Below are 115,343 nucleotides of genomic sequence, written 5' to 3' on the forward strand. Positions count from 1 at the left end.
ATGTAGTCCCTCCAATTCCTCCACTACCACCTCCAACGTCGTTCCAAAATGAAGACTGTGTTCCATTATTAAGCATTCCGGCGAAAAAGTCGCTCCCCATTATCGTTGTATTTGGATCAAACTCCCAATGCCCAGCTCCATCCATCCAGCCAATCTGCCCAGGTGCTATCCCATCAGGATCAACAAAATTGATCGGGTTATTAAATGCATAATTATAGGGAGAGTGTCTTCTCATCTTTTCTGCGAGAGGATCGATTACTCCCCAACGTCCGATATCAGACATATACATCCTTGCCCCGAAATCGTTCCAGCCGGTTTCCTGTTGTACTTCTTTGCCGTTGTACTGATAATTGTAAGAAGGATTTCCTTGAGTTTGGTTATACCCTTGATGCTTTAATCCAAATGGGTAGAAATCATTTTCTTCAAGAACTCCTGTGCTGTTTTTATTATAAAATTAGGGTATTGATTTAATACCCTAACTTTTCTCATTAGATAAAAAATAGATAACAATTTATTAATGAAAGGTATTACTTGAAATTTTTAATGTTTAAATACTTCTTTTCTTTCATCAATATAATTACCACAAACATTTAAACAATCTTCAAAAATAATATTAGTTTTATCTCCAACTATTTGCTTTTCATTATCTATATTAATAATATCCTTATCTACATTGAAATTACCTGTATATATAGTTTTTTGTAAAAAGAACATGTATTTTTTACCAACTGTTATTCTTTTTGATTTAGTTTTCAAGAGACATTTTTTTTCCTTAACAAATATCCCACTCTTTAGCTCTTTATTTTTAATATAATAAATGTAAGAGTATTTAGTTGAATCAATTTTGTATACTACTGCTTTAATAATAGTTTCGCTATTACTATCATTCATTTTGGTAGATTTACAACCTATTATTATGATTAATAACAGAATAAAATAAATTATTTTTTTCATTTCCCTATATAATAAATATTACCATTTAGTTTATTTGTCAGAATTAAAAACTCAGAAGAAATAGAAATAACACCATTGATTTTATCTCTAGAATGTATTACATTATATACCTTGGGGTCAACATCTTTATAGTTAGGATCTATACATGCTGCCTCACCATGCGAAAATAAATAAGCATCGTTTGTTGCAGTTGCTACCGTATTTCCCATTGCTGCTTTTGCTAGAGGAAAATATAATGCTCCCAGATAGCCTTCTAATAATTCATGAAGAATACTGGTGCCAATTACTGAATTAAGAAATTTATCAGAGACTTCTAAAACTTCAGGACTCACAATATTTGTTGCAAAAATTTTTCCATTATGTTCATAGCTTCCTCTAAATGCATCTCCCTCAAAGAAAACATTTTTTTTCTCATTAAGATCATACTTCGATTTTTAATATTTCATTATATAAATATGATTTCCACAGATATATTAAATAATGTAATTTTCATGTTACTATTCCATTCATAATCATCATTTTATTTTTTGAATTGATATTTGAAATGTTTAAAAATATAAAAAGTAACCTAAAAAGGTTACTTTTCTTACATAACTATTAATTTAATTCTATTTTATTACTTTCTAATTTTCCAGTAAAAAATTTATATTTTTTCAACTTTTGTTTTTGTTTCTCTGTAAGGAAATCATAAATATTTGAATCAATACATATTGAAAGGGATAATTTATTTTTCTTACTCCAATCTATTGGATAATAATAATAAATATATTTCTGATTTGTTATGTTATCAAAATTAATTATTGAACTAAATGTTATCTGTTGCTTAGATTTTATAATCACTAAATTCTTATATAAATAATAATTTATTTTTGCAGAATTTGAATCCATTATTTTATTCTTATTACTCCATTTTTTAATAGAATTTAAATATTTACTATTTATTTTCCGTTTTTCTTCTTTAATATTATTAAAACTATCATTATCAGATATTTCAATATTCTGGATATTTCCAAGAAGTTTTTCATTGTTATTTTCAACCAATAATGTTATTCCCAAAATTGGGTAGGGGAATTCATAATCAGCTATAGAGCATTGATTTTCGTGATAAGGCTTAAAAGATTTCATATCTAATGGTATTATAATATCTTCATTGCTGCCATTATAAATTGAAATGTTTGCATTTTTATCACTTTTCGAATATGACAATGTAATTTTAACCTGAGATTTACAAATACTATAGGATAAAAAGAAAAAGATTATTAAATTTTTCATATTATTTTAATTTTGATTTATACATAAAATTCCACGCAGTTTTTAATTCATAAAAATATCTATCTACAGTATTAACACTTTTTTGGCTATAACCTAACCCATTCGGTCCATAAAAAAATTCCGCCGCTTCAAAACCAGTACGCTTACCATACCGATCACCTCCTAGATTTATTTCCCAAGTTACTCCCATAACTTCTTGAAAAAAACCAAAAGAATTACGAAAAGGAATGGAACTTTTGGGCTGCCTTGTAATCTCGCTAAATTTATCTGCAAAAAATACTTGTGCAAATGAATGATTCATTTCATGACCTATAACAAAAGCCAGCTTTAAAATATTCTGAGCATTATTCATATTAATCAAAATATTTTGATATTCTGTTTTATTAGGACAAGTTCCGCCTGTAATATCATAAAATTTAGCCTTTGTAATTTTAAGCAATTCACTTAAAACTGGTAATTTTTTATTTAAAATATCTATATCGTCAAACTTTGCTTTGATATTTTTAGAATCTACCCAACCTGCTTTTTCCAGTTGTTGGCTTAAAGTTAAAACAGTTGTAAGTTGCATATAAGATTCAAGACTTCCTAATGTAATTCCTACGCTTTTCATGAGCTCACCTATAGTTGAAGAACTTCCGCCACCACCGCCACTCGGATCATACCAAAATGAGTTCAAAAATGAGTTAGATCCCGGAAAAAAATCTCCTCCCATTATGGAAGTTTTGGGATCAAAATCTCCGTTAAATGCAGAATTTTCACCATACATAGCTCGTGGATCATACGGAGCCATCCCATCAGGATCAATAAAGTTAATTGGGTTATTAAATGCATAATTATAGGGAGAGTGTCTTCTCATCTGTTCAGCCAGAGGGTCAACTACTCCCCAACGTCCGATATCGGACATATACATCCTTGCCCCGAAATCGTTCCAACCGGTTTCCTGTTGTACTTCTTTGCCGTTGTACTGGTATTTGTAAGGATTCTCAGAAAATGAAATATTGTGCTTTAACCCAAAAGGATAATAGTTATTTTCTTCAATGATCTCTGTTCCTGAACCATTTTTGGTATAGCTCAACCTCACATTTCCTAAATGGTCTGTATAGTTGTAAATATACTTATTATTTTCAAAATTGTAATAGCCTTCCGAAGTAGGGATAAATTTTGGAGAAACTGGCGGAGCAAACAAATCGCCGGTATCTTCATATTCATACTGAAACCCATCAAGATATTCGGTAATCGTATTTGCTTCTGCATTTGCTCTCCCTATTCCGTAGGTATAGATCTTTTGTAACTTGGTTCCGTCTGCTCTATACAGGTATTTTGTATTGACGTTATAATCACCTAAAAACGGAAATCTCGGTACATAAGTTTTATCAAACTTTATATAATTTGGAAGATTCAGGAAGTTGTAATCAATTTGCAATATGCCTTTGTCAACGTGATTTTTCATATTCCCGTTATCGTCATAGCCCATGGTATTTCCCGAGGCTTCAGGATAACCTCCATAGTTCCCGGAGCTATCAGTAACGGTCTGAAGCTGGTTCCCGATATAGATATAAGAAAGGTTGTCTATTAACTGTGCCGTACCTGTGTAATTATTACCGTTTCTCTGTAATGTGGCTATATTCCCACCAAGATCATAGGTTGCTGTTTCATTATAAAAGTTATTTTGTGGAATGGATGCATTGGGCTCAGTAAAGATTCCTGAAGTCATTCTGTTCAGGGCATCGTACTGGTAAGCGTATTTTCTCAAGATATTATCACTGTCTGTTTTCCATATTACTTCTGAGATATTACCTGTTCTTTTTCCTGTTGCTGTACTTATCGGATCATAATACTTAAGTTCATATCCGAATAACTTTCCTGTAGCAGAAGGATCATTTAACCTGGTAAGTGCCCCTCGAATGTTATAGGCATAGTCAATACTCTGGAGGTTATTTCCCACTTTTTTATTGGAAAGCTGAGAAAGTTCGTTATAGCTATTCTCCGCAAGAAGTTCCGGTGCAAAACCGTCTACCGTATGCCAAACCTTTTGAAGCCGGTTTTTATTGTCGTACTCGAAGGTTTGTGAAATGATCTTTTCTGCATTTGAAGGCAGTCTTTTGTGATAAACTTTTGACTGCTTTACAATCCCGGTAAAATCCAATAATGATTCTGTTTTGGTATACCCACCCAGGTGATTAACAGAATGAGTACCAATAGCCCTTCCTAATTTATCGTACCAGACATAGTTTACCGTCCAGTTGTCATTTTCAATATTTTTCACATAGGAAGCTGTCGGCAGATGTTGTGTGTTATAGGTATCAGCAATATTATCACTGACTGTATTCTCTCCAAAGATCTGCGTAGGTCTTGCCATACTTCCTGCCGGATAGGTATCATAATAGTTAATGCTCAAAATTTTTGTAAATAAAGTTGGATATGCTGAATTGGTGTAGTAGGCTGTTACACCTGTAGCATTGAAACCTCCTGTATTTCTACTTTCGTACGAATTTCCGGAAGCATTGTTTGCCAAAGTCTGTTCAGCCTCTCTGCCTGCACTTCCATAATTTTGCGAACTTGTATAGATTCCGGTAAACGCGACTCTTCCCAACAGGTCATATTTGGTAAACAACCATTGTTTTGAAGCCCCCATATTCGCATCCTGGGTCATCAATACTCTGTCATTTTTATCATAGACAATGTATTCCCATCCTTTACCCGGAACTTTCTTTTCAACCGCTCTGTTCCATCCGTCATAATAGTACTGATAGCAAAGGTTGTTCAGTGTTGTCTGATCCAATAATCCCGTCTGTACTGCCAAAGGCGGAATGACATAGGCTAACTGGCCATATTCATTATAAACATAATAGGTATCTACATTCTGTGATCCGTCTTTTCTTCTGACAAGAATGGTCTGACCTTTCTTATTTTTGAATTCAATGCTGATGTTATCATCTTCATTGGTAACGGTATTTTTTGCCAGACTGTTAATACTATAAGTACCGGAATTAGCAACCGTATAATTTGTTCTGCCATTTAACCAAGAAGTTGTAACCGTATATTTGGTTACCTCTCCATCCTTATTGGCATCATAGTCAAATCTAGCAGGTTTGGTGCTCCATGCTGTTCCGACCTGTATTTGCTGCTGAACCCTATCTAAAGGAGAGTTTTCTAAAATTTTCTCCGAAGATATTTTTTCAGAGCCGTACACCGCAGGAGCATTGGCTAAAGGAGATGTATAAATAGCCCCGTTTTGAGTACCTGTTTGTGGTACCGGTAAGTAGCTGATGGTCTGTCTTCCATATTGATCATACCCTATGTGGCTTACCATATCTCTCTCCAAAGGAGTGGCTTTGATATCGATAGTCTGGATAGGTTTCCCCCAACTGTCAAAATACTGGACGTTTTCTGAACTTTTGGAACAGTCTCCGCTTAAACAGGTTTTAGAATAAATATAGTTTTCAGAAGTAGTAAGATTGGTCTGAGCAAATGACAGGGCTACAAACAACAATGCTGAAATACTTAAAATCTTTTTCATGATCAAATTATTGTTTATAGTTGTATTGGTATTCTTTTAATGTTACGTAATTAATATTTCCACTGGCATCCTTCTCCATTCTCTTTACTTTTTTGAGCTTTCCTGAACTGTCATATTCATAAACCTCCCTCATATCCGACGACGATGAAGTCATACTGGTAATACCAACTACAGGATCATTAGTATAGGTTGAAACCTTATAGTTAGCCAAAGCAGGATTTTTCCTGAAATTATCCAATGCTGTTATAAAAGCAGGTTCTGTACTTGCATTAAGATTATCATCGTTAGAAGCTGCAATAATACCTGTAGCTAACGAGGCAACCTGATTGTATGTTGCTCCTTCCACTTTGGCAATCAATGCTGATTTATTATACCCATAGATCATAGCAGTAGTAAAACCTCCTGAAGTAGTAAACTGAAGTAAATTCCCTTTATCATCATAAAGATCCATCTTCATACTTTCTTTTGTACTTCCGTCTGAGATATTTGTCTGAAGTGCAGAAGTCGGCAATAATGAAGAATTACCAAACACTATTGTCGATTTGGACAATGTTTTTCCGTTTTCTTTATCTTCCGTGATAACCGGAATACCGGTCATAGAAGCTGTTTGCAAATGAGAATATCCGGGCAGGTTAGTAGGATAAGTCAAGAATTTCTCTTTAATATCTCCATCGAGCACTGATTTAACATAGGATGGTTTAAAGTTCAAAGTATTGATCTGTGTTTCAGATTGATTTTCCAAATATCTTCCTCCGGCAAATAACATCTTCTCTTTTTGCGTTGTCTTTTTAATATAAGCGGGTTTACTCGAATGTTTTGTTCCCGAAATATTTAGGTTATACTCAACATCTGAGTAATTATCAAATTCATAGTTCATTTCTTTGGAAATCAACAAATTATTTTGCTCATCATAAATTTCTTCTTTATGGGGAAGCCCTCCTTTTGTAACATTATAATAGGGCCAGAAGTAAGTAGGTTCCAATTGTGTTCCCCCATTCTGTACTTTTGGATAGTCATTAGGCGTTTTAAAAGTTTTATTTGTGTAACCTTTTCCAGTTTCAGAAACTTTCACATTACTGTAAAGAACATAAGGAAAATATTGTTCCCCTTCAGAATCTCTTTCATTGGTATATACAACTCCACTTGTACTATTATTTAATGTAAATGAATCGTACCCGTAATTGATCGTCTTTTCAGGAGTGGTCTCGGAAAGGCTTTTAAAATATTTAATATTTTTAATTCTTTTTCCTTCAGCCGGAACTGCATTTCTGAAAGGTCCCGGTAAAAATTTCGTTCCTACAAAATCGATAGAGCCAATACTTTTTGCTCCATTAGTGGACGTAATTTCAAGAGTATAATTTCCAGGATTATTATGAAAAATAAAATCATTGCTATATGAGGATGTAGTGCCAATATCCTGATTCCAAATTACCTGTGTTCCTTTTTTCAGAACAAAATGGAGATTCGCATATACTTCTATGGGATTGGGATTGGGATTAGGATCAAAAGGATCATTAGGGTCTGGATAACTAAAATCATCCATACTCATGAGTATTTCAAATCGCTTAAGCTTAGTGATATCACCGGGAATCGTAAAATTATAGATTTGTGTAGTTTCAGTATTGAATGGCAGATTGGCTACAGTTTCTTTAGTCTGAATTAGAGGATTATAACCATATCCTTCCATATAAGCTAAGTATTCAGGATCACTATAATTAAAAAACTGTTCATTGTTTTCATAATTGTAATTAACAACTCCTCCGGTAGGAAAAACTACTTTCTCCAACATCCCATCATAGCTGCGACCAAATTGATCCGTAACATTTTGATAAAGGAAGGATGTCTGCTCCAGTTTATTATTATTCTTATCATTTTTACGGACAAAATTAAGGACACGTTTTCTTCCTAGTGGCTCATCATAAGGATAAGTTGTAATGTTTGAATCAAAAGAATAGCTATAATAGACTTCCCCGGCAGGATTCTTTAATGAAACCTTATTCAGTGTAAAAGGATCATTTACCGTTTCTTTTAGAGTTTCATCATACGTAAAATTAAAAGCAACTTCTCCTTTAGGAGTTTTTATGGATTTTAATTTACAGTATTGATACATTATTTTTCCGGAAATAACTTTATTCTGTTTTTCATATTCCAGTGTGGCAATTTCAGCTCCAATAGGATTGACAATTTTTGTCAGATAATAAGAGGATTTGAATGTTGGGGCAACCAGCAAATTATATGAGCATGGATATTGTCCATAGTCAAATTCCTGAAAATAGTATTTATAGCCATTATCCGTTGTAATCGTAAAGTTATCAGCTTTGAATGTTGCTGTGTTATTTTCTCTTACGAATTCTATTTTAGCATTGTTAGGACTAAGATTGATAAGCTCAAAGGTATCAGCATTAACATCTCTTTTTATTCTAAATTTTCCGGACAACCCAGGCAGTGAATAGTAATAGATATCATTAAATTCATTCTTAAAATATCCTTGCATTCCCGCATTGTCATAACATTCATCGATTTCCTCAATTACTTTTTTGTAAATGACACTTGTACCCAATAAAGACCAGCCATAGCCTACATCGCTAATACGTTCTGTATTTTCATAATTTAATATATTGTACCCTAAACCGATTGGATAATTAATTGTATTATCTGCCATGGGAACCTCAAATAAAGGAACACCTATATTGGGGATTCCCGTAGCTTCATTCACCGGAACATCTGAATACCGGGATAAGGAAGCAATGGATGGAGAAGCGATTGAGTTATTAACTGTTTCCCCAACCCCACTCTGAGCATATACCTCCTGTAATCCCAAAGTCAGAAGAACCTGAAGTATAAAAATATTTTTCTTCATCTTTGATTATTTTTTAATTAATTTAGCATTAGCTATTTTGTTTGTATCCGTTTTTATCGTAATCAGATACGCTCCCTGTATCAAAGGCTGAGTGTTGATCTTCGTTACCCTATTCTTCGTTTTCAGACTCTGAAGCTGTCTTCCTGACATATCATACATTACAATATCCGCTTCCTTGAAGTCAAAACCAATCTCTACATACGCATAGTCCGATACAGGATTCGGATAGATCTTGATATCCTGCTTCTCGATCAATTGGTCTACTTGCTGGTCTCCCAGTTTTACGACCTTCCAGTTCTCTTTCCCTAATTCCTCAGCACTCGTTCCTGCCAAAATAATCGATCCGTCTCTGTTCAGTCTGATATCCGATAACCTTTCCTCTCTTTTTCTCGATTCTCCTTTTACATGCTTTCTCCACTGTTCATTTCCGTTTTCATCAACATATAGCATCCAGAACGTCTCATCATCGGTTTCGATTCTTCCTTCTGCCTGAGTATAGCCTCCCAATAAAACACCTTTGGTTAAGTCTTTATTCTTTTCTCTTTCATTATGTCCTAAGATCACATGCATTCCCATCAAAACATCTCTGTTTTTGAAGTTGTAGGATTTCTGCCAGATTTCTTCTCCTCTTTCGTTTAAGGAGATCAGCCATAGATCTGTTCCTTCTTCGATACCTACAATTTTATTGCCTGATCTTGCAGAACGGCTTTCTCCTCCTATGATAAATCCTGAAGTGGTCATGGCCATCGTTCTTAGATGATCATCTCCACTTCCTCCAAAGTTCTTTTCCCATTCTACTTTACCGTCTTTATTCAGTTTGATGATCCAGTAGTCGCCTTCGCCGAAATTATTCGTGGATTTGGGATAGCGAGATACGGGATTCGAGGTAGTAGTATTGGAACCCGAAACTAACCTTGAACCTGATCCCGAATCACGAAACTCGGAACTCCTCGAATACATTCCCAACAAAGCACCTCCATCTCTGGTTGGAATCATTTTCTCTACTTCATCCAAGCCTTTACCTCCTAGAATAAGCTGAGAAAGCTCTTTTCCGTTTTTATCTAATTTTGTAATCAGAATATCTTTGGAACCATAACCTTGTGAAGAGTTTTGAATATTTCCTGCCACAAAGAATCCTAAATCAGTGGTTTGAATCACTGCTCTGGCTTCTTCATCGGAAGTGGTTCCTATGGTTTTTTGCCAAAGCTCATCTCCAAATTCATTGATTCTGATCAGCCACATATCTGAACCTCCTTTAGAATCCTCTTTTTTATCGAGTCCTTTTCCGGAATAAGAAGTTCCTGCCAATAAGAAACCACCATCCTGAGTGGATAATGAGGCAGACAAATAATCATGGTTTTTCCCTACGAAATATTTTTCCCAGACTTCTTCTCCCTGTTGGTTCAGTTTCACCAAATGAAAATCGTAGCCGTTGTTCTGTTTGTTTTCTGTAGAAAGTTTCTGTGATTGAATAGAGCTTCCCGTAATCAGATACTGAAGATCTACCGTTGGAGTCACCTGGCTTAGAAAATCCTGAGTAGAGGATTTGATGTCTTTCTGCCATAGGACCTCCTGAGCGGATACGCTCAGAACTGTGCATAAGCAATATGCACTCATATAGAGTTTTTTCATCCCGTGTTTAAGTGTTAATAGTTGTTAAATTTTTGCAAAAATATCATTTTTACTTCACACTGAATAGATTTATAGAATAAAATAATTGTAAATTTTATTCCTTTTTTATATCATTTTATCTATTGGTGAGGTTTCTGAGGCAAAGATATTCCTGTATAGCGACAAAGGGTGTCGTGTTATAAATCGTTATTAGTATGAGTATCGGAGTAGTTTTCGGTTATTTAAATTGATTGGATTTTAACAGCCCGTCAAAAATTTTTAAAATTTTTGACACCCCTCTGGGAGAGGGGAATTTCTTTTATTTTTTGAGGAGGTTTTTGAAAAATGATTTGGGATAAAATATTTTTCTTCCGATTTTAACATAGGGAATATTGCGGGATTTCCGGATACGGAACAAGGTACTATCGCTGATATTTAAGAGCCTTTTCACATCGGCACTGTCATAGTAGAGGGAATCGTTGTATTGATTTTTCTGCAGGGTTTCCAGCAGTTGTTCAAAAATGGCCAGCATGTCAGCCAATAGCTCCTCATCATACATGGGAGTACTTGCTTTTTTCTTCATAATTGTGTTTAGTGTGTTTTTATATCAAACGTAAGGGAATTACTATTTTTTATTTTTGTTTTCAAAATAAATTGTACTCCCCACAGAAAAGACAGTCCGGGACGAATTTTTCACCCACAAAAAAAGCTGCCTTATAAAAAGCAGCTTCAAGATTTATATCTAGCAATTAATTATTTTTTCGCTTTTACATCTACAGCGATTTCGATGTCTTTGTTGATCATCCATTCTGCAGGATCTGCTTCGGAAGTTCCGAATTTGATTCCCCAATCTGCTCTGTTTACAGTGAATTTAGCCTGGATAGCTGCTGAACCTTCTGTAACCTCTACTTTTGCAGGGAAAGTAACGTTCATTGTTTTTCCTGATAACGTAAGGTTTCCGCTTACGGTTTTGTTTGCTCCTGCAACTGCATCTTTTGGTGCTTCTTTAAGATCTGTTACACTGGTAATTTTAAAGTCTGAAGTCGGGTTCTTTGCCGTATCGAAGAAATCAGGATTCTTTAAGTGAGCCTCAAGATCTGCAGGTTTTTTATCTTTTTCAGTTACTGAAGCAGGATCTACTTTGATAGAGTTCATATCGATCACAAAGTTTCCGGCAGCAACGTTTCCGCCTTCGATGCTTAAGTCACCAGATTTTACGGTAAGAGTTCCCCAACGAGGAGCCATTCCTCCTTTATGGAAGGCTTTCCAGTTCACTACAGAAGCTACTGTATCTACAGCCAATACTTCACCTTTGCTTTCTGCTACTGCCTGTTCTGTTCCGGTAGCCGCCGCATCAGCCGATTTACTTTTATCACAAGATGCTGCCAACAATCCGATTCCTACTAATGCAATTACACTTAATTTTTTCATATTATTTTTTTGTTTAAATGTTTTTAAAGTGGTTAAATATAAGATTAATTCAAATATTCACCAACCTTGTTAATTATTATCGCAGCAAATATAAATAGTCTGTTTGCTTAAAATTCTTAACATACATCAAGAAAAATGGGTAAAGCTTTAGTTTCATCATCAATAAACACTTTCCGGATATTCTCTCTTTCGGATTAAAAAAATGTAAAATTTGATTATTTTAGCATTTCAAATAAATAACTTCTAAAACGTAATACCCATGAAAAAACTTTTTACTCTTTTTTTAATAATCCTTAGCTTCTCTGCTTTTGCCCAGACTTTAAAATACGGTGATTATACGGTAACCATCAGTAATATTTCGACCGACGAATATGATACGACCATGTTTGATATCAAAAGTCATATTGTTGAATACAGCGGTGATTATGTAATCTATAAAAAGTCTGAAAAAATTGCTGAACAAAAATTTTCAGCAATGGATATGGAAAACGTAACTACTGTAAATATTAAGAACAGTGACGTATCCGGAAACACTGTAACGTACGAAAAGGAAACTAAATTGTACGAATTCATGGGTGAGGAAAAAGCCCTGAAAAAAGCTAAAAATCTAAAAGATATTATTTTGAACAGTATTGCTTATTATGCAGAATTAAGCTATTCTAAATAGTACACTCCCCTATTTCTACAACGACATTTACTCATGTAACGGGTAAATGTCGTTTTTTTATACGAGATTCTCATCTATACTTTTACCTGATCTTATTATTTTAACTGGAAAATTAAAGCTGAATCTCTTTTCATTAAACGGATGAAAATTTCTTTTTCCTATAAAAAAGTCTGTATTTTAGCCCATCAAAAATTTTCAATGAACACGACAAGCTATATACAGCAAACTCTCAATATATCGGAAAAAAGCATCAATGCCACTTTAGAATTACTAGCAGAAGACTGCACGATTCCTTTTATTTCCCGTTACCGAAAAGACAAGACCGGAAATCTGGATGAAACCCAGATCGAACAGATTTCTAAGCTTAACAAACAGTTTGAAGATATCGTAAAAAGAAAGGAAACGATCTTAAAATCGATTGAGGAACAAGACGCTTTATCTCCGGAACTGAAACAAAGAATTGAGGAGAGTTTCGATATTCAGGAGCTTGAAGATTTGTATTTGCCTTTCAAAAAGAGAAAGAAAACCAAAGCTGATGCCGCAAAGGAAAAAGGACTGGAACCTTTGGCCAAAATCATTATGAGCCAGAAAAACGATGACGTATTGTTTTTGGCTTCAAAATATGTAAATGATCAGGTTTCGTCTGAAGAGGAAGCTCTACAGGGTGCCAGAGACATCATGGCAGAATGGATCAACGAAAATATGTATGTACGAAAAAACCTTCGCCGTTTGTTCCAGAGAAAGGCCGTAGTGACTTCTAAAGTAGTAAAGGCAAAGAAAGATGAAGAAGATGCTCAGAAGTTCTCGCAGTATTTCGAATGGGAAGAAAACCTCAACAGAATCCCTTCTCACCGATTGCTGGCCATGCTGAGAGCGGAAACGGAAGGTTTTGTAAAAACCAATATAGGAATCGATAAAGAGGAAGCCATAGATTTTATTGAGAATGCCGTTATTAAGTCCAATAATGAAACAGCAGAACAGATTTCGTTAGCGATTAAAGACAGTTACAAAAGATTACTGGAGCCGGCTATTTCCAACGAAACGTTACAGGAAGCCAAAGAAAAAGCGGATAAAAAAGCCATTGAGATTTTCTCTGAAAATTTAACGCAACTGTTATTGGCTCCGCCATTAGGAGAAAAGAGAATTCTTGCCATCGACCCGGGTTATAAAAGCGGCTGCAAAATCGTTTGTCTGGATGAAAAGGGAGATCTGCTTCATAACGAAACCATTTATCCTCATGCCCCACAAAACGAAAGCGGAATGGCGATGAAAAAAATCCGTTCGATGGTGAATGCCTATAATATTGAGGCCATCTCTATCGGAAACGGAACAGCAAGCCGTGAAACCGAGTTCTTCATTAAAAAAATCGGATTTGATAAACCGCTACAGGTTTTTGTAGTTTCGGAAGCCGGAGCATCGGTATATTCTGCCAGTAAAATCGCAAGGGATGAATTCCCGACCTATGATGTGACGGTTCGTGGTTCAGTTTCCATCGGAAGAAGATTGGCAGATCCGTTAGCCGAGCTGGTAAAAATTGATCCGAAATCTATTGGAGTGGGACAATATCAGCATGATGTAGACCAGACCCAACTGAAAAACGAATTGGATTCTACGGTAATGAAATGCGTAAACTCAGTCGGAATCAATCTCAATACGGCAAGTAAGTCTTTATTAAGCTATGTTTCGGGAATCGGTGAGAAAATGGCAGAAAATATCGTTAATTACCGTGCTGAAAATGGTGCCTTCGAAGACAGAAAACAGCTGAAAAAGGTTCCGAGATTAGGAGAAAAAGCTTTTCAGCAGGCGGCTGCATTTGTAAGAATTAGTAATGCTAAGAATCCTCTGGACAATTCTGCGGTGCATCCTGAAGCGTACGGAATTGTTGAAAAAATGGCAAAAGATTTAGGAATTAAAACGCATGAACTGATTGCCAATAAAGAAAAAATTGCACTGGTACAGCCAGAAAAATACATCACGGAAGACATCGGTATTTTAAGTATTAAAGATATTTTAAAAGAACTTGAAAAACCGGGACTGGATCCAAGAAAAGCAGCAAAGGTTTTTGAATTTGATCCTAACGTAAAAAGCATTAAGGATTTAAAAACGGGAATGATCTTACCGGGAATCGTGAATAATATTACGGCTTTCGGATGTTTCGTAGATTTAGGAATTAAAGAAAGCGGATTGGTCCATATTTCTCAGTTAAAAGACGGTTTTGTTTCTGACGTCAATGAAGTCGTGAAACTCCATCAGCACGTTCAGGTAAGGGTTACAGAAATTGATGAAGCCAGAAAGAGAATTCAGCTGAGTATGATTTTGTGATGATACTTTAGGCATATCTCTTTGTATTATGTTGTGGTTGGTGAGAAGTGAAAAGTGAATGGTGAATGGTGAATGGATAATAGAAAATAAAAGTATTACAAATGCTGTTATTATTCTAAATTCCTTCCAAAAGATTAACAATTAAGATAATTACAGGGTAAGAAAAACAAAAGGCATTAAAGAATAATTTATAAAAACCACTGTTTAAGACTTTTAAACAGTGGTTTTTTATTTACAATCTATATTTCTTCTTTTATTTCATTTTCATTTCGTAAATTAGTCATTACAAAATCGACACTTATCCTATTATATTTTTAAGAAAACACTAATCCACCTATTACTATTTTTCCTCAGCATTTTACTGGTTTGTTTATAAAACGCTTAAAATAACCATTACTATTGTTTAAAAGGCTTTTTCAGAAACCAGCTCAGCGTCTTCTCAAGACGATAACCATTCACACTTAACTTCAATTTTTTGACCATGAAAACTAAAGTTACTTTCAGCCATAGGTTGATTCATTTGTGGGCTCTGTTATCGAGCCTTGGATTGTTTGCCAATTATATTGCAAGACATAATATGACCGGTAGTGAGTATCAGTCTGAATTTAATAAATACTCCGGTGACAAAAAAATGCGGCTTATGGACGTAAGTGGTTATGCCGTAAACGGTACCGTCTATTATGCTGCCATCTGGAGTACCAATACCGCCGGTCCTGACTGGACAGCCCGCCACGGATTATCTGAAGCCCAATATCAAGCAGCAGTTACCGATTTAAAAAATAAAGGCTACCGTCCCAATAGAATCAGTGCTTTTTCTGTAAACGGAACTCCTTATTTTGCCTGTATCTTTTTTAAACCTTCCGGAGCCTGGGTTGCACGGCATAATCTTACCCCCGATCAGTATCAGGCAGAATTTAATAATTGGAATAAGGAAGGATATCGTCTGATAGAAGTATGCGGATACACCAAAGGAGGTGCTACCCGATATGCTGCCGTTTGGGAAAAATCTTCGGGTCCTGCTTCTATTGCACGTCATGGAATGACCTCTGAAATATATCAAGCCGAATTCAATAAGCAATGGAATAACGGCTATGTCCCGGTAAGAGTAAGCGGATTTGAGGTTGCCGGAGAAGACCGATATGCCGCGATTTGGGAAAAATCGGCAAGCGGAACGTATGCCAGACACAGAATGACGAATCAAAACTATCAGGCTGAGTTTGATAACGGATGGTATCAGGGAATGCAGCTTACCCATGTCTGTGGATATACAGTAGGCGGTAAACCCAGATTTGCAGCTCTATGGAAAGGCGGATCACTAAGCTTCAATGACACCAAACTCATTTACGACAAAGTAAATGCCTATATGCAAAATTCAGGAATTCCAGGGCTTTCTATTGCCGTAATGAAAGACGGAAAACTGGTCTGGGCAAAAGGCTTTGGCCTTATGAATACCTCGGAAGGCACCATGGTTTCCCCCAACAGCTTATTCCGTATTGCGAGTGTAAGCAAGCCTATTACTTCTGCTGCCATTATGAGACTCACCGAAACCACAGATCTGAAACTCAGTGACAAAGTTTTCGGACCTAATGGTCTTTTAGGAGATATCTGCAGCCAGCAAGGAGCCTGTACAGATGAAACAGATTTGGAAAAAATAACGGTTCAGCATTGCTTAGAGCATGCTACAGGGTGGGTAGACGATGCTGTCTGGAAAGAATACCAGCTCAACAATGCTGATATTATCAAGTGGGCCGCTAAAAACTACGCCCAACCCAATACACCGGGAGCAGAATTTAAGTATATGAATTTTGATTATTTTCTTCTGGGAAGAATTATTGAAAAGAAAAGCGGACAAAGCTATCAGAACTATGTAAAATCCAATATCCTAAGCAAATGCGGCATTAGTGACATGCATATCGGTGCAGATACACAGACTGCGCAAAAACCGAATGAAGCCACTTACTACGGAGGAAATCCTTACGATCTTAAACTTACGAGAATGGATGCCAATGGCGGATGGATCGGTAAACCGATTGACCTCTTAAAGTTTTTTGCAGGAATTGACAAATTACCCAACAGAACCGACGTTCTAAAATCCGGAACTATAGACGTAATGAGAACCATCTCTACCGCTAATAACGCCGGAGATTATGCTAAAGGGCTGAAAGTAAACGGCGACTGGTGGATGCATAATGGCTGTATGCCCGGAACACTGTCCAGTCTGGTTCATTTCAAAAACGGGATCAGTATCGCTATTGCTATCAACACAAGACCCAGCAACGACGAATGCACCTGGAACGGGATGTATCCTCTTATCGATGAAATTCAAAAAGCAGGCATTATATGGCCCAATTATGATTTGTTCTGATCCCGAAAAGCACAATATAACATTTACCATATAAAAGAGAGACCTTATAACAGTCTCTCTTTTTACTTTTTTCTTATGGTTAAAAGGCATAAAAAAACCGGCTAAAATAAGCCGGTAAAGAAATTTTTATTTTTTAGATTCTTCAACAGAAACTTTTCTGAAGTCTTTGAACAATTTGCTCAATTCTAAAGCTGCTTTACGAGCTCTTGTACCTGCTGCTTTGTTTCCTTTTTCAGCTTGTTGGTTTGCTTCAGTAGTGAAAGTTTCAAATTCCGCGTTGATTTTTTCGATTAGTTCTTTCATGTATTTAAAATTTTAGGCTGCAAATATAGGCTTTCAGGCGGATGTAGCCTAGTCTGATTAAAAAAAATTAATATTTAGTCACAAAAATTAATCAAAAAAATAAAAACATAAAGAAATACGGCCAAAACCTAGAGCAGCATTGAATTTTTTATTTACTTTTGAATCCTTTCAAAAAAAACATCATGAACAAAAAAATTTTAAGCTTTACACTTCTATTCTTGTGCATCACCTTTCTATCTGCTCAAATCAACATCACCCCTGAAAACTCGGAAAATGTAACCACAACGATTACTAAAAGCGGTATCGGATTAGGATCTGTCATTGCAGTAGTGGCATCCTGGGACAGAAATCAGTCAATTTTCTGGGCCATCATCCATGGAATTTTAGGCTGGTTTTATGTGGTATTCTTTGCACTAACGAGAGATTAAAATATTACATTAGAGATTCAAGATATCTTTTCAGTACAATTGGGTGACAATGTTTCTCATCTTTAGCTGCATATACCAAAGTAATTTTTTCCTGATTGATATGTTGTTGTAAAAACGTTTCGCCCAAATTACTACTACGGAGTTCCTGCATATATTTTACTGAAAACTCATCCCATCGATTTGGATCATGATGAAACCATAGTCTTAATTCTGTTAATGGGGCAAGGTCTTTATTCCATTCAGCGATGTCTGCCTTTTCTTTAGAAATTGCTCTTGGCCAAAGGCGATCTACCAAAATACGACAGCCATCTCCCGCCGAGGGTTGTTCGTAAATTCTTTTTAATGTGATTATCGACATTATACCTATGTTTTATACCATTAAAACAGCAAAATACATTCCTATTCAGATTACAGAAAAAACCAGTTTATTTCTTTAGTTTTCAATATTTTACAATTCCTTTTTTTTGAGTAACTTAGTGTTATCAAAAAAATATTGGCTTCATCCAGTCTGAATGAACGTTCAATTACCTCTCATCCGCACTCCGCCAATACTTTTTCAGAATGCATTATGCTCGTTGCAGCATAAAAACTTAAACCTAACCGCAAGATATTAACGATTTAAAATAAAGGGAGAAGCTGAAAACCCGAAAGAGTAAGCACCAATTAAAAACAATGACAAATGGAAACCCAACTAGAACAAATCCGCAATTTGCAAAAAAAAACATGGAATCAGTCTTCTCCCGGCTGGAAAAAATGGGATACGCTTGCAATGGACTTTCTTAAACCTGTTGGTGAAGAGATTATTCGAAAACTTACACCACAGGGCAATGACTATGTTCTTGATATTGCAGCCGGAACAGGTGAGCCAGGTTTGACGATTGCAGCCATGCTCGACAATGGAAAAGTTATTATGACCGACCTTGCAGAAGGTATGCTTGAAGTAGCCCGAGAAAATGCAGCTCAAAGAGGAATACAAAATATTGAAACCGTAGTTTGTGATGTAAGTGAACTTCCTTTTCAGGACAACACTTTCGACGTCATCAGTTGCCGCATGGGCTTTATGTTTTTTCCGGATATGCTAATGGCAGCATCGGAAATGATTCGAGTACTTAAACCCGGAGGACGAATAGCAGCATCGGTATGGAATGGACCCGATAAAAATCTCTGGTTCACCACAGCGATGTCCAGTGTAAATAGAAATATGACATTGCCGCCTCCATTACCGGGTGCTCCGGGAATGTTTCGCTGTGCTGAGGAAAATTTAATGGTCGATTTATTTTCAAAAGCAGGTTTCAAAAATATTTCCCAGAAAAACATAGAAGGTAAGCTGAACTGCGGTACAGCAGATGTTTACTGGAGCTTTGCGTCAGAAGTAATTGGCCCTGTTGTCAATTCATTAAGTACGGCAGATGATACAGTGAAGCAAAAAATAAAAGATGAAATTTATACGACCATAAATGACACTTACCCTGACGGTAACGTAGCTATCGATTTTAGTGCGAATGTGATTTATGGTGAAAAATAATTTGCCCGATAAAGGAAATAGATCGAATCATAAACCTATTTAATAGCTCCCTCTGTAAACATTATTACATACAAGAACAAAATATAAAGCCGTTGTTTCCATCTTTATCAGGATGGCTTATAGTTCTGTTGTATTCTAATAAAATTTAAATCAGCAAAGTGATTTTTGATATCAATGAATAAAAAAGCCCCTAAAATAAGGAGCTTTGTGATTGAATATGAATAAATCTTAAGAAGGATCTATGAAATTTCTAGTTATTAAAAGTAGCAAAAGCACCTTCTGAGTCAGCAAAGAAACTATTATAAACCAATTCTGTATTTCCTACACGAATTTCATAAATATCTTCCTGAAGAGCTTTCAGTAAATCATTGGCAACATCAGAAGCCGGAATTCCATTTTCTCTACCTCCTATTTCTACAGAAAAATCTGTGTTGACTAATGGCGGCATCAATTCGAAAACTTTTACATTTGTGTTTTTTGCCAATTCGTATCTCAACAGCCTGGTGTGAGAGTGAAGTGCAGCTTTCGAATCTGAATACGTAGGAACATGCGAACCGGGAACCAATCCGACAATAGACGAAACGTTGATGATAGCAGCTTCGTTTTGTTGTTTTAAAAGAGGAAGAAATTTATCTGTCAAACGAATCGGAGCAAAATAATTCGTAGTAAACTCAGCCAATGCTTTACTGTAAATATCTTCGTCATTTGCGAGGCTGTAAACATTAGCATTCCCGGCATTATTAATCAGAATATTGATACTTCCGAAAGTCGTCTTTACTTCTTCGTACAATCTGTTTATATCTGCTTCATTTGTAATATCTGCCTGTACCGTGAAGACATTTTTTAAATCTTTCGCTGCTGCCTCTAATCTTTCTTTTGTTCTTCCGACAATAATAATGGTATTTGCAGGGCTTAATGCTTTTGCAATTTCTAAACCAATTCCTGAACCTCCGCCGGTAATCAGAATAGTATTGTTTGTAATGTTCATAATAATTTGTTTTTGTTTATGTTATATTAAATTGTACCATTCAGTACAAAAATGAGTAAAAAAATTTTCAAAGAGTTGAAATTTCAAATTTCAATAAATTTATCTGTATCAAATGAGTCATCAATTCAGCTCTCTCCTACTCCAGCATCCTCAGGTTCATTTCAATAAGGGACCTAAGAATTTCGGGTGAATTTTCCATTCGTCTTGTCACATGAATTCCGTTCCAGAGATTGGTAAGGTGCCAAGCCAATATTTCAGGATCTTCCTGAGTTTTCACTTGTCCATTTTCACGAGCCTTTTTAATTGCTTTAGCGAAAATTTTCTGTAGACCTTTCAATAATTCAGCGGTTATTTTTTTGATTTCATCGTCTTTTTCGGAAAGCTGTACCAAAGCATTCCCAAGATAACACCCTTTTTCAATATCACAGTCAGTAGCTTCTGCAAGTCTTAAAAAAAACTGTCTGATAAATTCGATCTGATCTTCCGAATTTTCAATAGCCTGATTTATTTTTTGATTAAAATTTTCTGCAAACTGTTTGATTGAACGAACATATAATTCTTCTTTTCCCCCTTTAAACGCCAAATAAAAGCTTCCTTTTCCTATTCCCATGGCTGCCAATAATTCTTCCGCAGAAGCTGTGTCGTAGCCTTTTGTTCTAAAGACTTCGGTGGCTTTTGCTACTGCTTCCTTTTCATCGAATATTTTTGGTCTCCCTGCCATGATTCCTATTTTGATGAAGCAAAGGTATATAATTGTACCAAACAGTACAAAACAAATTTTTAAATATGTTTTATAGTTTTTGTCAATAAAGGCTAACTACCTTATTTCAGAATCATTTTATGTGACCAATCAATAAAGTAAGGAAAACAGGTTCCAAGAAAACTTTATTAATTAAATATGTAAAGTCACAATTTATGTCTAAGAATATTTATCTGTTTCAAACAATTAAAATTAGTCTCGATAATTTTCATAAAATTCAAAAAAAAAAAAACGGATAACATATTAGATTTATTTATTTTATTAAATATTTCTTATTATTTTTTTTCATATATTTAATTTATAATTACATATTTTAAATATATTTACTAATTCCTTATTTTAATATTTAAACACTATAGCCTATGAAAGAACATCTTTACAACATTACAAATCCTTTTTCCTTTAATTCAACCTAAAATTCAAAAACAGGAAATAAACTACAATCTAGCAACAACACATTTATTTAAATAAACAAGTAATGAATTGAATGTTTAATCAACTAATAATTGTATAAATGTGAAAAAAATCTACTTATTTTTTCTGGCCATTATACTATCAATGCAAAGTTTTGGGTTGCAGTATAAGTATGATGGTAGTGCTCCTTGTACAAGTAATACGATGTTATTTACAAGTGAGACAACTTCCAGTTTCAGACAATGGATATATTCTCCGTCTGATTTTGCTGCTGTATCTCTGCTAGGAAATATAGTAACTGTTTATATGAAAGCCTCTAGTAACCCAATCGCCAATGTAATGGTGAAAATGGGAGCAATGGGCTTAAAGTATATCTTTAATTCTTCAACTTTAAAATCATGAAAAAAAATACACAACAATCAAAACTTAAGATATTGGGATTAAAAACTAAAGCTTCGTTTTTAATATTATTTGGTACGATTTTATCTGCTACTCAAGTACAAGCACAGACTTTCTCTTATACAGGAGCTGTACAATCGGTAACCCTTGCTGCAGGTTCATATCAGATAGAAATGTGGGGTGCTGACGGAGGTGATGCCCTTAAGGGAACAGGCGGTAAAGGTGGCTATAGTACAGGAACTTTACAGGTTGCTGCCTCTACAACGTATTATATTTATGTTGGAGGTAAGGGAAGCACGGCAACGAGTTCAACACCAGGCGGATGGAATGGCGGTGGTAGCTGTTTAGGAACATATAGTACTGGTTATAACGGAGGAACCGGCGGTGGTGGAACTGATATTAGGACAACTCAAAATACTACCTATGCGGACAGAATAATTGTTGCTGGTGGCGGTGGCGGTGCTACCGGTTACAGTACTTATACCGGAAATGGTGGTAATGGAGGCGGTGCTACCGGAAGTAATGGTGGAAGTAGCCGTGGAGCAACTTATGCAGGTGGTGGTGGAAGTCAAACCGCAGGAGGTGTATCTGCAACTGGCGGGATACCCTCTTATTCTTTACCTGGAGCATTAGGAACTGGTGGAAACTATACAGGAACTTTGGGTGGTACTGCTGGTGGCGGTGGATATTATGGTGGTGGTAGCGGACACTGGGGAGGAGCTGGCGGCGGCGGTTCTTCCTACGTTGGCGGTGTAACGAGTGGTGTAACTATACAGTCTGGTCAAACCGGTTTTGTTACCAATCCTGATACTACGGGTAATGGGAGGGTTACTATCACTGCTTCTTTGTTGTCTACATCTGATGTAAGTAGAAAGAATGATATCCATATTTATCCCAACCCAGCGACAGATTTCTTAAGCGTAACAAAAGTTTCAGATAAAGCAACCTATACAATTTATAACGTTGCAGGGCAGGAAGTAAGTAAGGGGTCTATGAATGGTGGAACAATTAATGTTTCAGCATTGACAAAAGGTACTTATGTGATTGCTATTGAAGATAAAGGAAACAATTTGTTTAAATCTAAGTTTATTAAGAAGTAGTAAACTATTTAAATTTTGAAGAATCTGTTCTTCTACATTTGATAATGTAAACATTGGGATGTTTTTTTTTAAATGATTACGACTGTTTATAAAATGCTCAGTAATCAACTGCTTCAATCATCTCTATCATTTTAAAATTCATCATGATGAATTCGGTTTATTAAATATTAATGCTGTTTTTTTTTAAAAAACAGCATTAATATTTTTACACCCTTGCTCCGTCGGCTTAAATAAACACAAAAATAAAGTTCTACTCAGTTCACACTTATCCGGAATTATTTCACACTTATTCAATTAATGAATGCAGTTACTAGTTTTAACTTCCTGTTTGGTGAGGTTCTTTTCTATCTTAGTGATGGTAACAAGTTATATATCTTGTTCAATTGAACATTTTAACAACAAAATAAATGATAAAGCCTCTCCTGTTTAACATGCAAAACAACCAACAGATTTAATACTAAATTATAGAAATAGTTAATTAAATCATTAAAAAAACATCTAAGAATATTTAATTTATTACATTAAAATGAATTTTTAATTATATGTAAATCACAACAAACTAATCACAAATGCATGAAATATAAATCTATTTTTTTCTTTAACTTTTTCTTTATTTAAGCCAGTCTATATACTCTCAAAAATATACAATGGCAAAAAATCTTTTGGAGAATCCGGCGCTAAAACGGCAAAATCTGTTGTACAAACACCCGATGGAGGATATATCATCGAAACGTTTACAGATTCTTCGTAAGCATTCATGACAGGTCCGGAAAAAAGATTTTCAATAAAAAGTATTTTGAAAGTAAAGTCTCTATCAATACTTCCGAATTTACGAATGGTGTTTATGTCATTCAAGTTGAAGATCAGAAAAAAGACCTGCTGCCCGAAAAACTAATCATTAAAAAATAAATAGAGAGTATCATGAACAAACTTTTGTTCTGATTTGAAAAATACGCTTATAGTTAACCTTCCTCTTTTAACCTAAACCCTTAAATACTAGAAGGTGTTTTTATTAGAAATAACTATTAGAAACTCCAAGCTTAATTTTCATTAACCACTCCTCTATTTTTTCAACCATTTATTTTCAATTGTCTATTTCAACATTAAATACTTATTGCGTATGACAAAATTTTCTACATCATCAACACTTCTTCAGTGTTATCAATTAATCTTTAATCTATATGACCATGAAACATAATATTACGCTATGTTTTCTTTCAATAGATTGTATTTAAAAAAATCAGATTAGTGTATCTAATCAATTTAATGTTTAACTAAATAATTTTTTATGAAAAAAATCTACTTATTTTTTCTAGCCATTTTACTGTCAATGCAAAGTTTTGGGGCACAGTATGAGTATGGTGATAGTGCCTATTGTACAAGTAATACAATGTCATTTACAAGTGAGACAACTTCCAATTTCAGACAATGGATATATTCTTCGTCTGATTTTGCTGCTGTATCTCTGTCAGGAAATATAGTGGCTAGTGGTAACCCAATCGCCAATTTAACGGTGAAAATGGGAACAATGGGTTTAAAGCATATGTTTAATGCGTTAAATTTAAATTCATGAAAAAAATTACACGACAATCAATACTCAAGATACTGTGTTTAAGCACTAAAGCTTTATTCTTATTGTTATTTGGTATGGTTTTGCCTGTTACTCAAATACAAGCACAGACTTTCTCTTATACAGGAACTGTACAATCGGTAACCCTTGCTGCAGGTTCTTACCAGATAGAAATGTGGGGTGCAAATGGAGGTGGAGGATATCAGAGTGCTTTAATAGCCAATGGAGGTAAAGGAGGTTATTCTAAAGGTACCCTAAACGTTTCTGCTTCCACAACTTATTATATTTATGTTGGTGGTAAAGGAACTGATGCTACGGGTACCGGTGCTGGTACTGTTTATTCAGGCGGTTGGAATGGCGGAGGAGATTCCGGTCAAAATAATTATACAACAGCTTCTTCGTATCGCGCAGGTGGTGGCGGTGGCGGAACTGACATCAGAACAACACAAAACACAACCTATGCTAACAGGATTATTGTAGCTGGCGGCGGCGGCGGCGGTATATATATTACGACTTATCCGGGTGGAAATGGAGGAGGAACTTCAGGTGGAAACGGAGGAAACACCTACTTTGGAGCCGGAGGTACACAAACTGCCGGAGGAGCCGCTAATGGAAGTGCTGGTAATATAGCCGGAACAGTCGGAGCATTGGGGACAGGTGGAAATGGAGGTACAGCGGCTACTAAATCCGGCGGCGGCGGCGGTGGCGGCGGCTATTATGGCGGCGGCGGCGGTGCTACTGGTAATGCTTCATCATCGCAGGGTGCTGGTGGTGGTGGCTCTTCTTATATCGGAGGGGTGGCAGCGGGTTCTACTATCGCATCTGGCGGTTCTGGTTTTGTTACCAATCCCGATACTACGGGTAATGGTAGGGTCGTTATTACATCATTAGCAGCTTGTACCGGTACACCTGTTGCAGGAACTGCAGCAGCCTCGGTAACCAATACTTGTGCGAATGTTCCTTTTACTTTAACGCTTACTGGTGCTTCAACCGGAGGTGGTATTACTTATCAGTGGCAAAGTTCTCCTGCAGGGGCAAATACGTTTACCAATATTACCGGTGCAACAACGGTATCTTATTCTATAGCCAGCCAAACGACAGCTACCGATTATCGGTGCGTTGTAACTTGTCTTAACGGTGGAAGTACTCAAAATTCCAATATAGTTGCAGTTGCACAAAACTCAGGGATAATATGTCTAACTTATTGTGCAGCTGTGAGCTCCGGAGGAACAGGTACGCTAATTAACAATGTGCAGTTTGGCAGTATTAATAATAATTCTTCGGCTTCTCAACCTACAGCAACACCCTATTATATTTATTACCCTTCTGCAACTACCTCTGTAACAATAGGTACTTCTGAAAACATAAGTATCACCATAGGTCCTGCAGGAACTTATACCGGGGCTATTACTTCTGTATGGATTGACTGGAACCAAGACGGAACACTAAGTTCCACAGAACATTTTTATGTGGGACCCGGTAGCGGCTCTGCAGGTATACCTTCCGGAACAACCTTAACTGTACCCGTATCTATCCCGGTAACAGCTATCCCCGGAACTACCCGTATGCGTATCCGAACCAGAGGAAATGCCAATCAAAATCTTCCTACGGATGCTTGTACGAATTTCGGATCTGGTGAAACAGAAGATTATAATATTACCCTTCTTCCAGGTATACCTTGTTCAGGTACGGTAACAGCAGGTACAGCAGTGGCTTCTGTTAACAGTGTTTGTGTAGATACCCCTTTCAGCATTTCTCTGACAGGCGCTACAGCCGGGCTTGGAATTACCTACCAATGGCAAAGTTCTCCTGCAGGTACTAATACCTTTACTAATATAGCAGGAGCAACAAGCACGTCATATTCTGTTGCTAATCAGACAGCATCTACGGATTATCGCTGTATTGTAACATGTACCAACAATGTCAATACTCAGACATCAAACATTGTTACTGTAAACCAAAAGCCACCAACTCAATGTTATTGCACTCCTATTTATACTACAGGTTGTAGTAGTGGTGACAACTTAAACAGTTTTGTTATTACTGGCGCAGGTAGTTCTACGATCAGCGACTTGAATACAGGCTGTAATGGTGGAGGCTATTATGACAGAACAACGGCTTTCTCTCCTGTAAATCTTATCGCGGGACAAACTTATCCGGTTCAGATTAATACGACTTATGCCTTTCCTACATCTGAAAAAGCCAGTATCTGGATTGATTTTAATGATAATGGGGTGTTTGATACCAATGAAAAATTATTAACGGATCTTCCATTGGCAACCAGCCCGTCATTTGCTACAGCTAACATCATCATTCCTGTTACTGCCCAAGCCGGTGTTCACAGGATGCGTGTACGTGTAGTGTATGTTACTACAAACGTCAATGCCTGCGCTTCCGCAGCCTGGGGTGAAACACACGATTATTTGGTCAATGTACAACCTTGTACTACTCCTACTCCTGTCGTAACAATGGTTTCTATTACTCACAATTCAGCAAGTGTTACTTGGTCTCAGGATGCAATAGGAGCTAATTCTTACCAACTCAGATATCGTAAGGTAGGATCTACTGGAGGTTGGTTACCTGCAACTGGTCCGATAGACAAGCCAGCAATTGCTCCGGGAGCATTACAAACTGAACCTCTATCAGGATTAGACCCAGCTACTTTATATGAGGTAGAAGTAGTTGCGCTTTGCAGTACAACCAATATGGGAGCTTATTCACATAATGAATTTTCAACAAAATGTGATCCGGCTCCACCCAACGTAACTGTTACGAATATTACCTCAACTTCAGCAGTGGTGAACTGGTCACCATTGGCAGTAAGTGCAACCTATCAGATGCAGTGGAGAAAAGTAGGAGATCCAACATGGATCGGACCGATTACTTTACCGAATCCACCAGCAAATACTTATACACTTCCTTCTCCAGGTTATACTTTAACACCGTATACTCAGTATGAAGTTCAGGTAAGAAGTACATGTGTAAACTCGACAACGCCTAACCCATGGTCAAGCTTATCAAGATTTACCACAGAGAGAACATGTGAAATTCCTCCACCGGGATTAACTATTCTTGAATTAAAACCAACAAGTGCAAAAGTTCAGTGGGATCCTTATGTAGGCCCTGATGCAACAGGTAAATATATTCTGAGATATAGAAAAGTAGGAATTCCAGGATGGACTAATGTTCCAGTGTCAACAAATCTTTATACCCTAACCGACTTAACAGAATTGACTAAATATGAAATGCAGGTAGCGAATGTATGTAGTGGTACTCCGGGTAACTATACTTTACCATACTACTTTACTACGCCTACTGTGATCTATTGTCAGATGGGAGCTAATACAGCTTCAGGAGATTATATTTCCAAAGTAACGGTTGCTCCTAATGGAAAACCACAGATGTTAAAAGCTTCCGGAGCATCTAATTATACCGATTATACAGCAGATCCACTAGCACAGATCGAGATGATTCAGGGATCAGTAAATAATCAACTTACAATAGATAAGGTAGTAACAGGAGATGCAGGCGTTGTAGCATGGATTGATTTTGACAGAAACGGAGAATTCGATATCAATGAAAGAATCTTAGTTTCGGGCCCAAACAATGCAGCAGCAGCAACGACAACATTCAGCGTACCATCTGATGCTTTTGTAAGCAATGTAGATTATATGTATGTAGTGATGAGAGTAGCTTTAATGAAAGGAGGACTTCCTGTAAACTGTACCAACTTCGATAAAGGAGAAGTAGAAGATTACACAGTAAGAATCACTAAGAAAGCAGCGGTTAATGTATTGAATCAGTCAGATATCTTAATTTACCCTAACCCGGTAAGCACTGTATTGAATGTAACGAATATCAGCAAGCGAGCAAACTATAAGATTTATAGTGCAGCAGGTCAGTTGATCTCTAGCGGAATCATTTTAAACAACAAGGTTGATGTTCACGCACTCATCAATGGAATGTATATAATTGATATTCAGGATGGCTCAACTTCGGTTCAGAAGAAATTCATCAAGGAATAATAATTATTTGATTAATTTTTTAAATGAATAAGCTCTCATTTCTGAGAGCTTATTTTTTGTAAATATTTTAAAGATTTTTAAACCTCAACCTCGTAGAAACATCATTTAATATTGGTTTTACGATTATTCTTCTATATAAAATAGAGAGGTTTTTTAATTTTCTTCTGTCTGATGTATTGGAAAATAGCTCCAGCGACGAATATAATGCCTTGACTAAAATCTTGACCAAACACAAAACAAAGGCTTAAAAAACAAAACAACCCACCGTAAAACAGCAGGTTGTTTATTTAACATTGTGACCGCAGAAGGATTCGAACCCTCACTGTTGGAGCCGAAATCCAAAGTTCTATCCATTAAACTATGCAGCCCTATTCATGAGTAATGAGTAATTAATAATGTGTAATTTCAATATTATTAATTACTCATTGCTTATTACTGATGATTTAGAATGTAATCTTTACTCCTCCCAAAATCTGAGCCCCAAGAACTTTATATCCTTTATAGGTCTGATATTTTGAGCTTAGAAGATTATTTCCGAGTGCGAAAATACTGAAATTTTTGTGAATTTTATACTCTGCCGAAAGGTTTAGATCTGCATAACCACCCACTTTATCATTAGTATCTTCAGTAGATTGATACATCATCGGACTTCCAACTCCCTCAATCATAAATGAATTCGTTGTTCTGTCGCTGGCGAAAATCCCTTTAAAACCTAATAATAATTTTTGGTCAAGCATCGTATATTTTGCTCCGATACTTGCTGTAACTAACGGAACATTATAGATATTTTCATAGTTTTTCAAATCAAACTTCGTGAATTTTGCTTCAGCATCCAATACTAAGTTAGCCAAAGGAAAATATTGTAAGCTTCCTTTGATATCACTCACGTTTCCGTCATCATAAACTGCAGAGAAGGTATTCGCAAAATTGTAAGCAGAACGGTTCAAGGTATAATTATTATCGAATAAGCCGTTTGCTTTAAAGAACATAATGTCTCTCATTTTTCCGTATCCTGCTGAAACATCATATTTGAAAGTTTCGTCGATATCGCCTCTTAAACCAACATAAAAATGGTATTTTGTTTCTGTAGGTCTCAAATACTGATCTGAAACGATGAAAGGATTTTGCTGTAATAAATCAGCATACGTATTCAGTTTTAAACCTCCGTCAACTCCACCGTAAAATTTGAATCCGTTGATCGCTGCATATTGGAATTCCGCTTGAGGGAACCAGTATGTTTTGTTATTTTTCAGTTGTTCAGACATCAGGTCATTTGAATTTTTCGCATTCAAAAACTCAAATGAAGAACCCACCATTAAATAAGAATCTCCCTTTCTGAAGGTTACTTTCGGGGTTAAATTCGTATTGAAAAAATTAGCCGAGTTTTTATCTCTTATTGCAAATTCACTCTTTACTGCTTCTAAGCCAACTCCTAGGTCTGCATTCAAATTAATTCCTGATTTTCCGATTTCAACGGCATGCTTGGAAAGATTAGCCAATACGGAAACCTGATTCTCCTGTGCATCGAAATGATCTTTTAAGAAAGATGATTTTACTCTTACATCATTCAGAATTTCATTAGAATAAAAATCATAGTAACCGTTTACTTTAAACTGGTTGACTCTCTGATCCACATCTACATCTCCCGGTTCCAGTGCGTAAATTCCGTAGTAATTGTAGCTATTTAGATTGTATTCCGCATTTAAATTGAATTTTCCTTTATCTCCGTAAGAATTAAGAAAAGCTCCAAGCGTTGTAGCACTTTGCTTAGAATCCCAAGGATACTCTTTTTTCAGTCCCTGAGTGGAAAGAAAATGTGCATCTGCTCCTACTTCAATTTTGTTTTCCAATGTTTTCGAAATATTGGCATCTCCAAGAATCTTTCCGTAGTTTCCCATTCCGAACTGGATATAATTATTCTGGGCAGTTCCGTCAAATTTAGGCGTCACATCTGCTCCCTGAATGGTTGAAGTTTTGAAATCCGAAACTGCAGGAACATCTGTAATGCTATATTTTACAGGATTCTGGGATTTCTCCTCTGGCGGATAGTTTTTAATGGTCTCCACAGAAGTTTTCTTTTTTTCGATCTTCTTTACTTCCGGTTCTCTTTTTTTATTAAGAATCAGTTTTTCTTCTTTGATCTGGGAAAACGCCACGGACGAAAACCCTAAAAATATGATGGATAATAATTGAATTCTTTTATTCATTACTTTTTGTATTTAAGTATTTATGTAAAAAGTATTAATGATTTTTCAGTTATATAAATACATTCTACGTAATACATTAGTACACTTTTTTACTTTTTAATTGACTTCTTTACTTCTTTCGCTTCCGCTACAATCTCAGGGAAATCTTTGTAGTTTTCAATGATCTGATCGCAGGTATAACTTGCCTGATAATTATCTTTTAATCCCAGGTAGTTTTTAGCCATCAATACCAATGCTTTTGCTCCCCAATATTCTTCCGATGCGTAATTATTAGCCAGTTTAAAGATAGTTTCATTCGAAGATTTGAATGCCTTTCCTTTATTCTGATAGAACGCTTTTACATAAAGAGATTCCGCAGCAACCGAAGTATTCGAAGACTTTTCAAGAGAAACGTAGGCTGCTTGTGCATCCTTGTCTTTTCCTGAATTCATCAAACTTCTCGCCTTGATCACTTTTGCTGTTTCAATCACTGCAGCAGAGTTTTTAGTATTGGCAATTACCGCATCTGCCAATTTCTCAGCTTGAGAGAAATTCTTTTCATCTGCATAAATTTTCATCAATTCTACATTCGCATAGTTTTTAATGCTTACGTTTGATGAATTTTTAATGTTTTCCAGATATTTCTTAGCTTCTTGAGTGTCACCTTGCGTTACATAAATCTGTGCTAAACGGGTTTGCGCATCATCCTGATAATCATTCTGTACATTCGCAACTTCCTGTAAAACAAGCAATGCTTTTGTCGTATTATTGGTTTGGTAATAACTTTCCCCTAATTCATATTTTGCCTGATAAAGCCCCTCTCCTGTTGGATTTTGCGTTAAATATTTCTCATAATAAGAAATCGCGTTCTTATAATCTTTCTTCGTGAAATATTGTTTTCCTGTAGACAGATTGATTTCGTCAATTTCCGCAGCATCTACATTAATACCAATATTTTTGGCAAAGCTTTCATATCCTGCAACATCACCGTTTTTCGTAAAGATTGGTTTTGCAGCCTGAACAATTTTCTCTGCATAAGGTGTATTTTTATATTGCTCACCCAAAGATTTCAATTCAGATAATGCCTTCTCATTTTGGTTTTGATCAATATAATTCTGCGCTCTGTAAATAGAAGCATTAGCTACCAAATCTTTATCAGATGAAGTTTTAATAACTTTATTAAAGAAATCATTTGAGTTATTGAAATCATCCTGAGCCGCATAAGCTGTTCCGATTTCGTATTGAGCATCATCATAATATTCAGAACCCGGATATTTTGACAATAGACTGTTTAAGTTGGTAATTTTCGCCTGAGTATCTCCTTTAAAACCTAAAGCCATCGCTTTTTGGTACAAAGTATAATCTGTAGCGTCTTCGTTTTTATCATAAATAGCAATCGCTTCATTCAGATCATTATTCGCATAATGGATATCTGCCAAACGAAGTTCTGCATCATTTTTAAATTCAGGTTTCGGGTTGGTTAAGTATTGTTTAAAATACGTTGCCGCCTGATCGAATTTTTTAGATTTAAAATAAGCATATCCTAAATCGTAAGGTAATTGTTGTTTTTCCGGGAACGTTTCGTTCAACAATTTTTCATAACGAACAATGGCTGAAGGATAGTTTCCTTTTTGATAATATACCTGTCCTAGCCAATATAAAGCTCTGCTGTTGAATTCTTTGTTAATATCAAACTCTAAACTTCTCAGGAAATATTTTTCAGCTTCATCATAGTTTCCTTTATTAAATTCTTCCGTTCCCAATAAATAAGAAACTTCCTGATCTACTTTATCAATATCTGGAGACGAAGTCTTCAGTTTATCTATCGCGTTCAGCGTTTCCTTAAAGTTTCCGGAATACAGATAAGATTTCACCAAAAGGGATCTCATTTCTGATGCATTTCCGGCATCCTGGTTTTCATTGATGTAATTTTGGATCACCGTAGAAGGACTTTCAAACGGGTTACCGATATCGTAACTCAATTTTGCATATTGTTCGTGTGCCAGTTTTTTCACCTTCGGATCATAATTCATCTGGTAAGACGAACGGAATGCAGAAAGGGCTTCCTGCTTTTTATCTACCGCCAGATAAGCATTTCCAAGCTGGTAATATGCATTCTGAGCCAACGCAGAATTGCTGTTCAGCAATTGATTGTAATAAGAAACTGCTTCATCATATTTTTTAAGCTGAGCCGCTACAAATCCCATCTCATACAAATCATTTTCAGACGGATTCTGTTGAACACTCAAATATTCTTTTAAATGCGGATAAGCAGAATTATAATCATTCTTCATGAAATAACTTTCACCAATGATCTTGTGAACTTCTGCTTTATAAGAATCCGAAATATCTTCGTTCAGTAAAGCATTACCTTCAGTAATCGCCTTATCATAATCTTTATCATTATAATACATCTGTACATAATACGGACGTACCAATTTAGAATATTTCGGCTGATCTTTTACGGAATCAAAATAATGGAATGCTTTATCATTCTGTCTGTTTGAATAATAAAGGTGCCCCAACATATAAGCAATATCACCTTTTTGGGATTCATCAGCCGTTTTATAGGCTTCTTCCAAAGCATCTGTTGCGCCTTTAGAATCTCCCAACATAAATTTAGCATATCCTAACTTTAGAATATACTGTGTATTTTCTTCTTTTGAAAGTTGGTATTGGTTCACTTTTTTCAGAGTCTCCAAAGCCTTGTCAAAATCCTTTTTAGCCAAATAATAATCAGCCAAAGGAAGATTCGCCTGAGCAAAGTAAGCCGAATTAGGATATTCTTTCATAAAAGCAGTCAATCCTTCCTCAGCATGATTTTTCTGAAGAATCACTCCGATGATGTTATCAAAAAACTGCGCTGCTTCTTTTCTTGATCTAGACAAATTCTGATTATAAAAATATTGTCTCGCATATTCAAATTGCGAGGCATTATATATTTTAGTCTGATAAAGATTTTCAGCGAGATTGAATCTGTAATTTTCTTTTTGTGTAAAATATTGGGACTGTTGAGCCTCGGAAATTCCGAAATACACCACCGCAGCCGCTAGAAGTATTTTTTTTGATTTCATTAATATCAAATTTTAAAATGTTTAAGCCCTGAAACTTGGCTGAATATTTTAAATTGAAGGTGAATTTTATCCACAATTCATCAACGAAAATATTGAAAAGATATTGTATAAACAAACGTTTTAACATATTGTTAATTTGTGGATTATTTTTTAATACTTCTTAACTTTTCCATAAGAAATCTTAAGAAAATCAAAATTATTTCAGAGAAATAATTACATTTGCTTTTTTCAAATCAAATATAAGATTGGATGAGTCAACTTTTTAGAAGGAAAATCTATTCAGAATCAGATACATCGACTAACCTTTTGAGGGTTTTGGGTGTTTGGGACATTGTATTTTTCGGTATTGCAGCCATTATTGGCGCAGGAAGTTTCAGTAGTTTGGGAGAAGCCGTTTTCAGAGGAGGTCCCGGTGTTATTTTATTATATTTGATTTGCGGCTTTGCCTGCGGTTTCACTGCACTTTGCTACGCAGAATTTGCAAGTAGAATTCCGACAGCAGGCTCTGCTTATACCTATGCTTACGCCAGTTTTGGGGAATTAATTGCCTGGATTATCGGTTGGGCACTGATTATGGAATATTCTTTTGGTAATATTTATGTTGCCTTTTCATGGTCAGACTATTTCACCAGCTTTTTAGAGCGTTTAGGAATGCACATTCCGGATTATCTGACCTGCAGTTATACTGAAGCTAAAAAAGCGGTCATGAGCGGTTCTGAAAACAAAGAATTGCTTAACGCCTGGAAAACCGCTCCATTACTAGGAAGCTTAAAATTCATCGTAGATGTTCCCGCTTTGGTTATCAATGGATTGATTACCTGGTTATGCTACGTTGGAATGAAGGAAAGTAAAAACTTCAATAATTCCTTAGTGATCTTAAAATTAGCCGTAATTGTTTTGGTTATTTTGGTAGGCTTCTCTTACATCAACACGGAGAACTGGACGCCAATAAGCCCTGAAACAGGAACTCCTTCTTTCATGCCGAATGGTTTTGTAGGAGTAATGAGTGCTGTTTCCGGAGTTTTCTTTGCCTATATCGGTTTTGACGCCTTAAGTGTACTTTCCGAAGAAACAAAAGATCCTCAGAAAACATTGCCAAAAGGAATGATCATTTCTTTGGTTTTATGTACAGTTATCTATATCGCTTTAACGTTAGTATTGACCGGAATGGTTGATTATAAAAAATTCGACGGCATTGGAGATCCGCTTTCATTCATCTTTGAAAAAGGAAATGCCAATGTTGCATGGATGGAACTTACCGTTTCATTTATTGCAATTGTTGCGATTACCACAGTACTTTTAGTGTTCCAGATGGGACAGCCGAGAATTTGGTATGCTATGAGCCGTGACGGACTAATGCCTCAAAGATTCCAGAATGTACATCCAAAATACAAAACGCCTTCATTCGCTACGATTGTTACAGGAATAGTAGTAGGTATTCCTATTTTATTTACAGATAAAACATTCATCTTAGATTTTACAAGTATCGGGACGATTTTCGCGTTTGTTTTGGTTTGCGCAGGTGTTTTAATGCTTCCTGCAAAAGAAAAAATAAAAGGAAGATTCCACTTACCCTACGTGAATGGAAAAATCATTTTCCCTGTTATTTTCATCGGAGGATTAATTGCTTTTTATAAATGGCAACCGGAGTTTTTCCACAATTTAATGGACTGGAAAGATCCTAAAGAAGGTGAATTCAGAGCTTCAATTTTCTTTTTCATATTGATTAATTTGGTACTTTGTGTCTGGACTTTCGTTAAAAATCTATCTTTAATTCCGCTAATCGGTTTAAGTTCTTGCTTATATCTTCTTACCGGAATGAGCCACGACAATTGGTTCTGGTTCGGACTTTGGTTCGCTATCGGATTAGTTATTTACTTCTTCTACGGATACAAAAACAGTAAATTGGGTAAAGCCTGATTTCTTAAAAACATAAAATAAAAAGCAAAGTTGTACATACAGCTTTGCTTTTTTTATTTACTCTTCTCTTTAAAAATGGCGAACTTATTGCTGCTTTTTCTGCAAAAATCAACACCATGTCAGAAAGAATTAAAACCTTCAAAGAATTTTATGTGTTCTATCTTACTGAACATCGTAAAACAGGAACAAGAATTTTCCATTTCATAGGAACTCTCCTTGTATTTATAGTCATTGGATATGTCATCAGTTCCGGAAAAGAAAGATTTCTCTGGTATATTCCTATTTTCGGATATGGCTTTGCGTGGCTCAGTCATGCTTTGATCGAAAAGAATAAACCTGCTACTTTTAAATATCCGTTATGGTCTTTACTCTCTGATTTCAGGCTGTTTTTTGAATTATTAATAGGTAAGCAAAAGTTTATTGAGACCAAGTCTTAAGAGATTCATTTAATATGCAGCTTCTACAACATCATAATGAATAGTATTCAGCATCTTTTCCAGCATTGCATCTTTATCTTTAACCGGTTCAGGAATATAACTTGAAAAAGTCATTGTTTTATCTTTATTTAAAGTTACGACGACCTCTTCAAGAATATTCTTCTCATCTGCATAAAACTGAATTCTGTTGTCTTCTATTCTCCAAAAAGAAAGTCTGGGTTCCGATATTGTACAGTCCCCTACATTTCCTTCTACATAGTTATAAATCGCAAAACCGTCTTCTCTTATAGAATAGTTTCTCATTAAACGGCATTGATCAAAATCTTTTACAATCTTCTTCTTTCCTTCATAAAAACCGGATTCTTTCAGCTTCCAAAATCCTATAACATCTTCCTTTTTCAGTTTCTGTGCACTTACAAAACCACCGCAGATTACAATCGAAACTGAGGAGAGAAATATTTTCATCATTTTTTCTTTTTCTTAATTTTTTATTCATCTTAGTATAAAACCCAACATCAAATATTAATATTCCAGCCTTATATTTTCGGGGCTTTATAATTGTGAGTTTCAAAATAAACAATAAAAAAAATACGCCACAATAGAAGAACTGCGACAATTCAGACTGGAAGTTCGGCATGGTAATTGCGAGTAAGGTTCTAAAATCAAGTTTATGAAAAGTATAGCAACCATTCTAAAAGGGGCAGTTCCTGCGTTAGCATTATTCGCAATGACACAATGTACAACCACTGCAGGTGTATCCGCAGCTGATGAAAAAACTTTTATCGTAGGACCACAAACCGCAGACTGTACAGGAGTAGCTCCCATGAAATGCTTACAAGTAAAAGAAAAGGCAACAGATAACTGGAGTAATTTCTATACGAATATTGAAGGATTTACTTATGAACCAGGATATGAATATGTATTGAAGGTAAAAACTGAAAAATTAGAAAATGTACCTGCTGATGCATCTTCCATTAAATACACTTTAATCAAACAGATTTCAAAAACGAAAAAATAAATAAAAAACCTCCGAAAATTTCGGAGGTTTTTTATTGTTATATATTACTTGGTCTATTATGATCATGCTCTTTCGGAGGTTGCGGATAATTTCCTTTACTAGCCTCTCCTACTGTATTCGCAGTGGTCATGGCTACCACAAGATCATTAAGCATTCCGCTGGCTGCAGTAGGTGAATTCGGAAGCAATACCAGATTACTTCTGTTATTTGCACCTACCGAATGTAGCGTATCATAATGTTGTGTCACTACAATTAATGCTGATGCTTCATGAGAATTAATATCTACATTATTCAGCATTCTTACAGATTCTTCAAGACCTTTTGCAATCTCTCTTCTTTGGTCCGCAATACCTTGTCCTTGTAATTTTTTAGACTCAGCTTCTGCTTTTGCCACCGCTACAATTCTGATTCTCTGTGCTTCAGACTCATATTCTGCGGCTGTTTTTTCTCTTTCAGCAGCGTTGATTCTGTTCATTGCATGTTTTACCTGCTCATCCGGATCAATATCTGTTACTAAAGCTTTGATAATATCATATCCATAGCTGTTCATCGCTTCCTGAAGCTCTCCTTTTACAGCAATGGCCACATCATCTTTTCTTACGAAAACATCATCCAGTTTTAACTTTGGAACCTCTGCTCTCACCACATCGAAAACAAAAGAGGTAATCTGATTTTCAGGATTTTCTAAACGATAATAAGCATCACCCACCTGAGTTCTGATTACCTGATATTGTACGGAAACTTTCATTTTAATGAAAACATTATCCAGTGTTTTAGTATCAATGATTACATCCAGTTGCTGGATTCTCAAATTCAGCCTTTTGGCAATTTGATCAATAATCGGAAGTTTAAGATGTAATCCGGAATGTTTTACCCCCTGAAATTTTCCAAAACGTTCAATAATCGCTGCAGTTTCCTGTTTTACCACAAAAAACGAAGCGAACAAAATAATTAATCCGAAAAAAATAACGGGTGCTAGAAAAAGACTCATAGTGTTTTAATTTTATTAATATGTCGCAATAAAGTGTGTTATGTTTCATTAAATATAGGAAAAATTATTGAATTGGGATTAAATGGTTGGAAGATGGAGGCGAGAGGATGGAGGTTATTGAAATATGTGAAAACTTTTCTTTTAATAAAAACTTCTAACTTCCCACTTCCAGTTAAATATTCTTAATTTTGATTCATAAAACTCTCCGTTATGGTTGATGCTAAAGAAATATTAAAAGAATATGTTTCAAAATTCACTTCACTTTCTGATGAGCAATTCGATTATATTTTCGGACATTTTAATCTGATTCATCTCAAGAAAGGTCAAAGTCTGATTTCGGAAGGCGATTTTGTGGATCATGAATATTTCGTTTTAGACGGCTGTCTTAAGGCATTTTACCTTAATGATACTATGAAGATGTTTATTCTTCAATTTGCAATGCCAACTTGGTGGGTCACCGACTTTGATGCTCTTTACAGTAAAAACAGAGCAACAATTAATGTGGATTGTATTACAAATGCCAGTATTTTGTCCATTTCAAATGAAGACCGCGAAAAGATTTGCAATGAAATTCATGAAATGGAACATTTTTTCAGGTGGCGAACCAATAAAGGTTATGTTGCTACTCAAAAACGCCTTCTTTCCCTAATGAATAATGATGCAAAATTCAGATATGAAGAGCTCTTGGCGTTGTATCCGCAATTGTATAATCTTGTTCCGAAACATTTGATTGCTGCTTATCTAGGTGTAACCAGAGAAACTTTGAGCAGGCTCCATCAGTAAAAATTAACTGAAAGTCACAATTAAAGTAATTTTTTAATATTTCATTTGAAATCTTTTCCCGTTTTTCACACTCGTTATTTTTTTTGGATTCGGGGCGGCAGCTGCGCTGCCGCCCCGAATCCAAAAAAAAATAAACTCAAACAAATGTTACCTGACAATCATTTAAACATCAACACTTTTTAATATTATTATTAAACTAATTCCTATCTTCCAACAACCAAAAATTCTTAACATTTCGTGATGTACCTCACATAACTTTTTCTTCAGTTCGGCTGAACTTTGTCCTATAATTTAAGACCAATTAAAAATGGACACAAAAAATTTTAAAGTAAACAGCGAAAAAAGTTTAGTTGAATGGATCGGAAGAAAAGTAACCGGAGCCCACAACGGAACCATTGAGGTGGAAAAAGGAAATTTCACTTTTGAAAACGACAATCTTATAGCCGGAAAATTCGTAATCAATACAAAATCAATTACAATACTTGATGTAAAAGATGCAGAAACTAATGCACAATTTGCAAGTCATTTGGCTTCTGATGATTTCTTTAATTCAGATCAATATCCTGAAGCGACTTTTGAAATCACTCACGCGGAACCAGGTGACAATAATCTTTATTATGTAAAAGGAAATCTTACGATCAAAGGAATTACGCATTCAATTGATACGACTTTACAAATCGTAAAAACAGACAACGTAGCAGTTTTAGATGCTAAAATTGTGATTGACAGAACAAAATTCAACATCAAATTCAGATCAGCCAATTTCTTCACCAACCTTGGCGATACATTGATCTACAACAATTTCGATTTGAATGTACACTTGACTGCAGAAACTATTTAAGTAGCAATTTAAAAATTTAACATCATGCCATTCATTACAGTAGATGTTTTACGCGAAGATATTAACCGCGAAACAAAAAAAGAATTGATCAGAAAAATAAGTGAAGTTGTCACTACAGTTTTAAATAAAGATCCTCATTTGACCCACATTCTGATCAATGAAATCGAAGATGATAATTGGGGATATGCCGGAGAACAGGTTTCCGTATTGAAAGAACAAGGTTTTTCAACAGCACCTAAAAAGTAATTTAAAATGAAAAAACAAACAGTCATTGTAACAGGAGCATCATCAGGAATTGGTTTGGAAGTTGCTCGATATTTCTTATACAGAGGTGATAATGTGGTGATTAATTCACAAACAGAATCAAAATTAAAAGATATTTACTACGAATTGGGAGCTGGAGAAAATCTGGCGATGGTTGCAGGAGACGTTTCAAAAAAATCGACGGGAGAAGCTTTGGCAAAAAAGGCTCTTGAAAAATTCGGTTCAATTGATGTCCTTGTAAATAACGCAGGAATCTACGATAATAAGCCGTTTTTGGATGTAACAGAAGAATATCTGGATCAATTTTTAACAACCAATTTAAAAGGAACATTTTTCACGACACAAGCTATCCTTCCGCAAATGATTAAACAGAAAGACGGAGTGGTCATCAATGTCGGAACACCGCTTGTTTATCATGCAATTGCACAATCTCCATCCACTGCACCGATTTCGAGCAAAGGAGCAATTCACGCTTTGACATTGCAATTGGCAGCAGAATTTGGAAAAGATAATATTAGAGTAAATACTGTTGCACCGGGATTAATCAGAACACCGATGCACGATGAAAGTATTGACAACAGTGCGGAAATCCACCTGATCAACCGTATTGGAGAACCGGAAGAAGTGGCACAAATGATCCACTCGATTGCTAAAAATTCGTTTATCTCAGGCGCTATCATTAATGTAGACGGAGGAATGGGTGCCGGTCATAGTTTATAAAAAATGAAAGTTTTAATTGTAATGGCATGGCTGTTTATTGTACCGATAAACAGCTATGCTCAAAAAATCAATGTCATGAAAACAGACAAAACAGAAGAAACAGCCATCAAAAATGCAATTGAGCAATTGTATTTTAAAGGAATTTATGAAGGAAATACCGAGCTTTTAAAAGAGATTTTTCATAAAGATGCTTTGCTTTTCGGAGATGTCAAAGGCGTTCCTTATTACAAGACTGCTACACAATATATTGAAGGGGTCGGAAATCGTATAAGTCCGGAAAAATCGGGGAAAGATTTCAAACCAACCATCATCTCGATTGATGTCATCAATACGATTGCTACCGCAAAATTAAATGTAAAAATGTACGATTTCAATTACTATAATTTTATAACTTTCCATAAGATTGATGGTAAATGGCTCATCGTCAATAAAACATTAACCGATGTAGAACCTTAACAATTTTTCCAACCAAAATCATCAAAAATCATGTGGAATAAAAACAGAATAACCGATTTACTCGGCATAGAATATCCCATTTTCCAGGGACCTTTCGGAGGTGGACTATCGACTGTGGAGTTGACAACAACCGTCAGCAAACTCGGTGGATTGGGTGGTTATGGAGCTTACACCTTATCCCCTCAGGAAATTTTTGATACCGATAAACAGATAAAATCCATCACGGATAAACCTTATAATCTTAATCTTTGGGTGAACGATCATGATATTATTGATCAGGAACACACGGAAAATCAATACAAAAAAGCGGTTGAGATTTTCAAGCCTTATTATGACAATTTAAGCATTGAAGTACCACCACTTCCACCCTCTTTTGAATCGAGATTTCAGAACCAATTGCAGGTTGTTTTTGATATTAAACCTAAAGTTTTCAGCTTTATGTTCGGACTTTTGAATCCGGATATTATTGAAAGATTAAAAAGTCAGGGAACAATTGTGGTCGGAAATGCAACGACAGTCGATGAAGCCATTGCTTTGGAAAATATTGGCGTTGATGTCATTGCTGCTTCTGGTTTCGAAAGTGGCGGTCACAGACCTTCGTTTTTGGAAAAAGCCGAACTTTCAACAACGGGAACTTTTGCTTTAATTCAATTGGTTAAGGATAAGGTTAAAACTCCGCTCGTAGCTGCAGGAGGAATTGCCAACGGTCGCGGAATCACTGCAGCCATGATTTTAGGAGCAGAAGCTGTACAAATTGGAACCGCATTTTTGGCAACAGAAGAATCCGGAGCATTACCGATTCATAAAGAGTTTTTGTTCTCAGAAGCGGCAAGATCTACTACCCTTTCCAGAGCTTACACCGGAAGATTGGGACGCGGAATTACTACTAAGATTACAAGAGAATTGTTGACGGCAACCGATCAAACTTTGCCTTTTCCTTTGCAGACAACCTTTATTGCCTCGATGAGAAAAGCAGCGCTAGAGCAAAAGAAACATGAATTGGTTTTCTTTTGGTCGGGTCAGATTGCACCTATTTTAAAACATAAAAGTACCTCAACATTAATGAAATCTTTAATTGAAGAAGCGAACGAGCTGATGGGATGATTAGGTTGAGAGCCTGGAAGATGAATGCTGGAAGTTTACAATTGGAGTGTAATTTTATTATAATTAATTTTTATACTAATTCAAATGTATTATTGCAGAGTTTGTCATCCTGTCAAGGATCTAAGCATAGTATTAAAAAATATTATGGAAAGGTTCGTATCGAGATTCCTACGGAATGACAAACGCTCTCAATATTTTCTAATGCTTAAATGATTGACTTCCACAATAGCCCCGCTTTCGCTACTCGCTTTTACAGGTTTCGGCGGCGGCTTTGCCGCCGCCGAAACCTGTAAAAGCGAGTAGCGAAAGCGGGAAAAAGCTTCAAATAAAAACTTCCAACTCTCAGCAAAAAAAATTAAACGGTCATTCCAATATCAATTCCTTTAATTTTCCTGTATAAATCGGTTGCGTAATTATCAGTCATTCCCGAAACAAAATCAATTACCCCAAGTACTTTCTGATAATCGGTTCCGTCTTGATAAACGAATTGTTTAGGAAGAAGTTTCAACGCTTTTTTATCATACGACTTTCTTTCCTCTTCATGTTTTAGAATGGAAGGAATAAAATGATCTAATAGTTCATACATTACGTTATAACCAGCATTTTCTATCTCTACCACCGCTTTATGATTGTAGATTTTTTCGATCGAAAAGCTTTCAATATCTTGTAAAGCTTTGTTTTCAGATTTATAAATATCCAAAAGTCCGTTACCTAAATTTCCTTCCAGAATAGTCTCAAAATTGCTTTTATAAAGTTGAATTGACTTATTAATTAAGGCATTAATAACTTTTGCTCTTAGATAAGAAATCTGTTCGTTTTCGTTACCTATAGAATTTAATTTTTGTTCTACCCTGTTCACATCATCTGTTTCAGACTTTACCAATTCAAAAAACAGGTTTTTACAATCAGCCGTTGAAACAATGCCCAATCGATGTGCATCTTCCATATCGATAATATTATAGCAAATATCATCTGCGGCTTCTACTAACCACACAAAAGGATGTCTTTTGAAAATATAAGGTTCTTCGCTTTCTGAAATTAAATTCGTTCCTTTTGCAATCTCTAAGAAAATATCTTTTTCATTTTGAAAGAAACCAAACTTTTTTCTGTGAATAATCCCTTTCTTTTTAGCAATGGCTTCACACGGATATTTTGCAATACTTGCCAGTGTGGAAAACGTTAACTGAATTCCTCCTTCATCTTTGCCTTGCTGTTGATGAGCCAACACTCTGATTGCATTAGCATTTCCTTCAAAATTCACTAAATCCGCCCATTCTTTTTCATTGAATTTAGGCTTTAAATCGTTTTCATTTCGTTCAAAATAGCTTGCAATGGCATCTTCCCCAGAATGTCCGAAAGCAGGGTTTCCTACATCATGACAAAGACAAGCCGCAGCAATCACATTTCCTAAATTGTGAAGGTAAAAGCTTTTAGAATCTTCGGTTAAATCATTTTTAAAACTATCATGAATAAATTCGCCGATGATACTCCCCAAACTTCTTCCCACCGATGAAACCTCCAAAGAATGCGTTAAACGGTTGTGCACAAAAACACTTCCCGGAAGCGGAAAAACCTGGGTTTTATTTTGTAATCTTCTGAAAGCCGATGAAAATATAATTCGGTCAAAATCTCTCTGAAAATCTGTTCTTGAAGCTTTTGTATGTGGATTGTTTCCTGTACGTTGATTGGTGAAAATCTGGTTTAAATTCATCATTTTTCAAAATTACTCCAAATTTTATTTTTATGGAATAGTATTTTAGTTTTTTCAAAAAAAGTACCTCAGAAATCTAATCTAAGCTGAAACTTCCCTCTAAATATTTTTTAAAAACATAATCTACATATTTCATCAACCCATCATTTTCTAAACCTAAAACCTCCAAATCAATTCAACTAAAAGTGATAAAATTTATTAGTCTTTGCATAATGTTTCGAGTTGTTAACATTGCGAATCACTAAACAACAAATACAGAAACATTAATAATTTCATATTTTTTTGAGAATAATTTAATTAAAAACAAAACAAAAAACATAAAAAACATATCATAAAACCAATTTTAAAACCAGTTAAAAACACTGAAAATTAACGTAAAATACTGATAAACATCATTATAATTTAATTTAGATTCCCATATAAATGCCGTAATATTGCAAATGTAAAATTGATAATAAAAAGTCAAATAATTAAAAATAAAACAAATGGTAACTTACATCGGAATTGCAACATGTTTAATCGTATTCTCATCTTACTTCATGACTGCTAGAAAAGAAGGGAATTAATTAAATCCTGTATAAGAAATTTAATCTTATAGAGCAGATTTACTAATTGTATTGTTATGTTTTCAATCTGTACACAGATTGGCGCTCTTTTACTCAATTGGAGTAAAAGGGCAAAAAAAACATAATGTAAGTATCTTTCAACGTAACAAATTTTAATTTTTATAATAGCCGATAGGGTCGAACTTTATGTTCGGCTTTTTTGTTTTATATAGTTTAGATATCTATGTTTGCTTTCTGATAAAACCAAGTCTAGTGATACAAGAAATTGAAATTTTACAAAACACTGTTCTCAGTCCATTGCAATTAAGTATTTCGCACCTCCATCCTGATTCAGAATGTGATGAGTATTTGGGCTATAATTTCCAAGTCGACTCATTTCATATAAAATTTCGGAAAGCAAAGATTACCCCTAAAAAAACAGGGCAATTCGTAACCCTTTGGAAAAGAAATCCCGAAACTCAAGAGACAGAACCTTTTGACATTGAAGATCATTTTGATTTCTGTATCATTCTAACTGCATTCCACAACCAATTGGGACTTTTCCTTTTTCCAAAAAATATTTTGTGTGAAAAACAAATTGTAACGACTCCATCAAAACCGGGAAAGCGGGGCTTTAGGATTTACCCGGATTGGGATATCCCTACCAACAAACAAGCCCAGAAAACACAACATTGGCAGACTTCATTCTTCACTAACATCACGGAAGGCAATTTCCTTGAAAAATTCAATACTATTTTACAAACTCAATTCATCTCAAAACAGCTTTAAACTTTATCTTTGTAGAAATTTTATACGAAATGAATCTGTACAACCTTATTATTCAAGACAAAGAAGAAGTAACCCTGGATGATGTTTTCCTTGCCCCTCAAAATAAGGAACAAATTGTACAGCTTATCAAAGAAAATACCTATTCCAAAGAATTACAGGAATACGGACTTCCGATAAACAATAAAGTACTTTTGGAAGGAAGTTCCGGTTGTGGAAAAACAATGACCGCCAAAGCGATTGCCAATGCTTTAGGTAAAAGTATTATTATTCTTAATTTAAGTAATATTGTCTCCTCCAGAATCGGGGAAACGTCACAGAATATCAAAATGATTTTTGATAAAGCCGGCCGCGAAAGATCTGTTCTTTTTCTTGATGAACTTGATCAGATCGGGAAAGCGAGAGGCAGTGATGACAAAGATGTAGGCGAAATGAGACGACTGGTAAATACTTTGATCCAGTTAATCGATTATTATCCCGAGAATGCACTTTTATTGTGTGCAACCAATCATCCTGAAATTATTGATAACGCTTTAATCAGACGTTTTCAACTGAAGATTAATTATGAAATGCCTTCGAATGATTTTCTGGATCAGTTTTATGATAGTTTATTATCTAAATTTCCTGAAGATTTGAGAAATATTGAGCGAAAATATGGGATTTCTTTTGCTGAAGCAAAGGATTATGCTTTTACAATGGTGAAGGGAAATTTGATTGAAAAGTTGGAAGGAAAACATGAAATTCAGTTATAAAACATATTATTTATTATTATTTATCAGCTTAGTAGCTTCTTGTTCTAAAAAATATACAGGAGAAGTCAGCTTTAAAAACTACAAAATTACTTATCCTATTCATGATGAAGAAAAAGAAAATGAACTTTATTCAGATCACAACATTCCCAATCAATGGGAATATGAATCTGCAATGAGAAAACTTGCACTTTGTCTGTGTGAAAAATACATTCAGAAGCCCGATCCGAAAATCAAAGAGAAAATTACAGAAATTTACATGTACAAATTTGAATTTTATCCCAGAAATAACACATTCAAAAAAGTAGATTTTGATTCTATTTTGATCAATAAAGAAGAAGTTTTTAATTCTGAAATTTTAGTTGATTAGCAAAAGATTATATATATTTAAGGTGATATAAAACTTAATTAAGGTAAAATTATTCTATGAAAACTACTAAACTTTTAAAAAAACTGAGTTCAGAATTTTTAATGGGAATTGCAGGAATTTTGGGAACACATATAGAAACCAAAATAGGTTTAGGTATATTTTTAATCATTCCAGGAATTGCAATATTTTTTTCTAAAGAAATTGCTAATGAAAATAACCCGCTTGTGTTTTATATCATTGGAGGTACTCTAATTTTCATTGCTGCTTTATTGTTTTTTCTAAGATACAAAGAGCTGATGAAAGAAACTGAATAAATTCACTTCTATAATAAACAAGTCTTCAACCTATAAAAAAAGATTGCTTCACTTCCCGCTCGCAATGACAAAATACCGAAAATGGATAATCACAATAAACAAACCTTTAATTGGATAGTGAAACAAGGTAGTATCATACTACTAGCCGACAATGACAAAATACATCTTGAGATTAATAAAGAGACTCATTCAACTTGCTTACTAACTAAGAACGACGCTAAGGAAATAATTTCAATATTAACCGATCTATCAAGAAGTATTTGGGAAAAGCCTGGTTACATTAAAGAACCTTACACAGAAAAACTATATACTCTCGAGAGCGATGGTAAAGTGTATTGGGATATGAATGAAACAAGACTGCATATTGGGCTTAATGAGGAACATAATGCAATTGATGTTAATTATCAAGGCAATAAGGTATTCAAGCTTCCTATAAACTACTCAGTGGAAATAATCCAAATGATGACTCATTTTTCAAACCAACTGTAATAAAACTCCGTCAGCTTATGAAATGTTGATCAATTTTAATAACACAAAAATAAAATCCCTCTCATCACTGAGAGGGATTTTTTATATCTAAAAAACTTTTAATTACATATAAGCTTCAATTGGCTCACAAGTACAAACCAAGTTTCTGTCTCCGTAAGCTTCATCAACTCTTGATACAGAAGCAAAGAATTTGTGATCTCTCACCCACTCCAATGGATAAGCTGCTTTTTCTCTGCTGTATGGTTTATCCCAAGAATCAGAGATTACCAACTGTTCTGTGTGAGGAGCGTTTTTCAATACGTTGTTTGCCGCGTCAGCTTGTCCGTTTGCAATCTCATCAATTTCTTGTTTGATAGCAATCAGAGCTTCTGCAAAACGATCGATTTCTGCTTTGCTTTCAGATTCTGTCGGTTCAATCATTAATGTTCCTGCAACCGGGAAAGAAACTGTTGGAGCGTGGAATCCGTAATCCATCAATCTCTTCGCTACATCAGCAACCTCAATTCCTAAAGATTTGAACTGTCTGAAATCTACGATACATTCGTGAGCCACTTTTCCGTTTTCGTTTGAATATAAAATTGGGAAATGTTCAGCTAAGATTTCTTTCAGATAATTAGCATTCAAAATGGCATGTTCTGTAGATTTTTTCAATCCAACAGTCCCTAGCATTTTTATGTAAGCATAAGAAATATTCAAGATCAAACCAGAACCGTAAGGTGCTGCAGAAATACCGTCGATAGCTTCTTTAGCTCCGATTCTGATGTTCGCATTTGAAGGCAAGAAAGGAACCAAGTGTTTAGCCACACAGATTGGACCTACTCCAGGACCTCCACCTCCGTGAGGAATTGCGAAAGTTTTGTGAAGGTTCAAGTGACAAACGTCTGCTCCGATGTTTCCAGGACTTGTATATCCTACCTGAGCGTTCATGTTGGCACCATCCATATATACTTGTCCGCCATGTTGGTGAATTAACGCTGTAATTTCTTTAATGTTTGCATCAAAGAATCCGTAAGTTGACGGATATGTGATCATTACACAAGAAAGGTTCTCAGAATGCTGTTCTGCTTTAGCTTTTAAATCTTCGAAGTCAATTTCTCCGTTTTCAAGATTTTTAACGACTACAATCTTCATTCCTGCCATTGCTGCAGAAGCCGGGTTCGTTCCGTGTGCAGACTGAGGAATCAATACTACGTTTCTGTGACCTTCACCTCTTGAAATATGGTATTCTCTGATTACCATTAATCCTGCATATTCTCCCTGAGCTCCAGAGTTGGGCTGAAGAGAAGTTCCTGCGAATCCAGTGATTTCTGCTAAATCTTTCTCCAATTCACGGATCATTTCCTGATACCCTTTCGCTTGGTCAACTGGTACAAATGGGTGAACAGCTCCCCAGTTTTCCCATGAAAGTGGCAACATTTGAGTTGCTGCGTTCAGTTTCATCGTACAAGACCCCAAAGAAATCATTGAATGAGTTAATGATAAATCTTTTCTTTCCAGACGCTTGATGTAACGCATCAATTCTGTTTCCGTATGGTATTTGTTGAATACTTCTTCTGTAAGAATTTCGTCTTTTCTTAAATTCTCTGCAGGAATGCTGTATCCTTCTTTAATTTCTAATTTGAACGTTTGCTTATCTTTGAATTGAGCAAAAGAAGCCATTAGAACATTTAATTTATCTAATGTTGTGCTTTCGTTGATCGCAATACTTACTACTCCTTCTGTGAAGTAGTTTAAGTTCAATCTGTGATCAAGCATCATTCTCATCAATCTTCCTTTCTCATCTTCGCTCATCGTAATTTTTACCGTATCAAAGATTGGCTCATCCACGATTTCATATCCTAAAGCCTTCAAACCTCCTTTCAAAGCATTCGCTTTAAAGTGAATCTGATCAGCAATATAATTTAATCCTTTTGGACCGTGATAAACAGCATACATTCCAGCCATTACTGCCAAAAGAACCTGAGCTGTACAAATATTTGACGTTGCTCTTTCTCTCTTGATGTGCTGCTCTCTTGTCTGTAAAGCCATTCTCAATGCACGTCTTCCGTACATATCCTGAGAAACCCCGATGATTCTTCCCGGAATATCTCTCTTATATTCTTCTTTACAAGAGAAAAACGCTGCGTGAGGACCACCGTAACCCAATGGAATACCAAATCTCTGAGAAGTTCCAACTGCACAATCAGCACCCATTGAAGCCGGAGATTTTAATTTAACCAAAGCCATCGGATCACAAGCAACAACAACCTGAAGATCTAATTTTTTATAATCAACGATGTTTTCTGTATAATCTAAAACGATACCGTTTTTACCAGGATATTGTAATAAAACTCCGTAGTAAGAACCGTCAAACTCGTGAGTTTTGTGATCTCCTTCTACGATTTCAATTTCTAATCCTTCAGCTTTAGTTTTCAACACTGAAACTGTTTGAGGTAAAACAAGGTCAGAAACGAAGAATTTGTTTGCTCCTGCTTTTTTCTGATCTTTCGTTCTGTTATTGAAGAACATATGCATTGCTTCTGCAGCCGCTGTAGATTCATCTAATAATGAAGCGTTTGCCAAAGCAAAACCTGTAAGATCGCAAACAACAGTCTGGAAATTAAGAAGAGCTTCCAATCTTCCTTGTGCAATTTCTGCCTGATAAGGAGTATACGCTGTATACCAACTTGGATTCTCAAAAATATTTCTCTGAATTGCTGATGGCAACAATGTATTGTGATATCCAAAACCAATGTAGCTTGTATAATCAGTATTTTTCGATGCCAATTCCTTAGAATGGTTTAGCATTTCGTATTCTGAAAGCGGTTCTGAGATTTCAAGATCTTTTTCTAAACGGATAGAAGAAGGGATGGTTTGAGAAATTAACTCTTCGATACTTGAAACGCCAACTTTTTCCAACATCGCCTGTTTATCGGCTTCATTCAAGGAAATGTGACGGCTCACAAACTGTTCTGTATTCATTTTTTATATTAGATTTTGTTTGTAAAAAAGATGGGTAAAATTACGAATTTTTAGAAAATTACACAAGTAAGTTAAAAACACATCAAAATTGAAAAAACAAGTCTATCTTATTCAATATTAATACTATTTTATTATCATTTACATTATAAAATTCGTTAAAAACCAAACTAATATTAAATTAACATTAATTTTAAAAACTTCTGATTCTTATAAAAAGAAGAGATTTTACTTGAAAATTTCATTTTTATAGTTGACTTAAGATTTCGGGAAGCTATTTTTCATTTTTTATATTTAAAAAGGACATTTAAAAACAATTAAACATCTATAAATCAATAAAATAATATTTTAACATATTTTATTATCTATATTTATTCTAAATTAATATATTTGCATCATGAATATGATTGTCCCATTCAAAGTAGCGCCTTTAGCTCCTGCCTTTTCTTTTACTGCTGAAGAAATGTATTGCGGTGATAAGAAATCTTGCTGTAAGAAATTCAAAAAAGGAAAAAGATGTAAGAAGTGTCCCGGAAGGAAAAAAATGGCTTAATTGCTAAAACTTTTTACTAAAAAATAAATTGCTACTATTAATAGCAGAATACCAGCAACTATTCTTATAATTTTTGGTTGACCATGCGGATTTGCAACTGTTCTTGGTTGTGGCTTGAATAAATCTTCCGCTTTATCTTTAAATTTTTCTGTAGGAGTTTCAAAAACCTCGGTAATGGTAATCCCCTGAACCGCCGTTTTATGCAATAGTGAATTCGTTGCATGAAGCAAAATCTGGAATTTTCCGTCTTTGAATTCCGTGATCTTAAAAACTCTTTCCCCATAAGGTTTTTCCAATCCGAAAGGTAAAACTTTCACCACATCAGCATTTTGCGTCTGCCAATTGATGATAATCTCCTCTCCTTTTTTTGCATGAATTTTATTGGCCGTGAAAGTCTTTATCGAAGGCGGAATATTATATCTGAAACTTTTCTGATGACTTTCTAAATTCTGATCATAAGAATATCTTCTGCTTTTATCGCTCAAGGTCTCATAAGCTTCCTGAATTTCGCGAAAACGGCCTGCAAAGAAATCATCGTTTTCATTTTTATCAGGATGATATTTTAAGGATAATTTTCTATAAGCCTTCTTGATATCTTCTTCTGAAGCATCATGAGAAATCCCGAGAAAATAGTAGTAATCTTTCATTGAACTCTACAAAAATAAGGATTTTGTCATTGCGAGCAAAACGAAGCAATCTGTTTTAACTCTAATTTTTTTGTCATTCTGGATAGAGGTTAGTGGAGTGAAAAATCTATCTTTAATGCAAGTTCATAAAAATTTTTCTTTGAAATGATTGAATGTATTTTCTTTCAATAAAACACCCTAAAATTCCCCTTCAAAGAAGGGGTGGATTTTTGCGAAGCAAAAAAGACGGGGTAGTTTAATATGTATAATGCAATTACTTCATACGACTTAAAACCACCCCGTCAAAAATTCCTCGAATTTTCGCCACCCCTCCGGTGGAGGGGAATTTTCGACTGTTGGTGGTCATACATATAAAAATTCCGGCTCGGGAAGCGAAGCTTCCCGAGCCGGAATTAACAATTTCAATTTAGCTACTTTCTATATTATGCTTCCGCAATATTTTCTTTTCTTTCAAAGCCTCTATGATGACATCTTGAAGCAAATTCTTTCTTAAATTTCCCTTTCAGCTCCTGATATTCTTCTTCATTCATTTCTCTAATTTTATCGGCTAATCCGAAAGGAGATTTTTCTTTGATTCCGTATTCTTCAAAAATACCTTTTACAAATCTTTTTCTTTGGATGGCTTTTTTAGCGATCATGGCTACTCCGGTAACAGCTAATGCACCCAAAGCTCCTTTTAATACTGAATTTTTCATTTTTTCAAAATTTTAAATTTTACTACTTTGTTTTTTATATAGACGAATCAATCTTTAATTTTACTTTACTACTTCTAAAATTTAATTATTCGTTTGTTCTGTTGTGTCTGTTGAAGAAGCCGCCTTCACATTTACTTCTCCATACTTCTTTGAATTTTTCTCTTTCTTCGGGTGACAAATGCATCATTTTCTCTCTCATTTTTCTTTCCTTGAAATCTTTCATTCCTTTTCCGAAATGGAAACCTCCGAAAAGAATTTTACTTAAAATCAATATACCCATTGCCTGCCAATATGTTATTGATTTCACTCCTAAAATTTCAGGAAGGAGACAATTCCAAAGTGCCATGACGATCCATGTAACACCTAATAAAATCAACGGGGGACACAGAATTAAAAAAATCCACCCTTTTTTATGTTTATGATTCATACCTTTCTTTTTTACTAACTATTTAAATCTTCGTATAATTTTCTCAATCTGTTTCTCAAATGCTTTACAGCATAGTTTTTCCGACTGATAATTGTTTTAATATTTTCGCCTTGTTCGTCAGCGATTTCCTGGAGTGTTTTGTCGTTGAGTTCGTTTTCTACGTAAACCAGCCTTTGTTTTTCGGGTAATTCTTCCAATGCTTCAAACAGCTTTTTCCAAATTTCATCCTGAAACATTTTCACTTCCGGTCCTGCACTTTCATCCATCAATAAAATATCTTTGATTGAAAAGTCACCGTCTTCATCTTCATAAACGAAATCTTCTAAGTTTTCGGTTTTCTTTTTACGGTATTTGTCTGTGATTTTATTAGCTGTAACTCTGTACAACCAACCACCAACGTTCACAATCTCAGACAAATTGGTGAGACTACTGAACTGATACCACACTTCCTGCAGAATATCTTCCGCATCTTCCGTATTTTTCACTTTCGGACGAATATACGACATCAGCTTTCCTCCGTACTTTGAAACGGTTTGCGAGATGATATTTTCCTTCTCCTTCTGTGGCATTGCTATTTTTTCGACAACCTCCATATTGCTATGACGATTGAAATTTTTGTTTTACTTTAATAAATTTAAAATATTTTTCCGGAATTTCAATTTTTCTTTTATTCATCGGATTTAAAAACAGTTCATTTTATATTGAAATCTTAAAATAAAAAACGGAAAGTAAAAATTTACTCTCCGTTTCATTAATTATAAAAATATTCGTTTTTATTTATTAAAATTCTCTGCAAAGAAACCAAGCATAGATTTATAGAATTCCAGTCTGTTAGGCTCTTTTCCAAATCCGTGTCCTTCATCATATTTTACCATATAAGGAACTTCAAAACCTTTACCTCTTAATGCTTTTACAATCTGATCAGATTCGTTGATATTAACTCTTGGATCATTCGCACCCTGAACAACAAATAATGGTTTTTTAATTTTGTCGATCTGGAAAACTGGGGAAACTTCTTTGGCAATTTTCGCTTCTTCAGGATTATCAAGATCATACCAGATCTGTTTTACCATTTCTTTGTAAGGCTTCCAATATTCAGGAAATGAATCGAAGAAGGTGAAGATATTTGAAACTCCGACATAATCCACTCCACAAGAATAGAGATCCGGTGTTTTAATCAGTCCCATCAAAGTTGCATAACCTCCATGACTTCCACCATAAATAGCGACTTTATCTTTATCAACCCAACCTTGTTGAATAGCATATTTTACACCATCTTCCACATCATCCATTGCTTTCCTACCGATCTGTTTATATCCAGAAACCTGAAACTCTTTTCCATATCCTCCGGAAATTCTAAAATTCACCTGTAAAGTCGCATATCCTCTGCTTGCAAACAATTGTGTTTCAGGATTGAATCCCCAACTATCTCTGATTCCTTGCGGACCACCATGAGGATTTACCACTAATGGAACTTTTTTGCCTTCTAAAGCAGCTTTTGGTAACGTAATATATCCATGAATCGTCAGCCCATCACGACTTTTAAATTCAATCGGTCTCATTTCTGCCATATCCTCTTCTTTTAGTTGAGGCATAAGATCGAAAAGAAGTTTTATCGTTTTTGATTTTGTGTCATACTCGTAATATTTTCCGTATAGTTTATCGCTGCTGACTACAACTAGCAACTTATTTTCATTATCATCCGAAGAAACTACATAATATTGTTTGTCTCCGAACTCTGATTTCAGCTTTGCATATACTTCTTTATAAAATGTACTTACAGGAATGACCTCATCTTTAATTCCGTTATAATTAATATAATCCAGTTCATAATTCCTGTTTTTTTCAGCCAGGCTTATTGAACTTACATCAAAGGTGGGATTAGAATAAACTTCTTTAATAATGGCATTTTTCTTTAGATCATATAAAACAATTCTTGATTTATCACTGTCTAAATTTGTCACAACATAAGCTTCATCTTTATTTTTAGAATTATAATTAAAACCAATCACACTGAAGGTATCTTTCCAATCTGTTGATTTTAAAAGATTAAACTTACCGGTCTGCTGATCTTTATAATATGTTTTTGTCGTTAAGCCGTTTTCAAGAACAATATACCCTCTCAGATTCCCGTCTTTATCAAAAAGATAATCATCAATCGGGCTCTTAGCATCTTTATTTTCATACAATTGAGTGATTTCACCGGTCTTGAAATTGATTTTATAAGGCTCAAAAATCTGCTTGTTGTTCTTATTCATCGTCACAACAACATAATCAGTATCTTTAATTAATCTTATAGTCCCTAAAGTAATTCCTTCGAAAGGTGTTAAATCTTTCAGATTTTTCCCATCAATATCTGCGGCATATAAATGAATATTTTCATTTCCTCCTTTATCCTGAGTATAGAAAAGACGGCTTTTATTGAGCCAGCCATAACTTCTGATAAGATCTTCTTTTTCAACAAGTGCTTTTGTTATTTTTCCAGATTTTAAATCTTTTACATAGACATGATTTTTCATGTCCTTATCTTTTTCTTTGTAAGAAAGGTATTGTCCGTCCGGAGAAATTTTAAATTGTGAAGCTTTGGGTCTTGCAAAGTAATCTTCAACTTTATATTTAAAGTTTCCTTTATCGTAAGATATAAGTTTGTCTAAAGTAACCTTGGAAGATACTAAAGTCGGGTCACCCGGTAATTTTGCCGTCGAGCTTTGTGCGTTAATCATAATTGTTGATAGTACAATATGAGCAGTGGTTAAAATTTTGTGATTGAGGTTCATAACATATATTTTTGATTAGGTTTTGTGTCTTCATTTACTTTTACAAATAAGTATTTATTAATAAGACACTTAAACTACAAAAAACGTTACATTTTTTTCACAATATTTTGAAAAAAAAGACCCGAAAATAATTATTTCCGGGCCTTATATTATAATTGTCATTAAATTTTAAGTCAAATAAATCCCAAAATACCAGGTCCAAACTATTAAAATAAGCTGCATAAGAATTCTTTCTTTATAAAGATAGCTCATTCCCGGACCAGTGTAATCAGCCTTGAAAATATTTATTCTCTTTTTTGAAGCATTGATATTGGCAACAAAAACCAATACATAGAAAATAATCAATAAAACAGCTGTAATTTCTCGAATGGAAGGAATCATTAATCCTATTCCGGCTGCAATTTCAATAATTCCCGTAAAGTATACCCAAAACATTTTAGCAGGAATAAAATCGGGAATCATCATCGCCATTCCTTTCTGAAATTTAAAATGAGAAAAGCCTGTGAAAATAATAAACACAGCCATTCCTAAATTTCCCGAGAACAAAAAATTCCAGTTTCCCTGAACGATTTTTATTCCCAGTAAAGCCAGAATAAATGTTGCAAAAAGAATGCTTAATAATTTCACACTTTTTAATTTTCAGCAAGATTTTTCACCACTTCCAATCCTTTTATAAACCCTGTATTCATATGATCCCGCCATTCTTTTTCAACCTGAACCTCAGCATGAAGTTTGGTTTTGCCATCAAAATCTATTAAAATATATTTCTCAAAACACCCGTTCCATTCCATCACTTCTTTGCTTTGAGTATCTTCATTTCCCTCTTTATCCACCATTCCTAAATGTTTAAAAATGATCTGATCCGGTTCTTCAATACTGTCAATGGTTGAAACCATTCCCTCTCCTTCTGAGTTTAGGAAATACGTTTTTCCGCCCACTTTCCAGTTTGATTTCATCACGGTAACAGAATCAGGATCTGGACTAAAAAATCTCGTCCATTCACCGTACGTTTTCTCATTCCAAAGAACGTCCCAAACCTTCTGCTTCGGAGCATCAATGATTTTTTCATAAGATAATGTTTCCATATTTTCAGATTTTTTAATTAAAATTGATTTTCAGAAAGTTGTTTCACAATTTGCATGGCCTTTGGAAATTTTTCTTCAAAAAAACCTTTAAACTCTTCCGGTGTCTGAATTTCACTTTTCAGTTTTGTCCCTTCATCATTTTCTTCCAAAATATAAGCTTCTGTTGCTTCACCCCAATCTTGCGGGGCTTCTACTCCATTATAAATTTCGCCAAGATGCAAAAATTTGATTTCTTTACCCGGAATATTTTTTTCTACCCGGCTAAACATTCCGTTGTTGTTTGGATCTAAGAATTTTATCGTATTTCCCTCTTCTAAAGTTCCCTGATAAAAAGAGCCTTCCGTAAAAGCTGTTGTCCATTGTCGATACGAAATATCATCCCAAAGTACATTCCATACTTTTTCAGGAGATGCATTGATCTGTATTTCAAAAACTAATTTTTCCATTACTTCAAACATTTTTAGATTAATTTAAAATCACTTTTCGTAAACATGCCCATCTTAACATCACATCAAACCACAAGCCGAAAAATGAAAATGAATTATCTTTAAGAATTATAAGCATTTTCCAACTCTGCAATGATGATTTTCTGCATTTTCATCATCGCCTGTACTACTTTTTGTGCTTTCGTCTGATCCGGATCACTCATTAACTGAATCAATCTTTTAGGAACAATCTGCCAGCTAAAACCGTATTTATCTTTCAGCCATCCACACATACTTTCTCTTCCTCCATCGGAAGTTAAGGTATTCCAGTATTTATCGGTCTGTTCCTGATCGTCGGTCATTACCACCATCGAAATTCCTTCATTAAAGTCAAATTGATGATCGTAAGAATTATCCATACAGAAGAAATCATAACCATCAATTTCAAAGTGTGCATGCTGAATATTTTCAGCAGGTTCCGGAATTGGGTGACCTTCACTTCCTTCTCCATATTTCAAAATATTTCCAATTTTAGAATTCGGGAAGGTTTTCGTATACAATTCCATCGCTTCCATTGCTTTTCCATTGTTTTCATGGATAAACATTAAGGTCGGAACCATCTTTTGTTCGCTGGCTTTTTCACCCAAGAAAATCTGCCAGGTTACTCCGTATTTGTCCTGAACCCAGCCATATTTTTTGCTCCACGAATAAGCATCTAAAGGCATTAAAACCATTCCTCCTTCCTGTAATTGATCCCAGTATTTCTGAACTTCATCTTCTGTATCACAAATCACCATAAAAGAAACTGAAGCATTCTTCGTGAAATGTGGTCCGCCATTTAAAAGCATCAATTTTTGTCCAAAAATCTCAATATTCATCACAACAGGAGTATCTGCTGTAATTCTTCCGCCAAATACATTACAATAAAATTCAGCTGATTCTTTTGCTTCTCCATCATACCAAAGACATGGAAAAATATCGTTATTCATAATTTAAATTTTAAGTTGGTTTTTATCGTTTACTATGAAAAGAAGCAATCATATTTTGAGAACTCTTCTTTTTTCCATCGCAAACAATAATATTTAATTTCTAATTATTTTTAAAAGAAACGTTATTTTCTTTCATATAATTTTTTAGTTTTTCCATAGCATTCTTTCCGAAACCGTGTAACTGCATAATTTCTAATTCAGAATAGTCAGAAAGCTTTTGCAAAGAGTCTATTTTCTCTTTTTCCAACGCTCTTCTTGCAGGCATAGCAATCACACCCTGTAAAAAATTTCCTTTCTCAACAACATGATTAACAGCACAAATGGAAATTAAAGATTTTGCCATTATCACCAAATTTATCATGATTTCAAAGAGTTCTTAATGGTTTTCTACATATTTATGAAAGTTATTCAAAATCGCATACCATCCATCTCTTTGCATTTCCACAGAGTTTTGCTTTTCCGGATCGAAATTTATTTTAACATTCGTTGTATTTTCATCAATTTTATCAAAAACAACTTCTACGTTTCGCCCATCTTCCATGTGATACTTTAGTTTTTCAGCAGGAACAACTTCATCGTAAATACCTTCAAAATCAAATCCAAAACTTCCGTCTTTCGCTTCCATTCTGTTTTTAAATTTTCCACCTACTCTTAAGTCATTTTCAGAATTTGGGCATTGCCAGGATTCGTGTGCAAAATTCCATTTTGTAATATGCTTCGGCCCGTTATAATAGTCCCAAACCTTTTGTACAGGAGCTAAAATCGTGATGTCAATTTTAATAGGTTCCATATTATTATATTTTTTGTGATTGAGGAAAAAGGGCAACTAAAGATCAGTTACCCTTTTATATAATTTAGTTTTAAAGATAAGATTATTTCGTGTATTCTGCGTTATAGTTTACCATCCAGTGAACACCATATTTGTCCTGGAAACTACCGAAATAGTCACCCCAAAATTGATCTTCAATCGGCATTTCTACATTTCCGCCTTCTGAAAGCCCTTTGAAAAGTCTGTCAGCTTCATCTTTGGATTCAGGAAAAATTGAAACATAATTATTATTTCCAACATTCAGGTTTTGTCCGAAGCTCGGAACAATATCTGATGCCATCAACAAATCTCCGCCAATCGGAAGCGCAATATGCATGACTCTGTTTTTTTCTTCGTCTGATAAATTTTCTGTTCCGGGAGCATTTCCCATTTTGTGAATTTCACCCAGAAACTCTCCTCCAAAAACAGATTTGTAAAAATTGAAAGCTTCTTCTGCTTTCCCATCAAAATTTAAGTACGGATTTAATTTAGCCATGATTTCTATTTTTTTATTGTTTTTATATTTAAATTTTTAGTGATTCAAAAATTTTTCAACTTCGTTTATTGTGAAATCTATTAATTTTCTATCTACATTTCCTCCAAAATCTGCCATCATATATGAACCGTGAGTTGCTGGGAGAATCATCAGCTGAGAACCTTCCACCAAACGCCACATTTCAACAACGTGTTCAGGTTTCATTACATCTTTATCTCCTGAAATAAATAAAGTCGGAGCTTTGATTCCTTTTAAAATATCTTCACTCCAGTCCTCAAAAGTCTGCATTCTTTTACTGTCTTTATCAAACATATTTTCAAGTGCAGAAAAGTCGGGATTTAAATTTAAAAAATTGATTTTCAAAGGTTCCGGCATTGAATCTAATGTTGCCTCCATCATGATTTCGAAAAAACCATCCATCATACCGCTTCTTTTAAAAAATGCCGATGCAACAATAAGTTTTTCAACCATTTCGGGATAAAGATGAGCAATCTGCATTACGGTACTTCCGCCATTACTAAAACCCCAAAATGAAGCTTTTTCTATATTAATTTCTTTCAAAAGAGCAGCGATATCATGAGCATCCTGTTCGAAAGTTTCAGGAATATCACGATGCTCCGTCATTCCGTGATTTTGTAAATCGATTCCAATTAACTGAAATTGACCTTCCAGTCTGGAAATGACTTCCTGATAGTCAAACAACAACGAAGATCCTCCTCCATGAATCAATACCAAAGGTTTTCCGGAACCATAGATTTCATAATACATCCTGATTCCGTTAACTTGCTTATATCCTTTTTCAACAGGATTCATTCCTTAATATTTTAAATCTTTGTCAAAGTCATATTTCATTCCTTCGTAGTTCAGAATTCTGCGCATTAGACCGATTTGTCCGCACAGATAATCTTCACGACCTATACACATTCCTACAAAATTCAGAACGGTTTCCGGGAAAAAATCAATGTTCATTCCCATCGGAAAAGCTTTATCCAGTTCTTCGTCCGTTGCTTCCAACAATCTTTGGTAAACCAGAGGTGAAATTTTATGAAATTCTTCTTTTAATTCCTGTAAAGTCGGATATGTTAAGCTTTCATCAAGAGCTTTTCCCCGAAAGAAAAAATCTTTATACTTAAATTCTTCGGTAAGCCCGAGAACAAATCCTAATCCGTAACGCATATCCAGAAAATTCCCAACCATCCAGATGATGTGATTGGTTCTTCCTTCAATTCTTTTTAAAGCATCTGCTTCGGAAATCCCGTCAAGAACCAGCAAAAAAGTCTGGCTGTGTCCTCTGTAAGCAGGAATTATAATGTCTAATTTTCTTGATGTTGATGTATCCATTTGTTTGATTTTTTTTCGTTATTTTAAAAATTGTCTCTTTCCGAATAAGGAATATGAACCCCTTCTTCTACATTTTTTTTCAGAATTCTTAAGTACATTGCCCAACAGAACGAAGTTTGTCTGAAATGTTCGTTGGCAATTTTCCAATCTTTATGGTAAAAACTAATTTTCGTTCCGTTTTGAACTTCTTTTAAAATAAACCCTACGCTTGTTCCCGTCCAGTCTTGATCGGCTTCAGTGATTAGGTATTCAATTTCAAAAGGTGGATTCAGTTTTGTAATTTTTCCTTTCCATTTGTATTCTTCTGAAAATTCAAAAATATATTCTGAACCTAATTCTGGCTTTCCTTGAGAATTATGAGTCCACCATTCATTTAAAAATTCAGGAACGGAAACCATTTGAAAAACATTTCCCAATGTTGCTGTAGTTTCTAAATCGTGAAGAATTAAAAAGGAATTTTCCATAACTGTTCTTTTATTTAATTGCACCGGGTTTTCCGAGAATTCTTCTTGCATACCCTAATTGTCCACCGTGATAAATTTCGTGAAAGCTGAGTATAGAAACATCTTTAATTGCTTCAGGACTAAAGCTCTCCATTGTATTCAATTTTGATTCTAGCTTATCCTGAGATTGTTTTAAGTAAGACTTAAGTTCATCAAAAGAAACAAATTCATCTTTTCTTTCTAGTGGAATTTCGCCACGATTATAGCATGAAAATTTTTCATTATCCCAAACTGATTCTTCTCCTAAAATATTCAGCAAAGGATTTCTTATGTGGATCAAATGTCCTAAAACCCAGTTCATGCAATTGGCTTCACCATTAGGAAAAATCATAGCTTCTTCGTTGGTAATTCCTTCAATATTCATCAAAATTACTTTGTAGTTGCTAGACATTTGGATTTTGATAATTTCAATATCGTTTTTCATATTCTTTGGATTTGGTGTTTTTACGCTTATTGTGAGATTTTTTAAACTTATAGGTCTTAACCACCCCATCAAAAATTCTTTGAATTTTCGCCACCCAACATTGGATAGGAATTTGGGAGTGTTTTCAATAATTCTGAATAGGAATAATTTATTCTGTAGGTATTTGGGAAGGATCTGCAAAAATGACATTCCATCCATGCCCGTTAATATCCCAGAAAGAGTTTTGATACATCCAACCATGATCCTGTGGTTCTTCATGTTGGTAAGCTCCGTTGGCAACAGCAGCATTCACAATCTGGTCTACTTCCTCACGACTGTCTAAACCGATCGCTACCAAAACCTGTGTTGTATCTCCTTTCGGAACCGGTCTTTCTGAAAAAGTCTGAAAATATTCTTCCGTTAAAAACATGATCTGCATATTGTCATTCATCATCACACAAACGGCTTTTTCATCAGTAATTTGTTCGTTGATAGGAAACCCTACATTTGTCCAGAATTCCTTAGTTTTCTGAATATCTTTTACCGGAAGATTTACATAAATTTGATTGATTTTCATTTTGTAATTTTTTTTAAGTTTTGTTTTAATTTTTGAAATTTATTCTGTCGGAAGCTTAGACATATCTGCAAACATGACTTCCCATTGATGACCATTTAAATCTGAAAAAGCATTTTGATACATCCAACCGTGATCTCGCGGTTCACTGTATATTGAACCCCCGTTTTCAGTCGCTGTTTTTACCATATTATCAACTTCTTCACGACTATTTGCTCCAATAGCAAGAAGTGTTTGAGTAGTCTCTGCATTTGCAACAGGTCTGTCTGTAAACGTCTGGAAAAATTCTTCTTTCAAAAACATCGTATAAATATGATCTTCTTTCATAATTACACAAATTGCTTTTTCGTCGGAAAATTGTTCGTTAATCGAAAATCCTAATTTTGTCCAGAATTCTCTCGTTTTCTGAACATCTTTTACCGGAAGGTTTACATAAATTTGATTGATTTCCATTTTGTAATTTTTTTAGTGTTAAACTTTTAATCAAAATTACCAAGTCGCAATGAGAATCAACTTGCCATAAGGCAAGATTTAAATTTTATTCGGGTGGGAAACCAATTCTTTACGAATTCTGCTCAAAGAAGTATCTGTAACACCCAGATAGGAAGCAATTTGTTTTAAAGGAGCAAATTGGATAACGTGAGGTTTTTGTTCCAGCAGATTAAGATAGCGCTTCGTTGCAGAAAGAGTAAACATTTCTACAGAACGTTGTTTGTAAACGAAAAGCTGTTGAGACATCCAAGCTCTTCCCCATTCTCTGAGATTCGGAATTTTGTGGAATAATTCCTGAAAGGTTTCAAAATCAAATCTCCAGCACTCACAATCTGTAATACAAACAATATTTTCCTGAGTCGGAATTCTCTGAAATAATGAGGACACTTCTATAATCACTTCATTTTCCACAAAAAAATGAGTGGTCACTTCGTTTCCGTTAAAATCATTGACAAATGAGCGAACCAAACCTTTTTCCAAAATATAGTATTCATTGGCCGTTTTTCCTTCCTCCAAGATGAAATCCCCTTTCTGAAAAAATACTTTTTCATGAGCCTGAAATATCTCTTCAAGCTCCTCCTGTAGAAAAAACGGGAAATCATAGCAGATTTCCAAGGCTTTGTTGCTCATCAAGTTCAATGTTTTTTTAGGCTTTTAAAATTAGAATTTTTATCTGAGATGATGAAGAATAAATTAAACGAAATAATAAATGCGACAAGCCAATCAAATATAATCCATTAAATATGAATACTGTAAACTATTTATATCAATTATAAATTATTAAACACATTCAATCACACACTGTCATTCCGACAAAAGAATATTTTAAAATTTTATGCGTTCAACTTCAAAAAATTAAAACAAAGAAAGCTGAATAGGTTTGGGAGCAGAAGGTTTCTGAGCATCTCCAAAAACGGTCTTTCCACCGAAACGCCATGAATTTTGCCTTTCTTCTTCAATAACCTGTTGAATATCAAAATCAGGAGTAAAATCCTTTTCTGTAGCTTCAATAATCTGATGAAGTTTATTCAGTGTTTTTAATTTATCTGAATGTCCGAGCTTGGATTTTTCAATTCCTGTTCTCAGAATCTGGATACTTTCGTCATATACTTTTGTCGGAACTGGAAACGGATGACCGTCTTTTCCGCCATGAGCAAAAGAAAATCTTGCAGGATCTTTGAATCTCGAAGGTGCTCCGTGAATCACTTCACTTACTAAAGCCAAAGATTGCATCGTTCGTGGACCAACTCCTTCCAGCATTAATAAATCTTCAAAATTTTGCGGCTGCTGTTCTCTCGTTACGTATAAAAGCGCTCCAAGACGCTTCAGATCAACATCGGAAGCCTGAACATCGTGATGATTAGGAAGAATTAATCTTGAAAAATCATTCATCACTTCCGCAGAATCGGTATGAGAAATTTCTAAAATTCCTTTCCGGTTGTCTGAAGCTTCAGAGGCTGTTAAATTTAAAATCTGACCTCTTGAAATTCCATTAATTCCCGTGTGAGGCTCTTCAACAAAGGATTTAATATGTTCAGAATGCCAGTGATAGCGTCTTGCCGTTCCGTCAGATTCGTGCATTCCCTGCTGAACTACGCTCCAATTTCCGTTATCAGACAAAATAAAATTGTGCAGATACAATTGATAGCCATCCTGAATCGCCGTATTATCAACCTTTGCAGAAAGTTTACTGGCTTTTACCAACTCATTTCCGTTTAAGCCTGTTTTATCAGCAATTTGGAGTAATTCTGAAGGAGTTTCTCTCGAAAATTTGCCCTTTCCACCACAAATATAAAGTCCGAGAGACTGAAAATTCGGATTAATCGATCGCTTCAAAGCACCCATTACAGAAGTTGTAATTCCGGAAGAATGCCAATCCATTCCCATTACAGCTCCAAAACTTTGAAACCAAAACGGATCTGCCAATCGACGAAGCACTTCATCTTTACCGTAATCCATCAAAATAACTTCAACAATTGAAAGCCCGAGAATGGACATGCGCTCATACAGCCAAGGTGGTACTTTGCCATAATGTAGAGGTAAATCTGCTGTTCCGGAACGTTTCATCTTGTAAAGGTAGGCGTATTCTTTTTAATTTTTATTGATTTGAGTAAGCATTTTTAAACCCTTACTTTTCATCAGTAAAAAAGCCTTGCAAAAATTTTCTGCAAGGCTTTTTTTATAGAATTTTTTATTTCTAGTATCTTATTTTAATGCTGCTAAAGCCGCTTCATAATTAGGCTCATGTACAATTTCCGGAACCTGTTCTGTATAGACGATTTTATTATTTTCATCTGTAACGATTACCGCACGACTCAAAAGACCTTTCATTGGAGAGTCAGTAATGGTTACTTCATAATCATCACCGAAGCTTCCTCTGAAGTCTGAAAGTGTTTCCACATTGTTCAATCCTTCTGCTGCACAAAATCTTGCCAATGCAAAAGGCAAATCTTTAGAAACGTTGATTACAACAGTATTTTCTAAATTTGAAGCTTCTTCATTAAATTTTCTTGCAGAAGCTGCGCAAATTCCTGTATCGATAGAAGGGAAAATATTGATCACTTTTTTCTTTCCGTCAAAGTTTTCCAAAGTCTTCACATTTAATCCAGAATCTACCAAAGCAAAATCTCTGATTGTTGTTCCTACTGACGGAAGCACTCCTATTGTGTGTATTTCATTTCCTTTTAAAGTAATAGTCGTTGACATATATTTATTTTTTAAGTTTTTCAAATTTAATCAAAATGATGAGCTTTTTAATCTTATTCAAGGTTAAATTAATCATAAAGTGGAAAATCTTATTGAGGGATAGACCTAAAAAATTAATTTTTAACTAAATTTGTGGGTCTTTAAAAATTAAATAATAAATTACAGTATAATGTCAGACAAATCAAAAATCTATTACACCCTTACGGATGAGGCTCCAATGTTGGCAACACACTCTTTTTTACCGATTGTAAAAGCTTTTACAAAATCGGCAAACATTGAGATCGCAGTTCCGGATATTTCTTTGGCAGGAAGAATTTTAGCAAACTTCCCTGAATTTTTGAAAGATGACCAAAAAATCGGTGATGCTTTGGCTGAGTTAGGTCAATTGGCAACTCAACCTGATGCAAATATCATTAAGTTACCAAACATTTCAGCTTCTGCCCCTCAATTAGATGCGGCTATCGCTGAATTACAGGCTAAAGGATTTGCAGTTCCAAATTATCCTGCAGAACCTAAAAATGATGAGGAAAAAGCGATTAAAGCTAAATATGCTAAAGTTTTAGGAAGTGCTGTAAACCCTGTGTTAAGAGAAGGAAATTCTGACAGACGTGCTCCGAAAGCTGTTAAAAATTATGCAAAAGCAAACCCTCACAGAATGGGAGATTGGGCTTCTGACAGTAAAACTGACGTTGCTCATATGGACAACGGAGATTTCTACGGAACAGAAACTTCAACCACTCTTGAGAATGCTACAAAATATAAAATCGTTTTCAAAGGAAATGACGGTTCTGAAACTCAATTGAAAGATTTCGCCGGTCTTCAAGCTGGAGAAGTAATTGATTCTTCTGTAATGAACTTAAACGCTTTGAGAGCTTTCGTTCAGCAAGCAATTGATGAGGCTAAAAACAGAAACGTTCTTCTTTCTGCTCACCTTAAAGCTACGATGATGAAAATCTCTGATCCAATTATTTTTGGAGCGATCGTAGAAACTTTCTTCAAAGAGGTTTTCACTAAATATGCTGAAACATTCAAATCTTTAGATATTAATCCAAACAACGGTCTTGCAGATCTTTTCGACAAAATCAAAGGAAATGCACAGGAAGCGGATATTAAAACGGATATTGAAACAGCTTTGGCAAACGGACCAAGAGTGGCAATGGTAAATTCTGACAAAGGAATTACCAATTTCCACGTTCCTTCTGATATTATCGTTGACGCATCTATGGCTGCTTTGGTAAGAGGCGGAGGAAAAATGTGGAACAAAGACGGAAATGAAGAAGATACGGTTTGTATCATTCCGGATCGTTCTTATGCAGGTTTCTATCAGTCTGTAATTGATGACATGAAAGCTCACGGAAAATTAGATCCTACTACAATGGGTTCTGTTCCTAACGTTGGTTTGATGGCTCAAAAAGCTGAAGAATATGGTTCTCACGATAAAACTTTCCAGGCTTCTGCAGAAGGAACTATTGAAGTTCAGGACGAAAACGGAAATGTTCTTCTTTCTCAGAAAGTTGAAGCGGGTGATATTTTCAGAATGTGTCAGACTAAAGATGCTCCAATCCAAGACTGGGTAAAATTAGCGGTAAACAGATCAAGATTATCTGATACTCCTGCAATTTTCTGGTTAGACAAAGGAAGAGCGCACGATAGAGAAATCATCAAAAAAGTAGAGAAATACCTTGCAGATCATGATACAAACGGGCTTGACATCAGAATTATGGATGTAAAAGATGCCATGACTGAAACGTTGAAAAGAGCAAGAGAAGGAAAAGATACTATTTCTGTTTCAGGAAATGTATTGAGAGATTATTTAACGGATCTTTTCCCAATCCTTGAACTTGGAACTTCTGCGAAAATGCTTTCTATCGTTCCTTTGATGAATGGTGGTGGTTTATTTGAAACAGGAGCGGGAGGTTCTGCTCCAAAACACGTTGAACAGTTCATTGAAGAAGGGTATTTAAGATGGGATTCTTTAGGTGAATTCTTAGCTCTTCAGGCTTCTTTAGAACATTTGGCACAAACTCAAGGAAATACAAAATCTCAGGTTTTAGCGGATGCTTTAGATGAAGCAAATGCTAAATTCTTAGCTACAGATAAATCTCCTGCAAGAAAAGTAGGACAAATCGATAACAGAGGTTCTCACTTCTATTTGGCAATGTATTGGGCTGAAGCGTTGGCGAACCAAACTGCTGATGCAGAATTGGCTTCTCAGTTCGCTCCTGTTGCTGATGCAATGAAGGAAAATGAAGAAGTGATTAACGCTGAATTAATTGGTGCTCAAGGAAAACCTCAAAACATTGACGGTTACTACAAAACTGATGCTTACAAAACGTATGCAGCGATGAGACCAAGTACAGTTTTAAACGAAATCATCGACGGAATTTAATTTCTGATCTTTATATAAATGAAAAGCTCCTTTTTAAGGGGCTTTTTTTGTTTGGAAAAGTGATGTAGCTAATTTATTTTACCACCCCGTCAAATCTTTGATTTGACACCCCTCCAAAGGAGGGGAATTGTAAAGGACATACATTATAAAGTACCGTCGAGTTTTCAAATCGTCGCCTATTACCTATCCTCCACAATCACTCTTCGATGCTCTCTTCCCCAGTTGATCATTTCAGAAATAATGTTTCCAAACGTCCTGCAGTATTCCGTGGGTTCATACTCAATTAAAACAGGAGTTTCCGGATAAACGGTTCGTTTTACCAGTTTATTCAGTTCCATATCTTTCAATTCTTTTGAAAGCATTCTTGTGGTAATTCCGGGAATGCTTCTTTCAATTTCGCGGAATCGTCTGTTTCCGTTACAGATTGAATTAATCACTGGGATTCTCCATTTTCCTCCAATAAAGTAAAGGGTGTCCTGCAATGCTCTAAGCTCTTCGGTCTGATCTCTTTCCATAACTGCAAAATTAAATGATATCATTGATGATATTGGTATACTCTGTGATACTGATTACAAAAGTATATCAATTTAAAATAACTTTGTCAAAAATTTTAAAGAAATGAAAAAGTTTAATAACAAATTAGCCATTGTAACTGGCGGAAACAGCGGAATCGGATATGCAACCGCAAAAGAATTAATCGAAGAAGGGGCAAAAGTAATCATTACAGGAAGAAGAAAAGAAGCCATTGAAAAAGCAGCAGAAGAATTGGGAGCAATTCCATTCGTCGCAGATCAAGCTAAGCTTGAGGACATTGATACCTTAAAAAAAGAAGTTGAAAATCAATATGGAAAAGTAGATATTCTATTTATCAACGCAGGAATTACAGGAGGCTTAATTCCTATTGAAAATATGCCAGTTGAAAACTTTGACAATGTAATGAATATTAATTTCAGAGGGGCTTATTTCACTTTAAGCAAATTCATTCCTTTGTTGAACGATGGTGCTTCAGTCATATTTTTATCATCAATTGTAGCTTCAACTTATAAACCTAACAGTTCAGTTTATCAGGCCAGTAAAGCGGCTTTAAATTCTATTGCAAAAACAGCTGCAGCAGAACTGGCTCCCAGAAAAATCCGCGTCAATATGATCAGTCCGGGACCAACAAAAACTGAAATTATGAAAAAAGCAGGTTTGGACGAAAACACTTTAAATGGCTTAACAGATTATCTCATCAATGAAATTCCGTTAAAAAAAATGGGAACCGCAGAAGATGTTGCCAAACTCGTAACTTATTTGTCCAATGATATTCATTCAAGTTTCATTACCGGAACAGAAATCATCGTAGACGGAGGAATGATACTATAAGCAGGAAGAAAGGATGATGGAAGTTGGAAGTTAAATATGCATAGAAAAAACTTCCCTCTTCTAACATCCAGCTTTCTTCCGTTTTAATCCTTCAAAATTCCATTTTCACCTTTCGATTTGTCCGGTTTACCTAATTCCTGATTTCAAAACCTTCTTCAAGCCTCTACTTTTGGTCCATAAAAAAATCAATTATTATGGACTCAGTAAAGAGAAAAAGAAACGTAAATCTCGTTGCTATAGTGTTTTTAGCCATTCTGGGAATCTTCGGAATTTTACAGCTTTTCAATAAGCCATTAGAAGGAAAGTCTGTTGCAAAAAAAATTGAAGCTCCGCGTGAAGTTCTCACTATTCTGGAAAATTCATGCTTTACCTGTCATTCCAATGAGCAAAAACTGGCTTGGTATGACAAAATTGCACCCATTTCTTGGGCAGTAGGTAAAGATGTAAAAAGAGCCAGAGAAGTTCTTAATTTTTCAGAGTGGAATTATTCCGCAGGTGAACATAAAGGAAAAATGTATGCTATCCTTAATATGATGCAAAGCGGAAAGATGCCGCTTCACGAGTATACACTACTTCACCCTTCTGCAAAAATCACCACTGAAAACATTGAAACGATAAGAAAATATACGCTTTCACTTTCCAGCCTTTCTCCTGCAAAACAGGAAGTAAAAAATATTCATCAGAATGCTGAAACATTAAAAGAAATTACCTCGTCAAAATTTCCAGTTTCTCCAAACGGCGTAAAGTATACAGATGAATACAAAAAATGGAAAGTCATTAGTATGAGTACACTTTTTGACAATTCAATCCGTGTGATTTATGGAAATAATATTGCGGTAAAAGCTATTGAAACAGAGAATTTTCATCCTTGGCCGGACGGAAGTATTGTGGTAAAATCTGTCTGGAAACAGGAAAAATCAGCCAATGGAGAAATTAGAGCCGGAGAATTTGTAAATGCACAGTTCATGGTTAAAGATTCAAAAAAATATACAGATACTGAAGGTTGGGGATTCGCAAAATTTTCAGGGAATGATCTTCATCCGACAGGAAAAACAGCTTCATTCGCTAAAGAATCGTGTATTGCCTGCCACAGACAATTAGCTGAAAAAACAGGATACCTGTTTGATGTACCCATGAAAGTAAACACTGAAAGATTAATTAAAAACCTACAGAAATAATGAAAAAAATATTCCTAATCATCGTATCCATTTGTGCCCTATTCACTGCTTGTAAAATAGATGAACCTGATAAAGATCTAAAACGAATAGTTTTTGATCCCGGAAATTTACAGTTCATTTCAACCTCATTAAATCCAACAAAAGAAACCTCATCTGCATTATATGGGAATCAGGAGGCTTTAAAGTCTTTAACCACTGAAAGTCAACAACCAAATTCCAATTCTGAATTTAAACTGGTTACCTGGAAATACCATGAAAATCCCCAATACATCGGAGGAACCATCACAGGAGAATTACTAAGTATAGAAACTCTTACAGTTGATAAAAACGGAAATATTTCCTACAAAAGAAAAAATTCTTCTGAAAAAGAAAAAATTCAGCAAAATCAAGAAGAAAGAATACAATATATTTTGAGCTACAAACCCGTCATAAGACCATAAATAAGTAAAAATGAATTTTGAAAATCTGGAGTTGAGAAATCAGCTCCGGATTTTTGTGAAGTAAAATGTGAATAGTAAATTCACAGCATTTTACCTACCTTAACATCTTTAAAATTCGCAGTTGTCATGCAACAACAAAAAATAAAAATCTCACAAGCCGTCATTTGGATAAGTTCCATCTTTTTAGGAATATTATCTTCGGTTCCGCAATTGGCTTCTCATGCATTCAATTGGGAAGAAGCGGTTGTAAATTCAGCCATAACAGCAGCTTTCTCCGTGATCATGTGGTATCTCAATATTTATATGCTGAACCGGAATTCAGGAAAAAGACGTCAGAATATTTCCTATTCAAGACTGATGGTTGTTTTGGCTTTCGGGATGGTCGTGATGCTTGGTTTGGCTTGGATTCAGCAACTTATTTTATCACATATCAATTTTGGTCCGACTATGTTAATGATTGAAGTTCGAGGAATTCTGATCAACCTTGTTTGCTATATGTTCCTGACTTTATTACAAAATAATTATGCAGGACAACAGGTTCAGCTTGAGCTGGAAAAAGTAAAAAGTGACAATCTCGGTGCTCAGTTTGAATTATTAAAACAGCAGATCAATCCACATTTTCTTTTTAACAGTTTAAATACGTTAAAATCTATGGCAGAAACGAATGATTCCGAAACCGTAGATTTCATTATGAAACTTTCTGATTTTTACAGATTTACATTAGAAAGTAGAAAAATGGATCTTATTACCGTTCAGGAAGAAATGAAAATTATCGATTCGTATATTTTTCTACAAAAAGCCCGTTTTGGTGATGGAATTACACTTACCCAAGAATTAAATGAAAACGTTTTAAAAACATTAATTCCGCCTTTTACCTTGCAATTGTTGGTAGAAAACTGTATTAAGCACAATATTGTTTCACAAAGCAAACCTTTGCACATCAAGATCTACCATACGGAAAACAGGATCATTATTGAAAACCCAATTCAGAAAAAAATGACCGTTGAAGATTCGTTAGGAATTGGGCTTGATAATGTAAAATTACGTTACCAACATTTGCTTGAACAGGAAATTGAAATTAATTCCGACGAAAAAACATTTCAAATAAAACTCCCTCTTATCCATGAATATAATCATTATTGAAGACGAATTCAGAGCAGCAAAATCTCTTCAGAACTTAATCGCAGAATTAAAACCTGAAGCAAAAATAATAGGAATTTACGACAGCATTGAAATGAGCATTGAAGCTCTGAAAAACAGTAAACCTGATCTTATTTTCATGGATATCCATTTATCAGACGGATTATCCTTTGAAATCTTCAGGCAGGTTGAAATCACCTGTCCTGTGGTTTTTTGTACCGCTTTCGATCAATATATGCTCGATGCATTCAAAAGTAAAGGGGTTGATTATGTACTGAAACCCTTTTCACGCGAAGATATTGCCGAAGCATTCAGAAAAGTGGATGAATTAAAGAAATTTTTCCAAAAAACAGAACTTCCTGAACTGGAAGCTCTACTACAGAAAATTACACAACCACAAGCTTCTTCAAAATCCAGTTTTTTAGTTTTTAAAAATCAAAAATACACGACCATTCCGACCGAGAATATTGCGTATTTCTTTATTCATAATGAAATTACCCATCTCATGACTTTTGATAAGCAACAGTTTCAGCTTACCCAAACATTGGGACAAATTGCGGAACAGGTTTCTCAAAAGCAGTTTTTCAGAGTGAATCGGCAATACATCATCAATTTCAGTGCGATCAAGGAAATGGAGCATTATTTTCAGCGAAAAATCTTAGTAAAACTAACCGTTGAAACTCCGGAGCAACTCTTAATCAATAAAGAAAAATCCCATAGTTTTTTCACCTGGCTGGAAGATCGCTAAAACCTAAAATTTCCTTCTTTCAGCTTTCTACTAAAAATTTAAAGTTTCTAAAATACAGGTTCACCATTCATTTTGTCCGGTTGAACCTTTTTTGTATTCTTTTGCCCCGGAAAGGTATCTACTTTTGAATCAAAATTAAAAGAAATGATACTAAAAAATCTAATAGGAACAGTAGTTTTCGTAGCATTGATGTTCACTGTATCCGCATTCGTTTACCAAGAAAAAAAAGAAACAGCATCGCCAAATACTTCAACAAACAATGACGGATTCGCCGTGTTGGAATTATTCACTTCTGAAGGCTGCTCAAGCTGTCCTCCTGCAGATAAATTAATGGGAGAAATCGAAGAAAAATACAAAGATCAGCCAGTGTACATTCTCGCCTATCATGTAGATTACTGGAATAATCTGGGATGGAAAGACAAGTTCAGTAGTGCAGAAAATTCCAAACGCCAACAACAATATGCCCAGACATTGCATTCACAGGTTTACACACCTCAACTGATCATAAACGGTAAAAAGGAATTTGTAGGTTCTGATCGAGATGCTGTAGAAAACTCAATCCAAACCGCTTTACTGAATTCTGACAATGCTAAAATCGGTCTGTCTGCAAAGGCATCTGAGAAAGAAATTAATGTCAATTTTAAAACTTCAGAAAGCAATTCTCAAAACAAATTACTCATCACTTTAGTTGAAAAAAAATCTTCTACCAACGTACAGAGAGGTGAAAATGAAGGTCGTCATCTGATTCACTGGCAAATTGTTCATCAACAGAATCAAATTGCTCTAAAAAACACTACAACAGGAACAACAAGTTTCAAACTTCCGGAAAATTTCAACTCGGATGACTGGGAAATTATCGGAATGATCCAGAATATGAGATCGGGAGAAATTCTTGGTTCTGCAAAAGCTTCTTTTTAACAAATCATTTTAAACAATCAACTTAAAACAATAAAAAAATGGAAACAAAAACAGAAAAAATCATCTTTTGGTCAGGTGCAATCTTCATGTCTCTTTGGTTTGGAGCAAGCGGTTTCTTTGAACTGACAAAAAATCCGGTAGTTTGGGATATCACACAACAATTAGGTTATCCATCGCACTTCATCTACATTTTAGGCGTATTCAAATTATCCGGAATCATTGTTTTATTACTTCCAAACAGATTCTTAAGATTAAAAGAATGGGTGTTTGCAGGAATGTTCTTTGATATTATTTTCGCCTTTTTTTCCAAAATTGCAGTGCTTGGTTTTCCGGCAACCATTGATGCAATCGTAGCATTTACAGTGCTTTCTGTAACGTACTTTATGTTCAGAAGAATTTATGATCAGAAATTAGTATTAGAAAGAATTTAAAGTAAAAATAAAACTCATCCGTCTTTAATAATACAAATATCAACTTTTCAAATTTACTTATGTAAAAATAAATCCTCTCAAATGTTGAGAGGATTTATTGTAGAAAATTATGTGTAAAAAATATAAATCCAGATCATTAAGCATGGGCTTTTCTTAGCTTAACCATACTTAAAATAAACAGTCCTAAAATTCCCAATACAAAATAACCTTCTGCCACTTCTAATTGAATGGTCGGCTTAATTACGGCAACAATTCCGTAGCTGATTGCCGAGGTAATGATAAAGGCAATTCCACCGGTTAAACCACCTGCAATTCCTGCAGAATTCGGAAATCTGCCAATACAGTAAGAAAAGTAATTATTAAAGATAAACCCTGCCGTCACGTGGATCACAAAAGCAAATGCAACCAGGCTGTAAATATTATTTGAAAAATAGGATGCAATAAACATTAGTATAATCAAAAATAGCTGGATAAAGTTTGCATACCGGATTTTAGGTAAAAAGGCTTTATTGATTAATGCTTTTCCTAAAAATCCACCGGTCATCCACGCAAAACCAAGAATCAAGGAAACATAACCTGCAACGACTTCAGAATAGCCCATTTTATGTTCAATAATAAAAGAGCCACACAAATTAAAGAACATAATCATTGAATAGCTCAATCCGCACATTACCATTCCGTAGAAGAAATCTTTTGCTTTAAACATCGATTCGTATTCTTTTAAAAGGAACTGAATATGAAAGGGATTTCTTTTTTTCAATGTTTCTCCTGAAAACATAAACTCCAATATTAAAAGCAACAAACTATAACCCGCCAACACATAAAAATTCGACTGCCATCCAAAGTTTTTCTGCAAATATCCTCCAATAAAAGGCGCAATAATAGGACCGACCGACCAAACGATTGTCATGATACTTAAATAATGCTTCCTCTCCTCCCCTTCATAAACATCTACAAAAAATGCCCGTTTTGATACAACCGCAAATCCCGACAAAACTCCCTGCAATACACGCATTGCATAGATTACAAACAAATTCTGAGTGGTTGCCGTAATTAAAAACGAAACAACAAACAAAGCCAGAGAAACCATTGAAACCTTGTATCTACCGAAAGAATCAACAATACTTCCCGCAAAAAACTGAGTTAATCCGTAACTGATTAAAAATATGGATAAAGTGAGCTGTATATTGCTTTCCGACTGATGCAGCTCTGTTGCCATACTCGGCATTGAAGGTAAGTAAATATCCGTCGCCAAACCCGACATCGGAATTACCGCAAAAGCTAAAATGGTTGCAATAAATTGATTTTTTTCTTTAAGTGTTACCATCTGTCATTATATCTTTTCATAAAAAATTCAGATTCCCAAATGATCCGGGAATCCAAATTTTTCTGTCTTTTTAGTTATTTACTAATTTCATAGAACCTTCGCTGTATCTTTCGCCAATATTCGGGTATTTTTGTAAGATAGAATTGATAGTCTCTACATCTGATTGAGAAAGCTCGATATTGGTCGCTGCGATATTCTCTTCTAAATATTTGATACGCTTTGTTCCCGGAATCGGAATAATATCTTCCCCTTGGTTTAATACCCAGGCCAAAGCTAACTGAGTTCCTTTAACTCCTTTTGAAGCTGCAAAATCATTGATTTCTTTCGCCAGATTTCTGTTATTTTCAAGATATTCTTCCTGATAACGAGGCAATGATTTTCTGAAATCTTCATCACCAAAATTCTGAACCTCATTGATATTGGAAAAAAGCCCTCTCGCCAAAGGAGAATACGGCACCAAAGTAATTCCCAGCTCTCTGATTGTTGGTAATATTTCCTTTTCCACGTCTTTTGTCAAAAGTGAATATTCTGATTGCAATGCGGTAATCGGGTGAATTTTATTTGCTTTTCTGATAGATTCTGCTGAAGCTTCCGATAATCCCAAATATTTTACTTTTCCAGCTTTTACCAGTTCTGCCATCGCTCCAACTGTTTCCTCAACAGGGATGTTCGGATCCACTCTGTGAGCGTAATACAAATCGATTTCATCAATTTTCAATCTCTGAAGGCTCAAATCAACTGCTTTTCTGATCCATTCCGGAGAACCGTCGAAATACGTTCCGGGAGCACCACTGTGACTTGCTTTTCCATCTTTAAATCTGAATCCGAATTTGGTAGCGATAAAAATCTTATCACGGTTCGGAACCAATACTTTTGAGATCAATTTTTCATTTTCACCGTTGGCATACATATCTGCCGTATCCCAGAAGTTAACTCCCAGATCCAACGCTTTATGTAATGTATTGATGCTTTCCTGTTCGTCTGTCGGTCCGTACGCAAAACTCATTCCCATACATCCCAAACCAATAGCAGATAACTGCTCTCCTGTGTTTCCTAATTTTCTAAATTTCATGATATACTGTGATTTTAAATTTACAGAACAAAATTATATCTGAAATTCATCGATTGTCATATAGAATTCAAACGAAGAATTATAAAATTCAAACAACAGCAGTTCTCACTGCGTTAGGTGTCATTCCGGTTTGCTTTTTAAAGTAATTAGTAAAATAGGCAGGTTCTTCAAAACCTAATCCGTAGGCAATTTCAGAGACATTCCAGTCAGTGTGTTTCAATAATGCATTGGCTTCCTGAATAATTCTTGAAGCAATTTGCTGACTCGTGGTTCTTCCGGTAATTTCTTTTACAGAACGGTTAAGCGAATTGACATGAATGGATAAACTTTCCGCATAATCAACCGGGCTTTTCAATTTTAAAAATCTTTCCGGACTGTCGATAGGAAATTGTCTTTCAAGCAATTCCATAAATAATGAAGCCACTCTTTGTGAAGCATTCTGATAAGGTTCAAAGTTTTCTGCAGGATGCATTTTCATGGTTTCATGAATCAGAAGGTGAAGGTAAGCCCGCAACATATCATATTTATGCAAATAATCTGACTGAATTTCAGTCATCATCTTAATAAAAATATCTGATACGATTCTTTGTTGTTCCACATCAATAAAGAAAACCGGAGTTCCCCCAATTCTGAAAAGCGGTGATTCCTGAAGGGTTCCCAAACGGTTTCCATCGTGTAGAAACTGATCGGTAAAAAGACAGAAAAAACCTTTTTGATCTTCATCATCGGCTTCCCATGAATAAGGAATCACAGGGTTTGAAAACAACAGTGCTGGTTGATCTACATAAATCCATTTATCTGCATAATGAAGCTTTCCTTTTCCTATAATTAAGGATATTTTATAGTAATCTCTTCTGCTGTAAGGTGTAATGGATGAACAGTTTTCTCGTGAAAACACATTAAAATGCCCTACTCCGGGAGTTTTGATACATTGCAAACCTTGATTCTGAGCATTGCGCTCATAAAAACCTTTTACTGTTTCTCTGGATTCCATGCTTCAAAATTATAAAATTCAAACAAGAGTTGGAAGAAAAAATAATTACGATTGATAAAATGATTCGAGGGTTTGGAATATAGAAATAAAAAGTGACTGATCTTACGACCAGCCACTAAAAATGTATAGTTGATAATTGATTAATCATGATGTTTGTGTTTACCATGTCCTTCTTTGTAAATATAAACTTTCTTATCTCCATGTTTATATTTTTTACCGTTATTTTTATTACGGTTATAATAAGCTACAGGATTCTGACCTTTATAATATTTGTTTTTAAATTTCAAATATTTCTCTCGCCCCATAATTCTTTCCAACTCAATATATCGGTCATTTCTCCATCGATCCGGATTGTGAACATATATTCTGTTCCAGGAATCGTAATCGCGGTATCTGTCATTTAAAACATAAATTTCTCTTGCCTGGGTTTGTGACAATACCAAATCTACAATAATAGACTCCCAATTGATATCTGTTATGCTTCTTCTATAGTCATCATAATAATAAGACTGTGCATAGCTTACACTAAATGTTCCTACAAGCATAGCAGTCAGTAATAGCTTTTTCATTTTTCACTCCTTTTAAAATTAAACTATTAATTAGTTTCCAATTAGAGTGCCAAATTTGCTTCAAAGAAATTCCAACCGCTCAAAAAACAACATAACCAACTGATAATCTTAAAAATAGACTTTATAATATTTAAGCTCTCTATTTATTTTTTTGATGAATTGTCATCTTATTTAGCCGTTTATTTTTATAAAATCTTTTAAATTATATCTAAAAAAAGCATAAATTCCGTTAAGATTCTTCAAAAACATTAACGAATATCATTTATAATTTGTAATTTTAAGAGAAGAAAAAAATTATTAAAACCCATTTTTTAACCACCCAAATTTCAATAATATGGAAAATATAAAATTTGAAGTATCTCCATATCAAGATGAGTTGCAGATATTAATTGATGGAAAAAAAGCAGGTTATATGTCTATAGAAATTGACGGAAGACTTCTTATTGTTTATTATACTAAGCTTGATGAGGAAGTTGAAGGAAAAGGATATGCCAAAATGCTTTTAGATGAATTGGTACGCTATGCCGAAGAGAAAGATCTGCTGGTAGATCCTGAATGTGATTTCGTGAGACAGCAATTTCAAAACCATCCGACAAGATATAAAGATATTTGGCATGCCTGATTCATGATTAATCCTGCCACCAAATCTTAAACTGATGGGTTTCCTCATTTAAATCAACAGGTTCACCAATCATAGGAGTTAAAATATTCAGATTTTTTTCTTTTCCAAGATCTATTACTTTCTGTAAAGGCTCATTCCATGGATGGAGTGCCAATGCAAATTTTGCGGAATGTACAGGGATAATCTTCTTCGCTCTTACATCTATACTTGCCTGAATCACGTCTTCCGGTAATGCATGAATGTATTTCCAGGCTTCGTTATACTGTCCGTTCTCCATAATAGCATAATCGAAAGGTCCAAACTTCTCACCAATCATTTTAAAATGAGTATCATAACCGCTATCGCCGCCTAAAAACATTTTTTTGGTAGGGGTTTCCAGCACATAAGAAGTCCAAAGAGTAACATTTCGTTTTACCTTTCTTCCTGAAAAGTGTCTTGCCGGAGTAAAAGTGATTTTAATTTGATTCTTTAAAACAACTTCACTTCCCCACTCTTCTTCAATTAATTGCTCAGGTTGATAGCCCCATCTTTCCAAGTGAGCACCGACACCAAGAGGTAAAATAACTTTCCCTACTTTATCTTTAATCGCTTTCACTGTCGGATAATCTAGATGATCATAATGATCATGCGTAATTACTAAATAATCGATATTTGGAATATCTTCCGGCTTAAAAATATCTGCTCCTGCAAATGCTTTATTAAAAAATTTAAAGGGTGAACCATAGGAACTCAGCACAGGATCAATCAAAAACGAAACTCCATCGGTCTGAATATAATAAGATGAATGCCCCATCCAAATAAAAACATCCTGATCTTTTGGAAGGTTTTTCAGATCTGTATGAATTGAAGGAAGGTTTTCTGAAGGTTTTAGCAAAGGATCTTTTTTCTTGAAAAAGAAATCATACAATACTTTCGGCATGGAATGTCCTTCTGCCAATGATGGAGTATCGCTTACATTCTGAAACTGTTTATCCTTAAAATGCTTTGATTCCTGCATTCTTTTTAAGCGCTCCCCTTTTGCTTCTGCTCCAAAAGCTTCCTGACCGGTAATTACAAAATATAATAAGATAATTAAAACTGCTATGATAAGAATTATATACATCATTTCCTAAAATACTGTCAAATGTATGACATTATCTTCTATGACGATTAAAAAACAAAATACCTTTATTTTTTACTAAAATTGATCTAAAAAACAAAACATTATTCTAAACTTTTTTAAATTAGCCCATTGAAATTTAAACCGTTGAAAAATTATTCGTTCGTCATATTATTTATTTTTATACTTACGTCCTGTTCATCTGTCAAAAAGCATAATGAACAGAGAACTTCGTGTATACCTCCTGAGAAATTAAAAGAAGATGTTGACTATGCCTATACCAAAATCAAAGAAATGCATCCGAAACTGTATTGGTATATTTCAAAAGATCAGTTAGATTATAAATTTGACAGTCTTAAGCAAACTATAGATCAATCTCTTACTCCACTGGAATTTTACTTTAAATTACAACCGGTAATTGCAAGTATAAAGGAAGGCCATCTTTCTTTAAGAATTCCTATAAAAAAGTTTACCAAAAAAGAGATCAAATCTTTATATAATAAAAAAGGAATGTTCAGCAGATTTGAGTATTATGTAAACGGAGAACATTTATACATCGTAGGAAATAAAGATTCTATAGAAAATATAAAACCCGGAACCGAAATTTTAAAGATAAATAATGTTCCGGTCGCGGAATATTTAAAAAAATATACAAAACTCATTAGTAGTGATGGGTATAATACGACCTTTCAGCCTTACTTTTTAAAAGATGTTTTTTTTAATTTCTACAGTGCCGAATTTGGCTTTAAAGACACTGCGAAAATTGAAACTCTTTATCAGAAGCAAATCAAAACATATACTCTTAAAAGAGCCGAAAAATCTAAAACGGATCTCGAAAAAGATAAAGAACAAAAAAAGAAAACCTTAGAAAAAAAGGTAAATGATTATGTTGCTTTTAATAATTCTTACAACCGTTCGTTCAAGTTTTTAACTCCTGACAGCAGTATCGCCTATATTAAAGTGAAAAGTTTTTCGAGAAGTTATTCTGAGAAATTTTACAAAGAAACTTTTGCCAAAATTAAAAATGCCAAATCAAAATACCTTATTATAGATATTCGCAATAATTATGGCGGATCTCTGGATGAAATTAACAATTTGTATTCTTACCTGACTCCGGAACCGTTTACTTTAATCAAACGCTCTCAGCTTACATCAAAAACAAGTCCTTTAAAAACCAATTATTTCAGAAAAAGTAACGCTTTGCAATATGCTTATAAAAGCCTGATATATCCTACCTATGTTTTCAGTCAAACCTTCAACACTTATAAAAAAGACAATATTGTTTATTATAAAATGAAAGCTGACCGGGAAACAAAACCTCAAAAAGATGCTTTTCACGGAAAAGTTTTTGTACTGATCAACGGAGGAAGTTTTTCGGCATCATCCATCCTGACTGCCAAGCTTAAAAATGATAAACTTGCCACTCTGGTAGGAGAAGAAACAGGCGGTGCCAACGATGGTACTATTGCCGGATTTTATTCTTATCAAAAGCTTCCTAATTCAAAAATAAGCTTACCTATCGGATTGGTTCTGGTACAGCCTAATATCTCCTTTACCAATACTGAACGAGGGGTGCTTCCCGACTTTACCGTTACAGAAAACATTCAGGATATTTTAAATAAAAAAGATCGTCATATGGAATGGGTAATGAAGGAAATTAAGAAAAATATAAAATAACCCCATTAATGAATGACAAAAAATATTTTCAAAATCTTTAAAATTTTCGCTTCTACAATTATTTTATGGTTCATTATCCATTCCCTATACATTACAGTCGATGGCTTTTCTGATAATGGTAAAAATGCTGATTTGGCTGTTATTTTAGGAAGTAAAGTTAATGAAGATGGAACTTTATCTAAAAGATTGGAAAAACGTTTGAAAAGTGGAATCGATTTATATAAAAATCATCGGGTTCAAAAGATTTTAGTTAGCGGTGGATTGGGAAAAGAAGGATTTTATGAAGGTGATAAAATGAAAGAGTTTCTCATAAAAAAAGGTATTCCTGATTCTTCGATTATTGTTGACAATCATGGAGATAATACAAGAGCTACCGTTATCAATACTCTAAAATTGAGACCACAACTAAAATTTAACAGTCTCATTATTGTCTCTCAATATTTTCATGTGACGCGAACCAAGAAATTATTTAAAGATCAAGGTTTTGAAAATGTGAGCAGTGTAAGTCCAAATTATCTTGAATTAAGAGATGTTTATTCGATTTTGAGAGAATTCCCTGCTTATTATACTCAATAAATTAGAATCGGCGGGCTTTCAGCCCGCCGATTCTAATTTTTCAACTCCTTTAAAAGTTCTTCAATCTGTCGGATATGTTTTCCGTAAAACTTTTCAAACCATCTTTTTCCTGATAAATATACTAAGGAAGCTCCTCCTATCACAAATCCTAAAAGAATCATGAGGATATAAGCAAGATTCAACTCGCGCATCCACGGAACCACCTCGATCACAAGAATGATTTCACACACCAAAAACGGAATAAAACTTACGTAAAATGACAGATAATATTGTTTATTCAGATTAAACTGCATCAGCAGATCATTCAAAGCATCATAAGTCTGTAAAGCAGGATTACTTAATTCTTTGTACAGCTTAAAAAACTTACTGAAAAAGAAAATGGTTACAAAAGCCATCGATGCAACTAAAACCAGCACATAAAATTTAAATTTCAGAGGGGCATTACAAATGGCAACAACAAAAAAGGAAAAGATAAAAACCACCAAAGTGTACCAGAATTCCTTACGCATATTTTTACGCATCTTTTCCAAAGGAAGGTTGATTTTATTCTTTTGCTCTATGCTGATTTCAGGCGTTCCTTCAAAAGAATCGTCTTCATTCCAGGCATTTTTCAGGTCGTCTATATTCATGATAATTGATTTAAAAAGTTAGTAGGTATTTGTGTTTAAGATATCTTTCAGTTTGTTTTTTGCGCGGTTCATTTTTACCCTTACATTTCCTTCGGAAATCCCCATCTGTTCAGCAATTTCCTTTCCGGAGAAATCTTCTAGATAATAGAAAATAAAAGCTTTATCGATCGGATTCAACTGATGAATGGCTTTATACATGGCACTCAGTTTTTCTTCTTTTTCATCGTCAAATTCTTCCTGAATGATTTTATGTCCGGAAAAATCTTCATTTCCTATAAAGCTTCTTTTCTTTTCATTTTTAAGAAAGATAATTGCTGTATTCAAAGCAATTCTGTACAGCCAGGTTGAAAATTCACTTTGCCCTTTAAACTTGGGATAAGCTTTCCAAACCTGATACGTGATCTCCTGAAAAAGATCGTCGCGGTCATCTTTTTCGTCCATGTACATTTTAGAAATCTTAAAAATGATTCCCTTATGTTTTTCAATTTCCCTTAAAAATTCGTTTTCTAATGAGGCCATGATTATGTTGCTCTATAGAGTTAGTTACATTTAGAAAAAATTGTTACACTTTTTGTGAAAATAATAAAAAAGCCCGACAGAAATATTTCCTGCCGGGCTTCGATGTCATTACATAACAACTAGCTTTATTCCACTACTATTTTTTTGGAAACAGCAGTACCATTTGAATTAATTTTAACAATATAAACTCCTTTCTGAATTCCATTTATATTGATTCTGTTTATTCCTTTATTTAATTTCTCAGATTGTTTTACCAATTTTCCTGAAACATCATAAACTTCAAATACCGCTTCATTTTTATTATTTTCAATCGTAAATATTCCGTTTTTAACAGGATTAGGGTAAATATTAAATTGACTTTCAATATTATCTTTCACTTCATTTGTTGCTAAAATTCCGTTTCCGATTCCTACAGCGTACCAAGCATTTACATTTTGTTGCTGTTCTGTACCAGATGCTCCGTACAAATCTGTAACCGCTTGTTTTGTAGCATTATAAGCATCTAAAAATGTTGTATTTGGAGTCATATAATTGGTTAATGCTCTATAAATAATTTTTTCAGCTTTCTGAATTGTGATTCCTGTTACATTAAATGCATTTCCTATATCATTCGTTCCAGTCCCTCCATTTGAAAGAAGATAGAACCAATAATTTCCAACTCCACTATTGGTATGAACTCCCCCATTATCCGTTGTACTTGTAGGATTTACCCAATATGTTCCTTGATAAGTATCAGGTTGTTGAGAACCCAGCATTGCAGGTCCAGAATTAGGATTCGACATACTTCTGAAATATCCAGGATTAATAACAGCTGAATTTAAAATTCCTTCACCGATTGTCCAGTTCGGAGTAATTCCAGAATAAAACTCAATGGAGGTTCCCATCATATCAGCAATCGCTTCATTCAATGCTCCTGACTCTCCCTGATAATTCAAACCACCTAAGCCGTTTCTTCCTATAATCAAATGTGAATATTCATGACCGGCAACATCAATTCCAACAACAGGTCCTGCAACTGTTCCTGACGGATATGGAGGTAAAGCTCCGTTTCCGTAAACCATACATACAATTCCGCTTTGGTCAAGCGCAGCAGCATTCATTCCATAGCCCGGAGAAGAAGGATCAAATAACCCAAAATCAACATTATAATAATTTCTCACCAAAGCGCCGTTTCCGTCATAACTGTTTCTGTTGTGTCTGCTCACATAATAATCATGCGAAACTTCCATTGCCCATTGAACCTCAACAGCAGGTTTTGTTGCAGCAGACGTAAAGTTCGCCGTTGCGTTTGAATATTCTACAGCCCCGATTAATTCGCCTGTGGTTGGGTTAAAACTTCCGGTAAGATTCGTTGCATCGAGCGTATGAATATTTCTGGCATTATCCTTCAATCTGTAACCTCCACTGTAAGAATCCACAGTAATATTCTGTGCTCCTTTATATAAAGTCAAACTGTTTGAAGGCGTGTCTGCTTTATAAGATTTTGAAATTTTCTTTACAATATCTTTTGTAGAATTATCAATATAATAAGTAAATGCATTTAATGGTTTTAAAGAAAATGCTTCAATTTTTGATACAGAATATAACTCAACTCCTCTTGCAGTATTTACTTTTGTAATAAGTTGCTCGTAATCTGAAAACTTCGTATTACCAACCGCTTTCATATCTAAAAATGCGATTTTTTCCGTCTCCATTTGCGAAATTGTATTTCCAAGCTGCACATCAATATTTCTTGAAATTTCACCATTTACATACGTTAGTTTTCCATTTTTTTCGTGAAGTAAAATTACTTCATCCGCAACTTTTACTCCTTTATAAAAGTGCTGATAAACTGTATGTTTTATTCCCAATTCATCAGTTGAAGCTTTTACAAAATTAAAAGTATGATCATTTCCTGTTCCTAACCATTCTCCTAAATGATTAATCAAAAAGCCTGAAGGAATATCACTTCCACTGAAATTTGCATAAAAACTTCCCATTGAAGTCGGGGTAGAAATTTTCGGAAGATCTTTAACCGAAATTTCCGTTCTTTCCTTGTTCTGACCCTTCACCAAAGATTGTGGTGCAATACCAATGGCAAAAGTGAACATCAATGCCTTAACAAATGTAACTGTCTTTTTCATATTATTTTTCTTGATTAAATCTGACAGTTAGTAGGAAAAGTAAAAATTTGTTACATTTTTATTAATTTATCTTTAAATATTTTTTTCAAAAAAAACCTAGCCTCTTCTTTCTAAAGCTTTTAGAAGAGTATCCAAATCAATAAAATGAAATTTCGCTCCGAGTACTATAATTAAAACAAGAACTAATGATAGAAATATGGTAATAAAAATGTACCCTGAAATAAACCACAAAACCGTGTTCAAAATATTCCCGCCAATCCCAAATTTGTTAATGAAAAATTTCTGAGAACGCTCAAACCAAGTTTTATTTCTTTGTTTTTTGGGGTATACTTCCATATCATTCAGCTCATCTACCAATCTTACAACGTCTTCAATGTATTTGCCATACATATAATAAACCCAGTATTTTATAATAATGCATAGTATTAAAATAGCAATCAGAAAGCTTATGGCAAAAATGGCAAGATGATAATCTTCATTAAACTGAAAATCAATTTGTTCAAGAGAAGAAACAAATGCCAATGGAATATAAGAAACATAATAAGAAATATAAATTTCTTTTGCCACCAAAAGCTGTGTTCTGATATTGAAAAGATCATAATTTGTATTAATACTGCTTTTTTTAAGCATTTTATACAGTTTCAGAAACCTTGAATAAAAATACACGATCAATCCAACCGTTAAAACGGCAACGAATATTGAAATGGTTTTTACGTTAAAATCATCGGTCGTAAACGGAAAACCAATCAAAATCATTGGTAAAGTGATTACCATTAACCAAAATTCAGTTTTCATATTAATTCTGATCATCTCCAGCGGAGAATGAATTTCATCCTGTTTTTCCAAAGAAATTTCCGGAAGATCCTGACTGTCTTTATTCCAGAGTTCTTTAAAATTTTCTAATTCCATACTTTTTTGTTTAAAATTTAAACAGCTCGTTGTTTTTCAATTACTTCTTTCAGTTTGGCTTTTGCCCGGTTGAGTTTCACTCTTGCATTTACCTCTGTAATTCCCAGCTGTTTGGCTATTTCCTTACCAGGAAAATCTTCCAGAAAGAAAAAAATAAGTGCTTTGTCGATGGAACTCAACTGATGGATGGCTTCATACATCATCTTCATGTTCCTGTCATCTGTATCATTATAAGATTCTTGATAAACACTAAGATTTTCTATACTCTGATTCTGAATAAAACTACGTTTTTTTTCGCTTCTGAGAAATACAATAGCAGTATTGAGGGCGGTTCTGTAAAGCCATGTAGAAAATTCACTCTTTTTCTGAAAATCGCTGTAAGATTTCCATGCCTGATAGATGATCTCCTGATAGAGATCATTCTGATCGTCAAGGTTATCCATATACATCTTAGAGATCTTAAAAACCACACCTTTATGCTTTTCAATTTTCTCTAAGAACTCTTTTTCCAGTGAAGACATGTTTTTGGCTATGTCTCAGTTAGTAGGAATTTTTACAATTTGTTACAGTTTATTTTAAATTTTAAATATCACAGTCTATTTTAATAGCTTGATATATATATATCGTTTTGATTTTTATCAAATAAAAAAATCCGCAATACTATTATTGCAGATTTCTTTTTATTTGATAATTACATTAAAAAATATAATCTGTACTTAAAAAATTAGAATCATGTTCCCTTACAATCGTATTTAATAATTCTTTATTGGAGTCCGTCAGTTTAGCAGCCACTAAAGAACGGATAGAAAACGAACGTAAAGCATCAAAAACAGAAAGTGTACCTTCCGCACTGTCTTTTCTTCCTGTAAAAGGAAAAACATCGGGACCTCTCTGCGCTTGACAATTGATATTGACCCTGCTTACCAGATTTACAAAAGGATCAATCAGTTTGGCAATTTCAACAGGATCTTCACTGAAAATACTGACCTGCATTCCGTGGTCGGCATTCACCTGATAATCGATCGGTTCTTCAATATCATCAAACGGAACTACAGGAATTACCGGACCGAACTGCTCTTCATGATACAGTTTCATTTCACTATTGACAGGGAAAACTACCGCAGGAAAAACAAAAGATTCTTCTGTAAATCCTCCGTTTCCATTCAATACTTTTGCCCCTTTTGAAATGGCATCTTCAATACATTCCTTTAAATAAGGTGGTTTATTCACTTCCGGAAGCGGAGTAATTTTCACATCTTTTTCCCAAGGAAGTCCGGGTTTCATGGCAGAAACAGCAGCTGTCAATTTTTGGGTAAATTCTTCTGCAACTTCTTTCTGAACGAAAATTAACTTTAAAGCCGTACATCTCTGTCCGTTAAAAGAAAGAGCACCTAAAATACATTCGCTTACCGCAACATCCAGATTGGCATTTTTAGTAACAATGGCAGCGTTTTTAGCATCCAAACTCAGAATAGCTCTTAAACGATTCACTTTCGGATGCAGTTTTTTCAATCCGTTAGCCACTTTACTGGAGCCGATAAATGCCAAAACATTCACTTTTCCGCTTTCCATAATCGGTGTAATGATTTCTGAACCTTTTCCGTATAACGTATTCACCGTTCCTTTCGGGAAAGCTTCTTTGAACGCATTCAATAAAGGATAATGTGCTAAAACACCATGCTTGGGAAGTTTAAATAAAATGGTATTTCCCATTATCAAAGCGGGAATCAATGTTGTGAAAATTTCATTTAAAGGATAATTAAACGGTCCCATACTCAAAACTACGCCAAGCGGCGCCCTTCTGATTTGAGCGATCGTTCCTTCCGCCTGTTGAAAACGTGAAGATTCTCTGTCTGAATCTTTCAGGGCATCAATAGTCTGATTGATATAATCTACCGTCCTGTCAAATTCTTTGGTAGAATCTGCCAATGTTTTTCCGATTTCCCACATCAGCAATTTAATCACCAGATCACGCTGTTGAATCATTAAATACACAAACTTCTGCATGCATTTGATTCTTCCTTCCACAGACATGGTCGGCCACTCACCTAATCCGTTATCGTATGCTTTTACGCAGGCATCAAGAACTTTCATCGCTTCCTCAGGACCTATATTCGGAATACTTCCCAATAGTTTCCTTTCCAGACCGTTTTCCGTAGGAATGCAGACCGGCGAATAGATATTTTGTACATCGCCCTTCCACTCTACCAGTTCTCCATTTAAAAGATAAACCTTCTGATGAATTTCGGGGACTTTATATTCTTCGGGGATTTCGTTTTCAGATTTGAAGATCTCATACCGTGACGGTGTATTTACTGACTCCATAAATTTTCTGTTTTTAATACTTTTGAAATTTGAAAGAATAAAGTTAGACGTAAAATTTGATTTTAAAAAAGGGACTTAATAGATTTGCTCTATTTGAGCGGTTTTTAAATGAAAATTAATATAAGCTGCCTGAAAAAAGAATAATTTTGTTTAAAAATAAAATTCATGTATTCAAAATTCGTTTTCGGTGCGTTATTGTTTTTCTCATCGTTTGCTTTGGCACAAAACTCTAAAACAGCAAACACGGTTTTAGCCGGAGGAAAACCCGTTCATACGTATGCCAAATTACCAACTGTCAATAAACAGGCTCCCAAATTCACGCTTACAGATGTTACCATGAAGGATCAAACGTTGGATTCTTACAAAGGAAAATATCTGATCCTGAATATTTTTCCAAGTGTAGATACGGGTGTTTGTTCGGCTTCTGTGCATCATTTCAACGAAGATGCAGCCAGCATTCCGAATACAGTGATTCTTTGCATTTCCAAAGACTTACCTTTCGCTCAAAAAAGATTCTGCGGTGCAGAAGGAATTAAAAATGTGGTGATGCTTTCAGACTTCCGTTCAGATTTTGGAAAAACGTACGGAGTAGAAATTACAGATTCTGCGATGAAAGGATTGTTAAGCAGAGCGGTCGTAGTAATCGATCCTTCAGGAAAAATCATCTATGAAGAGCAGGTTGCAGATATTTCCCATGAACCGAATTATGAAGCAGCCATCAAAGCTGTGAAAAACTAAGTTGTACTTTTAAAATAACTAAAAATCTCAGGTAACAATTACTTGAGATTTTTTATGGAAAGATGCTTCGACAAGCTCAGCATGACACCTACAATTTAATTATTAAAATATCGATGTTAGTATTAGAATGTCATGCTGAGCGGAGTCGAAGCATTTTAGTCATTCCCTTTTTTATTCCTATTTTTTAGTGGAAAACAATTGTTAGTTTACTTTCTTTTTAGCCTTCCCTTTCTTTTTCGTGGTCACCACGATAACTCCATTCTTAGCTTTTGAACCATATAGTGCTATTGCAAAAGCATCTTTCAAAATATTTATGCTTTTTATTGAATTGGGATCTGTTTGCTGCAATTCTTTTAAGTCAACTATCTTTCCATCTAATACAACCACAAGTTTCTCTTCCTCTTTCAAGGTTGATCGTACTCCTCCAATCCTGATTTCCTTTTTATCCAGTTTTGAGGGATCTCCTGTAGAATTATTTTGTTGAGCTTTCATCAAATCATGTTCAGAAACCACTGTAGTAGATCCTAGAAACATTTTTTTTGTTTGATGACCCAATCCGGTATAAACCACCACCTCATCCAGTTTTTCTGTATTTAAAGTATCACACACTATATTTTGCTGTGCCTGTACAGAAACCCAACCTCCTGTCGTAAGAATAAAACCTACTGCAAACTTTACAAAAACAGAATTGATATAAGAGTATTGCAGATTTCTATTCAGTTGAGAGGCGAAAAAATTCCCGCAGATTTCTTCTGTAGAATTTGAAAAGACCTCCATGATTTCCTCATCCGAGGAAACAGTAAAATCTCTTACCGTTTTTGAACAGACAGAACAGAACCTTCCTTTTTCTTCGGGAGTCATTGCTTCCCAGTTTTCATGGCAGGGTGTTGGTATTGTGATTTTCATAGTAACCTCTTTTACTTATACAGATGCTTTGTTTTGATAAAAGGTTGGAAAGAAATCAAACCTAAAATAAATAAAACTACATGTCTGAAGTTTTTATTTATTTTCAATTTTAGATTTTCTGTTTTTAAGTATCTTTTTGGAAGTAATAACAACTGCTCCGTATTGCCCTTCTTTACCATAAATTGCTGTTGCCGCTGTTCCGTCCAATATATCGATTGATTCTATATTTTCCCGATTCAGCTTCTTCATTTTATCTTCTGAAATTCTGAATCCATCTAAAAAAATCCTCGGCTGTGTAGACTCTATATCTTTTTTTGAAGGTCTTCCTACCCAATTAGAGGCACCAATTGTATCATTTACTTTACGAAAACCCACAAAACCTTGTTTAAAATCTATTTTTTTTAGGTCTTCGTCTGTTTTTAATTTCTGACCATTCACAGTGATGGATGCGCCTAAGCTCACTACTAACCCTAAAGCTATTTTCCCAAAAACAGATAAAGCGATATTCCTGTTTAGCTGATTTTCATTAAAATTCCCGCAAATATCCGGATCAGATTTCATTTCCTGATAAAGTTCCTCATCAGAACTACGGGTAAAATCTCTCACTGTTTTCGAACATACTGAACAAAATCTTCCTTTTTCTTCAGAAGTCATTGCTTCCCAGTTTTCATGGCAGGGTGTTGGTATTGTGATTTTCATGGTCTCTTTTTTATATAAAGATGTATAATTTTTTTGAAAAGGTTGGAAAGTACTCGATTATTTTATCATTAAGGAAATTTTCTTTCTAAACGTAAGAACAATCAGCCCTGAAAAAATTAAAGCAAAAACAGAAACAAACATTCCTATGAGATAAGTTTTTCTTATCCGTTCTGTCTGGTTTTTTATCTCTCCGGTTGCATTTCTTTTCAGATTATCAACAGTCGGCGAAGAATGCAATTTCATTCTTTCCTCTAAAACAGGAAGATTAAATCCATATTCCTTTGCAATTTTATAAGTTTCCAACGCCTCTTCTTTTTCACCGGATAAATAAGAAATATTTCCTAAATCAAATAAAAGCTGTGCTACAATTTTGTCTTTAGGCTTTACAAATGAAACCCTCTCATTCAACTGATAATAAACCATTTCCTTAAGTTTAAAAAGTTCTGCTTTGTCCAAATCCGATACAGGATATTTTCCATTGCCAAAATCATGTTCAATTAAAAACTTCGATGTGATATTTTTTTCACGCTTAATTTTAGCCTTTAAAATATTGACATGAATCCATTCTGAATGAAAATGGGATTCAGGATTGATTTTTACGGCTCTTTCAATCCATTTTAAGGCTTCGGAATTATTACCTATTAACTCATAAGCTGTTCCTAGATTTGAAGCGGTAGAATATCTATTGGGTTGAAGTTTTTCAATCTTTTTATACAGTTCAATGGCTTCCTGATACTTTCCTTGAATGATTAGGACCAATCCTTTATCTGATAAATATTCTATTTTCCCGGTCTCTTTATAATTTTTTTCCAATGAAACTAAAATCTTCATCAACTCTTCATTATCTCCAAATTGATGACCATAAGGAACAAACCCTTCATAATCTTCATAAAGAAGAGACCCATCTTTCAATCGTAAGCTTTCTCCATTCAGACATCCAAAAACCGGAATTGAAAATAATGCTCCGAAGATTAAACTAAAAAAGTATTTTCTCATATTCAAATCTCTTATTTTCTGGTTATTATTGGAGAATGAAAATACCTCGGATCAGGATATTGAAATTCAAAATCCAGTTCTGAAATTAATTTGGCAGACGAAATCAGCCTTCCTTTTTCGGTACGTTCTCCCGAATATGGCAAGTCTTTCTGTGCATTAATTATCTCTTCTTTATTAGGATGAACTGGCGCGACAAGGTTGTATACTTTTCCCTGAGACTGTTGATCCAGCATTTTTTCAACCACAGAACAGATGTCTGCATAATGAATATGATTCACCAGCTGATCCAAATTGGAGATATTATAATTCTTCAGCAATCGCTGATCTCCCATTAATCCTGCTAATCTTAAAATATTGACATCCGGAAACTTATCTTTAATAAAGTGTTCGCTTTCCACATTTTCTACCGGCTGATCTTCTTCCTTATATTCTTTTTCAAACTCGGGATAAACTCCTGTTGAACTCGTTAAAAAAAGCTGACCTTTATAATCTCCAAGGAATTTCAGTACATTTTCCTGTCTTGTTTTCATAGAAACCTGCTTTCCTCTGATTCCTGAAAAAGGAATACTGATAATGATCGCATCCAGCTCGTGGGCAATCTCCCATTCTTTTAAGGTTTCGGAGCCTTCATCAGAAAAACTGACTAAGGTTGGAACGTATCCTTTGGATTTAAATGCTTCTATTTTCGATTCGGAGGTTGTTGTTGCGTAGATTTTGTATCGGTCTGACAAACGTTCTGCCATGTGATTTCCCAACCAGCCACAGCCGATAATTCCTAGTTTTTTCATATTCATTTTTTATCTATCTCTCGAGCTCTATTCCAAATAATTGATGCAACTGAATAAATTTCATCAACGGAGAACCTTCAGCACTGCATGTTGCATTAGCTTTTGGCAAATAAACCATAATTGTACTTTGCTTACCGTTTTGTGTAATCATCACAAAATTTTCCGGGGCATCGTCAACATAGCCTGTAGCACAGATCTGATGGTTCTTTTCCGAGTACTGGAAATCTGCCTGAGTATATCTTGCGAAGTCTTTGAAAAATTCTGACTGTATAATATCCTTTAAATCAGTTTTTTCTGATTCCCCTACTTTTATCTTATCCCTTTGATGTTTTTTGCCCCGCTTGAAGTAGATTTTCTCTTTATCATGTACAATATCACCGTTTTCTTTATAGATAAAATGATCAATAGTAAACTGATAGCCTAATCCACCATTAGTATAAAAAGATACTGCGATTTCATTGTTTTTAAGCTTCAACAGCTTTTGAACTTCATTATTTTGATCGATCTGATCTTTCAAAGGTAAATCCGGAAGACTGTTTTGTGCAAAAAGTAAAATCGGAAACAGGAAAAGGCTCAATTTTAAAGTTTTCATTTTTTGTTATTCGTGTTTTTCAAAATAAAACGAAGAAAAATGTATCGGAAACTTGTATCGATCCATATTTCTCAATCGTTTATGGTTATATTCAAATATAGAACAATTTCATCTCCCAAAAATATTATTTTAAATGATATGATTGCTGCCATTCCTAATGAATTCCGTCAGTTCGGGTGTTTTTCTAAAGGAAAAATGTATCGGGAACTTTATGCAGATCGTAACGGAGTTCTCGATACAAAATTCTTTCAGAATTTCACTCGAACGGACGGAAGGAAAAAATTAAAAACAATGATTAATTGTTTTCTATCATTTAAGACGGATTCAATTCAAGGCAAAACAATTTCCTCACCTAAAAATATCATTTTTTAATAATATGATTCCTGTTATTCATAATGAATACGCCAGTCCGGTGCTTTTCTAAAGGAAAATTATATTGGGAACTTTATGCAGATCGTACGAAGTTCTCGATACAAAATTCTTTCAGAATTTCACTCGAACTGACGGAAGAAAACAACTCAACACAATGCTGAATTGTTTTTCATCATCTAAGATGGGTTTTGGTCTTTTCTCCTGAGTTCGGAATTCTTCGCTGCCTTCACCAGCTCATTCGTATCGCGGTAGAGAAGCTCCCATTCCGGAACGTCTTTCATAGCGGTCAGCAGATTAAAATACGTTTTCAGGTTTTTCTCCAATCCTCTGCGAATGGCGGTAGCACTGGTCAGCTGACGAAGGTCTGCATTGGCTGCTGCCTGATCTGCAAAAATGGTTTCAAAGTCTTCATGCTTAGCTTTCATGTCTGCAAACGCCGTATCCAAAACAAGAAGAGAAATGTTCTGAAGGTTTTCAGGGGTTTCCAGTTCTTCGATCAGCTTTTTCATCTGAGCCGTCTGTGAGGAATAGCTTAATCGGTCCAGATCCAGTCCGAACTTTTTAAATATTCCGTACAGGTCTTCCGCAACCTGATAATTAGCCGCTGAAGAAAGTTTCCGGTATCCGTTCAGGAAGGCCTTGAGACTGTTGTAGGCAAGATCTCTTTCGTAGTCTGCCGTAGCGACGTCTTTTCCCTTTCCGCTGTAGATCTGTTTTGCATACACTTTGTCATACTCCTTCCATGAGGTTTCCAAAGTTGCGGTAAGAGGATGGTTGGTAATTACAGGATATTTTCCTGACTGGGCATTTGAAATAACGCGTTGAGCTAAGGTCGCAAGGTCCTTAGTACTCAGTTTCGTGAGTGTAATTTTCATACGTTTGTGTTTTGGTTAATAAATTAAAAATCAAATATATAAAATTTTGATTATCATCGATTTAATTTAACACAAAGTCCGAAAATATTTTTTACGGCTTATTGTTTCTAAGGTTTACAAAGCCTTTTCATTCAAGAAAAAAAGCAAAGTAAGATCAGTAATCTTCAAATAAAAACTTCTTTGGTTACAAACACCCTTGTTTTAAACAAAGAAGTCCTAAACTATATTTTAAGATTATATTAGAATAGAATGGCTTTATTTTTTATATTTGAACTTATTCCCCATTGTTTTAATCCAATCCATTAGCCACACTTATAGAAAATCTACTGAAAATGACAACTTTTCCTATTATAGCTTCAACATTATCACAAAAAGAATTAGGTGAATTTATCAGTGAAAAATATCAATTGAAAGAAAGTTTTGATTGTAAGCTTTTTAGAACCGGAGTCAATCACACCTATTTCATATCCGGTGTTCATACAAAATATGCTGTTAGAGTATATTGTTATAATTGGAGAACAAAAGTTGAAATCCAGCAGGAATTAGAGCTTTTAAACTTACTTAAAAACAACGGTCTTTCCGTATCATTTCCGATTCCTGATGAAAACGGAAATTTAATCCAAGAAATCAATGCTCCGGAAGGCTTACGATATGTCGTACTTTTTTCATTTGCTGAAGGTGAAAAAATGCGATATATGTCAAATAAAACCTGCTTTGCCATTGGTTCAATGATGGCTAAGATTCATACTATAACTGCAACTAAAGAAATCGATAGAATACACTACAATCCTGAGGTGCTTTTGAATAAGGCTTATGATGATCTAAATGTATTTTTCTCTGATGATTTAAGTGAAATGAAGTATATCAGACAAATTACTCCTGAGATATCCCAAAATTTTGAAGACAGTAATTTATCAGAAAATCAAAAAGGAATAGTTCATCTCGATATCTGGTATGATAATCTGAGCGTCAATAAAGAAGATGAGATTACCATTTTTGACTTTGATAATTGTGGAAACGGACCTTTGATCTTAGATATCGGTTATTTTTGCAAGCAACTATTTTTCATTGAATCAGACAAGAACGAATATGAAATGAAAGTTGAAAGTTTTCTCAACGGTTATAAAAAAGAAAGAAGTTTATCTGAAAAAGAACTGAAATTAATTCCGGAAGCAGGAGCATCCGTTTTTGTATTTTACCTCGGTGTTCAAGCTCAGCGCTTTGATTGGTCCAATATATTCTTAACAGAAAACTATCTTAAAATGTTTGTCGGAAGAATAAAAAATTGGGTGGAATATTACCAAACGAAAGAAATAAGCTCCAATATCCCGGATTTGCAATCCGTACCTAATACCTAAAAAATAAAGGATAGTAATTTTAAATCCGCACTCTCGTAAGAATAAAAAACCTGTCCCAAAGCAGGTTTTTTTTATCTAAAAAGTTTTAAAAAACGAAATATCATAATCTCAAATAAAAACTTCTTTGGTTACAAACACCCTTGTTTTAAACCAAAGAAGTCCTCCGAAGGTTTCCTACAAGTTGCGGGAGACTAAAGAAGTTCTCCGGTAGTCACAAACAACCCTGTTTTAAACAAACGGAGGACTCCGAAGGTTTGTTTTAAGAGTGGTTGTAATGATGGAAGGAGTTGGGTGGTTTGAAACAGGTTATTTTGTTAATTCGGATTGAACTGAATATTGAAATTCTTTAAATAATCCTCTATTGGTTCCATTCCCATTTCTTTTCTTCTTTCGTTCACGGTTTCAGGATTTTCTAATTGATACAATTTACCATTTTCTATTTGCGAACCGTATATTTGAGGCTTCCCGTCGTCCATTAACATCCTATCTTTCATCAATGCATATTGTTGCTTAGATAAGTCTCCATTTTTTACCGCTTTCTCGATATATGGAAAATACTTTTTTCTGATTTCTTTAGTACTATGTTGTAGTCCCAACCAGATTGCATCCATTTGTTTTTGACCCACCTCCTTTAATGTTGGCATACCACACTTTTCAATAATGCTAATCACTAATTCTTGATTCCTATGATCTTCTTTAGCGTATTTGATGAGTTCATTTGATTTTCTAATCCTTTGGTCACTTTCTAAAACTTCGCTCAAGATTTGATTTTTTTTGCTGCAATCGACTTCAATAATATCTACTGAACCTACATAGACAAATTTATCCCTATTCATATAAAGGAATATTGATATTATTAAAACAAGAGCGGTTAATATGCTAAATACTATTTTTTTTATTTTCATTTCTATTTTTGTGTCATATTCCAATATAGGTTGACCATTTTTGGTTAAAAATTAATTGTTCCCAAAAGTAGGAATTATTTTTAAGTGTCGGAATAAAGTATAGATAATTTTTCCCCGATCTCGCGGATTTGCAATCCGTACCTAATACTTAAAAAATAAAGAACAGTAATTTTAAATCCACACTCTCATAAGAATACAAAACCTGCCTCACAGCAGGTTTTTTTCATTTAAAAAGTTTTAAAACAAAGTATCATAATCCCCAATAAAAACTTCTTTGGTTACAAACATCCTTGTTTTAAACCAAAGAAGCCCTCCGAAGGTCTCCCGCAAGTTGCAGGAAACTAAAGAAGTTCTCCGGTAGTCACAAACAACCTTGTTTTAAACAAACGGAGGACTCCGAAGGTTTGTTTTAAGGGTGATTGTAATGATCGGAGGAGTTGGGTGGTTTGAAACGGGTTTGTTTTGAGGATGGAAGTTTTTTTGATTATGGAAAACCGTAAGGTTTTAAGAATGATGTTATTTATATTTGACATTAATCAATTAACATAAAAACTATAACAAAATCATAATATATGGAATACGATTATATTATAGTACAAAGTGTTCTAACGAATGAAAGAGGTAAACATGGTCCTGTACATATAAAACCTCTTCCTAATCAAGATCCTTATTTAGAAACTATGTTCGTACAGTGTTCTAAAATACTATCTACAGACTTTCCTGTTGGAACAAAATTCAGAATAAAAGCAAAGATAATCACTCCTACGAATGGCAATCGACCTTTTGTATCAAGTCATTATACATGGTCTTTTGAAGTAATTAAAGATTAAAACTAATCAGTATAAATTTTAATTAAATCAAATTCTAACATTAACACAAGACAGCTTTAATTATACCCAACAAAAAACAGATAATAAATCTTTAGTTAATCAAAGCTTTATAACCTACAAAACTATACTAAAAATTAACAATGAAAACATCATTTCAAGGCTACTACAAAAAAACAGATGACGAAATAAAAACTATATGGGATAATGGATTAATTGTATTCGATACAAATGTTTTACTTAACTTATATCGTTACTCAGATACAACGAGAGAAACTCTTATAGATTTAATATCCAAATTTTCTGATAAAATTTATCTCCCTCATCAAGCTGCTTTAGAATATAATCGTAATAGATATGAAGTTATTGCCGAACAAGAAAAAGCTTACAAAGATTTTTTAAGTAAAATTTCACAAATTCAGCAAGATTTACAATCAACAAATAAGCCTCCATTTTTATCTTCTAGCATTGATTCTAAACTTAATGAAGCTTTCGAGAATGTGAGTATGGAAGTCGAAGATAGTATAAAAAAATATTGTGGATTCTTAAAAGACGATCCCATTTATAATAAACTTACAGCCCTCTTTAAATCAAAATTAGGTGACGAATTTAATAATGTAGAACTCGAAATAATATATGAAGAAGGTGAAAATCGATATGTAAAAAAGATACCTCCTGGATTTGAAGATGAAAAAACCAAAGATAATTTTCGAAAATTCGGAGATCTAGTCTTATGGAAACAAATAATCAAAATCAGTAAAGATTTAAATAAAGATATTATTTTAATTACCGATGAAAGAAAAACAGATTGGTGGTGGAAGTTAAAAGATGGAAGAAATATGGGACCAAGACAAGAGTTAGTAGAAGAAATATATAAAGAATCACAAAAACAATTTCATATGTATTCTTCTGAACGATTTTTAAGTTATGGTCAAACGTATTTAAAAGAACAAATAAATAAAAAAGCATTAGAAGAAATTCAAGCTATGAAGTCAGCAGAGTTGGAAAACTTAAAGTATTTTGACAACAAAAATTATTATCATAACGAAATAAGTAATGATCAGGCAGACTCTTTACATAAAAGACTAATTGAAATAGAAAAACTAATTCATAGTGACGATAAAATAACGTCTTTTTTGAGTGATCGGAGTATCAGTGAAAAGATTGAAGATAGAGTAAATAACTATAATAATTATATTTTAGAACTGAGAAAAGAGAGAGACTCTATTAAAGAAAAAATTGATTTTATAAATAAACACTCATATAGAAATACTTATAGAGATAGTTACAATTCTGAACTTGATAATGAAATCTTTAAAAAACTTATAAAAATAGAGAAGGATAAAACTAATAATAATTACGGATACTAATAAATATTTTAATATATAATAATAAATAACAACTTTTTTATGTCAAAATGCACAGCTCCCGTAACTGGACATCGAACTGCCAGTGGTGCAGAAAATTGCCCTGTTTGCAGATATAAATCTCTACGCGGATATAGTTCTTATTCTTCAAATGATACTTATTCTTCATCAAGAAGTTCAACATCTGGAAACTATAACAGTACCAAAGGGCGAACTCAAAAAGCAAATTGGTCAAAGTCCGGTTCATCAATCTATTATACTCCAACAGAAATTAAAACTTTAACTCCTGTTAGAAAAATTGTTGAACAAAGAGCAGAAAAGCTTGACATTAAAGATATTTTTCTTTGTCACGCTTGGGATGATAGGAAAGAATCTGCACAAGAACTATACGATTTACTTGAATCCAATGGAGTTTCTGTATGGTTTAGTGAAAAAGATATACCATTAGGAACATCATTTCTTCGAGAAATCGATAAAGGATTAGGAAAATCAAAAATTGGAATTGTTTTAGTTACGCCCAATTTTTTAAAAAGAATTCAAAACGAAGGAGTTGCAGATAAAGAACTTTCTGTATTACTTGCTAGAGATCAACTTGTACCAATTATTCACAATTCAACATATGAAGATTTACGAGATGTTAGTCCATTATTGGGTTCAAGAAATGGTTTAGATACAAGAGAAGATTCAATGGAAAACATAGCAAAAAAATTAGCCGAACTTACTACTGTATAATCTCGGGTGAAAGCAAAAAGACAAATCATTTTTTTATCACAGTAGAATCAACAAAAAAACCTGCCATAAGGCAGGTTTTTCAATATCTAAAAAGTTTTAAAACAAATTATCATCCACAATATTCGGAAGCGTTACTTTTAAATTCGGTTCTACTTCCATGGCTCTTTTAATGGCGAAAATAGCGCCTTCATTTCTTGCCCAGCTGCGTCTTGAGATTCCGTTGTTCACATCCCAGAACAGCATCGATTTTAATCTTCTGTCGGCATCATCGCTTCCATCCAGTAACATCCCGAAACCTCCGTTAATTACTTCTCCCCAGCCAACGCCGCCTCCATTATGAATAGAAACCCAGGTTGCCCCACGGAAACTGTCACCAATCACATTGTGGATCGCCATATCTGCCGTAAATCTTGAACCGTCGTAGATGTTGGAAGTCTCTCTGTACGGAGAATCCGTTCCCGAAACATCGTGATGATCTCTCCCCAAAACTACCGGTCCGATCTCCCCGTTTTTAATTGCTTTATTGAAAGCTTCTGCAATCTTCATTCTTCCTTCCGCATCCGCATATAAGATTCTCGCCTGTGAACCTACCACAAGTTTATTTTCCTGCGCTCCCTTGATCCACTGAATATTATCTTTCATCTGCTGTTGGATCTCCTCAGGAGAGTTCTGCTGAATTTCTTCCAGCACCGCACATGCAATATCATCGGTTTTCTGTAAATCTTCCGGATTTCCGCTTGTACATACCCAACGGAACGGTCCGAAACCGTAATCGAAACACATTGGTCCCATAATATCCTGAACATAAGAAGGGAATTTAAATTCTCTTCCCAACGTAGGATTTTCTGCCATTACATCGGCTCCTGCTCTTGAAGCTTCCAACAGGAATGCATTTCCGTAATCGAAGAAATACGTTCCTTTTTCTGTATGTTTATTGATGGCAGCAGCGTGTCTTCTCAACGTTTCCTGAACTTTTTCCTTGAATAATTCAGGGTCTTCCGCCATCATTTTATTAGATTCCTCAAAGCTTTGTCCGACAGGATAATATCCTCCCGCCCAAGGATTGTGCAACGAAGTCTGGTCTGAACCGATATCGATTCTTAAATTTACCTCCGCAAATTTCTCCCAAATCTCAACAATATTTCCAAGATAAGCCAAAGAAACGGTTTCTTTATTTTCCTGAGCTTGTCTTACTCTTGCCACCAATTCATCAAGGTTTTCATGAATTTCGTTCACCCATTTCTGGTCGTGACGAATTTTTGTGATCTTTGGATTCACCTCGGCACAAACGGTAACACAACCGGCAATATTTCCTGCTTTTGGCTGAGCTCCACTCATTCCTCCTAATCCTGAAGTCACGAAAAGTCCGCCTTTAGGTTCTTTATGTATTTTTCTGAAAGCATTTAAGACGGTAATCGTAGTCCCGTGAACAATTCCCTGCGGACCGATGTACATATAACTTCCTGCCGTCATTTGTCCGTACTGCGTCACACCCAACGCATTGAATTTTTCCCAGTCATCCGGTTTAGAGTAATTCGGGATCATCATTCCGTTCGTAACCACCACTCTCGGCGCATCTTTGTGAGAAGGGAACAATCCCATCGGATGACCTGAATACATCACCAACGTCTGTTCGTCTGTCATTTCAGACAGATATTTCATCGTCAAAAGATACTGCGCCCAGTTAGAAAACACCGCTCCGTTTCCACCATACGTAATCAATTCATGAGGATGCTGTGCCACTGCATAATCCAGATTGTTCTGAATCATCAGCATAATCGCTTTGGCCTGCTCAGATTTTCCCGGATATTCAGAAATCGGTCTCGCCTTCATCTCATAGTCCGGACGGAAACGATACATATAAATTCTGCCGTATTTTTCCAACTCCTCCTTAAATTCAGGCAATAATTCTGCATGAAACTGAGGTTCGAAATAACGTAAAGCATTCTTCAGCGCTAATTTTTTCTCTTCGTCTCCTAAAATTTCTTTACGCTTCGGAGCATGATTGATATTGGTTTCGTAAGGTCTGGATGTCGGTAACTGGCTTGGAATGCCTTGTTGTATCTGTTCCTGGAAAGTCATAGTACAGTTTAAGTTCAGTTAAAATTTCAAAGTTTTAAAGATATTCAAATTAAAAAATCCCTGCAAATAATGTGTGAAAATTCGCAATCCCGGAAAATTCCCCTCCTTTGGAGGGGTGGCGAAAATTCGTGAGAATTTTTGACGGGGTGGTTTGAGATGGCGGGAGTTTTATAGCTTCTGCTCCTTTATTGAACCACCCCGTCTTCTTCCTTTGGTCGAATCCACCCCTCCGGAGGAGGGGAATGTTGTGGTGTATAAGTTTATTGGCGGCCGTAATGTTCAATAATAAAATCTTCTAATTCTTTCATGACGACACTCAGATTATTTTTAATATCAAAGTCTGTAATTCTAAAAACATGCAACCCAAAGGATTCCAGATATTTTTGCCTTTCGATATCATAAGATTCTTTTACATCATGACTCCAACCGTCAATTTCTATCACTAATCCAAGGTTTTTCACATAAAAATCAACAATATAATTCCCTATGATTCTCTGCCTGTCAAAATCTATTCTGTGGAAGCTTTTTGCACGAACCTGTATCCAGAACAAAACTTCACTGAGAATTCCGGCTTTTCGTTTTCCATTGAGTAATGGTTTTAATTTGGGATTGTAAGGCAGGTTTTCTATATGGTTTTTGTAGATAGGGATTTCATTGATGACGGTAAGGATTTCTTTCATTATTTGTTGTGTTTTTATTGTTTGTGTTTTTCTAGAACCACCCCGTCTTCTCCCTTCGGTCGAATCCACCCCTCCGGAGGAGGGGAATTTTGCGTTGGACAATTACAATGGTTCTTATCAAAAATAAAAAAACCTCACTGAATTTCAGTAAGGTCCAATATCTTGTAGGTAAAATCTATGTTAAAACATCATCATTTTTCTCTTCGTGGTCATCTGCATTATCGCTTCGACTCCAATAGTTATTTTCTTCATCTTCACTTCCGATTTTTTCCATATCATCGTCATCATTTACTCCCGGAATGTCCAGTCCTTTATCTAAACTATCATAAAAGCCTTCATCTTCTATCGGCTTTCCATCTCCGTCAAGCGGAATATGTTTTTCGCGATTAAAAATATCTTCATTAGGATTGTATTCTCGCTGTTCTAATCTTCTGTCTTGCTCTTGTTGGCTATTTTCTGGTATCATAATTTTCGTATTTAGTGGTTACATAAATTTAAACAAAAATAATTCCAAGTTCCTAAGAATTTTGAGAATAAATATGATTTTTATTTAAGCATTGACTGGATGGATTCTTCCCAATAAAAAACCTCACTCTCTTAAAAAAGTAAGGTTTTTTCTAACTTTAATATTAAAAATCATTTTTCGTCATCTTTATGTTTATTACAAGCTGTAGTAACTATTTATGAGTAATGCTAAACCTGTGATGATTGAAATGTCAGTAACAATTAAGATTTTAATAATCGGGTTCTGTTTTGAGTCCAATTATCATTCCGAACGTTGCAAAATTTATTTTTTTATCTGAATTAATTCTCCTTTTCTCTTCATGATATTTTTGTAGTCCCACTGAATTTTTTCAGATTTATGAAGACACCTTTTTATATCTTCTTCATTGATTTCAGAAACCTCATTATAAAAAACAGAGGCATCCTGAAATTTTACTCCATGAATATTCAGAAGATCTTCATTAAATGATTTCCCACTCCAAAACATCAGCCGAATTCCCTTCTTTTGTTTGCTGTATCCTACAATCGGATTTCCCTCCAGAAACCAGACAGGATGTGCATGCCATACTTTGGATTCGGCTTCTATCAAATTTTCACTGATGATTTCAAATAGTTTCTCACAGATTTGCTGATCTGATTCTGTTTGTGATTCGTTGTATTTTTGGATATCGGAACTCATGTTTTAGTTTTATTATTAATACGATTCTGTCACAGCTTAATTGCTTAGATTCCTACGGAATGACAAAAAGACTGCTTAAAGTTAAGCAATCCTATTTAAAATCTTAAATATAATAAAAGTGTTATTGGTTGGTACTTCCCAACATCGGTACAAATTTATAGGCCCCAAATTCCTCCTTCTCAAATTCAGTCGGAGAAACTTTTGTGAATCTATATAAAACCTGTTCGTCTGTAGGACCTAACGGAATAACCATTTTTCCACCGACTTTTAATTGTTTTAACAATTCTGTCGGCAACACAGAAGCGCCACAAGTCACAATGATTTTGTCAAATGGAGCAAAAGTAGGAAGTCCCGCAAAGCCATCTCCAAAACTCTGAAATTTTGGAAACAAATGCATTTCACGAAGCTTTTTCTTTGAGAAATCAAACAGGTCTTTTTGTCTTTCAACGGTATAAACATGGCCTTTCATGGCTAGTAAAACTGCCGTCTGATAGCCACACCCTGTTCCAATTTCAAGGATTTTTTCGCCTTGTTTTACCTGTAAAAGCTCGGATTGCTCAGCAACTGTTGAAGGATGTGAAATCGTTTGATGTGCCAAAATAGGAAAAGCACGGTCTTCATAGGCGAAATCTTCAAAAATACTTTCAATGAAAAGATGTCTCGGAACTTCATTCATTGCCGAAAGTACATTTTCATCCGAAATCCCGATTCTATTTCGTAGATAATCAACCAAAATTTTTCTTTTCCCCTTGTGTACAAACGAATCCTGCATGTCACAAAAATAAGAAATTAGAACTTAGATTGTAAAGATTCAATAAAAGATTTATCCACAAAAAACTAAATTCTGACCTCTACAATCTAACTTCTTTATTATCTTTACAAAAATTTAATACAGCTATGTTAAAAGCAGGTTTGGTAGGAGCCGGACATTTAGGAAAAATACATTTACGTCTTCTTAATCAGTCAGATAAATATGAATTTGTAGGTTTCCATGATAAAGATGTAGAAAACGGAAAAAAATTAGAAGCCGAATTCGGATATAAATATTTTGAGAATTTCGACGAATTGCTTGAGCAGATCGAGATGTTGGATATTGTAACTCCAACTATTTATCATTACGATTATGCTTTGAAGGCGATTGAAAAAAAGCTTCACTTTTTTATTGAAAAACCTGTTACCCAAACTTTACAACAAGCTGAAGAAATTCTTTATAAGTGCCGTGAAAATGGTATTAAAGCTCAGGTTGGACACGTTGAAAGATACAATCCGGCTTTTATCGGAGCAAAAGATTATATTCAAGATCCCATGTTCATTGAAATCCACAGATTGGCAGAGTTCAATCCTCGCGGAACGGATGTTTCGGTGGTGTTGGATTTAATGATTCATGATCTGGACATTTTATTAAGCATTGTAAAATCTAAAGTCAAAACCATTCATGCAAGCGGTGTTTGTGTCGTAAGTAAAACTCCGGATATTGCCAATGCCAGAATTGAGTTTGAAAACGGATGTGTTGCGAATCTTACGACTTCCAGAATTTCGATGAAAGCCATGAGAAAAAGCCGTTTTTTCCAAAAAGACGCTTATGTTTCTGTTGATTTCCTTGAAAAAAAGGCAGAAGTGATCAGAATGAAAGATGCTCCGGAAAACCCTACTCCATTTGATATGATCATTGAAAATGCAGAAGGTGAAAAAAATCAGATTTTATTTGAATATCCAAATATTCAGCCTAATAATGCCATTTTGGATGAACTTGAAAGCTTTGCTGATGCCATTACGGAAAGTAAAAATGTAGAGGTTTCTTTGGAAGATGGTACTGAAGCGTTAAAAGTAGCTTTGGAAATTATGAAATTGATTTCATAATTATTTAATTTTCTTTTGAATTACCTTATTTTATACAATAGACAAACGGGCTTCGGTCCGTTTTTTTTATAGACAAATCCATATTTCATTATATTTTAAGTCTAATCTTGGTATTCATAAATTATTCAACAAAATGTTATTGATTATCTATTATTTAATTCTTATTCAACAATTTTTAGATATATTTGTCATTGTATAAACTATAATTCTTAAAACAACTCCTTATTATTTTAAATAATTAAACTATTATGAAAAGAGTCATCCTTCTATCCACTTTTTTATTGTCTCAATTTGGGACATCACAACTTTTAAAAACCAATGGTCAGAAAATTGTAAACGACAAAGGAGAGAATGTTCAATTAAGAGGTATCGGTCTGGGAGGATGGATGTTGCAGGAAGGTTATATGCTGAAAACCGCAGATTTTGCAGGTCCGCAATACAAGATCAAGCAAAAGATAGCTGAATTGATCGGTGAAGACGGCATGAATGAATTTTATGCAGCCTATCTTAAAAACGGAATTACAAAACAGGATATTGATTTTTTAAAGAAAGCCGGATTCAATTCCATTAGGCTTCCTATGCATTATAATCTGTATACTTTACCTATTGAAAAAGAGCCTAAAAAAGGTGAAAACACATGGCTGGAAGAAGGTTTTAAAATGACCGATGATCTTTTAAAATGGTGTGCAGACAACAAAATGTATCTGATTCTTGATCTTCATGCTGCACCGGGCGGACAAGGAAATGACGTCAATATTTCTGATAATGATAAGAGTAAGCCATCACTTTGGGACAGTGAAGAAAACCAGAAAAAAACAATTGCTCTCTGGAAAAAGCTGGCAGAAAGATATAAGGATGAACCGTGGATCGGAGGTTATGATCTCATCAACGAACCGAATATCAATTTCACAGGAAAAAATCCTAACGGAATCGACGAAATGTCTAATGCACCCCTTTGGAAATTACAAAAAGAAATTACAGAGGCGATTCGTACGGTTGACAAAAAACATATCATCATTATCGAAGGAAACGGTTGGGGAAACAACTACAATGGTCTCACCCCTCTTTGGGATAATAATATGGCATTCAGTTTCCATAAATACTGGAATTACAATGATGATGCAACGCTAAAATTTGCTTTAGATTTAAGGGAAAAGCATAATATCCCAATCTGGTTGGGAGAAACTGGCGAAAACTCGAATGTATGGTTTACAGAACTTATTCAGCTTTTGGATAAGCATAATATCGGTTATGCATTCTGGCCCGTGAAAAAAATTGACAATATTGCCGGAATAACCAATGTAAAAATCACACCGGAATATCAAAAGTTTTTAGAATATTGGAAAAACGGAGGTGAGAAACCCTCAAAAGAGTTTGCAAAAAAAGCTTTACTACAAATTGCAGATAACTATAAGTTTAACAATGTCGAAATTAAAAATGATGTTATTGATGCCATGTTCAGACAGACAAAAGAAAGTTCTACAAAGCCTTTTAAAAACCATCAGATTCCCGCAAAAATCTCTGCAACAGAGTATGATTTAGGAAGAATGGGAGCTGCCTATTCAGACAAGGATTTCATCAATCTTTGGGTAAGTGATCCTGCAAAAAGATCTGAATGGAATTCCGGAAATGAACTGAGAAATGACGGGGTTGATATTTATAAAACCAATGACAATCAGTACTATGTCGGAAAAACAGAAAGTGGAGAATGGCTTCAATATACCATCAATGCAAAAAGCGATAAAGCCTATACTTTTGACATCAATTACGCAAGCAACAACACTACAAAAATAAGAATTGAAGATGCTTCAGGGAAACAACTTGCAACTGTTTCATTAAGTTCAACAGGAGGAAATGAAAGCTGGAAAACCGTTTCTGCAAAAGAAATTAATCTAAAAAAAGGAGAAAATAAAATCAGAATTATTTTTGAAAATAATGATGTCAATCTGAAATATTTTGAAGTGAAATAATATTCCTGTTCTCATAAAGCAGAGTTCAAATAATTTAATTATTTTGCAGGAAATTTATAACTATGATGGAAACAAATTCTCCTTTCGAACAGTTTGAGGAGTTAAGAATCGACAGAATTTCAAGAGAGTTCCTTACAGAAACCGCAAAATGGGCTAACTTTTTATCTATTTTAGGCTTTATTGGCATTGGACTGATGGTAATTGCAGCTTTATTTATGCTAGTTTTAGGAGCATCAAATAGCTTTGGTCCTATAGGTGGTGGAGCTCTTGTAAGTATTTTTTATTTTATTATTGCTGGTTTTTATTTTGTACCGATTAACTATTTGTATAAATTTTCTTCAAACATGAAGAATGCCATACGTACAAATAATCAGGCAAGTCTTACCACTTCATTCGAGTACATCAAATCTCATTATAAGTTTATCGGGATTCTTACCATCGTGATGATTGGATTTTATATTCTTATGATTTTATGGCTAATGTTTACTTCTATCGGAAGCTTGATGTAAATTAATTTATTTATATTTGAATACCATCCTTCTTAGTTTTTAAGAAGGATTTTTTAATCCCTATTATTATGAAAAAAATAAGTCTGCTTTTCCTTTTTATTTCAGCGTTTACATTCGCTCAACAATCCGTTTTAGAACAAAAAATAAGTTCCATTATTAAAGATAAAAAAGCGACGGTCGGAGTTTCTGTGCTGGGTTTTGAAAATGGTTTCAAATACAGCAAAAACGCAGACAAAAAATTGCCCATGCAAAGTGTTTTCAAATTTCATATTGCTGCAGCGGTTTTAGATTTTGTCGATAAAGAAAAGCTGTCATTAGATCAGAAAATTTCACTTAACAAATCCAATTTACTGGAAAATACATGGTCACCGCTTCGAGATCGATATCCAAACGGAAATGTAGAAGTTCCACTAAGTGAAATTCTTGAATTTACGGTTGCAAAAAGCGATAATAATGGCTGCGATATTCTCCTGAAATTATTGGGAGGAACAAAAACTGTTCAGAAATTCATGGATTCTAAAGGCGTGAAAGGGTTTCAGATTAAATACAATGAAGAAGCCATGCATAAAGACTGGAATGTTCAATACGAAAATTACACGACCACAAATTCTGCGGTTCAAACATTGAAAAAGTTTTATGACGGAAAACTATTGTCAAAAAAATCTACTGATTATTTGATGAAAGTAATGTTATCAACATCCACAGGATTAAACAAATTAATCGAACAGCTTCCAAAAAACACTCCTGCTGCAAGAAAAACGGGAGCTTCAGGAAAGAATGATGCGGGTTTAACAGGCGCAGAAAACGAAATTGCCATTGTAACTTTACCGAATGGCAAGCATTATGCAATAGCTGTATTTGTCAGTAATTCAACGGAAACGGATGCTGTAAACTGTAAAATGATTTCGGACATTTCAAAGAGTGTATGGGATTATTTTAATAAGTAAAATTTAAAGCTTAATTTTAAAACCGTTAAAAATGAAAAAAATATTATTAACAATAGGAATTTTTACCTGCACATTTTTCTTTGCGCAGAAGAGTGAAACGTACCTTTATTTAGATTACAATAGTATATGTTGCGGAACTCCCTCAACCAATCCTGTAATGACTTATATTGAAACTTTCCAAGGCAAAAACAAAAAAAAGCCGATTGAAGTCTACGTACAGTCTGGGCTTGGAAGAGAAGGTGAGTTTAAGCTTTTTATCGGAATTGATGCTCTTTCGAAATCTAAAAGAAAACAATTCATAAAAGGTCTTGAAGCAACGGTAACCTCGCAGAATAATACAAGAAATCGCAGCAGTGACGGATCTGTATTTTTCACACCCACCCAATCTTTAAGCAAAGAAAATTTAAACAAATTAAATAATTTAACTATCTATAAAAAAGAAAAATTAAAATGATCAAAAACATTGTAGTTATCGGAGCAGGAACCATGGGGAATGGTATTGCACATACTTTTGCACAAAGCGGATTTAAAGTAAACTTGGTAGATGTATCTCAAGATGCTTTAGACAGAGGTTTGAAAACCATTACTACCAATCTTGACAGAATAATTGCAAAGGGAAACCTTACAGAAGCACAAAAAGCTGAAACTTTAGGAAACATCACCACTTTCACGGCTCTTCAGGATGCGGTAGGATCTGCAGATCTTATCGTAGAAGCGGCTACTGAAAACCAAGATTTAAAGTTAAAGATCTTCGGTCAGATGGACGAATTTGCGCCGGAAAACTGTATTTTGGCAACTAACACTTCATCAATTTCTATTACTAAAATTGCTGCTGCTACAAAAAGAGCTGATAAAGTAATCGGAATGCACTTTATGAATCCTGTTCCAATTATGAAATTGGTTGAAATCATCAAAGGATATTCTACTTCTAAAGAAACGTTTGATTCCATCTATGAAATGAGCAAAACGTTAGGAAAAGTTCCTGTAGAAGTTAACGATTACCCAGGATTCGTAGCCAACAGAATTTTGATGCCGATGATTAACGAATCTATCGAAACTCTTTACAACGGTGTTGCCGGAGTTGAAGAAATTGATACGGTAATGAAATTAGGAATGGCTCATCCGATGGGACCACTTCAATTGGCAGATTTCATCGGTCTTGATGTTTGTTTAGCGATCTTAAACGTAATGTACGACGGTTTCAAAAACCCTAAATATGCTCCAAACCCATTGTTGGTAAATATGGTAATGGCGGGGAAACTAGGGGTGAAATCTGGAGAAGGTTTCTATGACTATTCTGAAAGCAAAAAAGCTGAAAAAGTAGCAAAAATGTTCTCAAAATAAATTTTAAGTTATGAGTTGTGGGTTATAAGTTATAAATTTGACTAGTTAAAAGCTGCAATCTATAACCTAATAACTGCAACCTTGATAAAGCTTAAAGAAAAAAATATTCAAATATTATTGGTCATCATTACTGTAATGGTGACCATTTTACGTTTTTTACTCAATGAAAAAGGAAGGGTAAGTCCCGATTCTATTCGGTATCTGAAATTTGCTCATGTACTTCCGGAAATTGATAATACCATTACTCCTTTAGGATATCCTTTAAGCCTTAAAATCTTTACTTTTTTAGGAACTGATGAATTTTGGGCCAGTAAAATTGTAGGAATTTTAGCCATGCTATTTATTGTTTTTTTCGCATGGAAAAAGAATTTTTATTCCCGGGAATCTACTGTTTTAGTAGCTCTTTTCAGTTTTGTTTCCATTTTTGCGGCAACATTAAGTGAGGCCCTTATTCTTCCTTTTGTCTTACTTTTCCTGTATGTGGCTGATGCGATTATTAAAGAAAATATTAAAGGCTGGAAGGCTGTTTTTTATCTTTCCTTGAGTTTAATTCTCCTTTATAATATCAGATATAGCGCGTTGTTTATTATGGGAGCAGCAGGTCTTTATGGCCTTTTATTCATTAAACGTAGCTACGGACGGACATTCCTATTTTCGGGTATTATTTCAGGTATTTATATCATTCTTTATAAGTTTTTGTTTATTGATTATTTTAACGAAGATTACATTAAACAATCGTTGGAAATGGGATTATACCCTACTTCCAAGCTTTTGCCTGAATTATTTCAAGGGCTTTCCACCACTTTTAATCCGTTTATCCATATGTCGGATCCTGGAGGCGGAATTATTAATTATGGAATTTACGGATTAGGCGTTTTGAATATCATTATAATGGTTTTCTTATTTATAAGATTAAAGCTTACAAATACAGAATTTTTCTTTGTTTTTACCGGTGTTTTCGGAATTATTTGTTCATTTTTTATTCAATATTTTTATCCTGTAGATCCAATTGGCTACCGATTGCTTGCTCCGTTTAGTTTTTCGCTTTGGCTGGTTTATTTTAGAAAGTTATTTCAGATTTTTGATGTTAAAGTCTATGTTATCGGAATTGTAAGCATTATGTCCGGAGTTTTTTTCACATGGCTTTCCAAAGGAAATTATCTTGAAAACAGAAAAGAAGTTGCCCATTTTTTACAGTCTGAACATCTGGATAAGGTTCCTTTACAATTCTATTTAAAAACCATGGAAGATCTTGAAAAAATGCAGGTAGCCGAATTAATAAGCACGGTAAACTCAAATATAGAGGTTACATTTAAAGCTTCTGACACCCTAAAAAAAACAACCTTAACCTATTATAAAGTTTCACAAAAAATTAAAATCGACAAGAACAAATATCAATAATTTTGTTATCTTTGATTTAAAGTTAAAACATTAGAAAAATGAAATTACCAAAGTTTTTATTAGCAGATAATTCAGAATTTCCGGAAGATCTTTTCGTAGTTCATACAGAATACCCAAGATTCATCTTAAACGTTGAGGAAGAAGAAGTTGAGTGGTTAGACGATTTAGAAGGTGATGATGAAGAAACTATGGCTGACGAAGCTACTAAAGTAGTAGAAGCTGCATTCAAATGGTGTGATGAAGAGTTGGCTAAGTACGACGAAGAAGAGGAAGATTAATAAATAATCCTATTAAAACATAAAAAGGAACTCAATTGAGTTCCTTTTATTTTTATATATTCTTTGCTTTTTTATTCTGCCTTATTGAATTTAAGCAATAAAAGATTATCCTGATACAATTCTAAAGTACTTCCGGAAACCACATATCTGTTGGCTTTCTGCACCATATCCAAGAAGTTCTTTTCTACACTCATATTATCACAAGCCATTTTAGTAGATCCCATCTGCGAAGCTTCAAACTTCCCTGAAGCCGTTTCCATAGTTACTCCTCCAAAATATCTGTTACACCCAGAATTTCCACTGATTTTTGCACCTTCTACATTCAATGTTGGAGTCTGCCCTTTTACATTATCTGCTAAAGTCCATTTTGTGTTTGCGATTGAAGGTTGTGCTTTTCCGGCTTTTGAAGAAGAAGCCACTGTTCCGCACGATACTAAAACAGCTGCTGTGCATATGCTTAAAAAAAGGTTTTTCATTTTTCTCTTTTGATTTAATTCAAATTTACGGAAATTATATTATTTGAAAAGTCGTTGAGGAATTTTATTGTTTTTTTAACGAATGTTTTCGGCTGTAATTTATAGATAATTTACAATTATTTTTCAAGAAACAGATGCTTCGTGAACTTTATTCGTAAACTTTCAGTTTATGCTCAGCATGATATATCTAATACTAACTTTTTATTGGACGTTAATTTGTAGCACTGTCATGCTGAGCTTGTCGAAGCATCTATAAAAAACAGAAACGGACTTTTAAAAGTCCGTTTCATGATATATTCTATAATTATTAAAAAAATTATCCTCTCAATTCAGCGTTGAATTCTTTCTGGAAAGATTTAATCAACAATTCCATTACTGCGGCAATTTCTTTTTCTTCCAACGTTTTCTCTTCATTTAAAAGCTCAAAACTCATGGCATAAGACTTTTTACCTTCAGGAAGATTTTTCCCTTCATATACATCAAACAAATTGATGTTTTTAATGAACGGAGATTTATTTTTCTTAGCCGTCTGATAAAGATCTTCGTAGTTTACATTTTTATCAATCAGCAAAGCCAAGTCTCTTCTGATCTTATTGAATTTAGGAATATCTTTGAATTTCAATTCATTTTTAGAACGTAATTCCTGAGCCAATTCCAACTCAATTTCCGCATAGAAACATTCCTGATCAATATCAAAATCTTTCAATTGCTGAGCAGAAACTTTTCCAATTCTTACTAAAGTTTTTCCATCTACTTCATAAGCCAAAGCATCAGAGAATCTGTCATCAGACAAAGCAACTTCTTTATAATCAATCGCTAGTCTTTCCAACAAAACTTTAACATAAGCTTTTAAGTTATAAAAACTTGTTGCAGATTTTGGCTGTAACCAGTTTTCAGCAACTTCTCTTCCGGTAACCAAGATAGCTAATTGCTTTCTCTCTTCGTACTTTTCTTTTTTATGATAAATTTTCCCGAACTCAAAAAACTTGATGTTCTGATTTTTTCTGTTGATGTTGTAGATCGCATTTTGAAGAAGCCCTTCCAATAAAGATTTTCTCATGAATGCCAAATCTCCACTCAAAGGATTCAATAATTTTACGGCATTCGTTTCATCTTTTACAGAAGTTAATGAGTTGTTCATCACTTCATTGAAACCTAAGCTTTGTAAAGTTCTTGCCCAATTATTTTCTAATTCGTCCTGATCGTTTGCATTCAGCTTCACAGGAGTAAATGAAATCTTTTGCGGAGCATCAATTTTATTGTATCCGTAGATTCTTAAAATCTCTTCAATAACGTCGATTTCTCTTGTTACATCCGCTCTGTAAGCAGGAACAGAGATTTCCAAGCCGTTTTGAATTTCATTTAAAACCTGGATTTCCAATGATTTCAAAATTTCTTTTACTTTCTCTCTGTGAATTTTTGTTCCTAAAATCTGTTCAATTTTAGAGAATCTGATGATCACATAGCTGTCTTCTATTTTCTTTGGATATTCCTCCAGCAATTCTCCTACTAATTTACCTTCTGCTAATTCTGTAATCAATTTAATAGCATGAGTAATAGCTGTTCTTGTAATATTCGGATCTACACCTCTTTCAAATCTGAAAGAAGCATCTGTATTCAATCCATGGAATTTCGCACCTTTTCTTACCGCAACCGGATTGAAATAAGCACTTTCTAAGAAAATAGTTTTTGTTTCCGTAGAAACTCCTGAATCTGCACCGCCAAAAACTCCGGCGATACACATCGGATTATCTTTCCCATCTTTAATGATAATTTCAGAACCGTTCAACGTTCTTTCAACACCATCCAAAGTAGTGAACTTCGTTCCTTCTTTTACGGTTCCTACTTTCACTTTTTTGTCTGCAATTTTGTCTGCATCAAAAGCGTGAAGCGGTTGTCCGTAACCGTGAAGGATATAGTTTGTAATGTCTACAATATTGTTGATCGGGCTCAATCCAATCGCTTTTAATCTGTCTTTTAACCAAGCCGGAGAATCTGCAACTTTCACATCCTCAATTACAGCTCCAATGTATCTAGGGCATAATTCAGTATCTTCAACTTCCAATTTGAAATCGTGAGAACCTTCATTATTCAAAACTACTGAAGAAACTTTTTCAAAAGTAGATTTTAACTGATTGGTAGAAAGGAAAGCATACAAATCTCTTGCAACACCGTAATGAGACATTGCATCGGTTCTGTTCGGCGTTAAACCAATTTCAAAAACTTCATCATTTGTCAATTCAAAATAATCAGCGAAATTTTTTCCCACTTCATATTTCTCTGCATCCAACACCATAATTCCTCCGTGATCTTCGCTCAGTCCCAATTCATCTTCTGCACAAATCATTCCCTGAGAAACCTCTCCTCTGATTTTTGCTTCTTTGATTTCAAAAAAGTTTCCGGTTTTATCATAGATTTTAGTTCCGACAACTGCTACAGGAACTATTTGTCCGGCTTCCACATTCGGAGCACCACAAACAATATTCAAAACTTTTCCGTTTCCTACTTCTACAGTAGTTTTCTTCAGTTTATCTGCATTAGGATGTTTTTCGCAAGTTAAAACCTTACCAACTACAATTCCTTCCAAGCTGCCTTTTACACTTTCAAACTTTTCAATTCCTTCAACTTCAAGGCCTATATCTGTAAGGAACTCTCCTATTCTTTCAGGTTTGATTTCCGTTTTAATATAGTCTTTCAGCCAATTATTTGATATCTTCATTGCTCTATTTTGAAACTTTTTTAAATGAATTTTGCGACTACAAATGTCGTGTTTTTTTGAGAGATAGAGAAATTTCGGGGTAACTTTAAGATAAATACTTCACTTTTTATTACTCCTGAAAAACAAAAAAGAGACTGAACAATCAATCTCTCTTTTTTATTTATTTTAATACGATTACAATCCAATTACCGGCATTGACAGCATTAAGATGTTTTCGTTGTCTTCAAGACCGTCAAGAGGTTCAATAATTCCCGGTCTGTTCGGCTGAGACATTTTCATTGTGATATCGTCTGAACCTAAAATCGTCAACATTTCCGTTAAGAATTTTGAGCTGAACCCGATGTTGATATCTTCCCCGTTATAATCACAAGGAATCTGCATGTCTGCTTTGTTTGCATATTCAGTATCTTCTGCATGAAGGTGAAGAATATTTGCAGAAAGCTTGAATCTTACCTGATTGGTAGATTTATTTGACATGATAGAAGCTCTTTTGATCGCTCCCAACAACAAGTTTCTGTTGATCGTTAATACATTCGGA

General features: G+C 34.7%; 116 protein-coding genes, 1 tRNA gene and 1 pseudogene (2 of these 118 cut by a window edge). 50 read left to right on the forward strand and 68 right to left on the reverse strand.

The features are described from left to right. The 9 genes and pseudogenes from LV842_RS16125 to LV842_RS02635 form a co-directional block, all read right to left on the reverse strand. Nucleotides 1–397, reverse strand: a pseudogene (locus LV842_RS16125) (RHS repeat domain-containing protein); its annotated part reaches 602 nt to the left of the window's first position; the annotation flags it as partial. Between the two features lie 143 nt (nt 398–540). Continuing rightward, the gene (locus tag LV842_RS02600) at nt 541–891 is read right to left on the reverse strand and encodes a hypothetical protein (RefSeq protein WP_233109900.1); all 351 of its coding nucleotides are present in this window, start codon (nt 889–891) and stop codon (nt 541–543) included. 59 nt (nt 892–950) lie between these two features. Then, entirely contained in the window at nt 951–1,286 is a 336-nt protein-coding gene (locus LV842_RS02605; protein ID WP_233109901.1) for a hypothetical protein, read from the reverse strand. A 265-nt stretch (nt 1,287–1,551) separates the two neighbouring features. Continuing rightward, entirely contained in the window at nt 1,552–2,226 is a 675-nt protein-coding gene (locus tag LV842_RS02610; RefSeq protein WP_233109902.1) for a hypothetical protein, read from the reverse strand. A 1-nt stretch (nt 2,227) separates the two neighbouring features. After that, nucleotides 2,228–5,746 (reverse strand): DUF6443 domain-containing protein, encoded by a 3,519-nt coding sequence (locus LV842_RS02615; protein WP_233109903.1) that lies wholly within the window; start codon nt 5,744–5,746, stop codon nt 2,228–2,230. 7 nt (nt 5,747–5,753) lie between these two features. Next, on the reverse strand, nt 5,754–8,606 hold the full coding sequence (locus LV842_RS02620) for a hypothetical protein (RefSeq protein ID WP_233109904.1): 2,853 nt from the start codon (nt 8,604–8,606) through the stop codon (nt 5,754–5,756). A gap of 6 nt (nt 8,607–8,612) precedes the next feature. Further along, a complete protein-coding gene (locus LV842_RS02625; RefSeq protein WP_233109905.1) occupies nt 8,613–10,223 on the reverse strand; it encodes a T9SS type A sorting domain-containing protein in 1,611 nt (536 codons plus the stop codon). Between the two features lie 313 nt (nt 10,224–10,536). After that, nucleotides 10,537–10,800: a helix-turn-helix domain-containing protein gene (locus LV842_RS02630; protein ID WP_233109906.1), complete on the reverse strand. Its 264-nt coding sequence runs from the start codon at nt 10,798–10,800 to the stop codon at nt 10,537–10,539. 170 nt (nt 10,801–10,970) lie between these two features. Further along, on the reverse strand, nt 10,971–11,648 hold the full coding sequence (locus LV842_RS02635; RefSeq protein ID WP_233109907.1) for a YceI family protein: 678 nt from the start codon (nt 11,646–11,648) through the stop codon (nt 10,971–10,973). A 259-nt stretch (nt 11,649–11,907) separates the two neighbouring features. Between LV842_RS02635 and LV842_RS02640 the strand changes: the two genes are divergently transcribed. The 3 genes from LV842_RS02640 to LV842_RS02650 all read left to right on the forward strand — a co-directional run bounded on the left by LV842_RS02640 (nt 11,908) and on the right by LV842_RS02650 (nt 17,002). Beyond that, complete coding sequence (locus LV842_RS02640; protein ID WP_233109908.1) at nt 11,908–12,315, forward strand: hypothetical protein; 408 nt, start codon at nt 11,908–11,910, stop codon at nt 12,313–12,315. 198 nt (nt 12,316–12,513) lie between these two features. Next, nucleotides 12,514–14,637 (forward strand): Tex family protein, encoded by a 2,124-nt coding sequence (locus tag LV842_RS02645; RefSeq protein ID WP_233109909.1) that lies wholly within the window; start codon nt 12,514–12,516, stop codon nt 14,635–14,637. A gap of 481 nt (nt 14,638–15,118) precedes the next feature. Next, nucleotides 15,119–17,002, forward strand: coding sequence for a serine hydrolase (locus LV842_RS02650; protein ID WP_233109910.1), 1,884 nt, complete (start codon nt 15,119–15,121; stop codon nt 17,000–17,002). Between the two features lie 126 nt (nt 17,003–17,128). Here LV842_RS02650 and LV842_RS02655 read toward each other — a convergent pair whose 3' ends face one another. After that, nucleotides 17,129–17,305: a histone H1 gene (locus LV842_RS02655; RefSeq protein ID WP_039369265.1), complete on the reverse strand. Its 177-nt coding sequence runs from the start codon at nt 17,303–17,305 to the stop codon at nt 17,129–17,131. Between the two features lie 182 nt (nt 17,306–17,487). Between LV842_RS02655 and LV842_RS02660 the strand changes: the two genes are divergently transcribed. After that, nucleotides 17,488–17,733 carry a hypothetical protein gene (locus LV842_RS02660; RefSeq protein WP_233109911.1) on the forward strand — a complete coding sequence of 82 codons (246 nt, stop codon included), beginning with the start codon at nt 17,488–17,490 and terminating at the stop codon, nt 17,731–17,733. Between the two features lie 4 nt (nt 17,734–17,737). Here the strand turns inward: LV842_RS02660 and LV842_RS02665 are convergent, their stop codons facing one another. Next, a complete protein-coding gene (locus tag LV842_RS02665; protein ID WP_233109912.1) occupies nt 17,738–18,091 on the reverse strand; it encodes a DUF488 domain-containing protein in 354 nt (117 codons plus the stop codon). Between the two features lie 321 nt (nt 18,092–18,412). On the opposite strand from LV842_RS02665, the gene LV842_RS02670 reads away from it, so the two are divergent. Then, nucleotides 18,413–19,258, forward strand: coding sequence for a class I SAM-dependent methyltransferase (locus LV842_RS02670; protein WP_233109913.1), 846 nt, complete (start codon nt 18,413–18,415; stop codon nt 19,256–19,258). 250 nt (nt 19,259–19,508) lie between these two features. On the opposite strand, the gene LV842_RS02675 is transcribed toward LV842_RS02670, so the two are convergent. Both LV842_RS02675 and LV842_RS02680 read right to left on the reverse strand, forming a co-directional pair. Then, nucleotides 19,509–20,246 (reverse strand): SDR family oxidoreductase, encoded by a 738-nt coding sequence (locus LV842_RS02675; RefSeq protein WP_233109914.1) that lies wholly within the window; start codon nt 20,244–20,246, stop codon nt 19,509–19,511. Nucleotides 20,247–20,382: 136 nt separating this feature from the next. Next, entirely contained in the window at nt 20,383–20,967 is a 585-nt protein-coding gene (locus LV842_RS02680) for a TetR/AcrR family transcriptional regulator (RefSeq protein WP_233109915.1), read from the reverse strand. Nucleotides 20,968–21,522: 555 nt separating this feature from the next. Between LV842_RS02680 and LV842_RS02685 the strand changes: the two genes are divergently transcribed. The 5 genes from LV842_RS02685 (at nt 21,523) to LV842_RS02705 (ending at nt 28,514) form a co-directional block, all read left to right on the forward strand. After that, the gene (locus tag LV842_RS02685; protein WP_233109916.1) at nt 21,523–21,822 is read left to right on the forward strand and encodes a hypothetical protein; all 300 of its coding nucleotides are present in this window, start codon (nt 21,523–21,525) and stop codon (nt 21,820–21,822) included. Beyond that, the gene (locus LV842_RS02690; RefSeq protein ID WP_233109917.1) at nt 21,819–22,919 is read left to right on the forward strand and encodes a glycine-rich protein; all 1,101 of its coding nucleotides are present in this window, start codon (nt 21,819–21,821) and stop codon (nt 22,917–22,919) included. The genes LV842_RS02685 and LV842_RS02690 overlap by 4 nt, the downstream gene beginning before the upstream one ends. A gap of 777 nt (nt 22,920–23,696) precedes the next feature. Then, nucleotides 23,697–23,828, forward strand: a complete 132-nt coding sequence (locus LV842_RS02695; RefSeq protein ID WP_233110058.1) for a T9SS type A sorting domain-containing protein — start codon at nt 23,697–23,699, stop codon at nt 23,826–23,828. 379 nt (nt 23,829–24,207) lie between these two features. Then, nucleotides 24,208–24,492 (forward strand): hypothetical protein, encoded by a 285-nt coding sequence (locus LV842_RS02700; protein ID WP_233109918.1) that lies wholly within the window; start codon nt 24,208–24,210, stop codon nt 24,490–24,492. After that, entirely contained in the window at nt 24,489–28,514 is a 4,026-nt protein-coding gene (locus LV842_RS02705; RefSeq protein ID WP_233109919.1) for a GEVED domain-containing protein, read from the forward strand. Before LV842_RS02700 ends, LV842_RS02705 begins: the two co-directional genes overlap by 4 nt. A 296-nt stretch (nt 28,515–28,810) precedes the next feature. On the opposite strand, the gene LV842_RS02710 is transcribed toward LV842_RS02705, so the two are convergent. From LV842_RS02710 to LV842_RS02720, 3 genes are all read right to left on the reverse strand, one after another. Continuing rightward, a tRNA-Arg gene (locus LV842_RS02710) sits at nt 28,811–28,882 on the reverse strand. Between the two features lie 75 nt (nt 28,883–28,957). After that, nucleotides 28,958–30,721 (reverse strand): TonB-dependent receptor, encoded by a 1,764-nt coding sequence (locus tag LV842_RS02715; protein WP_233109920.1) that lies wholly within the window; start codon nt 30,719–30,721, stop codon nt 28,958–28,960. 89 nt (nt 30,722–30,810) lie between these two features. After that, a complete protein-coding gene (locus LV842_RS02720) occupies nt 30,811–33,774 on the reverse strand; it encodes a tetratricopeptide repeat protein (RefSeq protein WP_233109921.1) in 2,964 nt (987 codons plus the stop codon). Between the two features lie 249 nt (nt 33,775–34,023). Between LV842_RS02720 and LV842_RS02725 the strand changes: the two genes are divergently transcribed. Continuing rightward, nucleotides 34,024–35,694 (forward strand): APC family permease, encoded by a 1,671-nt coding sequence (locus tag LV842_RS02725; RefSeq protein WP_233109922.1) that lies wholly within the window; start codon nt 34,024–34,026, stop codon nt 35,692–35,694. Between the two features lie 116 nt (nt 35,695–35,810). After that, nucleotides 35,811–36,131: a DUF962 domain-containing protein gene (locus tag LV842_RS02730; protein WP_233109923.1), complete on the forward strand. Its 321-nt coding sequence runs from the start codon at nt 35,811–35,813 to the stop codon at nt 36,129–36,131. 9 nt (nt 36,132–36,140) lie between these two features. Here the strand turns inward: LV842_RS02730 and LV842_RS02735 are convergent, their stop codons facing one another. Beyond that, the gene (locus tag LV842_RS02735; RefSeq protein WP_233109924.1) at nt 36,141–36,599 is read right to left on the reverse strand and encodes a lipocalin-like domain-containing protein; all 459 of its coding nucleotides are present in this window, start codon (nt 36,597–36,599) and stop codon (nt 36,141–36,143) included. Nucleotides 36,600–36,801: 202 nt separating this feature from the next. Between LV842_RS02735 and LV842_RS02740 the strand changes: the two genes are divergently transcribed. After that, complete coding sequence (locus LV842_RS02740) at nt 36,802–37,149, forward strand: DUF4377 domain-containing protein (RefSeq protein ID WP_233109925.1); 348 nt, start codon at nt 36,802–36,804, stop codon at nt 37,147–37,149. Between the two features lie 37 nt (nt 37,150–37,186). On the opposite strand, the gene LV842_RS02745 is transcribed toward LV842_RS02740, so the two are convergent. Beyond that, on the reverse strand, nt 37,187–38,140 hold the full coding sequence (locus LV842_RS02745) for an SPFH domain-containing protein (protein ID WP_233109926.1): 954 nt from the start codon (nt 38,138–38,140) through the stop codon (nt 37,187–37,189). A gap of 210 nt (nt 38,141–38,350) precedes the next feature. Between LV842_RS02745 and LV842_RS02750 the strand changes: the two genes are divergently transcribed. From LV842_RS02750 to LV842_RS02775, 6 genes are all read left to right on the forward strand, one after another. Next, entirely contained in the window at nt 38,351–38,923 is a 573-nt protein-coding gene (locus LV842_RS02750) for a Crp/Fnr family transcriptional regulator (protein WP_233109927.1), read from the forward strand. A 307-nt stretch (nt 38,924–39,230) separates the two neighbouring features. Continuing rightward, entirely contained in the window at nt 39,231–39,764 is a 534-nt protein-coding gene (locus tag LV842_RS02755) for a YceI family protein (protein WP_233109928.1), read from the forward strand. 24 nt (nt 39,765–39,788) lie between these two features. After that, nucleotides 39,789–40,010 (forward strand): tautomerase family protein, encoded by a 222-nt coding sequence (locus LV842_RS02760; protein WP_233109929.1) that lies wholly within the window; start codon nt 39,789–39,791, stop codon nt 40,008–40,010. A gap of 6 nt (nt 40,011–40,016) precedes the next feature. Next, on the forward strand, nt 40,017–40,748 hold the full coding sequence (locus tag LV842_RS02765; protein ID WP_233109930.1) for an SDR family NAD(P)-dependent oxidoreductase: 732 nt from the start codon (nt 40,017–40,019) through the stop codon (nt 40,746–40,748). 3 nt (nt 40,749–40,751) lie between these two features. Further along, nucleotides 40,752–41,204, forward strand: coding sequence for a nuclear transport factor 2 family protein (locus tag LV842_RS02770; RefSeq protein WP_233109931.1), 453 nt, complete (start codon nt 40,752–40,754; stop codon nt 41,202–41,204). Nucleotides 41,205–41,234: 30 nt separating this feature from the next. Continuing rightward, nucleotides 41,235–42,308, forward strand: coding sequence for an NAD(P)H-dependent flavin oxidoreductase (locus LV842_RS02775; RefSeq protein WP_233109932.1), 1,074 nt, complete (start codon nt 41,235–41,237; stop codon nt 42,306–42,308). Between the two features lie 355 nt (nt 42,309–42,663). On the opposite strand, the gene LV842_RS02780 is transcribed toward LV842_RS02775, so the two are convergent. Next, nucleotides 42,664–44,019, reverse strand: coding sequence for a deoxyguanosinetriphosphate triphosphohydrolase (locus tag LV842_RS02780; protein ID WP_233110059.1), 1,356 nt, complete (start codon nt 44,017–44,019; stop codon nt 42,664–42,666). A gap of 818 nt (nt 44,020–44,837) precedes the next feature. On the opposite strand from LV842_RS02780, the gene LV842_RS02785 reads away from it, so the two are divergent. The 5 genes from LV842_RS02785 (at nt 44,838) to LV842_RS02805 (ending at nt 47,272) form a co-directional block, all read left to right on the forward strand. Beyond that, entirely contained in the window at nt 44,838–45,353 is a 516-nt protein-coding gene (locus tag LV842_RS02785; RefSeq protein WP_233109933.1) for a MepB family protein, read from the forward strand. A gap of 29 nt (nt 45,354–45,382) precedes the next feature. Then, nucleotides 45,383–46,102: an AAA family ATPase gene (locus LV842_RS02790; protein ID WP_233109934.1), complete on the forward strand. Its 720-nt coding sequence runs from the start codon at nt 45,383–45,385 to the stop codon at nt 46,100–46,102. Beyond that, nucleotides 46,086–46,469, forward strand: a complete 384-nt coding sequence (locus LV842_RS02795; protein WP_233109935.1) for a hypothetical protein — start codon at nt 46,086–46,088, stop codon at nt 46,467–46,469. Before LV842_RS02790 ends, LV842_RS02795 begins: the two co-directional genes overlap by 17 nt. Nucleotides 46,470–46,525: 56 nt before the next feature. Beyond that, on the forward strand, nt 46,526–46,783 hold the full coding sequence (locus LV842_RS02800) for a hypothetical protein (RefSeq protein ID WP_233109936.1): 258 nt from the start codon (nt 46,526–46,528) through the stop codon (nt 46,781–46,783). Nucleotides 46,784–46,864: 81 nt separating this feature from the next. After that, a complete protein-coding gene (locus LV842_RS02805; RefSeq protein ID WP_233109937.1) occupies nt 46,865–47,272 on the forward strand; it encodes a hypothetical protein in 408 nt (135 codons plus the stop codon). A 102-nt stretch (nt 47,273–47,374) separates the two neighbouring features. Here LV842_RS02805 and gcvP read toward each other — a convergent pair whose 3' ends face one another. Continuing rightward, nucleotides 47,375–50,233 (reverse strand): aminomethyl-transferring glycine dehydrogenase, encoded by a 2,859-nt coding sequence (gene gcvP / locus LV842_RS02810; protein ID WP_233109938.1) that lies wholly within the window; start codon nt 50,231–50,233, stop codon nt 47,375–47,377. A gap of 394 nt (nt 50,234–50,627) precedes the next feature. On the opposite strand from gcvP, the gene LV842_RS02815 reads away from it, so the two are divergent. Then, a complete protein-coding gene (locus LV842_RS02815) occupies nt 50,628–50,783 on the forward strand; it encodes a hypothetical protein (RefSeq protein ID WP_233109939.1) in 156 nt (51 codons plus the stop codon). On the opposite strand, the gene LV842_RS02820 is transcribed toward LV842_RS02815, so the two are convergent. From LV842_RS02820 to tpx (LV842_RS02920), 21 genes are all read right to left on the reverse strand, one after another. Next, a complete protein-coding gene (locus tag LV842_RS02820; RefSeq protein WP_233109940.1) occupies nt 50,780–51,430 on the reverse strand; it encodes a J domain-containing protein in 651 nt (216 codons plus the stop codon). The two genes, LV842_RS02815 and LV842_RS02820, sit on opposite strands and share 4 nt — an antisense overlap. 422 nt (nt 51,431–51,852) lie before the next feature. Further along, complete coding sequence (locus LV842_RS02825) at nt 51,853–52,125, reverse strand: hypothetical protein (RefSeq protein WP_233109941.1); 273 nt, start codon at nt 52,123–52,125, stop codon at nt 51,853–51,855. Nucleotides 52,126–52,210: 85 nt separating this feature from the next. Then, nucleotides 52,211–52,552 (reverse strand): hypothetical protein, encoded by a 342-nt coding sequence (locus LV842_RS02830; protein WP_233109942.1) that lies wholly within the window; start codon nt 52,550–52,552, stop codon nt 52,211–52,213. Between the two features lie 14 nt (nt 52,553–52,566). Beyond that, on the reverse strand, nt 52,567–53,121 hold the full coding sequence (locus LV842_RS02835) for an RNA polymerase sigma factor (protein WP_228424253.1): 555 nt from the start codon (nt 53,119–53,121) through the stop codon (nt 52,567–52,569). 204 nt (nt 53,122–53,325) lie between these two features. After that, nucleotides 53,326–55,329, reverse strand: coding sequence for a S9 family peptidase (locus tag LV842_RS02840; RefSeq protein ID WP_233109943.1), 2,004 nt, complete (start codon nt 55,327–55,329; stop codon nt 53,326–53,328). Nucleotides 55,330–55,497: 168 nt separating this feature from the next. Beyond that, nucleotides 55,498–55,956 (reverse strand): DoxX family protein, encoded by a 459-nt coding sequence (locus LV842_RS02845; protein ID WP_233109944.1) that lies wholly within the window; start codon nt 55,954–55,956, stop codon nt 55,498–55,500. 5 nt (nt 55,957–55,961) lie between these two features. After that, on the reverse strand, nt 55,962–56,414 hold the full coding sequence (locus LV842_RS02850; protein WP_233109945.1) for an SRPBCC family protein: 453 nt from the start codon (nt 56,412–56,414) through the stop codon (nt 55,962–55,964). Between the two features lie 17 nt (nt 56,415–56,431). After that, nucleotides 56,432–56,860: an SRPBCC domain-containing protein gene (locus LV842_RS02855; protein ID WP_233109946.1), complete on the reverse strand. Its 429-nt coding sequence runs from the start codon at nt 56,858–56,860 to the stop codon at nt 56,432–56,434. 101 nt (nt 56,861–56,961) lie between these two features. Beyond that, nucleotides 56,962–57,828: a VOC family protein gene (locus tag LV842_RS02860; RefSeq protein ID WP_233109947.1), complete on the reverse strand. Its 867-nt coding sequence runs from the start codon at nt 57,826–57,828 to the stop codon at nt 56,962–56,964. A 100-nt stretch (nt 57,829–57,928) separates the two neighbouring features. Then, nucleotides 57,929–58,171, reverse strand: a complete 243-nt coding sequence (locus LV842_RS02865) for a helix-hairpin-helix domain-containing protein (RefSeq protein WP_233109948.1) — start codon at nt 58,169–58,171, stop codon at nt 57,929–57,931. 33 nt (nt 58,172–58,204) lie between these two features. Continuing rightward, complete coding sequence (locus LV842_RS02870; protein WP_233109949.1) at nt 58,205–58,618, reverse strand: SRPBCC family protein; 414 nt, start codon at nt 58,616–58,618, stop codon at nt 58,205–58,207. Nucleotides 58,619–58,700: 82 nt separating this feature from the next. Next, nucleotides 58,701–59,132: a VOC family protein gene (locus tag LV842_RS02875; RefSeq protein WP_233109950.1), complete on the reverse strand. Its 432-nt coding sequence runs from the start codon at nt 59,130–59,132 to the stop codon at nt 58,701–58,703. Nucleotides 59,133–59,168: 36 nt separating this feature from the next. Continuing rightward, on the reverse strand, nt 59,169–59,945 hold the full coding sequence (locus LV842_RS02880; RefSeq protein WP_233109951.1) for an alpha/beta fold hydrolase: 777 nt from the start codon (nt 59,943–59,945) through the stop codon (nt 59,169–59,171). A 3-nt stretch (nt 59,946–59,948) separates the two neighbouring features. Then, nucleotides 59,949–60,473 (reverse strand): DinB family protein, encoded by a 525-nt coding sequence (locus tag LV842_RS02885; RefSeq protein ID WP_233109952.1) that lies wholly within the window; start codon nt 60,471–60,473, stop codon nt 59,949–59,951. A 23-nt stretch (nt 60,474–60,496) separates the two neighbouring features. Next, complete coding sequence (locus LV842_RS02890) at nt 60,497–60,937, reverse strand: SRPBCC family protein (protein ID WP_233109953.1); 441 nt, start codon at nt 60,935–60,937, stop codon at nt 60,497–60,499. Between the two features lie 10 nt (nt 60,938–60,947). After that, nucleotides 60,948–61,400 (reverse strand): hypothetical protein, encoded by a 453-nt coding sequence (locus LV842_RS02895; protein WP_233109954.1) that lies wholly within the window; start codon nt 61,398–61,400, stop codon nt 60,948–60,950. 148 nt (nt 61,401–61,548) lie between these two features. Further along, a complete protein-coding gene (locus tag LV842_RS02900) occupies nt 61,549–61,956 on the reverse strand; it encodes a VOC family protein (protein ID WP_233109955.1) in 408 nt (135 codons plus the stop codon). A gap of 39 nt (nt 61,957–61,995) precedes the next feature. Then, the gene (locus LV842_RS02905) at nt 61,996–62,406 is read right to left on the reverse strand and encodes a VOC family protein (protein ID WP_233109956.1); all 411 of its coding nucleotides are present in this window, start codon (nt 62,404–62,406) and stop codon (nt 61,996–61,998) included. Nucleotides 62,407–62,484: 78 nt separating this feature from the next. Continuing rightward, nucleotides 62,485–63,075 (reverse strand): Crp/Fnr family transcriptional regulator, encoded by a 591-nt coding sequence (locus LV842_RS02910; RefSeq protein WP_233109957.1) that lies wholly within the window; start codon nt 63,073–63,075, stop codon nt 62,485–62,487. Nucleotides 63,076–63,300: 225 nt separating this feature from the next. After that, nucleotides 63,301–64,512 (reverse strand): DUF763 domain-containing protein, encoded by a 1,212-nt coding sequence (locus LV842_RS02915; RefSeq protein WP_233109958.1) that lies wholly within the window; start codon nt 64,510–64,512, stop codon nt 63,301–63,303. Between the two features lie 138 nt (nt 64,513–64,650). Then, nucleotides 64,651–65,151, reverse strand: coding sequence for a thiol peroxidase (gene tpx / locus LV842_RS02920; RefSeq protein WP_233109959.1), 501 nt, complete (start codon nt 65,149–65,151; stop codon nt 64,651–64,653). Between the two features lie 169 nt (nt 65,152–65,320). Here tpx (LV842_RS02920) and LV842_RS02925 point away from each other — a divergent pair, with 169 nt between their 5' ends. After that, nucleotides 65,321–67,540, forward strand: a complete 2,220-nt coding sequence (locus LV842_RS02925; protein WP_233109960.1) for an NADP-dependent isocitrate dehydrogenase — start codon at nt 65,321–65,323, stop codon at nt 67,538–67,540. A 179-nt stretch (nt 67,541–67,719) separates the two neighbouring features. Here LV842_RS02925 and LV842_RS02930 read toward each other — a convergent pair whose 3' ends face one another. Then, nucleotides 67,720–68,055 carry a winged helix-turn-helix transcriptional regulator gene (locus tag LV842_RS02930; RefSeq protein ID WP_233109961.1) on the reverse strand — a complete coding sequence of 112 codons (336 nt, stop codon included), beginning with the start codon at nt 68,053–68,055 and terminating at the stop codon, nt 67,720–67,722. 103 nt (nt 68,056–68,158) lie between these two features. On the opposite strand from LV842_RS02930, the gene LV842_RS02935 reads away from it, so the two are divergent. The 7 genes from LV842_RS02935 to LV842_RS02965 all read left to right on the forward strand — a co-directional run bounded on the left by LV842_RS02935 (nt 68,159) and on the right by LV842_RS02965 (nt 73,760). Then, complete coding sequence (locus LV842_RS02935; protein WP_233109962.1) at nt 68,159–68,905, forward strand: SDR family oxidoreductase; 747 nt, start codon at nt 68,159–68,161, stop codon at nt 68,903–68,905. Nucleotides 68,906–69,099: 194 nt separating this feature from the next. After that, nucleotides 69,100–70,083, forward strand: a complete 984-nt coding sequence (locus LV842_RS02940; protein ID WP_233109963.1) for a heme-binding domain-containing protein — start codon at nt 69,100–69,102, stop codon at nt 70,081–70,083. Continuing rightward, nucleotides 70,083–70,523 carry a hypothetical protein gene (locus tag LV842_RS02945; protein ID WP_233109964.1) on the forward strand — a complete coding sequence of 147 codons (441 nt, stop codon included), beginning with the start codon at nt 70,083–70,085 and terminating at the stop codon, nt 70,521–70,523. Before LV842_RS02940 ends, LV842_RS02945 begins: the two co-directional genes overlap by 1 nt. 126 nt (nt 70,524–70,649) lie before the next feature. Next, nucleotides 70,650–71,666, forward strand: coding sequence for a sensor histidine kinase (locus LV842_RS02950; protein WP_233109965.1), 1,017 nt, complete (start codon nt 70,650–70,652; stop codon nt 71,664–71,666). Continuing rightward, nucleotides 71,647–72,411, forward strand: coding sequence for a LytR/AlgR family response regulator transcription factor (locus LV842_RS02955; protein ID WP_233109966.1), 765 nt, complete (start codon nt 71,647–71,649; stop codon nt 72,409–72,411). Before LV842_RS02950 ends, LV842_RS02955 begins: the two co-directional genes overlap by 20 nt. A 144-nt stretch (nt 72,412–72,555) precedes the next feature. After that, nucleotides 72,556–73,329 carry a DUF1223 domain-containing protein gene (locus LV842_RS02960; RefSeq protein ID WP_233109967.1) on the forward strand — a complete coding sequence of 258 codons (774 nt, stop codon included), beginning with the start codon at nt 72,556–72,558 and terminating at the stop codon, nt 73,327–73,329. A gap of 38 nt (nt 73,330–73,367) precedes the next feature. Beyond that, nucleotides 73,368–73,760, forward strand: coding sequence for a DoxX family protein (locus tag LV842_RS02965; protein ID WP_233109968.1), 393 nt, complete (start codon nt 73,368–73,370; stop codon nt 73,758–73,760). A gap of 136 nt (nt 73,761–73,896) precedes the next feature. Here LV842_RS02965 and LV842_RS02970 read toward each other — a convergent pair whose 3' ends face one another. The 4 genes from LV842_RS02970 to LV842_RS02985 all read right to left on the reverse strand — a co-directional run bounded on the left by LV842_RS02970 (nt 73,897) and on the right by LV842_RS02985 (nt 77,722). Further along, nucleotides 73,897–75,087 carry an MFS transporter gene (locus LV842_RS02970; RefSeq protein ID WP_233109969.1) on the reverse strand — a complete coding sequence of 397 codons (1,191 nt, stop codon included), beginning with the start codon at nt 75,085–75,087 and terminating at the stop codon, nt 73,897–73,899. A gap of 70 nt (nt 75,088–75,157) precedes the next feature. Next, on the reverse strand, nt 75,158–76,159 hold the full coding sequence (locus LV842_RS02975) for an aldo/keto reductase (protein ID WP_233109970.1): 1,002 nt from the start codon (nt 76,157–76,159) through the stop codon (nt 75,158–75,160). Nucleotides 76,160–76,247: 88 nt separating this feature from the next. Beyond that, nucleotides 76,248–77,153 carry a helix-turn-helix domain-containing protein gene (locus LV842_RS02980; protein ID WP_233109971.1) on the reverse strand — a complete coding sequence of 302 codons (906 nt, stop codon included), beginning with the start codon at nt 77,151–77,153 and terminating at the stop codon, nt 76,248–76,250. A gap of 140 nt (nt 77,154–77,293) precedes the next feature. After that, nucleotides 77,294–77,722 carry a hypothetical protein gene (locus tag LV842_RS02985; RefSeq protein ID WP_233109972.1) on the reverse strand — a complete coding sequence of 143 codons (429 nt, stop codon included), beginning with the start codon at nt 77,720–77,722 and terminating at the stop codon, nt 77,294–77,296. Nucleotides 77,723–78,056: 334 nt separating this feature from the next. On the opposite strand from LV842_RS02985, the gene LV842_RS02990 reads away from it, so the two are divergent. After that, nucleotides 78,057–78,344, forward strand: coding sequence for a GNAT family N-acetyltransferase (locus LV842_RS02990; RefSeq protein ID WP_233109973.1), 288 nt, complete (start codon nt 78,057–78,059; stop codon nt 78,342–78,344). Between the two features lie 7 nt (nt 78,345–78,351). On the opposite strand, the gene LV842_RS02995 is transcribed toward LV842_RS02990, so the two are convergent. Further along, entirely contained in the window at nt 78,352–79,449 is a 1,098-nt protein-coding gene (locus LV842_RS02995; RefSeq protein ID WP_233109974.1) for an MBL fold metallo-hydrolase, read from the reverse strand. A 141-nt stretch (nt 79,450–79,590) separates the two neighbouring features. Here LV842_RS02995 and LV842_RS03000 point away from each other — a divergent pair, with 141 nt between their 5' ends. After that, nucleotides 79,591–81,120 (forward strand): S41 family peptidase, encoded by a 1,530-nt coding sequence (locus tag LV842_RS03000; RefSeq protein WP_233109975.1) that lies wholly within the window; start codon nt 79,591–79,593, stop codon nt 81,118–81,120. A gap of 12 nt (nt 81,121–81,132) precedes the next feature. Next, nucleotides 81,133–81,696, forward strand: coding sequence for a YdcF family protein (locus tag LV842_RS03005; protein WP_233109976.1), 564 nt, complete (start codon nt 81,133–81,135; stop codon nt 81,694–81,696). Nucleotides 81,697–81,728: 32 nt separating this feature from the next. Here the strand turns inward: LV842_RS03005 and LV842_RS03010 are convergent, their stop codons facing one another. The 6 genes from LV842_RS03010 to LV842_RS03035 all read right to left on the reverse strand — a co-directional run bounded on the left by LV842_RS03010 (nt 81,729) and on the right by LV842_RS03035 (nt 88,201). Next, a complete protein-coding gene (locus LV842_RS03010; protein ID WP_233109977.1) occupies nt 81,729–82,325 on the reverse strand; it encodes a hypothetical protein in 597 nt (198 codons plus the stop codon). Between the two features lie 18 nt (nt 82,326–82,343). Continuing rightward, nucleotides 82,344–82,844 (reverse strand): RNA polymerase sigma factor, encoded by a 501-nt coding sequence (locus LV842_RS03015; protein WP_233109978.1) that lies wholly within the window; start codon nt 82,842–82,844, stop codon nt 82,344–82,346. A 125-nt stretch (nt 82,845–82,969) separates the two neighbouring features. Next, nucleotides 82,970–84,967 carry a M4 family metallopeptidase gene (locus tag LV842_RS03020; RefSeq protein WP_233109979.1) on the reverse strand — a complete coding sequence of 666 codons (1,998 nt, stop codon included), beginning with the start codon at nt 84,965–84,967 and terminating at the stop codon, nt 82,970–82,972. A 96-nt stretch (nt 84,968–85,063) separates the two neighbouring features. After that, the gene (locus tag LV842_RS03025; RefSeq protein WP_233109980.1) at nt 85,064–85,876 is read right to left on the reverse strand and encodes a hypothetical protein; all 813 of its coding nucleotides are present in this window, start codon (nt 85,874–85,876) and stop codon (nt 85,064–85,066) included. Between the two features lie 17 nt (nt 85,877–85,893). Continuing rightward, entirely contained in the window at nt 85,894–86,397 is a 504-nt protein-coding gene (locus LV842_RS03030; protein ID WP_233109981.1) for an RNA polymerase sigma factor, read from the reverse strand. Nucleotides 86,398–86,572: 175 nt separating this feature from the next. Beyond that, entirely contained in the window at nt 86,573–88,201 is a 1,629-nt protein-coding gene (locus tag LV842_RS03035) for an NADP-dependent glyceraldehyde-3-phosphate dehydrogenase (RefSeq protein ID WP_233109982.1), read from the reverse strand. A gap of 165 nt (nt 88,202–88,366) precedes the next feature. Between LV842_RS03035 and tpx (LV842_RS03040) the strand changes: the two genes are divergently transcribed. Then, nucleotides 88,367–88,939 carry a thiol peroxidase gene (gene tpx, locus LV842_RS03040; protein ID WP_233109983.1) on the forward strand — a complete coding sequence of 191 codons (573 nt, stop codon included), beginning with the start codon at nt 88,367–88,369 and terminating at the stop codon, nt 88,937–88,939. A 201-nt stretch (nt 88,940–89,140) separates the two neighbouring features. Here the strand turns inward: tpx (LV842_RS03040) and LV842_RS03045 are convergent, their stop codons facing one another. The 5 genes from LV842_RS03045 to LV842_RS03065 all read right to left on the reverse strand — a co-directional run bounded on the left by LV842_RS03045 (nt 89,141) and on the right by LV842_RS03065 (nt 92,920). Then, nucleotides 89,141–89,845, reverse strand: coding sequence for a hypothetical protein (locus tag LV842_RS03045; protein ID WP_233109984.1), 705 nt, complete (start codon nt 89,843–89,845; stop codon nt 89,141–89,143). A gap of 93 nt (nt 89,846–89,938) precedes the next feature. Continuing rightward, nucleotides 89,939–90,544 (reverse strand): TonB-dependent receptor plug domain-containing protein, encoded by a 606-nt coding sequence (locus LV842_RS03050; protein ID WP_233109985.1) that lies wholly within the window; start codon nt 90,542–90,544, stop codon nt 89,939–89,941. A 57-nt stretch (nt 90,545–90,601) separates the two neighbouring features. After that, nucleotides 90,602–91,540, reverse strand: a complete 939-nt coding sequence (locus LV842_RS03055) for a tetratricopeptide repeat protein (RefSeq protein ID WP_233109986.1) — start codon at nt 91,538–91,540, stop codon at nt 90,602–90,604. Nucleotides 91,541–91,551: 11 nt separating this feature from the next. Beyond that, nucleotides 91,552–92,328: an NAD(P)-binding domain-containing protein gene (locus tag LV842_RS03060; protein ID WP_233109987.1), complete on the reverse strand. Its 777-nt coding sequence runs from the start codon at nt 92,326–92,328 to the stop codon at nt 91,552–91,554. 13 nt (nt 92,329–92,341) lie between these two features. Beyond that, nucleotides 92,342–92,920, reverse strand: a complete 579-nt coding sequence (locus LV842_RS03065; RefSeq protein ID WP_233109988.1) for a hypothetical protein — start codon at nt 92,918–92,920, stop codon at nt 92,342–92,344. A 39-nt stretch (nt 92,921–92,959) separates the two neighbouring features. Between LV842_RS03065 and LV842_RS03070 the strand changes: the two genes are divergently transcribed. Further along, entirely contained in the window at nt 92,960–93,292 is a 333-nt protein-coding gene (locus tag LV842_RS03070; protein WP_233109989.1) for a hypothetical protein, read from the forward strand. A 176-nt stretch (nt 93,293–93,468) separates the two neighbouring features. On the opposite strand, the gene LV842_RS03075 is transcribed toward LV842_RS03070, so the two are convergent. After that, a complete protein-coding gene (locus LV842_RS03075) occupies nt 93,469–94,167 on the reverse strand; it encodes a DUF6261 family protein (RefSeq protein ID WP_233109990.1) in 699 nt (232 codons plus the stop codon). 332 nt (nt 94,168–94,499) lie between these two features. Here LV842_RS03075 and LV842_RS03080 point away from each other — a divergent pair, with 332 nt between their 5' ends. Then, nucleotides 94,500–95,525: a phosphotransferase gene (locus tag LV842_RS03080; RefSeq protein ID WP_233109991.1), complete on the forward strand. Its 1,026-nt coding sequence runs from the start codon at nt 94,500–94,502 to the stop codon at nt 95,523–95,525. 314 nt (nt 95,526–95,839) lie between these two features. On the opposite strand, the gene LV842_RS03085 is transcribed toward LV842_RS03080, so the two are convergent. Next, nucleotides 95,840–96,430: a DUF6624 domain-containing protein gene (locus LV842_RS03085; protein WP_233109992.1), complete on the reverse strand. Its 591-nt coding sequence runs from the start codon at nt 96,428–96,430 to the stop codon at nt 95,840–95,842. A 572-nt stretch (nt 96,431–97,002) separates the two neighbouring features. Between LV842_RS03085 and LV842_RS03090 the strand changes: the two genes are divergently transcribed. The 3 genes from LV842_RS03090 to LV842_RS03100 all read left to right on the forward strand — a co-directional run bounded on the left by LV842_RS03090 (nt 97,003) and on the right by LV842_RS03100 (nt 99,356). Further along, on the forward strand, nt 97,003–97,260 hold the full coding sequence (locus LV842_RS03090; RefSeq protein ID WP_233109993.1) for a hypothetical protein: 258 nt from the start codon (nt 97,003–97,005) through the stop codon (nt 97,258–97,260). Nucleotides 97,261–97,400: 140 nt separating this feature from the next. Then, nucleotides 97,401–98,627 carry a PIN domain-containing protein gene (locus LV842_RS03095; RefSeq protein WP_233109994.1) on the forward strand — a complete coding sequence of 409 codons (1,227 nt, stop codon included), beginning with the start codon at nt 97,401–97,403 and terminating at the stop codon, nt 98,625–98,627. A 39-nt stretch (nt 98,628–98,666) separates the two neighbouring features. After that, nucleotides 98,667–99,356 (forward strand): toll/interleukin-1 receptor domain-containing protein, encoded by a 690-nt coding sequence (locus LV842_RS03100; RefSeq protein WP_233109995.1) that lies wholly within the window; start codon nt 98,667–98,669, stop codon nt 99,354–99,356. A 96-nt stretch (nt 99,357–99,452) separates the two neighbouring features. Here LV842_RS03100 and LV842_RS03105 read toward each other — a convergent pair whose 3' ends face one another. The 5 genes from LV842_RS03105 to LV842_RS03125 form a co-directional block, all read right to left on the reverse strand. Next, nucleotides 99,453–101,438 (reverse strand): urocanate hydratase, encoded by a 1,986-nt coding sequence (locus tag LV842_RS03105; protein WP_233109996.1) that lies wholly within the window; start codon nt 101,436–101,438, stop codon nt 99,453–99,455. Nucleotides 101,439–101,698: 260 nt separating this feature from the next. Then, on the reverse strand, nt 101,699–102,118 hold the full coding sequence (locus tag LV842_RS03110; RefSeq protein WP_233109997.1) for an endonuclease domain-containing protein: 420 nt from the start codon (nt 102,116–102,118) through the stop codon (nt 101,699–101,701). A gap of 175 nt (nt 102,119–102,293) precedes the next feature. Beyond that, nucleotides 102,294–102,584, reverse strand: coding sequence for a hypothetical protein (locus LV842_RS03115; RefSeq protein WP_233109998.1), 291 nt, complete (start codon nt 102,582–102,584; stop codon nt 102,294–102,296). Between the two features lie 321 nt (nt 102,585–102,905). Continuing rightward, on the reverse strand, nt 102,906–103,301 hold the full coding sequence (locus LV842_RS03120; protein WP_233109999.1) for a DUF1801 domain-containing protein: 396 nt from the start codon (nt 103,299–103,301) through the stop codon (nt 102,906–102,908). A 121-nt stretch (nt 103,302–103,422) separates the two neighbouring features. Next, nucleotides 103,423–104,073, reverse strand: coding sequence for a protein-L-isoaspartate(D-aspartate) O-methyltransferase (locus tag LV842_RS03125; RefSeq protein ID WP_233110000.1), 651 nt, complete (start codon nt 104,071–104,073; stop codon nt 103,423–103,425). Between the two features lie 125 nt (nt 104,074–104,198). Between LV842_RS03125 and LV842_RS03130 the strand changes: the two genes are divergently transcribed. From LV842_RS03130 to LV842_RS03165, 8 genes are all read left to right on the forward strand, one after another. Further along, on the forward strand, nt 104,199–105,161 hold the full coding sequence (locus LV842_RS03130; protein WP_233110001.1) for a Gfo/Idh/MocA family protein: 963 nt from the start codon (nt 104,199–104,201) through the stop codon (nt 105,159–105,161). A 248-nt stretch (nt 105,162–105,409) separates the two neighbouring features. Continuing rightward, on the forward strand, nt 105,410–107,131 hold the full coding sequence (locus LV842_RS03135; protein WP_233110002.1) for a cellulase family glycosylhydrolase: 1,722 nt from the start codon (nt 105,410–105,412) through the stop codon (nt 107,129–107,131). 62 nt (nt 107,132–107,193) lie between these two features. Further along, nucleotides 107,194–107,640, forward strand: a complete 447-nt coding sequence (locus LV842_RS03140; protein WP_233110003.1) for a hypothetical protein — start codon at nt 107,194–107,196, stop codon at nt 107,638–107,640. A gap of 68 nt (nt 107,641–107,708) precedes the next feature. Continuing rightward, nucleotides 107,709–108,587: a CGA/CIA family class A beta-lactamase gene (gene bla-A / locus LV842_RS03145; protein ID WP_233110004.1), complete on the forward strand. Its 879-nt coding sequence runs from the start codon at nt 107,709–107,711 to the stop codon at nt 108,585–108,587. Nucleotides 108,588–108,618: 31 nt separating this feature from the next. Then, entirely contained in the window at nt 108,619–109,041 is a 423-nt protein-coding gene (locus tag LV842_RS03150; RefSeq protein ID WP_233110005.1) for a hypothetical protein, read from the forward strand. Beyond that, on the forward strand, nt 109,041–109,931 hold the full coding sequence (locus LV842_RS03155; RefSeq protein ID WP_233110060.1) for a 3-hydroxybutyryl-CoA dehydrogenase: 891 nt from the start codon (nt 109,041–109,043) through the stop codon (nt 109,929–109,931). The genes LV842_RS03150 and LV842_RS03155 overlap by 1 nt, the downstream gene beginning before the upstream one ends. An 81-nt stretch (nt 109,932–110,012) precedes the next feature. Further along, nucleotides 110,013–111,332 carry a hypothetical protein gene (locus LV842_RS03160; protein WP_233110006.1) on the forward strand — a complete coding sequence of 440 codons (1,320 nt, stop codon included), beginning with the start codon at nt 110,013–110,015 and terminating at the stop codon, nt 111,330–111,332. A gap of 38 nt (nt 111,333–111,370) precedes the next feature. After that, the gene (locus LV842_RS03165; protein ID WP_002977986.1) at nt 111,371–111,610 is read left to right on the forward strand and encodes a hypothetical protein; all 240 of its coding nucleotides are present in this window, start codon (nt 111,371–111,373) and stop codon (nt 111,608–111,610) included. A 71-nt stretch (nt 111,611–111,681) separates the two neighbouring features. Here the strand turns inward: LV842_RS03165 and LV842_RS03170 are convergent, their stop codons facing one another. The 3 genes from LV842_RS03170 to dnaN all read right to left on the reverse strand — a co-directional run. Continuing rightward, nucleotides 111,682–112,086 carry an META domain-containing protein gene (locus LV842_RS03170; RefSeq protein WP_233110007.1) on the reverse strand — a complete coding sequence of 135 codons (405 nt, stop codon included), beginning with the start codon at nt 112,084–112,086 and terminating at the stop codon, nt 111,682–111,684. Between the two features lie 316 nt (nt 112,087–112,402). Continuing rightward, on the reverse strand, nt 112,403–114,805 hold the full coding sequence (pheT, locus tag LV842_RS03175; protein ID WP_233110008.1) for a phenylalanine--tRNA ligase subunit beta: 2,403 nt from the start codon (nt 114,803–114,805) through the stop codon (nt 112,403–112,405). Between the two features lie 174 nt (nt 114,806–114,979). After that, nucleotides 114,980–115,343: the end of a DNA polymerase III subunit beta gene (dnaN, locus tag LV842_RS03180; protein ID WP_047439717.1), read on the reverse strand. Its footprint extends 767 nt past the window's final position; only the last 364 of its 1,131 coding nucleotides appear in the window; its start codon lies beyond the right edge, outside the window; it ends in the stop codon at nt 114,980–114,982.

It is taken from the genome of Chryseobacterium gwangjuense, assembly GCF_021311115.1.
In the GTDB taxonomy this organism is placed as follows: domain Bacteria; phylum Bacteroidota; class Bacteroidia; order Flavobacteriales; family Weeksellaceae; genus Chryseobacterium; species Chryseobacterium gwangjuense.

What these genes read in the sequence shown, in the direction of transcription:
- LV842_RS02600 (WP_233109900.1), bottom strand. Translation starts at nt 891, where the DNA reads ATGAATGATAGTAATAGCGAAACTATTATTAAAGCAGTAGTATACAAA.
- LV842_RS02610 (WP_233109902.1), bottom strand. Translation starts at nt 2,226, where the DNA reads ATGAAAAATTTAATAATCTTTTTCTTTTTATCCTATAGTATTTGTAAA.
- LV842_RS02615 (WP_233109903.1), bottom strand. Translation starts at nt 5,746, where the DNA reads ATGAAAAAGATTTTAAGTATTTCAGCATTGTTGTTTGTAGCCCTGTCA.
- LV842_RS02620 (WP_233109904.1), bottom strand. Translation starts at nt 8,606, where the DNA reads ATGAAGAAAAATATTTTTATACTTCAGGTTCTTCTGACTTTGGGATTA.
- LV842_RS02625 (WP_233109905.1), bottom strand. Translation starts at nt 10,223, where the DNA reads ATGAGTGCATATTGCTTATGCACAGTTCTGAGCGTATCCGCTCAGGAG.
- LV842_RS02630 (WP_233109906.1), bottom strand. Translation starts at nt 10,800, where the DNA reads ATGAAGAAAAAAGCAAGTACTCCCATGTATGATGAGGAGCTATTGGCT.
- LV842_RS02635 (WP_233109907.1), bottom strand. Translation starts at nt 11,648, where the DNA reads ATGAAAAAATTAAGTGTAATTGCATTAGTAGGAATCGGATTGTTGGCA.
- LV842_RS02640 (WP_233109908.1), top strand. Translation starts at nt 11,908, where the DNA reads ATGAAAAAACTTTTTACTCTTTTTTTAATAATCCTTAGCTTCTCTGCT.
- LV842_RS02645 (WP_233109909.1), top strand. Translation starts at nt 12,514, where the DNA reads ATGAACACGACAAGCTATATACAGCAAACTCTCAATATATCGGAAAAA.
- LV842_RS02650 (WP_233109910.1), top strand. Translation starts at nt 15,119, where the DNA reads ATGAAAACTAAAGTTACTTTCAGCCATAGGTTGATTCATTTGTGGGCT.
- LV842_RS02655 (WP_039369265.1), bottom strand. Translation starts at nt 17,305, where the DNA reads ATGAAAGAACTAATCGAAAAAATCAACGCGGAATTTGAAACTTTCACT.
- LV842_RS02660 (WP_233109911.1), top strand. Translation starts at nt 17,488, where the DNA reads ATGAACAAAAAAATTTTAAGCTTTACACTTCTATTCTTGTGCATCACC.
- LV842_RS02665 (WP_233109912.1), bottom strand. Translation starts at nt 18,091, where the DNA reads ATGTCGATAATCACATTAAAAAGAATTTACGAACAACCCTCGGCGGGA.
- LV842_RS02670 (WP_233109913.1), top strand. Translation starts at nt 18,413, where the DNA reads ATGGAAACCCAACTAGAACAAATCCGCAATTTGCAAAAAAAAACATGG.
- LV842_RS02675 (WP_233109914.1), bottom strand. Translation starts at nt 20,246, where the DNA reads ATGAACATTACAAACAATACTATTCTGATTACCGGCGGAGGTTCAGGA.
- LV842_RS02680 (WP_233109915.1), bottom strand. Translation starts at nt 20,967, where the DNA reads ATGGCAGGGAGACCAAAAATATTCGATGAAAAGGAAGCAGTAGCAAAA.
- LV842_RS02690 (WP_233109917.1), top strand. Translation starts at nt 21,819, where the DNA reads ATGAAAAAAAATACACAACAATCAAAACTTAAGATATTGGGATTAAAA.
- LV842_RS02700 (WP_233109918.1), top strand. Translation starts at nt 24,208, where the DNA reads ATGAAAAAAATCTACTTATTTTTTCTAGCCATTTTACTGTCAATGCAA.
- LV842_RS02705 (WP_233109919.1), top strand. Translation starts at nt 24,489, where the DNA reads ATGAAAAAAATTACACGACAATCAATACTCAAGATACTGTGTTTAAGC.
- LV842_RS02715 (WP_233109920.1), bottom strand. Translation starts at nt 30,721, where the DNA reads ATGAATAAAAGAATTCAATTATTATCCATCATATTTTTAGGGTTTTCG.
- LV842_RS02720 (WP_233109921.1), bottom strand. Translation starts at nt 33,774, where the DNA reads ATGAAATCAAAAAAAATACTTCTAGCGGCTGCGGTGGTGTATTTCGGA.
- LV842_RS02725 (WP_233109922.1), top strand. Translation starts at nt 34,024, where the DNA reads ATGAGTCAACTTTTTAGAAGGAAAATCTATTCAGAATCAGATACATCG.
- LV842_RS02730 (WP_233109923.1), top strand. Translation starts at nt 35,811, where the DNA reads ATGTCAGAAAGAATTAAAACCTTCAAAGAATTTTATGTGTTCTATCTT.
- LV842_RS02735 (WP_233109924.1), bottom strand. Translation starts at nt 36,599, where the DNA reads ATGATGAAAATATTTCTCTCCTCAGTTTCGATTGTAATCTGCGGTGGT.
- LV842_RS02740 (WP_233109925.1), top strand. Translation starts at nt 36,802, where the DNA reads ATGAAAAGTATAGCAACCATTCTAAAAGGGGCAGTTCCTGCGTTAGCA.
- LV842_RS02745 (WP_233109926.1), bottom strand. Translation starts at nt 38,140, where the DNA reads ATGAGTCTTTTTCTAGCACCCGTTATTTTTTTCGGATTAATTATTTTG.
- LV842_RS02750 (WP_233109927.1), top strand. Translation starts at nt 38,351, where the DNA reads ATGGTTGATGCTAAAGAAATATTAAAAGAATATGTTTCAAAATTCACT.
- LV842_RS02755 (WP_233109928.1), top strand. Translation starts at nt 39,231, where the DNA reads ATGGACACAAAAAATTTTAAAGTAAACAGCGAAAAAAGTTTAGTTGAA.
- LV842_RS02760 (WP_233109929.1), top strand. Translation starts at nt 39,789, where the DNA reads ATGCCATTCATTACAGTAGATGTTTTACGCGAAGATATTAACCGCGAA.
- LV842_RS02765 (WP_233109930.1), top strand. Translation starts at nt 40,017, where the DNA reads ATGAAAAAACAAACAGTCATTGTAACAGGAGCATCATCAGGAATTGGT.
- LV842_RS02770 (WP_233109931.1), top strand. Translation starts at nt 40,752, where the DNA reads ATGAAAGTTTTAATTGTAATGGCATGGCTGTTTATTGTACCGATAAAC.
- LV842_RS02775 (WP_233109932.1), top strand. Translation starts at nt 41,235, where the DNA reads ATGTGGAATAAAAACAGAATAACCGATTTACTCGGCATAGAATATCCC.
- LV842_RS02780 (WP_233110059.1), bottom strand. Translation starts at nt 44,019, where the DNA reads ATGAATTTAAACCAGATTTTCACCAATCAACGTACAGGAAACAATCCA.
- LV842_RS02790 (WP_233109934.1), top strand. Translation starts at nt 45,383, where the DNA reads ATGAATCTGTACAACCTTATTATTCAAGACAAAGAAGAAGTAACCCTG.
- LV842_RS02795 (WP_233109935.1), top strand. Translation starts at nt 46,086, where the DNA reads ATGAAATTCAGTTATAAAACATATTATTTATTATTATTTATCAGCTTA.
- LV842_RS02800 (WP_233109936.1), top strand. Translation starts at nt 46,526, where the DNA reads ATGAAAACTACTAAACTTTTAAAAAAACTGAGTTCAGAATTTTTAATG.
- LV842_RS02805 (WP_233109937.1), top strand. Translation starts at nt 46,865, where the DNA reads ATGGATAATCACAATAAACAAACCTTTAATTGGATAGTGAAACAAGGT.
- gcvP (WP_233109938.1), bottom strand. Translation starts at nt 50,233, where the DNA reads ATGAATACAGAACAGTTTGTGAGCCGTCACATTTCCTTGAATGAAGCC.
- LV842_RS02815 (WP_233109939.1), top strand. Translation starts at nt 50,628, where the DNA reads ATGAATATGATTGTCCCATTCAAAGTAGCGCCTTTAGCTCCTGCCTTT.
- LV842_RS02820 (WP_233109940.1), bottom strand. Translation starts at nt 51,430, where the DNA reads ATGAAAGATTACTACTATTTTCTCGGGATTTCTCATGATGCTTCAGAA.
- LV842_RS02825 (WP_233109941.1), bottom strand. Translation starts at nt 52,125, where the DNA reads ATGAAAAATTCAGTATTAAAAGGAGCTTTGGGTGCATTAGCTGTTACC.
- LV842_RS02830 (WP_233109942.1), bottom strand. Translation starts at nt 52,552, where the DNA reads ATGAATCATAAACATAAAAAAGGGTGGATTTTTTTAATTCTGTGTCCC.
- LV842_RS02835 (WP_228424253.1), bottom strand. Translation starts at nt 53,121, where the DNA reads ATGCCACAGAAGGAGAAGGAAAATATCATCTCGCAAACCGTTTCAAAG.
- LV842_RS02840 (WP_233109943.1), bottom strand. Translation starts at nt 55,329, where the DNA reads ATGAACCTCAATCACAAAATTTTAACCACTGCTCATATTGTACTATCA.
- LV842_RS02850 (WP_233109945.1), bottom strand. Translation starts at nt 56,414, where the DNA reads ATGGAAACATTATCTTATGAAAAAATCATTGATGCTCCGAAGCAGAAG.
- LV842_RS02855 (WP_233109946.1), bottom strand. Translation starts at nt 56,860, where the DNA reads ATGGAAAAATTAGTTTTTGAAATACAGATCAATGCATCTCCTGAAAAA.
- LV842_RS02860 (WP_233109947.1), bottom strand. Translation starts at nt 57,828, where the DNA reads ATGAATAACGATATTTTTCCATGTCTTTGGTATGATGGAGAAGCAAAA.
- LV842_RS02865 (WP_233109948.1), bottom strand. Translation starts at nt 58,171, where the DNA reads ATGGCAAAATCTTTAATTTCCATTTGTGCTGTTAATCATGTTGTTGAG.
- LV842_RS02870 (WP_233109949.1), bottom strand. Translation starts at nt 58,618, where the DNA reads ATGGAACCTATTAAAATTGACATCACGATTTTAGCTCCTGTACAAAAG.
- LV842_RS02875 (WP_233109950.1), bottom strand. Translation starts at nt 59,132, where the DNA reads ATGGCTAAATTAAATCCGTACTTAAATTTTGATGGGAAAGCAGAAGAA.
- LV842_RS02880 (WP_233109951.1), bottom strand. Translation starts at nt 59,945, where the DNA reads ATGAATCCTGTTGAAAAAGGATATAAGCAAGTTAACGGAATCAGGATG.
- LV842_RS02885 (WP_233109952.1), bottom strand. Translation starts at nt 60,473, where the DNA reads ATGGATACATCAACATCAAGAAAATTAGACATTATAATTCCTGCTTAC.
- LV842_RS02890 (WP_233109953.1), bottom strand. Translation starts at nt 60,937, where the DNA reads ATGGAAAATTCCTTTTTAATTCTTCACGATTTAGAAACTACAGCAACA.
- LV842_RS02895 (WP_233109954.1), bottom strand. Translation starts at nt 61,400, where the DNA reads ATGAAAAACGATATTGAAATTATCAAAATCCAAATGTCTAGCAACTAC.
- LV842_RS02900 (WP_233109955.1), bottom strand. Translation starts at nt 61,956, where the DNA reads ATGAAAATCAATCAAATTTATGTAAATCTTCCGGTAAAAGATATTCAG.
- LV842_RS02905 (WP_233109956.1), bottom strand. Translation starts at nt 62,406, where the DNA reads ATGGAAATCAATCAAATTTATGTAAACCTTCCGGTAAAAGATGTTCAG.
- LV842_RS02910 (WP_233109957.1), bottom strand. Translation starts at nt 63,075, where the DNA reads ATGAGCAACAAAGCCTTGGAAATCTGCTATGATTTCCCGTTTTTTCTA.
- LV842_RS02915 (WP_233109958.1), bottom strand. Translation starts at nt 64,512, where the DNA reads ATGAAACGTTCCGGAACAGCAGATTTACCTCTACATTATGGCAAAGTA.
- tpx (WP_233109959.1), bottom strand. Translation starts at nt 65,151, where the DNA reads ATGTCAACGACTATTACTTTAAAAGGAAATGAAATACACACAATAGGA.
- LV842_RS02925 (WP_233109960.1), top strand. Translation starts at nt 65,321, where the DNA reads ATGTCAGACAAATCAAAAATCTATTACACCCTTACGGATGAGGCTCCA.
- LV842_RS02930 (WP_233109961.1), bottom strand. Translation starts at nt 68,055, where the DNA reads ATGGAAAGAGATCAGACCGAAGAGCTTAGAGCATTGCAGGACACCCTT.
- LV842_RS02935 (WP_233109962.1), top strand. Translation starts at nt 68,159, where the DNA reads ATGAAAAAGTTTAATAACAAATTAGCCATTGTAACTGGCGGAAACAGC.
- LV842_RS02940 (WP_233109963.1), top strand. Translation starts at nt 69,100, where the DNA reads ATGGACTCAGTAAAGAGAAAAAGAAACGTAAATCTCGTTGCTATAGTG.
- LV842_RS02945 (WP_233109964.1), top strand. Translation starts at nt 70,083, where the DNA reads ATGAAAAAAATATTCCTAATCATCGTATCCATTTGTGCCCTATTCACT.
- LV842_RS02950 (WP_233109965.1), top strand. Translation starts at nt 70,650, where the DNA reads ATGCAACAACAAAAAATAAAAATCTCACAAGCCGTCATTTGGATAAGT.
- LV842_RS02955 (WP_233109966.1), top strand. Translation starts at nt 71,647, where the DNA reads ATGAATATAATCATTATTGAAGACGAATTCAGAGCAGCAAAATCTCTT.
- LV842_RS02960 (WP_233109967.1), top strand. Translation starts at nt 72,556, where the DNA reads ATGATACTAAAAAATCTAATAGGAACAGTAGTTTTCGTAGCATTGATG.
- LV842_RS02965 (WP_233109968.1), top strand. Translation starts at nt 73,368, where the DNA reads ATGGAAACAAAAACAGAAAAAATCATCTTTTGGTCAGGTGCAATCTTC.
- LV842_RS02970 (WP_233109969.1), bottom strand. Translation starts at nt 75,087, where the DNA reads ATGGTAACACTTAAAGAAAAAAATCAATTTATTGCAACCATTTTAGCT.
- LV842_RS02975 (WP_233109970.1), bottom strand. Translation starts at nt 76,159, where the DNA reads ATGAAATTTAGAAAATTAGGAAACACAGGAGAGCAGTTATCTGCTATT.
- LV842_RS02980 (WP_233109971.1), bottom strand. Translation starts at nt 77,153, where the DNA reads ATGGAATCCAGAGAAACAGTAAAAGGTTTTTATGAGCGCAATGCTCAG.
- LV842_RS02985 (WP_233109972.1), bottom strand. Translation starts at nt 77,722, where the DNA reads ATGAAAAAGCTATTACTGACTGCTATGCTTGTAGGAACATTTAGTGTA.
- LV842_RS02990 (WP_233109973.1), top strand. Translation starts at nt 78,057, where the DNA reads ATGGAAAATATAAAATTTGAAGTATCTCCATATCAAGATGAGTTGCAG.
- LV842_RS02995 (WP_233109974.1), bottom strand. Translation starts at nt 79,449, where the DNA reads ATGATGTATATAATTCTTATCATAGCAGTTTTAATTATCTTATTATAT.
- LV842_RS03005 (WP_233109976.1), top strand. Translation starts at nt 81,133, where the DNA reads ATGACAAAAAATATTTTCAAAATCTTTAAAATTTTCGCTTCTACAATT.
- LV842_RS03010 (WP_233109977.1), bottom strand. Translation starts at nt 82,325, where the DNA reads ATGAATATAGACGACCTGAAAAATGCCTGGAATGAAGACGATTCTTTT.
- LV842_RS03015 (WP_233109978.1), bottom strand. Translation starts at nt 82,844, where the DNA reads ATGGCCTCATTAGAAAACGAATTTTTAAGGGAAATTGAAAAACATAAG.
- LV842_RS03020 (WP_233109979.1), bottom strand. Translation starts at nt 84,967, where the DNA reads ATGAAAAAGACAGTTACATTTGTTAAGGCATTGATGTTCACTTTTGCC.
- LV842_RS03025 (WP_233109980.1), bottom strand. Translation starts at nt 85,876, where the DNA reads ATGGAATTAGAAAATTTTAAAGAACTCTGGAATAAAGACAGTCAGGAT.
- LV842_RS03030 (WP_233109981.1), bottom strand. Translation starts at nt 86,397, where the DNA reads ATGTCTTCACTGGAAAAAGAGTTCTTAGAGAAAATTGAAAAGCATAAA.
- LV842_RS03035 (WP_233109982.1), bottom strand. Translation starts at nt 88,201, where the DNA reads ATGGAGTCAGTAAATACACCGTCACGGTATGAGATCTTCAAATCTGAA.
- tpx (WP_233109983.1), top strand. Translation starts at nt 88,367, where the DNA reads ATGTATTCAAAATTCGTTTTCGGTGCGTTATTGTTTTTCTCATCGTTT.
- LV842_RS03045 (WP_233109984.1), bottom strand. Translation starts at nt 89,845, where the DNA reads ATGAAAATCACAATACCAACACCCTGCCATGAAAACTGGGAAGCAATG.
- LV842_RS03050 (WP_233109985.1), bottom strand. Translation starts at nt 90,544, where the DNA reads ATGAAAATCACAATACCAACACCCTGCCATGAAAACTGGGAAGCAATG.
- LV842_RS03055 (WP_233109986.1), bottom strand. Translation starts at nt 91,540, where the DNA reads ATGAGAAAATACTTTTTTAGTTTAATCTTCGGAGCATTATTTTCAATT.
- LV842_RS03060 (WP_233109987.1), bottom strand. Translation starts at nt 92,328, where the DNA reads ATGAAAAAACTAGGAATTATCGGCTGTGGCTGGTTGGGAAATCACATG.
- LV842_RS03065 (WP_233109988.1), bottom strand. Translation starts at nt 92,920, where the DNA reads ATGAAAACTTTAAAATTGAGCCTTTTCCTGTTTCCGATTTTACTTTTT.
- LV842_RS03070 (WP_233109989.1), top strand. Translation starts at nt 92,960, where the DNA reads ATGTATCGGAAACTTGTATCGATCCATATTTCTCAATCGTTTATGGTT.
- LV842_RS03075 (WP_233109990.1), bottom strand. Translation starts at nt 94,167, where the DNA reads ATGAAAATTACACTCACGAAACTGAGTACTAAGGACCTTGCGACCTTA.
- LV842_RS03080 (WP_233109991.1), top strand. Translation starts at nt 94,500, where the DNA reads ATGACAACTTTTCCTATTATAGCTTCAACATTATCACAAAAAGAATTA.
- LV842_RS03085 (WP_233109992.1), bottom strand. Translation starts at nt 96,430, where the DNA reads ATGAAAATAAAAAAAATAGTATTTAGCATATTAACCGCTCTTGTTTTA.
- LV842_RS03090 (WP_233109993.1), top strand. Translation starts at nt 97,003, where the DNA reads ATGGAATACGATTATATTATAGTACAAAGTGTTCTAACGAATGAAAGA.
- LV842_RS03095 (WP_233109994.1), top strand. Translation starts at nt 97,401, where the DNA reads ATGAAAACATCATTTCAAGGCTACTACAAAAAAACAGATGACGAAATA.
- LV842_RS03100 (WP_233109995.1), top strand. Translation starts at nt 98,667, where the DNA reads ATGTCAAAATGCACAGCTCCCGTAACTGGACATCGAACTGCCAGTGGT.
- LV842_RS03105 (WP_233109996.1), bottom strand. Translation starts at nt 101,438, where the DNA reads ATGACTTTCCAGGAACAGATACAACAAGGCATTCCAAGCCAGTTACCG.
- LV842_RS03110 (WP_233109997.1), bottom strand. Translation starts at nt 102,118, where the DNA reads ATGAAAGAAATCCTTACCGTCATCAATGAAATCCCTATCTACAAAAAC.
- LV842_RS03115 (WP_233109998.1), bottom strand. Translation starts at nt 102,584, where the DNA reads ATGATACCAGAAAATAGCCAACAAGAGCAAGACAGAAGATTAGAACAG.
- LV842_RS03120 (WP_233109999.1), bottom strand. Translation starts at nt 103,301, where the DNA reads ATGAGTTCCGATATCCAAAAATACAACGAATCACAAACAGAATCAGAT.
- LV842_RS03125 (WP_233110000.1), bottom strand. Translation starts at nt 104,073, where the DNA reads ATGCAGGATTCGTTTGTACACAAGGGGAAAAGAAAAATTTTGGTTGAT.
- LV842_RS03130 (WP_233110001.1), top strand. Translation starts at nt 104,199, where the DNA reads ATGTTAAAAGCAGGTTTGGTAGGAGCCGGACATTTAGGAAAAATACAT.
- LV842_RS03135 (WP_233110002.1), top strand. Translation starts at nt 105,410, where the DNA reads ATGAAAAGAGTCATCCTTCTATCCACTTTTTTATTGTCTCAATTTGGG.
- LV842_RS03140 (WP_233110003.1), top strand. Translation starts at nt 107,194, where the DNA reads ATGATGGAAACAAATTCTCCTTTCGAACAGTTTGAGGAGTTAAGAATC.
- bla-A (WP_233110004.1), top strand. Translation starts at nt 107,709, where the DNA reads ATGAAAAAAATAAGTCTGCTTTTCCTTTTTATTTCAGCGTTTACATTC.
- LV842_RS03150 (WP_233110005.1), top strand. Translation starts at nt 108,619, where the DNA reads ATGAAAAAAATATTATTAACAATAGGAATTTTTACCTGCACATTTTTC.
- LV842_RS03165 (WP_002977986.1), top strand. Translation starts at nt 111,371, where the DNA reads ATGAAATTACCAAAGTTTTTATTAGCAGATAATTCAGAATTTCCGGAA.
- LV842_RS03170 (WP_233110007.1), bottom strand. Translation starts at nt 112,086, where the DNA reads ATGAAAAACCTTTTTTTAAGCATATGCACAGCAGCTGTTTTAGTATCG.
- pheT (WP_233110008.1), bottom strand. Translation starts at nt 114,805, where the DNA reads ATGAAGATATCAAATAATTGGCTGAAAGACTATATTAAAACGGAAATC.